At 64.1% G+C, this 114,614-nt stretch carries 105 protein-coding genes (2 of these 105 only partly in view); 53 read left to right on the top strand and 52 right to left on the bottom strand.

Annotation, left to right across the window (positions count from 1 at the left end; genetic code table 11):
* Window positions 1–596: the end of an MFS transporter gene (locus tag AKG11_RS20490; RefSeq protein WP_050745284.1), read on the top strand. It extends 736 nt beyond the left edge of the window; only the last 596 of its 1,332 coding nucleotides appear in the window; its start codon lies off the left edge, out of view; the stop codon is at window positions 594–596.
* A 144-nt stretch (window positions 597–740) separates the two neighbouring features.
* Window positions 741–1,244: a hypothetical protein gene (locus tag AKG11_RS20485; RefSeq protein WP_050745283.1), complete on the top strand. Its 504-nt coding sequence runs from the start codon at window positions 741–743 to the stop codon at window positions 1,242–1,244.
* A gap of 126 nt (window positions 1,245–1,370) precedes the next feature.
* Here the strand turns inward: AKG11_RS20485 and AKG11_RS20480 are convergent, their stop codons facing one another.
* Window positions 1,371–3,746 (bottom strand): transketolase-like TK C-terminal-containing protein, encoded by a 2,376-nt coding sequence (locus AKG11_RS20480; protein ID WP_050745282.1) that lies wholly within the window; start codon window positions 3,744–3,746, stop codon window positions 1,371–1,373.
* A gap of 132 nt (window positions 3,747–3,878) precedes the next feature.
* Here AKG11_RS20480 and AKG11_RS20475 point away from each other — a divergent pair, with 132 nt between their 5' ends.
* Window positions 3,879–4,373, top strand: coding sequence for an Lrp/AsnC family transcriptional regulator (locus AKG11_RS20475; RefSeq protein WP_050745281.1), 495 nt, complete (start codon window positions 3,879–3,881; stop codon window positions 4,371–4,373).
* Between the two features lie 24 nt (window positions 4,374–4,397).
* On the opposite strand, the gene AKG11_RS35155 is transcribed toward AKG11_RS20475, so the two are convergent.
* A complete protein-coding gene (locus tag AKG11_RS35155) occupies window positions 4,398–5,126 on the bottom strand; it encodes a FadR/GntR family transcriptional regulator (RefSeq protein WP_050745280.1) in 729 nt (242 codons plus the stop codon).
* Between the two features lie 211 nt (window positions 5,127–5,337).
* Between AKG11_RS35155 and AKG11_RS20465 the strand changes: the two genes are divergently transcribed.
* The 9 genes from AKG11_RS20465 to AKG11_RS20425 all read left to right on the top strand — a co-directional run bounded on the left by AKG11_RS20465 (window position 5,338) and on the right by AKG11_RS20425 (window position 14,874).
* A complete protein-coding gene (locus AKG11_RS20465; RefSeq protein ID WP_050745279.1) occupies window positions 5,338–6,702 on the top strand; it encodes an ABC transporter substrate-binding protein in 1,365 nt (454 codons plus the stop codon).
* 61 nt (window positions 6,703–6,763) lie between these two features.
* A complete protein-coding gene (locus AKG11_RS20460) occupies window positions 6,764–7,660 on the top strand; it encodes a carbohydrate ABC transporter permease (RefSeq protein ID WP_050745278.1) in 897 nt (298 codons plus the stop codon).
* Between the two features lie 5 nt (window positions 7,661–7,665).
* Entirely contained in the window at window positions 7,666–8,484 is an 819-nt protein-coding gene (locus AKG11_RS20455) for a carbohydrate ABC transporter permease (RefSeq protein ID WP_050745277.1), read from the top strand.
* A 1-nt stretch (window position 8,485) separates the two neighbouring features.
* Window positions 8,486–9,550 (top strand): ABC transporter ATP-binding protein, encoded by a 1,065-nt coding sequence (locus AKG11_RS20450; protein WP_050745276.1) that lies wholly within the window; start codon window positions 8,486–8,488, stop codon window positions 9,548–9,550.
* Window positions 9,547–10,695 (top strand): galactonate dehydratase, encoded by a 1,149-nt coding sequence (dgoD, locus tag AKG11_RS20445; protein ID WP_050745275.1) that lies wholly within the window; start codon window positions 9,547–9,549, stop codon window positions 10,693–10,695. Before AKG11_RS20450 ends, dgoD begins: the two co-directional genes overlap by 4 nt.
* A 1-nt stretch (window position 10,696) precedes the next feature.
* Window positions 10,697–12,310 (top strand): GMC family oxidoreductase, encoded by a 1,614-nt coding sequence (locus AKG11_RS20440; protein WP_050745274.1) that lies wholly within the window; start codon window positions 10,697–10,699, stop codon window positions 12,308–12,310.
* Window positions 12,307–13,215, top strand: coding sequence for a dihydrodipicolinate synthase family protein (locus AKG11_RS20435; protein ID WP_050745273.1), 909 nt, complete (start codon window positions 12,307–12,309; stop codon window positions 13,213–13,215). Before AKG11_RS20440 ends, AKG11_RS20435 begins: the two co-directional genes overlap by 4 nt.
* Window positions 13,212–14,105, top strand: a complete 894-nt coding sequence (locus tag AKG11_RS20430) for an aldose epimerase family protein (RefSeq protein WP_050745272.1) — start codon at window positions 13,212–13,214, stop codon at window positions 14,103–14,105. Before AKG11_RS20435 ends, AKG11_RS20430 begins: the two co-directional genes overlap by 4 nt.
* A 1-nt stretch (window position 14,106) precedes the next feature.
* Window positions 14,107–14,874: an SDR family NAD(P)-dependent oxidoreductase gene (locus AKG11_RS20425; protein WP_023512803.1), complete on the top strand. Its 768-nt coding sequence runs from the start codon at window positions 14,107–14,109 to the stop codon at window positions 14,872–14,874.
* On the opposite strand, the gene AKG11_RS20420 is transcribed toward AKG11_RS20425, so the two are convergent.
* Window positions 14,861–15,904 carry an AraC family transcriptional regulator gene (locus AKG11_RS20420; RefSeq protein WP_050745271.1) on the bottom strand — a complete coding sequence of 348 codons (1,044 nt, stop codon included), beginning with the start codon at window positions 15,902–15,904 and terminating at the stop codon, window positions 14,861–14,863. The two genes, AKG11_RS20425 and AKG11_RS20420, sit on opposite strands and share 14 nt — an antisense overlap.
* A 219-nt stretch (window positions 15,905–16,123) precedes the next feature.
* Between AKG11_RS20420 and AKG11_RS20415 the strand changes: the two genes are divergently transcribed.
* The 7 genes from AKG11_RS20415 (at window position 16,124) to AKG11_RS20385 (ending at window position 23,519) form a co-directional block, all read left to right on the top strand.
* Window positions 16,124–16,930, top strand: a complete 807-nt coding sequence (locus tag AKG11_RS20415; protein WP_050745270.1) for a sugar phosphate isomerase/epimerase family protein — start codon at window positions 16,124–16,126, stop codon at window positions 16,928–16,930.
* A 7-nt stretch (window positions 16,931–16,937) separates the two neighbouring features.
* The gene (locus tag AKG11_RS20410; RefSeq protein WP_050745269.1) at window positions 16,938–17,786 is read left to right on the top strand and encodes a sugar phosphate isomerase/epimerase family protein; all 849 of its coding nucleotides are present in this window, start codon (window positions 16,938–16,940) and stop codon (window positions 17,784–17,786) included.
* Entirely contained in the window at window positions 17,783–19,297 is a 1,515-nt protein-coding gene (locus AKG11_RS20405) for a sugar ABC transporter ATP-binding protein (protein WP_050745315.1), read from the top strand. The genes AKG11_RS20410 and AKG11_RS20405 overlap by 4 nt, the downstream gene beginning before the upstream one ends.
* Window positions 19,294–20,274: an ABC transporter permease gene (locus tag AKG11_RS20400; protein ID WP_050745268.1), complete on the top strand. Its 981-nt coding sequence runs from the start codon at window positions 19,294–19,296 to the stop codon at window positions 20,272–20,274. The genes AKG11_RS20405 and AKG11_RS20400 overlap by 4 nt, the downstream gene beginning before the upstream one ends.
* Window positions 20,271–21,263, top strand: coding sequence for an ABC transporter permease (locus tag AKG11_RS20395; RefSeq protein WP_050745267.1), 993 nt, complete (start codon window positions 20,271–20,273; stop codon window positions 21,261–21,263). The genes AKG11_RS20400 and AKG11_RS20395 overlap by 4 nt, the downstream gene beginning before the upstream one ends.
* A 61-nt stretch (window positions 21,264–21,324) precedes the next feature.
* Complete coding sequence (locus tag AKG11_RS20390; protein WP_050745266.1) at window positions 21,325–22,449, top strand: substrate-binding domain-containing protein; 1,125 nt, start codon at window positions 21,325–21,327, stop codon at window positions 22,447–22,449.
* Between the two features lie 173 nt (window positions 22,450–22,622).
* Window positions 22,623–23,519, top strand: a complete 897-nt coding sequence (locus AKG11_RS20385) for a LysR family transcriptional regulator (protein WP_050745265.1) — start codon at window positions 22,623–22,625, stop codon at window positions 23,517–23,519.
* A 3-nt stretch (window positions 23,520–23,522) separates the two neighbouring features.
* On the opposite strand, the gene AKG11_RS20380 is transcribed toward AKG11_RS20385, so the two are convergent.
* Window positions 23,523–23,831: a putative quinol monooxygenase gene (locus tag AKG11_RS20380; RefSeq protein ID WP_050745264.1), complete on the bottom strand. Its 309-nt coding sequence runs from the start codon at window positions 23,829–23,831 to the stop codon at window positions 23,523–23,525.
* A gap of 56 nt (window positions 23,832–23,887) precedes the next feature.
* Window positions 23,888–24,901 carry a zinc-binding alcohol dehydrogenase family protein gene (locus tag AKG11_RS20375; RefSeq protein WP_050745314.1) on the bottom strand — a complete coding sequence of 338 codons (1,014 nt, stop codon included), beginning with the start codon at window positions 24,899–24,901 and terminating at the stop codon, window positions 23,888–23,890.
* Window positions 24,902–25,229: 328 nt separating this feature from the next.
* On the opposite strand from AKG11_RS20375, the gene AKG11_RS20370 reads away from it, so the two are divergent.
* On the top strand, window positions 25,230–25,580 hold the full coding sequence (locus tag AKG11_RS20370; RefSeq protein WP_023513655.1) for an MbcA/ParS/Xre antitoxin family protein: 351 nt from the start codon (window positions 25,230–25,232) through the stop codon (window positions 25,578–25,580).
* Window positions 25,581–25,588: 8 nt separating this feature from the next.
* Window positions 25,589–26,086 (top strand): RES family NAD+ phosphorylase, encoded by a 498-nt coding sequence (locus AKG11_RS20365; RefSeq protein ID WP_050745263.1) that lies wholly within the window; start codon window positions 25,589–25,591, stop codon window positions 26,084–26,086.
* Between the two features lie 65 nt (window positions 26,087–26,151).
* Here AKG11_RS20365 and AKG11_RS20360 read toward each other — a convergent pair whose 3' ends face one another.
* The 15 genes from AKG11_RS20360 to AKG11_RS20290 form a co-directional block, all read right to left on the bottom strand.
* Window positions 26,152–27,084 carry an esterase-like activity of phytase family protein gene (locus AKG11_RS20360; RefSeq protein ID WP_023513653.1) on the bottom strand — a complete coding sequence of 311 codons (933 nt, stop codon included), beginning with the start codon at window positions 27,082–27,084 and terminating at the stop codon, window positions 26,152–26,154.
* A gap of 1 nt (window position 27,085) precedes the next feature.
* Complete coding sequence (locus tag AKG11_RS20355) at window positions 27,086–27,907, bottom strand: polyphosphate polymerase domain-containing protein (RefSeq protein ID WP_050745261.1); 822 nt, start codon at window positions 27,905–27,907, stop codon at window positions 27,086–27,088.
* Window positions 27,885–28,469, bottom strand: coding sequence for a DUF4956 domain-containing protein (locus AKG11_RS20350; RefSeq protein ID WP_088016547.1), 585 nt, complete (start codon window positions 28,467–28,469; stop codon window positions 27,885–27,887). The genes AKG11_RS20355 and AKG11_RS20350 overlap by 23 nt, the downstream gene beginning before the upstream one ends.
* A gap of 208 nt (window positions 28,470–28,677) precedes the next feature.
* Window positions 28,678–29,886, bottom strand: a complete 1,209-nt coding sequence (locus tag AKG11_RS20345) for an MFS transporter (protein ID WP_050745260.1) — start codon at window positions 29,884–29,886, stop codon at window positions 28,678–28,680.
* 41 nt (window positions 29,887–29,927) lie between these two features.
* Complete coding sequence (locus AKG11_RS20340; RefSeq protein WP_050745259.1) at window positions 29,928–30,932, bottom strand: glycoside hydrolase family 3 N-terminal domain-containing protein; 1,005 nt, start codon at window positions 30,930–30,932, stop codon at window positions 29,928–29,930.
* A gap of 14 nt (window positions 30,933–30,946) precedes the next feature.
* The gene (locus tag AKG11_RS20335; RefSeq protein ID WP_050745258.1) at window positions 30,947–31,729 is read right to left on the bottom strand and encodes a DeoR/GlpR family DNA-binding transcription regulator; all 783 of its coding nucleotides are present in this window, start codon (window positions 31,727–31,729) and stop codon (window positions 30,947–30,949) included.
* The gene (locus AKG11_RS20330; protein ID WP_050745312.1) at window positions 31,726–32,355 is read right to left on the bottom strand and encodes an HAD family hydrolase; all 630 of its coding nucleotides are present in this window, start codon (window positions 32,353–32,355) and stop codon (window positions 31,726–31,728) included. Before AKG11_RS20330 ends, AKG11_RS20335 begins: the two co-directional genes overlap by 4 nt.
* Before the next feature lie 75 nt (window positions 32,356–32,430).
* Complete coding sequence (locus AKG11_RS20325; RefSeq protein WP_050745257.1) at window positions 32,431–34,077, bottom strand: GMC family oxidoreductase; 1,647 nt, start codon at window positions 34,075–34,077, stop codon at window positions 32,431–32,433.
* The gene (locus AKG11_RS20320) at window positions 34,074–35,579 is read right to left on the bottom strand and encodes a GMC oxidoreductase (RefSeq protein ID WP_050745256.1); all 1,506 of its coding nucleotides are present in this window, start codon (window positions 35,577–35,579) and stop codon (window positions 34,074–34,076) included. Before AKG11_RS20320 ends, AKG11_RS20325 begins: the two co-directional genes overlap by 4 nt.
* Before the next feature lie 10 nt (window positions 35,580–35,589).
* Window positions 35,590–36,690, bottom strand: coding sequence for an ABC transporter ATP-binding protein (locus AKG11_RS20315; protein ID WP_050745255.1), 1,101 nt, complete (start codon window positions 36,688–36,690; stop codon window positions 35,590–35,592).
* A 4-nt stretch (window positions 36,691–36,694) separates the two neighbouring features.
* Window positions 36,695–37,570 carry a carbohydrate ABC transporter permease gene (locus tag AKG11_RS20310; protein WP_023514473.1) on the bottom strand — a complete coding sequence of 292 codons (876 nt, stop codon included), beginning with the start codon at window positions 37,568–37,570 and terminating at the stop codon, window positions 36,695–36,697.
* Complete coding sequence (locus AKG11_RS20305; protein ID WP_050745254.1) at window positions 37,563–38,456, bottom strand: carbohydrate ABC transporter permease; 894 nt, start codon at window positions 38,454–38,456, stop codon at window positions 37,563–37,565. The genes AKG11_RS20310 and AKG11_RS20305 overlap by 8 nt, the downstream gene beginning before the upstream one ends.
* A 67-nt stretch (window positions 38,457–38,523) precedes the next feature.
* Window positions 38,524–39,771, bottom strand: a complete 1,248-nt coding sequence (locus tag AKG11_RS20300; RefSeq protein ID WP_050745253.1) for an ABC transporter substrate-binding protein — start codon at window positions 39,769–39,771, stop codon at window positions 38,524–38,526.
* Between the two features lie 62 nt (window positions 39,772–39,833).
* Window positions 39,834–41,147: a histidinol dehydrogenase gene (hisD, locus tag AKG11_RS20295; protein WP_050745252.1), complete on the bottom strand. Its 1,314-nt coding sequence runs from the start codon at window positions 41,145–41,147 to the stop codon at window positions 39,834–39,836.
* Window positions 41,148–41,239: 92 nt separating this feature from the next.
* Entirely contained in the window at window positions 41,240–43,042 is a 1,803-nt protein-coding gene (locus tag AKG11_RS20290; protein WP_050745251.1) for a thiamine pyrophosphate-binding protein, read from the bottom strand.
* A 376-nt stretch (window positions 43,043–43,418) separates the two neighbouring features.
* On the opposite strand from AKG11_RS20290, the gene AKG11_RS20285 reads away from it, so the two are divergent.
* Window positions 43,419–44,108, top strand: coding sequence for a hypothetical protein (locus AKG11_RS20285; RefSeq protein WP_088016546.1), 690 nt, complete (start codon window positions 43,419–43,421; stop codon window positions 44,106–44,108).
* A 10-nt stretch (window positions 44,109–44,118) separates the two neighbouring features.
* Here AKG11_RS20285 and AKG11_RS20280 read toward each other — a convergent pair whose 3' ends face one another.
* Entirely contained in the window at window positions 44,119–44,943 is an 825-nt protein-coding gene (locus AKG11_RS20280; RefSeq protein WP_023512842.1) for a helix-turn-helix domain-containing protein, read from the bottom strand.
* A 131-nt stretch (window positions 44,944–45,074) separates the two neighbouring features.
* On the opposite strand from AKG11_RS20280, the gene AKG11_RS20275 reads away from it, so the two are divergent.
* The 9 genes from AKG11_RS20275 (at window position 45,075) to AKG11_RS20235 (ending at window position 53,493) form a co-directional block, all read left to right on the top strand.
* Entirely contained in the window at window positions 45,075–46,109 is a 1,035-nt protein-coding gene (locus AKG11_RS20275) for a Gfo/Idh/MocA family protein (RefSeq protein ID WP_245290237.1), read from the top strand.
* Entirely contained in the window at window positions 46,106–46,990 is an 885-nt protein-coding gene (locus AKG11_RS20270; protein WP_050745248.1) for a sugar phosphate isomerase/epimerase family protein, read from the top strand. The genes AKG11_RS20275 and AKG11_RS20270 overlap by 4 nt, the downstream gene beginning before the upstream one ends.
* A 118-nt stretch (window positions 46,991–47,108) precedes the next feature.
* A complete protein-coding gene (locus AKG11_RS20265) occupies window positions 47,109–48,278 on the top strand; it encodes an amidohydrolase (RefSeq protein ID WP_050745247.1) in 1,170 nt (389 codons plus the stop codon).
* Between the two features lie 235 nt (window positions 48,279–48,513).
* Window positions 48,514–49,488: an ornithine cyclodeaminase family protein gene (locus tag AKG11_RS20260; RefSeq protein ID WP_050745246.1), complete on the top strand. Its 975-nt coding sequence runs from the start codon at window positions 48,514–48,516 to the stop codon at window positions 49,486–49,488.
* 48 nt (window positions 49,489–49,536) lie between these two features.
* On the top strand, window positions 49,537–50,319 hold the full coding sequence (locus AKG11_RS20255) for a transporter substrate-binding domain-containing protein (RefSeq protein WP_050745245.1): 783 nt from the start codon (window positions 49,537–49,539) through the stop codon (window positions 50,317–50,319).
* A gap of 57 nt (window positions 50,320–50,376) precedes the next feature.
* Window positions 50,377–51,042, top strand: a complete 666-nt coding sequence (locus AKG11_RS20250) for an ABC transporter permease (protein ID WP_050745244.1) — start codon at window positions 50,377–50,379, stop codon at window positions 51,040–51,042.
* 5 nt (window positions 51,043–51,047) lie between these two features.
* Window positions 51,048–51,785 (top strand): ABC transporter permease, encoded by a 738-nt coding sequence (locus AKG11_RS20245; protein ID WP_082342554.1) that lies wholly within the window; start codon window positions 51,048–51,050, stop codon window positions 51,783–51,785.
* Window positions 51,782–52,513, top strand: coding sequence for an amino acid ABC transporter ATP-binding protein (locus tag AKG11_RS20240; RefSeq protein ID WP_050745243.1), 732 nt, complete (start codon window positions 51,782–51,784; stop codon window positions 52,511–52,513). The genes AKG11_RS20245 and AKG11_RS20240 overlap by 4 nt, the downstream gene beginning before the upstream one ends.
* A gap of 14 nt (window positions 52,514–52,527) precedes the next feature.
* Window positions 52,528–53,493 (top strand): threonine ammonia-lyase, encoded by a 966-nt coding sequence (locus tag AKG11_RS20235; protein WP_050745242.1) that lies wholly within the window; start codon window positions 52,528–52,530, stop codon window positions 53,491–53,493.
* A gap of 61 nt (window positions 53,494–53,554) precedes the next feature.
* Here AKG11_RS20235 and AKG11_RS20230 read toward each other — a convergent pair whose 3' ends face one another.
* Entirely contained in the window at window positions 53,555–54,199 is a 645-nt protein-coding gene (locus AKG11_RS20230) for a helix-turn-helix transcriptional regulator (RefSeq protein ID WP_050745241.1), read from the bottom strand.
* Between the two features lie 297 nt (window positions 54,200–54,496).
* Between AKG11_RS20230 and AKG11_RS20225 the strand changes: the two genes are divergently transcribed.
* The gene (locus tag AKG11_RS20225; RefSeq protein WP_082342546.1) at window positions 54,497–55,795 is read left to right on the top strand and encodes a GGDEF domain-containing protein; all 1,299 of its coding nucleotides are present in this window, start codon (window positions 54,497–54,499) and stop codon (window positions 55,793–55,795) included.
* Window positions 55,796–55,840: 45 nt separating this feature from the next.
* Here AKG11_RS20225 and AKG11_RS20220 read toward each other — a convergent pair whose 3' ends face one another.
* The 7 genes from AKG11_RS20220 to AKG11_RS20190 are packed head-to-tail and all read right to left on the bottom strand — an operon-like array spanning window position 55,841 to window position 64,658.
* Complete coding sequence (locus AKG11_RS20220) at window positions 55,841–56,818, bottom strand: FAD:protein FMN transferase (protein WP_050745239.1); 978 nt, start codon at window positions 56,816–56,818, stop codon at window positions 55,841–55,843.
* On the bottom strand, window positions 56,815–57,348 hold the full coding sequence (locus AKG11_RS20215; protein WP_050745238.1) for a nitrous oxide reductase accessory protein NosL: 534 nt from the start codon (window positions 57,346–57,348) through the stop codon (window positions 56,815–56,817). Before AKG11_RS20215 ends, AKG11_RS20220 begins: the two co-directional genes overlap by 4 nt.
* Window positions 57,345–58,160 (bottom strand): ABC transporter permease, encoded by an 816-nt coding sequence (locus tag AKG11_RS20210; protein WP_050745237.1) that lies wholly within the window; start codon window positions 58,158–58,160, stop codon window positions 57,345–57,347. The genes AKG11_RS20215 and AKG11_RS20210 overlap by 4 nt, the downstream gene beginning before the upstream one ends.
* Window positions 58,157–59,059, bottom strand: coding sequence for an ABC transporter ATP-binding protein (locus AKG11_RS20205; RefSeq protein ID WP_050745311.1), 903 nt, complete (start codon window positions 59,057–59,059; stop codon window positions 58,157–58,159). Before AKG11_RS20205 ends, AKG11_RS20210 begins: the two co-directional genes overlap by 4 nt.
* A gap of 5 nt (window positions 59,060–59,064) precedes the next feature.
* Entirely contained in the window at window positions 59,065–60,411 is a 1,347-nt protein-coding gene (locus AKG11_RS20200) for a nitrous oxide reductase family maturation protein NosD (RefSeq protein WP_082342568.1), read from the bottom strand.
* A gap of 19 nt (window positions 60,412–60,430) precedes the next feature.
* Window positions 60,431–62,344 (bottom strand): TAT-dependent nitrous-oxide reductase, encoded by a 1,914-nt coding sequence (gene nosZ, locus AKG11_RS20195; RefSeq protein ID WP_023515388.1) that lies wholly within the window; start codon window positions 62,342–62,344, stop codon window positions 60,431–60,433.
* A gap of 22 nt (window positions 62,345–62,366) precedes the next feature.
* The gene (locus AKG11_RS20190; RefSeq protein ID WP_050745309.1) at window positions 62,367–64,658 is read right to left on the bottom strand and encodes a NosR/NirI family protein; all 2,292 of its coding nucleotides are present in this window, start codon (window positions 64,656–64,658) and stop codon (window positions 62,367–62,369) included.
* 130 nt (window positions 64,659–64,788) lie between these two features.
* Here AKG11_RS20190 and AKG11_RS20185 point away from each other — a divergent pair, with 130 nt between their 5' ends.
* Window positions 64,789–65,643, top strand: coding sequence for a ferritin-like domain-containing protein (locus AKG11_RS20185; RefSeq protein WP_050745308.1), 855 nt, complete (start codon window positions 64,789–64,791; stop codon window positions 65,641–65,643).
* 119 nt (window positions 65,644–65,762) lie between these two features.
* Here AKG11_RS20185 and ric read toward each other — a convergent pair whose 3' ends face one another.
* Window positions 65,763–66,428: an iron-sulfur cluster repair di-iron protein gene (gene ric, locus AKG11_RS20180; protein WP_050745236.1), complete on the bottom strand. Its 666-nt coding sequence runs from the start codon at window positions 66,426–66,428 to the stop codon at window positions 65,763–65,765.
* A 102-nt stretch (window positions 66,429–66,530) separates the two neighbouring features.
* The gene (locus tag AKG11_RS20175) at window positions 66,531–67,484 is read right to left on the bottom strand and encodes a GlxA family transcriptional regulator (protein WP_050745235.1); all 954 of its coding nucleotides are present in this window, start codon (window positions 67,482–67,484) and stop codon (window positions 66,531–66,533) included.
* Window positions 67,485–67,614: 130 nt separating this feature from the next.
* Here AKG11_RS20175 and AKG11_RS20170 point away from each other — a divergent pair, with 130 nt between their 5' ends.
* Together AKG11_RS20170 and AKG11_RS20165 are read left to right on the top strand one after the other, a co-directional pair.
* Window positions 67,615–68,442 (top strand): alpha/beta fold hydrolase, encoded by an 828-nt coding sequence (locus AKG11_RS20170; RefSeq protein WP_050745234.1) that lies wholly within the window; start codon window positions 67,615–67,617, stop codon window positions 68,440–68,442.
* Between the two features lie 81 nt (window positions 68,443–68,523).
* Entirely contained in the window at window positions 68,524–69,312 is a 789-nt protein-coding gene (locus AKG11_RS20165; protein WP_050745233.1) for an SDR family NAD(P)-dependent oxidoreductase, read from the top strand.
* Window positions 69,313–69,411: 99 nt separating this feature from the next.
* On the opposite strand, the gene AKG11_RS20160 is transcribed toward AKG11_RS20165, so the two are convergent.
* On the bottom strand, window positions 69,412–70,047 hold the full coding sequence (locus AKG11_RS20160) for an NrsF family protein (protein ID WP_023515381.1): 636 nt from the start codon (window positions 70,045–70,047) through the stop codon (window positions 69,412–69,414).
* A gap of 1 nt (window position 70,048) precedes the next feature.
* Window positions 70,049–70,603, bottom strand: coding sequence for a sigma-70 family RNA polymerase sigma factor (locus AKG11_RS20155; protein WP_050745232.1), 555 nt, complete (start codon window positions 70,601–70,603; stop codon window positions 70,049–70,051).
* A 541-nt stretch (window positions 70,604–71,144) separates the two neighbouring features.
* Between AKG11_RS20155 and proV the strand changes: the two genes are divergently transcribed.
* The 4 genes from proV to AKG11_RS20135 all read left to right on the top strand — a co-directional run bounded on the left by proV (window position 71,145) and on the right by AKG11_RS20135 (window position 74,564).
* A complete protein-coding gene (gene proV, locus AKG11_RS20150) occupies window positions 71,145–72,377 on the top strand; it encodes a glycine betaine/L-proline ABC transporter ATP-binding protein ProV (RefSeq protein WP_050745231.1) in 1,233 nt (410 codons plus the stop codon).
* 23 nt (window positions 72,378–72,400) lie between these two features.
* A complete protein-coding gene (locus tag AKG11_RS20145) occupies window positions 72,401–73,285 on the top strand; it encodes an ABC transporter permease (RefSeq protein WP_050745230.1) in 885 nt (294 codons plus the stop codon).
* 56 nt (window positions 73,286–73,341) lie between these two features.
* Window positions 73,342–74,217, top strand: coding sequence for a glycine betaine ABC transporter substrate-binding protein (locus AKG11_RS20140; protein ID WP_050745229.1), 876 nt, complete (start codon window positions 73,342–73,344; stop codon window positions 74,215–74,217).
* A gap of 74 nt (window positions 74,218–74,291) precedes the next feature.
* Window positions 74,292–74,564 carry a helix-turn-helix domain-containing protein gene (locus AKG11_RS20135; RefSeq protein ID WP_023514209.1) on the top strand — a complete coding sequence of 91 codons (273 nt, stop codon included), beginning with the start codon at window positions 74,292–74,294 and terminating at the stop codon, window positions 74,562–74,564.
* A 5-nt stretch (window positions 74,565–74,569) separates the two neighbouring features.
* On the opposite strand, the gene AKG11_RS20130 is transcribed toward AKG11_RS20135, so the two are convergent.
* Window positions 74,570–75,853: a cystathionine gamma-synthase family protein gene (locus AKG11_RS20130; RefSeq protein WP_050745228.1), complete on the bottom strand. Its 1,284-nt coding sequence runs from the start codon at window positions 75,851–75,853 to the stop codon at window positions 74,570–74,572.
* Between the two features lie 125 nt (window positions 75,854–75,978).
* Here AKG11_RS20130 and AKG11_RS20125 point away from each other — a divergent pair, with 125 nt between their 5' ends.
* Window positions 75,979–76,437, top strand: a complete 459-nt coding sequence (locus tag AKG11_RS20125) for an Lrp/AsnC family transcriptional regulator (protein ID WP_050745227.1) — start codon at window positions 75,979–75,981, stop codon at window positions 76,435–76,437.
* Between the two features lie 50 nt (window positions 76,438–76,487).
* Here AKG11_RS20125 and AKG11_RS20120 read toward each other — a convergent pair whose 3' ends face one another.
* Entirely contained in the window at window positions 76,488–77,819 is a 1,332-nt protein-coding gene (locus tag AKG11_RS20120) for a dicarboxylate/amino acid:cation symporter (protein WP_050745226.1), read from the bottom strand.
* Between the two features lie 224 nt (window positions 77,820–78,043).
* Between AKG11_RS20120 and AKG11_RS20115 the strand changes: the two genes are divergently transcribed.
* Genes AKG11_RS20115 through AKG11_RS20105 form a run of 4 tightly spaced genes read left to right on the top strand, consistent with a single transcriptional unit; the run spans window position 78,044 to window position 81,908 of the window.
* On the top strand, window positions 78,044–79,843 hold the full coding sequence (locus AKG11_RS20115; protein WP_050745225.1) for a sensor histidine kinase: 1,800 nt from the start codon (window positions 78,044–78,046) through the stop codon (window positions 79,841–79,843).
* On the top strand, window positions 79,840–81,219 hold the full coding sequence (locus AKG11_RS20110; RefSeq protein WP_023514204.1) for a sigma-54-dependent transcriptional regulator: 1,380 nt from the start codon (window positions 79,840–79,842) through the stop codon (window positions 81,217–81,219). The genes AKG11_RS20115 and AKG11_RS20110 overlap by 4 nt, the downstream gene beginning before the upstream one ends.
* Window positions 81,219–81,458 (top strand): hypothetical protein, encoded by a 240-nt coding sequence (locus tag AKG11_RS34620; protein ID WP_156334112.1) that lies wholly within the window; start codon window positions 81,219–81,221, stop codon window positions 81,456–81,458. The genes AKG11_RS20110 and AKG11_RS34620 overlap by 1 nt, the downstream gene beginning before the upstream one ends.
* Before the next feature lie 3 nt (window positions 81,459–81,461).
* Window positions 81,462–81,908 (top strand): VOC family protein, encoded by a 447-nt coding sequence (locus AKG11_RS20105; RefSeq protein ID WP_023514203.1) that lies wholly within the window; start codon window positions 81,462–81,464, stop codon window positions 81,906–81,908.
* Between the two features lie 100 nt (window positions 81,909–82,008).
* On the opposite strand, the gene AKG11_RS20100 is transcribed toward AKG11_RS20105, so the two are convergent.
* Entirely contained in the window at window positions 82,009–84,459 is a 2,451-nt protein-coding gene (locus AKG11_RS20100; RefSeq protein WP_050745224.1) for a GcvT family protein, read from the bottom strand.
* Window positions 84,460–84,547: 88 nt separating this feature from the next.
* The gene (locus AKG11_RS20095) at window positions 84,548–85,330 is read right to left on the bottom strand and encodes a DeoR/GlpR family DNA-binding transcription regulator (RefSeq protein WP_037405406.1); all 783 of its coding nucleotides are present in this window, start codon (window positions 85,328–85,330) and stop codon (window positions 84,548–84,550) included.
* A 190-nt stretch (window positions 85,331–85,520) separates the two neighbouring features.
* Between AKG11_RS20095 and AKG11_RS20090 the strand changes: the two genes are divergently transcribed.
* A complete protein-coding gene (locus AKG11_RS20090; RefSeq protein WP_050745223.1) occupies window positions 85,521–86,558 on the top strand; it encodes a GlxA family transcriptional regulator in 1,038 nt (345 codons plus the stop codon).
* Between the two features lie 72 nt (window positions 86,559–86,630).
* Here the strand turns inward: AKG11_RS20090 and AKG11_RS20085 are convergent, their stop codons facing one another.
* The 7 genes from AKG11_RS20085 to AKG11_RS20055 form a co-directional block, all read right to left on the bottom strand.
* The gene (locus tag AKG11_RS20085; RefSeq protein ID WP_050745222.1) at window positions 86,631–88,646 is read right to left on the bottom strand and encodes a putative 2-aminoethylphosphonate ABC transporter permease subunit; all 2,016 of its coding nucleotides are present in this window, start codon (window positions 88,644–88,646) and stop codon (window positions 86,631–86,633) included.
* Between the two features lie 2 nt (window positions 88,647–88,648).
* Window positions 88,649–89,812: a putative 2-aminoethylphosphonate ABC transporter ATP-binding protein gene (locus tag AKG11_RS20080; protein ID WP_050745221.1), complete on the bottom strand. Its 1,164-nt coding sequence runs from the start codon at window positions 89,810–89,812 to the stop codon at window positions 88,649–88,651.
* A 79-nt stretch (window positions 89,813–89,891) separates the two neighbouring features.
* Complete coding sequence (locus AKG11_RS20075; protein ID WP_050745220.1) at window positions 89,892–90,914, bottom strand: putative 2-aminoethylphosphonate ABC transporter substrate-binding protein; 1,023 nt, start codon at window positions 90,912–90,914, stop codon at window positions 89,892–89,894.
* A gap of 296 nt (window positions 90,915–91,210) precedes the next feature.
* Window positions 91,211–92,665, bottom strand: coding sequence for a phosphonoacetaldehyde dehydrogenase (gene phnY / locus AKG11_RS20070; protein ID WP_050745219.1), 1,455 nt, complete (start codon window positions 92,663–92,665; stop codon window positions 91,211–91,213).
* A gap of 10 nt (window positions 92,666–92,675) precedes the next feature.
* On the bottom strand, window positions 92,676–93,938 hold the full coding sequence (gene phnA, locus AKG11_RS20065; RefSeq protein ID WP_050745307.1) for a phosphonoacetate hydrolase: 1,263 nt from the start codon (window positions 93,936–93,938) through the stop codon (window positions 92,676–92,678).
* A 17-nt stretch (window positions 93,939–93,955) separates the two neighbouring features.
* Window positions 93,956–95,158: a 2-aminoethylphosphonate--pyruvate transaminase gene (locus tag AKG11_RS20060; RefSeq protein ID WP_023513910.1), complete on the bottom strand. Its 1,203-nt coding sequence runs from the start codon at window positions 95,156–95,158 to the stop codon at window positions 93,956–93,958.
* 103 nt (window positions 95,159–95,261) lie between these two features.
* Window positions 95,262–96,914 carry a Na/Pi cotransporter family protein gene (locus AKG11_RS20055; RefSeq protein WP_050745218.1) on the bottom strand — a complete coding sequence of 551 codons (1,653 nt, stop codon included), beginning with the start codon at window positions 96,912–96,914 and terminating at the stop codon, window positions 95,262–95,264.
* A gap of 114 nt (window positions 96,915–97,028) precedes the next feature.
* Here AKG11_RS20055 and AKG11_RS20050 point away from each other — a divergent pair, with 114 nt between their 5' ends.
* Window positions 97,029–97,904: a LysR substrate-binding domain-containing protein gene (locus AKG11_RS20050; protein ID WP_050745217.1), complete on the top strand. Its 876-nt coding sequence runs from the start codon at window positions 97,029–97,031 to the stop codon at window positions 97,902–97,904.
* A 24-nt stretch (window positions 97,905–97,928) separates the two neighbouring features.
* On the opposite strand, the gene AKG11_RS20045 is transcribed toward AKG11_RS20050, so the two are convergent.
* From AKG11_RS20045 to AKG11_RS20030, 4 genes are all read right to left on the bottom strand, one after another.
* Window positions 97,929–98,438, bottom strand: a complete 510-nt coding sequence (locus AKG11_RS20045; protein ID WP_050745306.1) for an NUDIX hydrolase — start codon at window positions 98,436–98,438, stop codon at window positions 97,929–97,931.
* Between the two features lie 75 nt (window positions 98,439–98,513).
* Window positions 98,514–99,515: an ABC transporter substrate-binding protein gene (locus AKG11_RS20040; protein ID WP_157255837.1), complete on the bottom strand. Its 1,002-nt coding sequence runs from the start codon at window positions 99,513–99,515 to the stop codon at window positions 98,514–98,516.
* Complete coding sequence (locus tag AKG11_RS20035) at window positions 99,515–100,903, bottom strand: sensor histidine kinase (RefSeq protein ID WP_050745215.1); 1,389 nt, start codon at window positions 100,901–100,903, stop codon at window positions 99,515–99,517. The genes AKG11_RS20040 and AKG11_RS20035 overlap by 1 nt, the downstream gene beginning before the upstream one ends.
* Window positions 100,903–101,583 (bottom strand): response regulator transcription factor, encoded by a 681-nt coding sequence (locus tag AKG11_RS20030; RefSeq protein ID WP_050745214.1) that lies wholly within the window; start codon window positions 101,581–101,583, stop codon window positions 100,903–100,905. Before AKG11_RS20030 ends, AKG11_RS20035 begins: the two co-directional genes overlap by 1 nt.
* Window positions 101,584–101,682: 99 nt before the next feature.
* Here AKG11_RS20030 and phnD point away from each other — a divergent pair, with 99 nt between their 5' ends.
* Genes phnD through AKG11_RS20010 form a run of 4 tightly spaced genes read left to right on the top strand, consistent with a single transcriptional unit; the run spans window position 101,683 to window position 106,806 of the window.
* Window positions 101,683–102,645 carry a phosphate/phosphite/phosphonate ABC transporter substrate-binding protein gene (gene phnD / locus AKG11_RS20025; protein WP_050745213.1) on the top strand — a complete coding sequence of 321 codons (963 nt, stop codon included), beginning with the start codon at window positions 101,683–101,685 and terminating at the stop codon, window positions 102,643–102,645.
* Between the two features lie 42 nt (window positions 102,646–102,687).
* Window positions 102,688–104,532, top strand: coding sequence for an ABC transporter permease (locus AKG11_RS20020; protein WP_050745212.1), 1,845 nt, complete (start codon window positions 102,688–102,690; stop codon window positions 104,530–104,532).
* Window positions 104,532–105,632: an ABC transporter ATP-binding protein gene (locus AKG11_RS20015; protein WP_050745211.1), complete on the top strand. Its 1,101-nt coding sequence runs from the start codon at window positions 104,532–104,534 to the stop codon at window positions 105,630–105,632. The genes AKG11_RS20020 and AKG11_RS20015 overlap by 1 nt, the downstream gene beginning before the upstream one ends.
* A 34-nt stretch (window positions 105,633–105,666) precedes the next feature.
* On the top strand, window positions 105,667–106,806 hold the full coding sequence (locus tag AKG11_RS20010) for an ABC transporter substrate-binding protein (protein ID WP_050745210.1): 1,140 nt from the start codon (window positions 105,667–105,669) through the stop codon (window positions 106,804–106,806).
* A gap of 88 nt (window positions 106,807–106,894) precedes the next feature.
* Here AKG11_RS20010 and AKG11_RS20005 read toward each other — a convergent pair whose 3' ends face one another.
* The 3 genes from AKG11_RS20005 to AKG11_RS20000 all read right to left on the bottom strand — a co-directional run bounded on the left by AKG11_RS20005 (window position 106,895) and on the right by AKG11_RS20000 (window position 110,653).
* The gene (locus AKG11_RS20005) at window positions 106,895–107,791 is read right to left on the bottom strand and encodes an alpha/beta hydrolase (RefSeq protein ID WP_050745209.1); all 897 of its coding nucleotides are present in this window, start codon (window positions 107,789–107,791) and stop codon (window positions 106,895–106,897) included.
* 184 nt (window positions 107,792–107,975) lie between these two features.
* Entirely contained in the window at window positions 107,976–108,143 is a 168-nt protein-coding gene (locus tag AKG11_RS34615; protein ID WP_023516623.1) for a hypothetical protein, read from the bottom strand.
* A gap of 473 nt (window positions 108,144–108,616) precedes the next feature.
* On the bottom strand, window positions 108,617–110,653 hold the full coding sequence (locus tag AKG11_RS20000; RefSeq protein ID WP_050745208.1) for an NADH:flavin oxidoreductase: 2,037 nt from the start codon (window positions 110,651–110,653) through the stop codon (window positions 108,617–108,619).
* A 144-nt stretch (window positions 110,654–110,797) separates the two neighbouring features.
* On the opposite strand from AKG11_RS20000, the gene AKG11_RS19995 reads away from it, so the two are divergent.
* Window positions 110,798–111,427, top strand: a complete 630-nt coding sequence (locus tag AKG11_RS19995) for a TetR/AcrR family transcriptional regulator (protein ID WP_050745305.1) — start codon at window positions 110,798–110,800, stop codon at window positions 111,425–111,427.
* 227 nt (window positions 111,428–111,654) lie between these two features.
* A complete protein-coding gene (locus AKG11_RS19990; protein WP_050745304.1) occupies window positions 111,655–113,754 on the top strand; it encodes a methyl-accepting chemotaxis protein in 2,100 nt (699 codons plus the stop codon).
* A gap of 170 nt (window positions 113,755–113,924) precedes the next feature.
* On the opposite strand, the gene AKG11_RS35150 is transcribed toward AKG11_RS19990, so the two are convergent.
* The gene (locus AKG11_RS35150) at window positions 113,925–114,074 is read right to left on the bottom strand and encodes a hypothetical protein (RefSeq protein WP_165909408.1); all 150 of its coding nucleotides are present in this window, start codon (window positions 114,072–114,074) and stop codon (window positions 113,925–113,927) included.
* Window positions 114,075–114,234: 160 nt separating this feature from the next.
* On the opposite strand from AKG11_RS35150, the gene AKG11_RS19985 reads away from it, so the two are divergent.
* Window positions 114,235–114,614 carry the start of a MocR-like ectoine utilization transcription factor EhuR gene (locus tag AKG11_RS19985; RefSeq protein WP_050745207.1) on the top strand. Its footprint extends 1,003 nt past the window's final position, so 380 of the gene's 1,383 nt are visible here — the first part of the coding sequence; its start codon is at window positions 114,235–114,237; the stop codon falls past the right edge of the window.

Raw genomic sequence — 114,614 nt, 5'->3', positions numbered from 1 at the left:
TCCGCCACCAGCGGGCAACGCGGACAGTTCTGCTCTGGGCCGCCTTCTTCTGCTGCCTTCTGCTCGTCTATCTGCTTTCCTCCTGGCTGCCGAAGGTCATGCAGGAAGCCGGCTATGCGGAAAAGGCCAGCCTGATGACGCTCTTCTCGCTCAACTTCGGCGGCATGGCCGGCGCGATTGCCGGCGGCTGGCTCGGTGACCGGTTCGGCCTGCCGAAGGTGGTAATCGGATACTTCGCCGCGGCCACGCTGTCGATCGCGCTCGTCGGTTTCGGCCTGCCGGTAACACTGCTGTTCCTTGTGGTCTTCATCGCCGGTGCCACCACGATCGGCACGCAGATCCTGCTCTATGCCAGCGTCGCCCAGCTCTACAACCTCTCGGTCCGCTCCACCGGCCTTGGTTGGGCATCCGGCGTCGGCCGCATCGGTGCCATTGTCGGGCCGACGCTTGGCGGCATGCTGCTGGCAAAGGAACTGCCCTTGCAGCAGAACTTCCTGATCTTTGCCGTACCGGCAGCGATCTCGACACTTGCCATGCTGGCCTTCGCCTTCAGCCATGCACGCCGCGCGGAGGCGGCCACGCTCGTCACGGCCTAAGCGCAGATGGGCTCACGAGGATAAAGACGGTTGGTCGGAGGATCCTCTCCGGGTCAACCACACAGGCACGGCGGCGTTTTCACGCCGCCGTGCCTGTGTTAGGGAGCGCAGCACTTCGACCGGAATTTCAAAGGTGAGCCTTCCATGAACGCTGCGCTGTACGCAGACTATGTCGCCGACCTGAGAGGTCTGTTTACGGAGCTGGATCGCCATCCCGAACGCTTCCAGACTTTTAGCGCCCATCTGGAGCTGGCGGTGGCAGGCGGCCTCGTCGTCTATGAAACGGCGCGCCGCAAAAGCCAGACCGATAACCTCTATTACGGCCGCCCCGCCGGGGCCGGCACAAACCAGCAGATGTCGCAAGCCTCGGCCTTTGCCGCCATCGATCGGTTCTTTGCTCTCGGCCAGTTCGTTGCGCTCACCGGCGAGAGCAACGAAGGCAAAGGCACACTGGATACGCAGTATCCGCATTGCGCCATCCGTTTTTCCTACCGCCGGAAGGGTCATCCGGCTGCCCGCGCCATGCTCATGGTCTTTGTCGGCTTCAACGACGATGCGGATGCCATGCACTATGTCGCCGGCCACGCCCCGTCGCTCTTTGTTGCCGAGCGGCCTTACCGAACGGAGCGGGCACACGAATGGACCTGACGAGGGCCCACCTCACACGGCGGATCCCCTCGATGTGTTGAGGGCGGCACAGCGCCGAAGGATCTTCGGCGCCACACAAACCCTGCAAAGGCTGCCGGCAGCCCGCAGGGGCTGCCGTACTCCGTTTCAGCCCGCGGTCCGGAAGGAACGCGCCGCATCCACGATGGCATGTGTATCGATGCCGAAATGCGCATAGAGATCGGCAATCGTGCCCGTCTGGCCGAAATGCTCGACACCGAGCGAAACCGTACGGTTCCCTTCCACCGCGCCAAGCCAGGCGAGCGTCGCCGGATGGCCATCGGTGGCGGTGATGAGGCCCGCATCGCGCGGAACGGTGGAAAGCAGCGTCTCGATATGGCTGCGGGCGCTGGCATCCCCCTGGCGGCGGGCGCGCTGCGCCGCCGTCCAGCCGGCATTGAGCCTGTCGGCCGATGTCACCGCCAGCACCGAAACATCGCCATGCGTCTCGGCGAGACGCCCGGCCGCCATCAAGACTTCCGGCGCGATGCACCCCTGATAGGCAAGCACGATGCGGGTGCGTGCCGAAGGCGGACGCAGCCAGTAGGCGCCGTCGATCACGCCTTGCCGGAAGGCCGGATCCTCGCGGCGAAGCGCGATCTGCTCCAGCGGCCGCGTCGTCAGGCGCAGATAGACAGACCCGCCGGTCTCGTCGCGAAGCCAGGTGCGCCTGTCGTGCGTGCCGTCGCCGTCGCGCTGCATGTAGTCGAAGGACCAGTCCATGATGACGGACAGCTCATCGAGGAAAGCCGGCTCGAAGCTTGCCAACCCGTCCTGGCTCATGCCGATGAGCTGAGAGCCGATCGACTGGTGCGCTCCGCCTTCCGGCGCCAGCGTCACGCCGGACGGCGTACCGATGATCATGAAGCGGGCATCCTGGTAGCAGGCATAGTTCAACGCGTCGAGGCCACGTGCAACGAAGGGATCGTAGACCGTGCCGATGGGCAGCAGCCGCTCGCCGAACAGCGAATGCGACAGGCCGGCGGCACCGAGCAGCAGGAACAGATTCATCTCTGCAATGCCGAGCTCGATATGCTGCCCTGCCGGACCGAACTCCCATTTCTGCGCCGAGGGCACGCGCTCGTCCCGGAAGGTGTCAGCCATCCGCTCGCGGGCGAAAAGGCCGCGGCGGTTGACCCAGGGCCCGAGATTCGTGGAAACCGTCACATCCGGCGCCGTGGTGACGATACGTGCCGAAAGGGCATCGTCACGCTTGGCGATCGCATCGAGGATCTTGCCGAAACCGGCCTGCGTCGACAATTCGCGGTCATCGAGGAAAACCGGGCCGGAGGAGGGCACGGCAGGGGAGGTGAAGCGTCGCGCACCCTTGGCGAAGAACGGCACCGTCTTCAGGAACGCGCGTACGGGGGCAGGCGAGGGGATTGCCCCGAACGTCTCCCACTCCGTACCCGGCACGACACCGACGCGCTCCTGGAACGTCTCCATCTGCGCCTTGGTCATCAGGCCGGCATGATTGTCCTTGTGGCCGGCAAGCGGCGTGCCCCAGCCCTTGATCGTATAGGCGAGAAAGACGGTGGGCCGGTCGTGATCGATACTCTCGAACGTATCGATCAGCGTTTCGAGGCAATGGCCGCCAAGGTTGCCCATGAGATCGGAAAGCGCGGTGTCGCTGCGCGCCGCCAGGAGGTCGGCGACACCCGGCTGCGTGCCGATCTCGTCTGTGAGACGCTTGCGCCATGCAGCTCCGCCCTGAAAAGTCAGCGCGGAATAGAGCTGGTTCGGACAACGGTCGATCCAGTCGCGCAACGTCTCACCGCCCGGTTCCCGGAAGGCGGCCTGCTGGAGCGCGCCGTATTTCAGCACCTTCACATCCCAGCCGAAAGCGGTGAAAATGCCTTCAATGCGCTGCCACAGGCCTTCATGCACCACGCCGTCCAGGCTCTGCCTGTTGTAGTCGATCACCCACCAGGTGTTGCGCAGATCGTGTTTCCAGCCTTCCTGCAGGCATTCATAGATGTTGCCCTCGTCGAGCTCCGCATCGCCGACCAGCGCGATCATGCGCCCGCCGGGCTGCGTCTTCGCCCAGGGCTTGGCAGCAATGTAGTCCTGCACGATCGAGGCAAAGGCGGTGATCGCCACGCCAAGCCCGACGGAACCGGTGGAAAAATCGACGTCGTCGATGTCCTTGGTGCGGCTGGGATAGGATTGCGCGCCGCCGAACCCACGGAAATTCTCGAGTTTTTCGCGTGTCTGGTTGCCCATCAGATACTGGATGGCATGGAAGACCGGCGACGCATGCGGCTTGACGGCAACACGGTCCTCCGGCCGCAGCACATGGAAGTAGAGTGCCGTCATGATCGAGGCGAGCGAGGCCGAGGAGGCCTGGTGGCCGCCGACCTTCACCTCGCCCTTTTCGCGCAGGTGGTTGGCATTATGGATCATCCAGCAGGCATGCCACAGCACCTGCCGCTCCAGGTCCTTCAGGCATTCCAGCTGCGCTGGCGTCAAGGCCGCCTCGTTCATGCTCGTCTCACTCCCCGTCCTCAAATGACCAGGAATGCTACACCGGCACAAACGGGAAAACTGACCGCAGTTGACCGGCAATCACGAAATTGCGAAACAGAATTCCGATAACTCCTCTTTCTGCGGTCAGTCATGCCGATTTCCAAACCAGGCCTCGATGCGGCCTCCATCCGCATCCTCGATCTCCTGCAGCAGAATGCCGAAATGAGCGTTTCGGAACTGGCGGAGGCAACGGGCCTGTCGGCCTCCCCTTGTTGGCGGCGGGTCAACGACCTCAAGGAAAACGGCGTCATCAAGGGTTCGGTCGCGCTGGTCGATGCACAGGCGCTGGGGCTGGCGGTCAATGTCTTCGTACAGGTTTCGCTGAAGCAGCAGGACCGCGAATCGCTCGACGTCTTCAACGCCGCCATCCGCACCAAGCCGGAAATCGTCGAGTGCTACCTGATGACCGGGGAGGCGGACTACATGCTTCGCGTGGTGGTCGAGGACCTGATGAAATTCCAGGCCCTCGTCGTCGACTTCCTCACGCTCATCCCTGGTGTCGCCAACATCCGCTCGAGTTTCGCGCTCAGTCAGATCAAGTATACGACGGCGCTTCCGACTGGCCATCTCAAAGGGCGGCCCTGAGCGGCGAGGACTCCTCCGTCCGGCTCAGGACGGGATGATCTCGTGGGTCTGCTGCGCCTCCGTCAGCAGCGCGACCATCTCCGCCTCCGCCGAGGCCTCATCGCGCGCGAAGACCGCGTCCGCAACCCGCTTGTGGCGCCGGATCCAGCGGTCATCCTCCTCGCTCGTGGCCCGTAGGCCTGCGTGGAAGAGGTGGCGCAGGCCGACCGAAATCAGCTCGCCGAGCGAGAAGAAGAGGCGATTTCCCGACGCGCGCAGGATGGCGATGTGGAAGGCGACATCCTGCTCGACCCGGTCGTTCTCGTCGAGATAGGTCGCCATGCCGCGCAGCGCGCGCCGGACCGTCGCTTCATTGGCCTGATCGTGGTTGCGCGCCGCCATACGCGCCGCCTTCGGCTCGATCGCCATGCGCAGAGCATAGAGGTCCGAGATCGCCTTTTCCGCCTGGTTTGCATCCTGCAGCGCCCAGTCGAGCACCAGAGAATCCATCATGTTCCACCGTTCGGTGGACCGTACGACGACGCCGATCTTGGGTTTGCCTTCGATCAGGCCCTTTGAGCTCAGGATTTTCAGGGCTTCACGCGTCGCGGTACGCGAGGCGCTGAAGGTCTGGCCGATATCGGTCTCGCTGCCGATCACCGCACCCGGCTTGTAGTGCCCGGAAACGATACGTTTTCCCATGGTGGTGACGATCGTCTCGTGGACGCTGACCGATGCTGCGTCCGGCGTCTCCATCTCGTGCTGCTGCGTCAAACCTTGCCCCCCGCCGTCTCTTGTTCCCGCTGGCATAGCGGAAATGACCCCGACGCGCAAACAGTCGCACACAAAATCCAATAGTACTACACTTGACACAAACAATAGTATCGATATGTTCGCGCCATCGTGAGCGAGGCCGGAGGAGCCCGATCCCAGCCCTATGGGATCCAAACGTCGCGGCCACACCGGATCTGAAGAGGAGGAGAGCATGATGAACAGAGAGATACGCCTGAGCCGGCGCCAACTGATGACTGGCGCCGCGGCGGCGGCCTTCGGGCTGACCGTCGCGCCGCGGCTGAGCTTCGCGCAGACGGCAGAAGAAGCGCGCGCAGGTTTTGCCGGCGCCGATGTCGACTGGATGGCCTTCAAGGGCGAGAGCCTGACGATCGAGGCGATGACGCATCCGTGGAGCGCGGCGATCGAGCCCCTGCTGCCACTCTTCACAGAGCTGACCGGCATTTCCGTCAAGCTGAACACCCAGTCCGAGACGGAATACACCTCACAGATGCCAATCAAGCTCGGCGCCAAGTCGGCCGAGCCCGATGTGGTGATGATCCACGCGCTCGGCCAGTTCGTCTCCGCCGGCTGGGCTGAGCCGCTCGACGCCTATTATGCCGACAAGGCACTGTTCGATGCCGCCTGGTACGATCAGGACGACATCTTCGCCATGGCACGCGACTTCCCCGCCCAGACAGACGGGCAGAACTATTCGATGTCGATCACCGCCGAGGCGCAGACGCTGTTTGCCAACAAGGCGATGCTCGGCGAAGCCGGCCTTGCCGTTCCCGCGACGATGGACGACCTTCTCGCTACGGCACTGAAGCTGAAGACCGACACCGTAGCGGGTATCGCGATGCGCGCGAAGTCCGACAGCTCCGCCGGTCCCTGGACCTGCGGCGGCTTCGTCTTCTCCTATGGCGGCGAGATCATCGACGGGGAAGGGCGCTGCGTGCTCGACAGCGATGCGGCAATTGCCGGCGTCGAGATGTATGGCCGCCTGCTGCGCGAGGCGGGACCGATCGGCGTCGGCAATTATCACTGGTACGAAGCCCTGAACGACTTTTCCAGCGGCGCCGCGGCGCTCGGCTGCGACAGCTCGAACTTCGCCACCGACATTTCCAATCCGGAAAAGAGCCTGGTGGCGGGCGATGCTGTCTATGCTGCTCTGCCGCGTGCCGGCGAACACCCCATCAAGCCGAACATCTGGGCCTGGCAGGCCGGCATCAACGCCTATTCGAAGAAGAAGAAGGCGGCGTTCCTGCTCCTCAGCTTCCTCAACTCCAAACCGGGTTGCCTGATGAGTGCGGCCGGCGGGCTCGCCACCGTGCGCAATTCCGCCTGGAAGAGCGAGGCGTTCCAGAAGCGCTTCGGTGCCGAGGCATCGGCAGCCGCCCTCCTCAACCTCAATTCCGGTGACGCCAAAATCTTCAAGGCGGCCTGGTTCCACAAGAAATCCAGCGAGATCCTCGACCCCTTCGCCGTGGCGATCAACCAGGTCGTCACCGGCCAGGCCGACGCCAGGGCCGCGCTGACCGCGGCCACGACGAAGATCAATGCTGCCCTCAAGGGCTGACACGGATTTCAAGCCCCCCGAGCGTTTCGGTCGGGGGGCTCCCGATCAGAAAGGCAGGCCCGTGCCCCTCCGCCAGACCACAATCCAACGCGCCGAGCGCAGCTTCATCCTGTGGATGCTTGCGCCGGCGACGATCCTCATGCTGTCGCTGACGCTCGTCCCCTTCCTCGTCAGCGTCTATCTCTCCTTCACCGATTATTCGCTGACCGCGCCGGACACGATCAACTGGGTCGGCCTCAAGAACTATTCCGACCTGCTCTCTTCCGCCGACTTCTGGGATGCCGCACGCATAACGGCGATCTTCACCATCGTCGCGGTCGGCATCGAGACGGTGCTGGGCGTCGGCATCGCTGCCCTTTTGCATCACGAGGTCCGGCAGGCGTCGTGGCTGCGCGTCATCTATCTCCTGCCGATGGCGATCACCCCGATTGCCGCCACCTTCACCTTCCGGCTGATGTTCAACCCCACGCAGGGTGTGTTGAACTACATGCTCGGCCTGATGGGCGTTTCTCCCAGCGCCTGGACGGCTGCGCCCGAGACTGCGCTCCTGTCGCTCATCCTCGTCGACGTCTGGCAATGGACGCCTTTTATCCTGCTCATCGTGATGGGCGGCATGGCAGCGCTGCCGCCGGAGCCGGAAGAGGCGAGCCAGATGGACGGCGCCGGCCCGTTCCGCACCTTCTTCCTCGTCACCCTGCCGCGGCTGAAGCCCTATCTCGCCCTCGCCCTGCTGTTCCGGCTGATCGATGCCTTCAAGACCTTCGACATCATCTTCGTCCTGACCGGCGGCGGGCCGGGCGTCGCCACGCGCACGCTGAACCTGCTCGCCTACAAATACGGCATCGAGTTCCTGTCGATGGGCTACGCCTCGGCACTGGCCATCGTCATGCTCGTCTTCACCCTTGTGGCAGGCCAGGTTTTCCTTCGCCGGCTCGGCCTGTTCGACCTGAAGGATTAAGCGCCATGAAGCTATTCACCTCCGTCTGGCTGCGCCGGCTGATCCTCTACGTCTTCGCGATCTGGTGCATATTTCCGCTCTACTGGATCTTCATGACCGCGCTGAAGACGCCGATCCAGGCCATGGCTCGACCACCGCTCTTCCTGTTCGAGCCGACCTTCGCCAATTTCGCCAAGGTCATCGGCAACCCGGACATCTGGGCCTATTTCGCCTCTTCGACGATCGTGGCGGCCGGCTCCAGCCTGCTGACACTCGCGCTTGGCGCACCGGCCGCCTACATCCTCGCGCGATACTCCTTCCGCGGGCGCGGCGATTTCGGCTTCTGGCTGCTCTCCTCGCGCATGACGCCGCCCGTCGCCATGCTGATCCCGTTCTTCGTGCTCTACTACCAACTCGGTCTGCTCGATACGCATCTGGGTCTGATCCTCGCCCATGTCACGCTCAACCTGTCGATCGTGGTCTGGCTGCTGCGCGGCTTCTTCTCCGAACTGCCCCGCGAGATCGAGGAGGCGGCAAGCCTCGACGGCGACAACCATTTCCAGGTTTTCGCCCGCATCACCCTGCCGCTCGCCATGCCCGGGCTCATCTCGGTCGGCATCCTGATCTTCCTCCTCTCGTGGAACGAGTTCCTCTTCGCACTGGTGCTGGGGGATTCGGCGGTGCGCACCGTGCCGGTCGGCCTCTATGGCTTCATCGGCTACCAGACGATCGCCTGGGCAGAGCTCTCGGCTTCCGCCAGCCTGCTCATCATCCCCATCATCCTCTTCATCCTTGTCTTCCAGCGCCACCTCATCCGTGGCCTGACCATGGGGGCCTATCGCTGACATGACCGAAATCACGCTTCAATCCGTCACCAAGAGCTGGGGTGCACTCACCGCACTGAAGCCCATCGATCTCCATATCCCTCACGGCGAGTTCCTCGTCCTGCTCGGCCCCTCAGGCTGCGGCAAGACGACGACCATGCGCATCATCGCCGGGCTGGAGACCGCCTCCAGCGGCACGGTGCTGAAGGACGGCGCCGACATCACCAACCGCCTGCCGCGCGAACGCAACATGGCGATGGTGTTCCAGAACTACGCGCTCTATCCGCATATGAAAGTGCTGGACAATGTCGCCTATCCGCTGCGCGCCCGCGGCATGGCTAAGGCCGAGCGGGAAAAGACCGCCCTTGCCGCACTGGAGAAAGTGGGCCTTGCACCCTATGCGAACCGGCTGCCGAAGAACCTCTCGGGCGGCCAGCGCCAACGCGTAGCACTCGCCCGTGCGCTCGTGCGCTCGCCGGATGTCTTCCTGATGGACGAGCCGCTGTCGAACCTCGACGCCAAGCTGCGCGGCGCGATGCGGGCCGAGATCAAGCACATCCAGCGCGAGACCGGCATCACCACCATCTACGTCACCCACGACCAGATCGAGGCAATGACGCTGGCCGACCGCGTGATCATCATGGAGGCCGGCGAAATCCGCCAGATCGGCACGCCGGACCAGATCTACGACGATCCCGACAACCTGTTCGTCGCCGGCTTCCTCGGCTCGCCGCCGATGAACTTCATTCCCGGCGACATCCAGGGCGGTGCCTTCCGCTCCGGTAAGGCCAGCATCGCGGCGGCGGGCATAGCCGACGCGAAAGAAGCCCAGCTCGGCATTCGCGCCGAGGACATCACGGTCGCCACCGAGGGCGAGGCGGGTGACCTCACGGTCACCGTCTATTCCGTGGAGCCGACGGGCGATGCGACGCTTGTCGTCGCCGACCACGGCAAGGGCCGGCTGGTACTCAAGGCCGACAAGCACTTCCGTCCGGAGATCGGCGCCACCGTCAACCTCCGGCTCTCCCCCAATGGCATCCGTTACTTCGACAGCGCATCCGGCGCCCGGCTGAGGACTTCCCAATGAAAATCACCAAACTCGAAACCTTCGTCGTCGCCCCGCGCTGGCTGTTCCTCAAGGTTTCCACGGACGAGGGCATTTCCGGTTGGGGCGAGCCGGTGCTCGAGGGTCATGCGGAAACGCTGGCGGCGAAGATACGCGAGTTGGAAACCCTTCTCATTGGCCGCGATCCACTGCTGATCGAAGACACCTGGCAGATGATCTACCGCAACGGCTGCTACCGCGGCGGCCCCGTCCTGATGAGCGCCATGTCGGGCGTCGACATGGCGCTGTGGGACATCAAGGGCAAGGCCTTCGGCCAGCCGGTGCATGCACTGATGGGCGGCAAGGTGCGCGACAGGGTGCGCACCTATCGCTGGATCGGCGGCGACCGGCCCGACAATCTCGTCACCGATGCGACAGCGCTTATCGAGGCCGGTTATGACGCGTGCAAGCTGAATGCGACCGAGGAGGTCCAGTTCCTCGACAGCTATGCCAAGATCGACCGGATCGTCGCCAAGCTCGGCGAACTGCGCGATGCGGTCGGCACCCGTATGGATCTCGCCTTCGACTTCCACGGCCGCCTGCATGCGCCTATGGCAAAAATCCTGCTGAAGGAAATCGAGCCGCTCCGGCCGATGTTCATCGAGGATGCGGTGGTCTCGGCTCAGGTCGACCACATGGCGGACCTTGCGCGCACCACGTCCATTCCCCTCGTCATCGGTGAGCGCCTGCACAGCCGCTACGATTTCCGCGCCGTCTTCGAAAAGCGCGCGGCCGGCATCATCAATCCGGATACGGCCCATGTCGGCGGCATCTCCGAAATGGTGCGTATCGGCCATATGGCGGAAAGCTACGACATCGCCATGGCACCCCATTGCCCGCTCGGGCCAATCGCGCTGGCCGCCAGCCTCCAGGTCGATGCGATCTGCTACAACGCCGTCATCCAGGAGCAGTCCCTCGGCATCCACTACAACAAGGGCGGCGACCTCAACGACTACCTGAAGCCTGAAAGCCGCTTCAAGATCGAAGCCGGCTTCCTGCCGATCCCGATGGGTCCCGGTCTCGGCATCGACGTGGACGAGGACATGGTGCGCGCCCGCGCCGTGGAAGGTCACGCGTGGCGGGCGCCGGTCTGGCGCCATGCGGACGGCTCGATTGCGGAATGGTGAGATGACGGACTTCGACTACATCATCGTCGGCGGCGGCTCCTCCGGCTGCGTAACCGCGGCAAAACTGGTTGGCGAACATGGCGCCCGCGTCGCACTCATCGAGGAAGGGCCGTCGAACCGCCATCCGCTGCTGCGCATGCCGGCCGGCTTCGTGAAGATGCTGAAGGGCAGCAAATACCTGACCTTCCACAAGACGGAACCGCAGCCGCAGCTCGACGGCCGGTCGCACGACCTGCCGCAGGGCCGCGTGCTCGGCGGCGGCTCGACCGTCAATGCCATGGTCTACATGCGTGGCCGGCGGTCCGACTACGACGAATGGAACCGCATGACGGAGGCCGGCCCCAACGGCATCGGCTGGGATTGGGACGATATCCTGCCACACTACCGCCGGCAGGAAGGCAACCAGTCGCTCGCCGGCCCTGCGCATGGGACGGACGGGCCGCTGAAGGTCTCCAACCCGCGCCATATCGCCGAAATCTCCCATGTCTTTGTCAAGACGCTACAGGAGATGGGGCTGCCGCTGCGCAACGATTTCAACGACGGCACGCAGGCAGGCGTCGGCTACATGCAGACGACGATCGGCGGCGCCCGCCGCTGCGGGGCGGTCGAGGCCTTCATCGAGCCCGTGGCCACCAATCCGAAACTGACCGCCATGACCGGCGTGCGCGTCCTGCGTCTCCTCATCGAAGGCGGCAGGGCGGTGGGCGTCGAAATCGCAGAAGGCGGCCAGATCCGCAAGCTTCGGGCGGCAAACGAGGTCATCCTCACAGCCGGCGCCTTCGGCACGCCGAAAATCCTGATGCTCTCGGGCATCGGCCCGGCACGCGACCTGCGCCGACACGGCATCGCCATCGAGGCGGACCTTGCCGGCGTCGGCGAGAACCTGATGGACCACCACGAGGTTCCGCTGGTCGCTGCCACCCATGAAAAGCTCGGCTATTACGGCGAGGACCGCGGCCTGCGCATGCTCCGCAATGGCCTGCAATACATGCTGTTCGGCTCCGGCCCCGTTTCGACGAACGGCTGCGAGACCTGCGCCTTCATCAATCCGCTCGACCCCGCGGGCGAGCCGATGATCCAGTTTTACTGCGTTCCGACCGTCTATCTCGACCGCGACGTCATGGGTGTCGCGCCCACGGACGGCGTCACGCTCAACTCCTGCCTGCTGCAGCCGAAGGCGCGCGGCACGGTGCGCCTTCGCTCGGCCGATCCGGCAGCCCTGCCGATGATCAATTCCAATTATCTCGGCCATGAGGACGATATCCGCCACGAGATCGCCGGCCTGCGCTTTGCCCGCGAGGTGCTGAAAACCGGGCCGATGGCGAAGGTGATCAAGGGTGAGATTTTCCCCGGTGAGGCCTTCCGCTCCGATGCCGAGCTGCTTGCCCATTGCAAGCGCACGGTCAAGACCAATTACCACCCCTGCGGCACCGCCCGCATGGGAGCCGAGGACGATCCGCTCGCCGTGCTGACGCCGGACCTGCGCGTCAAGGGCATCGAGGGCCTGCGCGTCTTCGACGTTTCCATGATGCCCCGCATTACCAGCGGAAACACCAACGCGCCCGCCATGGCGGTCGCAGATCGCGGCGTTGACATCATGATGGGTGCAGCATGACAAGAACCAACATTCACGACGGCGTCTACGCCGTGCTCTTTGCCCTGTTCGACGCGCAAGAGGCGCTCGATCACGGTGCGATGAAGGCGCAGATCGAGTACTGCGTCGAGACCGGTTGCCACGGCATCACCGTGCTGGGACTGGCGACCGAGGTGCTCAAGCTCACCTTCGCTGAACGCTGCGCACTGGTCGAAACGACAGCACGCGCCAATGCGGGCCGGTTGCCGTTTTCGGTGACCATCGCCGGCAATTCGGTGGGCGAGCAGGTGGAGCTTGCAGCCTGTGCAGCAGCGGCAGGCGCGGACTGGCTCATCCTCCAGCCGCCGATGGTCGGCAGCTATGGCGCGGATGTCTATCTTGACTTTTTCGCCCGTGTCGCGACATCGACCACGCTGCCCGTCGCCGTGCAGAACGCACCGCAATATCTCGGCCGCGCCCTTTCCGGCGAAGACCTCGTCCGCCTGAAGCAACGGGCTCCCAATCTTGCCGCCGTGAAAGCCGAGGACGCGGCGCTCGGCCTGGCCCGCATCATCGACGTGGCGGGCGACAGCCTTGCGGTCGTCGGCGGGCGGGGCGGGCTGGAAATGACCGATGCCCTTCGCATCGGTTGCCGCGGTTTCGTGCTCGCGCCCGACATCGCACCGGTCGCGGCCCGTATCCTCGACCTGTGGCAGGCGGACCGCCACGTGGAGGCCGAGGCGCTCTATGCCGCAGCGCTTCCCGCCGCCACCTTCGTCATGCAGTCGCTCGAACATCTCATCACCTACGGCAAGCGCATCCTCGGCGAAAATGCCGGTATCGCGATCCACGACCGAGCCCCGTGCCTGCCCGTCCAGCCCGTCGGACTGTCGATCGTCCGGCAATGGTCCGAAACCCTTTCCCGCCTGCAACAGGAGCGGCCATGAGCGGCATCGTCCTCGACAATGGAACCCTTCGCCTGCGCCTCGAGCCTGATTTCGGCGGACGGGTAAGCGAACTCACCGATCTTACGACCGGCCGCAACTGGCTGGTTCCGGGGCCTGCAGTCGGCTCGCCCGCCCAGGATGCGACCTTTGGCGTCGAACAGGCACGCGGCTGGGACGAGTGTTTTCCCTCCGCCGCGGCATGCGAGGTGAGCGCCTGGCCGATGACGCTTCGCGACCACGGCGAATTCTGGGGCCGCCAGGTCGACATGGAATCCACGGACGAAAGCATCACGACAACCGGCCGGGCCGGCCCGCTCAGTTTCCAGCGTACCCTGACGCTCGATGGCAATCGCCTCACCCTCGTCTATCGCACCTCGAACGAAGGTTCGCTTGCGATGCCCTATCTGTGGTCCCAGCATCTTCTCATCGCACCGGAAGAGGGCGACCGGCTCCGCTTGCCGGGTATCGAAGCCCTGGACGCGGCCTTCCTCAGCCACAACGGGCACCTTCTTGCGAAGGACCCCGTCACCTTCCCGGACCCGGGCCGGGATGGCCTGCCAGCCCTTGACCGGATCCATCCCCTGAAAACCCGTTTCGCCGCAAAACTCTTTGCCTCCGTGGAAGGGCAGGCCGAGGCGCGTATCGTCGGAGATCGCGGAACCTTCACTCTGCGCTGGAATGCGGAAGCTGCCGGGCATCTCGGCCTCTGGCTGGATTATGGCGGCTGGCCTGCCGAGGCGCCCGTCAGCCAGATTTCCCTCGCCCCCACCACGGCACCGATGGAGAGCCTTGCCGATGCGGTCGCCGGCGGCAAGGCCGTTTGGCTCCAGCCGGGCGAAACGCGGGAATGGAGCCTATCCATCAGCATCGAAGCGGCAAGGGAGAGCTGACATGTCAGAGACGATCTATCCGGACCTCGAAGGTGCGTCCGTCTTCATCACCGGCGGCGGCTCGGGCATCGGCGCCGCCCTCACCGAGGGCTTCCTCCGGCAGGGCGCGCGGGTCGCCTTCTGCCAGCGCTCCGACGCCACCGCCTTCTGCGCAGCGATGGAGCAGAAGACCGGTCGGCGCCCTCTGTTCCTGCCGGCCGACATCAGCGATCTCGCTTCCCTGGAACAGGCGCTGGCTGCCGCCGCACAGGTTCACGGCCCGATCACCGCCCTCGTCAACAATGCCGCCAACGATCAGCGGCACGATACGCTCGCCGTCGACGAGATTTTCTGGGAACAGGCGATGGCCATCAACCTGAAGGCCTATTTCTTCGCCTGCCGGGCCGTGCTTCCAGGCATGAAGGCGATGAACGGCGGCGCCATCGTGAATTTCACCTCGATCAGCTACATGATGGGCAACGCCGGCTATCCCGTCTATGTGACTGCAAATTCCGGCATCAACGGCATGACGCGGGCACTCGCCCGGGAGTTCGGCCCGAACCGGATCCGCGTCAACGCGCTGGCGCCGGGCTGGGTGCTGACCGACAAGCAGAAGGAGAAATGGGTCACCCCCGAGGCGCTTTCGGCCCATCTCGACCGTCAGTGCCTCAAGGACATGCTGGCGCCGGAGGATATTGTTGGCGGCTGCCTGTTCCTCTCTTCCTCGGCGAGCCGCATGATGACCGGTCAGGCCCTCGTCATCGACGGCGGTGTCGTCACCACCGGCTAGTTGCCAGCGCACCCTGCTGGCGCGGCGTCTCCATCGGGGAGAAGCCGAAGCGTTTCTTATAGCAGGTGGCGAAATACTGGCTGGAGGAAAAGCCGCAGTCATAGGCAACATTGGTGACGGATTGCTGGCCGCTCTCCAGGAGCTGCCGGGCAGCATTGAGCCGCAGCATCTGCAGGTAGCGCACCGGCGTCATGTTGGTCAGCACCTGGCAGTGCTGGGTGAACTGGGTGCGAGAGAGGTTGCACTCCGCTGCCATGTTCTCCAGCGTCCAGTCCTCCTCCAGCGCATGCCGAAGCCGCTTCAGGAAAATCTCCACCGTACGCTTGGAGCTTGCAAGCGCAAGGTCGAGCACGGGCGCCTCGTTCTCCAGCATCTGGCGGAACTGCAGCAACATCATCGAGATCAACAGGCGCAGTCGCGCCTCGCCGCCCTCGATATCACCCCCGGCGACCACGTCATGGATATCCAGGAAGGTGCGGGCGACCTCGCGTGACGCAAGGTAGGAGATCTGCTCGTTTTTCGACAGGAGCTCGCTTAGCCGCTTGCGGTCCCGCTCCGGCCAGCCGATCCAGTCAGGCCAGAGCCAGGTCTCGTGCGGCCGACGCACACCCATGTCCATCAGCACCCAGATGATATGGCTGGCACCAATGGTCGGGTCGCCGAGCGCATGGAGCTGCCACGGCCGCACCACGAACATCTGCCCCTCGTTGATCACCGTCTTGCGGCCGTCCATCGTTATCGCAAGCGAGCCGCGCGCGAGATAGGCAATCTTGACGCCCTCGTTGCAATGCTCGCGCAGCCCCCAGTCCTGCGGTGTCGTCGCGTCCCAGCCACCGACCGAACAGACCTGCGGCAGCGCCTTGCCAAGATCGGTTCCGGGGTAACCGCGGCGCGTCCAGGCATTGAGTGCGACCTGCCCGGCAAGCGAGGCCTTCATCAGGTCCTGGCAATTTCCGGCATAGAGCAGGGCGCCCGGCTCGCGGAAAACTGCCGGCCGATTGACGGCCCGTTCGTTGCTGGCCTTGCTCATGGCTTCCCCCGGGATGTTTAAAATTTACCAGTCGTCCATTTCGAACGCCGGAAGCGATTTATTGCGCAATGCTGCGCCATCATCAAGCGTTAAACGGAGGCGCTGGTGATTTGCCATTGAAACTCAATGGCATGGAGGAAGCATCGGGAGGACAGGCCAGTGCGGATAGGGTTCCACACGGACGCATTCAACTCGGCCTATTGGTCGTTCGAAAAATGCTTGCAGTGGGCGAGCGACAATGATGTGCACTTCATCGAGTGCGGCCTGATCGATGGCGTGAGCTGGATCCATGGCCTCGGCTACCAGCCCCATGTCGCCCTCTATGAGGACCCGGTTCTGCTGCGCCGGAAGATGGAACAATATGATGTGCGCTTTTCCCAGGTCGATGCCGCTTATCCGCTCTCCGGCGCGGACGGCCCGCTCCGGGGCGTGCCCTATGTACTGAAATCGATCGCCTGGGCCGCGCAGGCCGGCAGTCCCTGCGTCGACACGACCGATGGCCTGCATATGCCGCCCGGGCTTACCGAAGAGGAAGCGATGGCGCTCATGAAGCGCAGCTACGAGACGATCATCGAGGTCGCCGAAGCGCACGAGATCGTCGTCAACATCGAACCGCACGGCCATTTCACGACACGTCCCGAATTCATGGCGCGCATGCTTTCCTTCGTGGATTCCCCATGGCTGCGCATGAACATGGATACCGGCAACACCTTCATCGCCGGCCAGGAGCCGGCGGAGTTTCTGCCGCTCTTCATCGACAAAGTCAGCCACGTTCATGTGAAGGATGTGCCGCAATCGTTGGCGGCAGCCGCGCGCGGCGGGCAGACGGGCATCGCGGTCAGCCATTGCGCGCTCGGCGACGGGGTCAATGCCGACAATATCAGGGTCTGCCTCGCCCAGTTGCGGGATCATGGATATGCCGGCGTCCTCAGTCTCGAATGCGAGGGGGCGGCGGGGTCGATGATCGAAAAATCACTGTCCTGGATTCGCGTAACCTGCCGCGACCTCGGCATCACACTGCATTGAGCATCTCATGAAACTTGGCATCAATCTCCTTTGCCTGACCGATTTCGTCGAGGACAGGCACCTAGCAAGCATCAGACGCTTGCAGGATCTCGGCTATGACGGCGTCGAAATCCCCGTCCTGAAGGGCAACGTCGCACATTACGAACGTCTCGGCCGGGAACTGGATGCCCTGGGCCTTGGCCGGTCGACCACGTCGATCGTGCCGACGCCGGAGGCCAACCCCGTCAGCCCCGATGCCGAAATACGGGCGCGCGGCCTCACCCATCTCGACTGGGCGCTGGATTGCGCCATCGCGCTCGGCGCCGAAAGCATGGGCGGCCCGTTCCACGCGCCGATCGGCGTCTTCACCGGGAGCGGCCCCAGCGAGGACGAGTTGAAATACGGGGCGGACGCACACCGCGCGCTGGCCGAGCGGGCAGCAGCCCACGGCATGCATCTCAGCCTCGAGCCGCTGAACCGCTTCGAAACCTACTATCTCAACACGATGGAGCAGGCGCACGCCTACGTCGATCGGGTCGGGCATCCCGCCTTCAGGATCATGTACGACACCTTTCACGCCAATGTGGAGGAAAGCCGGCCGGAGGCGGCGATCCGTCTGATCGGTCGCGACATCGGCGTCTTCCATGTATCGGAGAACGACCGTGGCATCCCCGGGCGCGGGCACATAGACTTTCCCGCTATGTTCAGGGTGTTGAAGGAGATCGGGTATGACGGCTGGCTGACCCTGGAGGCATTCGGCGCGGGTCTGCCAGCCATCGCGACGGCGACCCGCGTCTGGCGGCCGCTGTTTCCCGACTTCGAGACGCTTTTCAGCGAAAGCGCAACGTTCATCCGCAAGACATGGGCAGCAGCATGAACCAGAACGTCCCTGCCATCGAGATGCGCGGCATCACCAAGAGCTTTCCCGGCGTGAAGGCGCTGAAGGGCGTCAGTTTCCTCGCCCGTTCCGGCGAGGTCCATGCCCTTGCCGGCGAAAACGGTGCCGGCAAGTCGACATTGATGAAGATCCTCTCCGGCCTCTACCGGCCGGATGACGGCGCGGTCGTCGTGGCGGGCGAGGAACGGCATTTCCTCCATCCGCTGGAAGCCATCCGCGCGGGCATCGCCGTCATCTATCAGGAATTCTCCCTGCTTCCGGAACGCACCGTCGCGCAGAACATCTTCCTCGGCCGGGAGCCGACCCGTCGCGGCTTCATCGACATCAGGGCGATGAACGAGGAGGCGCGGCGCGTGCTGGCGCTGTTCGGCTCGGCACACCGCATCGAGCCCGACACGATCGTGGCCGATCTCGATGTTGCGAGCCAGCAACTCGTCGAGATCGCCAAGGCTGTATCGCTCGAAGCGCGGGTCATCGTGATGGACGAGCCGACCGCAGCGCTCAACGAGGCCGAATGCGAGGTGCTGTTCGATCTCGTCGATACGCTGAAGCACCGCGGCGTCGCAATCATCTACATCACCCATCGCATGCGCGAGATCACCCGGCTTGCCGATCGCGTGACCGTTCTGAAGGACGGCGAGACGGCGGCGAGCTTCGACCATGTACCGGAACCCGACACGATCGTACGCACCATGGTCGGCCGCGATATCGGCGACTTCTATGCGGAGCCGGCAAGGCCGGAGGAAATCGGCGACATCGTGCTCTCCGTACGCAATGCCGGGAATGATCAGCTGAAGAACATCTCCTTCGCGCTACGCGCCGGCGAGATCGTCGGCTTTGCCGGTCTGCAAGGGGCAGGGCGGGTGGCACTCGCCCAGGCGATCTTCGGCCTTGCCCCCTTTGCCGAGGGCGAAGTCGTGTTTGCCGGAAAGCCGTCCCGCTTCACAAATCCGCGCGATGCGATCCGCGCCGGCATCGGCCTTCTGCCCGGCGACCGCAAGGCCGAAGCGCTCCTCCTGATGCAGTCGGTCATCGACAACGGCATGTTGACGGCACGCGCGCTTTCCGGCCTCGCCGGCAGTGCCGATGCGACGCCGTTCGTCTCCACCGGGGCGATGGAAACACTAATGCGCGATCTCGACGTGCGTGCCGGCAGTCTTTCCCAGGACATCAAGGCGCTCTCCGGCGGCAACCAGCAGAAGGCCATCGTGGCACGCTGGCTGGCACTCGCGCCCCGACTGTTGATCTTCATCGAGCCGACACGCGGCATCGACGTCAACGCAAAGGCCGGCATCTACCATCTCATGCGAAACCTCGCCCGCAAGGGGGCGGCGATCATGATGGTCTCGTCCGACCTGCCGGAAGTGTTGGGCGCTGCCGACCGCATTCTCGTCATGCGCGCCGGCGAACTCGTTGCCGGCTTTGCCCGCGGCGTAACGGAAGCCGATGTCATGCTTGCCGCGACAGGCGAAGAAGCGGTGGCGGCATGAGCGCGGCAATCCCCTCAAAGCGCCGGGCCTGGCGCATGGAACGATACGCTCCGGCGCTGCTGCTGGCCGTGGCGCTTCTCGTCTATGTCGCGATCGCGCTCGGCCTCGGCCTGACGCGTTTCCTGACGCCCGAGGCCGGCATTGCGATCCTCAATCGATCCATCGCACTGGGCATCACCGCCGTTGGCCAGACCTTCGCCATCCTCGTCGGCTCGATCGATCTGTCAGTGGCGCACCTGATCTCCGCCTCGGCCGTCGTCGCCTCGGCCATCATGAACGGCGATCCGGCCATGATGCTGCCGGCCGTCCTCGCCGTTCTCGCAATGGGCGTGCTGGTCGGCACGCTGAACGGGCTGCTGATCACCCGGCTGGAGGTCAACCCGCTGATCGCCACGCTTGGCATGGCGCTCATCATCCAGGGCTGCCTTGCCTCCTTCCATGGGCGCTTCGGCGGCTCCGTACCGAATGCATTCCAGATTTTCGCCTATGGCACGGTGCTCGGCCTGCCGGTCGGCCTGCTCGTGCTGGCGCTTCTCGTCGTTGCGGCTTGGGCGATGCTGCGGTTCACCCGCTTCGGTTCCAACATCTATTCGGTCGGCGGCAACCGGGATACGGCACGCGCCGCCGGAATCAAGACGACCCGGGTGGTGATTGCCAGCCACATCATCTGCAGTCTCTGCGCTTCCCTGGCCGGCCTCTATCTCGCCAGCCGCCTCAAGTCTGGTTCGCCCTGGATCGGCACGGAGGGCGCCTACGACCTCGAGTCGATTGCGGTCGTCGTCATCGGCGGAACAATCCTCTCCGGCGGCAAGGGCGGGATCTGGGGCACCGTTGCCGGCGTCATCGTCTTCTCGCTGATCGACTCCATCTTCAATCTCGCCGGGGTCGACGCCTTCGCCAAGCAGGTCATGCGCGGCATCATCATCGTTGCGGCCGTCGCCTTCTACGCCGTGCGCTCCAAGAGGATAGTGGCATGATCCAGGATACCGCCGGCACGGCAAGGACAGGTGGCGGCGCGCGCCTGCCGAAGATCAATCCCGTCTTCTTCGTGCTCGCGGCGCTCATCGTCGCCATCACGCTGTCGAACCCGAATTTCGTCGAGCCTACAGGCTACATGAACTTCCTGAAGCGCGCGGCCCCGCTCGCCATCCTCGCCGCAGGGCAGATCTACGTCATTGTTTCCGGCGGCTTCGACCTCTCCGTCGGTTCGCTGATCACGCTGACCGTGGTCGGTTCGTCCATGCTGCTCAACAACAATGCCGATGCGACCTGGTGGGTCATCCCGGTCATGTACGCCATCGGACTTGCCGTCGGCGTGGTGAACGGCCTCGTCGTCAGCTTTCTGCGGGTGCCCTCGCTGATCGCGACGCTCGGCATGATGATCACGCTGAACGGGGCGGCCTTCATGTGGTCGAGCGGCTCACCGCGCGGCTATCTGCCGGAAACGTTCCGCTTCTTCGGGCGCACCAACATCCAGGGCATTCCGCTCATCCAGTTCCTGCCCATCGCTCTGCTTGTGTTGCTGGCCTTCGGGCTCTGCCTGTTCTGGCTCATGCACCGCACCAGCCTCGGCCGCATGCTGCACGCGATCGGCGACAACCCGCGGGCAGCGCAGATGTCGGGTGTTCCATTGGAACGGGTCCGGATCATCGCCTTCGTCGTCTCGTCGCTGAGCGCGGTGACGGCCGGCATCCTGCTGGGCGGTTTCGCCGGTGTCTCGACCGATGTCGGCGTCGGCTACGAATTGCAGGCGATCACCGCCTGCGTCATCGGCGGGGCGCAGCTTCTTGGCGGGCGCGGCTCGGTGCCGGCCTCGATTGCCGGCGCGCTGACACTGACGGCCATCTTCACGCTGCTCAATTTCATCGGCTTGCCGAAGCCAATGCGCGATGTGGTGCAGGGCGTGATCCTGATCGTCGCCGTCGTGCTTGCCACCTACCGGCGCAACCGCGCCGGCGGGACCTGATTTCGCCGGCCGCAAGGCCGCCGGGAGGAACCTGAACATCATGATCAAATGGGAGTGAGACATGAAAAGACTGCTGACAGCCGCCCTTTCGGCGACCCTCATCGCCACCACGGCACAGGCCCAACAGTTGAACTTCGACGACCCCGCCGAGTTCGACAAACAGCGCGCCCTGCTGACGGCCAAGGCCAATGGCCCCGAGGGAGAGCCGTGGGCGCAATATTACGGTGACCAGATGGCCGACACTGCGCAGTACAAGAAGGAGGGCCCCTACACGATCTGCTTCTCCAATGCCGGCGTGAACAATGCCTGGCGCGTGACGGGCTGGACCAACATGCAGGCCGAGGTGAAGCTGCATCCCGAGATCAAGGAGCTCATCCATGTCGACGCCGAGGGCTCCGACGACAAGCAGATCTCCGACATCGACGACCTGATCAACGGCGGCAAGTGCTCGGTGCTGATCGTTTCGCCGAACACCACCGCGGCCCTGACCCCGGCCGTCGAGAAGGCCTGTGCCACGCTGCCGGTCATCGTCTTCGACCGCGGCGTCAACACCCGCTGCCCGGTGACCTTCATCCATCCGGTCGGCGGCTATGGCTTCGGAATCCAGGCTGGCGAATTCTTGGCGGCCAATGCCGCGGCCGGCGCCAACGTGCTGATGCTGCGCATCGTGCCCGGTGTCGACGTGCTCGAGACCCGTGCCTCGGCGGCAAAACGCGTCTTCAAGGAGAAAGGGCTGACGGTCATCGGCGAGGAATTCACCGAAGGCGACAATGCCAAGACCAAGTCGATCGTCGAGGACTACCTGCAGCGTGGAGCGATCGATGCTATCTGGATGGATGCCGGTGCGACGGCCGTCGCGGCGCTGGAGGCCTTCGAGGATTCCGGCCTGCCACTGCCGCTCATCACCGGCGAGGACCAGCAGGACTTTCTGGTGAAGTGGAAGCAGGAAGGCTTCAAGGCGATCGCCCCGACCTATCCCACCTATCAGTGGCGCACGCCGATTATCGCTGCAGTGAAGATCCTCAAGGGCGAGGCGGTGCCTGGCCCGGAATGGGTGATGCCGCAGCCGGCAATCACGGCCGAGACCCTCGACCAGTATGTCAACGACAAGATGCCGCCGCTGCATCATGCCATGTGCGGCTGCGAGAAACTGCCCGACTATCCGGCTGCCTGGGGCGGCCAGTAAGAGAAGGGGCGGGGCCGCGAACGCATGCGGACCCGCCCGCCGAACACCACGGCGGAAACGCGTCGGGTATCGTACCCGGCGCGTCTTTGTGAGGCGGAAACAGCAGGGCATCCCTTGCGGACAGGCCTGATAATTGCTTCGCTCCCGGCACCATCATTCGGGAAAAGCGAGCAATGCTGTTAGAAAACCTTTCCCTCTTTCTGCGCATCGTCGAGAAGGGCGGCCTTGCGGTCGCGGGCCGCGAGGTCGGCCTGTCACCTGCCACCGTCTCGGAGCGCCTGGCATCGCTGGAGGCCTACTATGGCGCGGCGCTTCTGACCCGCACGACACGGGCGATCAGCCTGACGGAGGAGGGCAGGGCCCTTGTCGAAGGCGCGCGGCGACTGCTTGCGGAGGCGGAAGAGTTGGAAAGCCGCGTGCGACGCGGCGCAAATGTCATCTCCGGGCCGATCCGGCTCAGTGCGCCGGAAGATCTCGGCCGTCATCTGCTCGTGCCGGTCATCGACGCCTTCCTGGCCGAACACCCCGCCGTCACCGTCGATCTCAACCTGACGGACGGCAATGTCGATATCGTCGGGCAGGGCATGGATTTCGCCATCCGGCACGGCATGCTGGCTGACAGCAGCCTCAGGGCGAAGTCGCTCGGAGAGAACCGCCGTGTCGTCTGTGCGGCGCCGGCCTACCTGGCCGCCCATGGCACGCCCGTCCATCCGGACGAGCTTGCTGCGCACGACTGCATCGTCATGCGTTTCGGACAGAATATCGACCGGGATTGGCCATTCCTCATCGACGGCGTGATGCGCAAGGTCACCGTACACGGGCAGCGTGTCGTGAACGATGGCGGACTGGTACGGCAATGGTGCCGGGAGGGAAGGGGCATCGCCCTGAAATCGATCCGGGACGTTGCCGACGACCTAGCCACCGGCGCCCTGGTGGAACTGCTTGAAGATTTTTCCGCTGGCGGCACGGCATTGCAGATCGTCTATCCGCCAAGCGCCGTACAACCGCGGCGCGTGCGCATGCTCATCGACCGCATCGCCGCGACCCTTTCCAAGGGCCGCGGCGCCTGAGTCTCAGGAGGAGACCTGGTCGAGGAAGATCAGGCGCAAGGGTTCCTCCAGGAGATCATCGATCGTCTGAGCGAAAGCCTGGAAGTAGGCTGTTTCGAGATGCGCAGTGAGCGCGGCCTGACTAACGAAGGCCTCGCGCATGTAGAAGGTGCCCGGTTCGTCGCGCAGCTCGAAGAGCACATAATCGAGATTGCCGGGCTCGGCACGGGTCGGCTCGATAAGAGTGAGCAGTCCCTGTCGCAGCGCCTCGCGTTTACCGGCTTTCACCTTCAGGACGGCGATGGAAATCAGTTTTTCGGGTTGTGTCGTCATCGGATCCTCTTTCCCTTCGAGGCGCGGATCGCCATCGGTGACCCGCGCTTGTCGTCTCAGAAACCGGCAAGCACAATCTTGCCCTTGGCCTTGCCGGATTCGATGAGCGCATGGGCACGCTTGAGGTTTTCCGCGTTGATGGTGCCGAAGTTCTCGTTGAGGGTCGTCTTGATCTTGCCGGCATCCACCAGGTCGCCGACCCGGTTCAGCAGCGCGTGTTGCTTTTCGATATCGGCGGTGGAAAACAGCGAGCGGGTGAACATCAGCTCCCAGTGCAGCGAGATCGACTTGCGCTTCAGCGGCAGGGCGTTCAGCACCTTCGGGTCGTCGATCAAACCGAAGCGGCCTTGCGGCGCAATCAGCTCCACAATGTCAGCGATATGATCATCGGTGTTGGTCGTGGAGAAGACGAAGGCCGGCTGGCCGATACCGAGGCTTTCCACCTGCGCAGCAAGCGGCTTGCGATGATCGATGACATGGTGGGCGCCGAGCGCCTTTACCCAATCCTGCGTTTCCGGCCGAGAGGCGGTGGCGATGACCGTAAGATCCGTCAATGCCCGGGCGATCTGGATGGCAATGGAACCGACACCGCCGGCACCGCCGATGATGAGGATGGCGTTTGCCCCACCGGCAACGGGCCGGGTCACGTCCAGCCTGTCGAACAGCATTTCCCAGGCGGTGATCGCCGTGAGAGGCAGAGCGGCAGCGGCCGGAAAGTCGAGCGAGGCCGGCTTCCTGCCGACGATACGTTCGTCGACCAGATGATATTCGGCATTGGTGCCGGAACGGTTGATGGCCCCGGCATAGAAGACCGCGTCACCGGCTTTGAACAGGCTTGCCTGTGGACCGACGGCGGTGACGATACCGGCCGCATCCCAGCCCAGCACTTTCCACTGACCGGGGTCGGCCTTCGCCGAAGCGCGAATCTTGGTGTCGACCGGATTGACGGACACTGCCTTCACCTCGACGAGGATGTCGCGTCCCGCAGGCACCGGGCGCGGCAGGTCAATGTCGACAAGGGCCGTTGGGGCGTCGATGGATTGCGGATTTTCGTAGCCGATGGCTCGCATCTTGAAACTCCTGAACATGCGGGGCGGAAAGCAGGGCTTGCCGGACAGATGACCCGGCGAGATCGTCTTGCCGCCGGTATGAACAGGGAGAAGATATGTCGCGCACCCTTGGCCGATAATTGCCCGGTTGTAAAATTGATAATTCGGATTTTCCGCAGTCTGCCCTGCTGCATTCATCCAGAACGGCATTTGATCGAATGGTCCTCGCAGGCAGGTCCATCCTGCGGTGAGCGTGGTCGCCTCGCCTTTTCGGTTTCCGACATTGAAAGCCGCAATATATGACGCTATATTGCGTCATTATAAACGGCAACTTCGAAAGGAAATCGCCATGGGCCTTGCCCAATATGCTGACGGCGGGCTCTTCGTGCCGCGCAAGATCGCCGATGCCCTGCGCACGACGAGCGAAGAGATCGCGCGCACGGCCGGGCTTGGAAAGGATGCCGTCCAGCGCAAGGACCGTGTCCGCTCCGACAAGACGCAGCGGCGCCTGCGCGAGATGATCGAGATCGTCAACAAGGTCGAGCCTCGTTTCGGCTCGGCGCTGATGGCCTATGCCTGGTATCGCTCCGAGCCGCTTCCCGGCTTTTCCGGCCAGACGGCCATGCAGCTGGTTCGAAGCGGGCGCGCGGACGACGTGCTCGACTACATCGACGCCGTCGATGCCGGCATCCACGCATAGTCCCGCAGATGCACTACCAGGGAAAACTATACCGGGCACTGAACCCGGTCTATGCCCGCGAGCCGTTGTCCGGGCGTGGCGCCGAGCTCTATGGCGGCCGGTTCAATCCAAAGGGCACGCCCGCGCTCTACACATCGCTGTCGATCCTCACCGCACTGCGGGAGGCGAACCAGGTCGGCAATCTGCAGCCGACCACCCTCGTTTCCTATGATGCCGATATCGCCCGGATTTTCGACTGCCGCGATCCGGAAGCCATGCGTGCGGAGGGCATGGACGCAAAGACCCTCGCCGATCCGACCTGGCGCGACCAGATGCGCACTTTCGGAACCTCCCGGACACAGGACTTCGCCCGTCGGCTTTCAGCCGCGGGCTATCACGGGCTGCTCGTGAAGAGTTTTGCGCCGGCCGCCGTGGATGACGACCTCAATCTCGTCCTGTGGACGTGGGGCGATGTCCTGCCCAGCCGCCTCGCCCTGATCGATGACGAGAACCGCCTGTCGCGATAACCCGCAAGGCGATCGGCAGGCAACGACGTTGCCTGCCGACGGGACGCACATCGTATCGGAACGGACTACGGCCGTGTAAGCGAGAAGAGAACGACCTGCGTCGCGGGCGTCTCCTTCTTCGTCTTATCGGTTACGGCCAGGTAGAGCGTGTCCGAGAGGCGGGCCAGACCTTCGAAATTGTCGTTGAGCAGCGTGCTTGACCCCGCGCTAAGATCGATTGCCGTGCAGGCCTCATCGGCACAACCCTTGGGATCGACGACACGCAGGCGCCCGACACTCGGCCCGCCCTTGGTCTCGCGGGTGCGTTCGAGCACCAGAAGCTCGCCGCCCGGCATGGTCTCGATGGCCTTCAGGTTGCTGCGCTTCGGCTGGAAGGTCGCGAACGTCCAACGCCCACCGTCAAGACCATAGATCGTATGGCTGTCACCCGGTTGGCCCTGCATCGCCTCCTCCGGGGCGGTCACGATGCCGCCGTCCTGCAGGACAGCCACCGCTTCCAGCCGGCTGTTCGGTTCATTGTACTGTGCGGCATCCGACAGCGCTTCCGGCAGCGGCACGGCGGCGATTGCCGTACCGTCCGGCTTGAAGCGATGGATGGCGGGGCCGTCCTCGAAGGCGATGAGGAGCTCGCCATCGGAGGGCGTGCCGTTGTCGCCATTGATGACGGCCAGCCCCTCGGCATTGACGAGGGCAGGCGTCGTCCCGGTGGCGAGCCGCACGGAGAACACCGGTTCCATGCCTGTGATCTTGTCACCTTCGATCTGCAATCGGAAGTGATGCAACACACCATCGTCCGAAACCGCATAAAGCAATTTGTCGTCAGCATCCCAGGCAAGCCCGGACAATTCGCTGATCGTACGACCATCCGGACCCGTAGCGGCCACCCCCCGGCCGTCGAGCACGGTCAGGGCAAACGATGCCGGTTGCGCGAAGGCGATGGACGCCGGCATGAGGACGGAGCCGCAAAGAAGCAGCGCATTCAGGATTTTCTGGATCATCTCACTCACTCCTATCATTGTTTAGCCGGTGCAGGACATCGGACCCGGGAAGGCGGCCAAGCTTGCGCAATGCCGGCAGGAACTTGTTGTGCCGCGTACCGGGATTGAGCAGCGCCGTGCCGACGCAGTATTTCGAGCATCGTTTGGTCGGGTGCTGGTGCAGCGCCCTGAGAATGCCATCGGCAACGCCGTTGCCATTGGCCGATTTCGTCTCGAGGATGAACAGGCTCTCATCGACCGCATGCCGTGCATCCGGCGTGTAGAACTGCAGGCCGCAATCGATGGTCATGCGCTCCCCGCCCTGCTTGGCGACCAGCGTCATGCGCCGGTAGCGCATGTCGATCACACGGGTCAGCGTGTGGGGAAAGGGCTGGCCGTACTGGGCCCGGTACACGTCGTCGATATAGGCGAGCGCGGTGTCGTCGAGCATGCCGAAGGTTTCCGGATCCCGGTTGAGCCGCTTCTTGACGGTGATGCCGCGCTTGTCCTTCAGCTTCACCTCGAGGAAGCAGAGGCCGGCCTCGGCGTAGCGGCGCAGCCGCACCTTGGCACGCTGGCGCCGGCCCTGGTGATGGTCGAAATAGCTGCGCCGACCGGCATCGTCGAAATAGCAGGTCTCATAGGTAAAGGCCCGCAGACCGTCGATTTCCAGCATATCGAAGGCGTCCGCCAGGGTGCCGGCGGCGTGTTTCAGCACGGTGGCGTCGACGACATATTTGTTGTCCAGCCGCTCAAGCATCGCCGCCTTGCCATTCAGCGCAGCCAGGCTGATCGGCTGGAAGCCGTGCTCCAGCCAGGTGTCAGTGTTTACGATAATAGACATTGAGCTTCGCCATTTCGGTTATGTAGTCGAGTTGAAGGACCTGATAGGACAGCACGTCGACGCCAAGCCGCCGGGAGATCTCCGCCCGCATGGCCGCCGGGTCCGCCAGAAGCGCGGGGTGGATCTTGTCGAGCGAGATCTTCGTGCCGCTGACCGACTGGAGCATCTTCGGATGGTCGATGACATAGGCGCCGACCAGCACGAACAGCACGGTGACGGCCGCAAAGGGGATCGTCGTTCCCTGCACGGACGAAATGACCGCGATGGCGACGCTACCGAAGAAATAGGTCATCTCGGTCTTGCTGAGCGGTTCGGAGCGCAGCGTGAAAAGCGCCAGGATCGCAAACAACCCGAAGCCGGCCGCAACGCCGAAATCGACGACGGAAAGCACGGTGAGGACCGCGAAGACGAAGATGTTGAAGAGCGCCGCCGCCGTGACGAGTTCCTTGTCGCGGTAGCGCCGGTAGTACATGCCGAACATCAGGATGGACATGCCGGCAAGATCGATGCCGAAACGCATGAATTCCATCACGAAGAAGGTCTGCAACATCTGGGGAGTCATCTCGACCTCCCCTGGCTGACGCCGCGAGCGGGCGCAAACGGTCCTGACGGCAAGCCCCAAGGGCATGCCGGTTGAATAGGGATCAACATGTTCCACCTCCTGAATTTTCCGCCGCGATGGCGGTGACCTCAGGAAGAACGGAGGCGGTCGAACTCTATTCCAGCATCGATGAAAAATTCTGAGCCGGGTAAAAAGGAACGGCCTTCCGTCAATGTGTCACATGCTGCTTCAGACGGATACCCAGCCGGATCGAGACCGCCGCGATGACGAGGAAGGCCAGCATGATCAGGCCGAAGCTGGCGACAAGGCTCGTCGCCTGAGCGAGGAAGCCGAGCAGGGCCGGACCGAGCAGCAGGCCGCTATAACCCATGGTGGTAACGATGGAGATCGCCTTGCCGGCCGCGTCGCCCCCCACACTCCCCGCACGGGCGAACACGGCGGGCACCATGTTCGCGACCCCGAGACCGCAGAGGGCAAGGGCGGCAAGGCAGAGAACCAGGTTGTCCGCAAGCAGCAGAACGGCGACCGACAGGGCGCAAAGAAGGCCGCCGGCCCTGATCACGGCCACATGGCCCACGCGCCGGCTCACCGCGTCCCCGACGAGCCGCCCACCCGCCATGGCCGCGGCGAAGAGGGCGAAGGCATAGGCCCCGTGGCTGTCCGATGCGCCAAGGATGTCGATCATGTAGATCGCGGTCCAATCCATCATGCCACCTTCCGCCAGGAGCGCCAGGAAAGCGATGCTGCCGAGCAGCAGGATGAGGGTTCGCTGTCGAGCGTCGAGCACGGCAGCCCCGGCCGGGAAAGTTTCGGAACGGAGGCCTCGGGCTTCATGGCCGGGTTTCGCCGCCACCATCCGGGCGGACAGGGCGAGGAGCATGACGAGCACGCCGGAGGCCCCGAGGCAGATCTGCAGGTTGCCGCCATGGCTGATCAACTGCCCGACCAGAAATGCGCCCGCAAGATTGCCGATGCTGAACAGGGCATGGAATGACGACATCATGTGCCGCCCGGTTTCCCGCTCCGCCTGGGACGCTTCCGTGTTCATCGCCACGTCGAGCGTACCGAACGCCGCCCCGGCGAAAAAAACGACGGCGCCGAGAACGACCGGGCTGTCGATCAACGGTATGACGAGAAAGGAAGCACCGAACAACAGGCTGCCGCACAGGCTCAGCACCCGGCTGCCGATCACCCGGTCGATATAGCGGCCGATGTTGATCATCAGCACGATGGCGCCGAAGGCGAAGCACAGAAGGACCAGCCCGAGCTGCCCCTTGTCGAGCCCCACACCGGCTGCAAGCAGCGGAAGGCTGGATGCCCATGCGCCGATGCCGATCCCGGCCGAAAGGAAGAACAGGCTGCAATGCAGCCGGCTCGCCCCAGACGACGGTTTCACTGCAATTGGATCGTCCAGCATTTCAACAAAACCACCTGTACGTCACCGCTGCGTCGAAGTGCTCAACCGCCGGCCGCGTTCTGCCGCACGCGGACTGCGGCCTCCGCCAGGCGCTCCGGTGCCAGCCGCCCGGTACGGGCGGCATGGGCGATACCATCACACAACGCATCAAGATGAGGCCCGCCCCCCACGAGCAGCAGATCCGCGCCGGCGCTGACGGAGGCAACCGCGGTTTCGAGCAGGGAGCGGTCGCGCATTGTGGCCGGGGCATCGAGATCGTCGCTGACGATCAGCCCATTGAAGCCGAAATCGTTCCGCAGCATCGCCATGACCGCCGGCGAGGTGCTGGCAGCGTTGTGTCTATCGAGCGCGGCAACGGGCGCAGGCCCCGTCATGATCGCCCGTGTTCCGGCATCGATAGCGGCCGTGAACGGCAGGGCGTTGTGAAGAAGGCGGTCGCGCGATGTCTGGAGTAGAACATCTACGAGGGCCGGGTCACCTTCCAGGTCGTTGAAGCCGGGGAAATGTTTCGTTACTGCGCCAATTCCGGCGCTCTGGACACCCGTCACGAAAGCCGACACCAGCCGGGCCACGGCCTGCGGATAGCTGCCCATCGTGCGGCCCTGCAACCAGGCATTCTGCCCGTCGATGACATCGGCGATCGGCGCCAGGAACAGCGAGACCCCGAGCGCGCGGGCAGCGGCGGCCGTTGCCCTGCAGCGTTCGACGAGTGCCACATCGCCAAGCGCGTGCGCCTCGTCAAGCGAGGGAAGCGGCGGCACCAGCCCCTGGAGCCGCTGGATGCCGCCCAGTTCTTGGTCGACGGCGACAATCAAGTGGGAGGTTACGGCCCTCAGCCGCCCAACGGCAGCGCGGAAGGCCTCCGGCGTTTCGCTCGCCAGCCGCTCTGCCGACATGCGCCGTGCGACATATTCCGCCCGGGTCTCGCCGAGGAGAACGGAACAGCCGCCCTTTTCCAGGAAGGGCAGCATGACATCCATGACGTCGAGCGTATCGAAGGCGGGCAGAAGGATCGCCCGGGCGTCCTCATCCGGTGAAAAGCGCATCATGGTCTCCGTTGTCAGACTGTCTCGACATCAACGCCGGCCTCGCCGATGGCCTTGAGGATGGCGGTGTCTCTGCTGCTGGTGAAAAGCGCCGATACGGCCGAGATCGGCGCCACTTCGTAGGTCGCTGCCTGGCCGAGCTTGTCCGCCGTCGCGAGAAGCAGGGTCTTGTTCGCGGCCCGGATCATCGCAGATTTCAGATGGGCGTCCTCGAAATCGTCAGCGCGGAGCGTCAGGCCGTGATCGACGCCGCAGGTACCGAGAATACAGTAATCGACCCGCATCGCCCGGATCGCATCGATCGCACCGGCGCCGGTGGCGCTGCGCGTCAGCCGGCTCAGGCGACCGCCGAGCATGACCACCTCGGCAAGCGGGTGATCGAGCGCAGCGGCGGCGACGTCGACCGCCGTCGTGATGATGCGCAGGGAGAGCGCAGGGGAGAGCGAACGCACGAAACGGACGACGGTCGTGCTCGAATCCACCAGCAGAGTCGCACCCTCGGGGATCGTCGCAGCCGCGGCACGGCCGATCGACTGCTTTTCCTCCGCATGCATCGTTTCACGCCGATGGAAATCGAGCGCCGGCGTCACCAGCCGCGCCGCACCGCCATGGAAGCGCTGCACGAGCCCTGCGTCCGAAAGGTCGCGCAGGTCGCGGCGGATCGAATCTTCCGACACGCCGAACTCCTGTGCAAGCCCGGCTGCAAGGACCCGGCCTGCCGCATTGACCTTTTCGAGAATGACGGCTTGCCGTTCCTCCGGAGACAGTGCCGCCAGTTCCTTCCTGTCCGCGGTCATCCCGCTGTTTCCACGCTGGGCGCGAGCAGGCCGAGCGCCGCCAGGCGGGCTTCCAGCGCCTCGGCCGTGCTGAAATGTTCGGTATGAAAGCCGAGTGCCGCCGCCGCGGCAATGTTCGCCGGGTTGTCGTCAATGAAGATGCATTGCTCGGCGCGAACACCCGCCCGCTCCAGATAGCGCTCGAAGATGGGCGCATGCGGCTTTATCAACTTTTCCCGCCCGGAAACGATGAGCACGTCGAAAAGCCCCAGGAAGGGAAAGATCGCCTGCGCCCGCGGAAAGGTCTCCGCCGACCAGTTCGAAATCGCGTGCACGGGAACGCCATCCGCTTTCAGCCGCCCCAGAATGCCGGCGGTGCCCGGCACCTCGCCACCCAGCATCTCGTGCCAGCGCAGCCAGTAGGCCTCGATCAGGTCTGCCTGCTCGGGGTGACGCTGCACGAGCTCGGCTACGCCCTCGGCAAACGGCCGACCCGCATCGAACGCCTCGTTCCATGCCGGAGTGCAGACATCCGTCAGGAAGGTGGAAACCGCCGCATCGTCCGGCAGGAGCTGGCGATAAAGATAAGCTGGATTCCAGTCGATCAACACGCCGCCGATATCGAAGACCACAACACTAGGATTCATTTTGTTTGCCTTTTTGTGCATTTATTGATTCCAATAATGCATGAACACGCACATTTATGCAACAAGAAGCACTGCCTATTGACGCAGAAAATCGACCGCGCGTTCGCCAATCATGATGCAGACGGAATTCGGATTGCCGGAAATCAGCGTCGGCATGACCGAGGCATCGGCAACGCGCAGCCGCTCGATACCGTGCACGCGCAGCTTCGAGTCGACCACGGCCCGGTCGTCCACGCCCATTCGGCATGTTCCGGCAGGGTGCAGGGCGGCATGCGCGTCCTTCACACAGAAGGCGCGGATCTCCTCGCGGGTTTTCAGGGACGGCACCGGCGTATGCCGCGCTGTTACGAATTTCGAAATGGCCGGCTGCGCCATGATGTCGAGGGCCGCCATCGTACCGTCGGTAATGGCCTCAAGATCATAGGGATCGGAGAAATAGCGCGGCGCCACGCGCGGATTTGCCGCCGGATCCGCGCTCAGAAGCGTGACCTCCCCGCGCGACCGCGGCCGGATCTGCCCCAGATTGACCGTGCAGCCATTGCCGCCGGGTACCGCATCGACGCCCTCCTCGATACCGGCACCGACCACCATGAAATACTGGATATCCGGCGTCGCCTCGTTCCTGTCTCCCCACCAGAACGCCCCGCCCTCGATGAGGTTGGACGCGGCTGGACCGTTGCGGAAGAGCGCATAGTTCAGTCCGGCAAGGGCCTTCCAGTGCAGCTTCTTGTACTTGTCATAGCTGTGCGGGCCATTCAGCTGATAGACCAGCGAAATCTCGATATGGTCCTGCAGGTTCTGGCCGACGCCCGGCAGGTCGGCATGGACCTCGACGCCGTGCCGCCCGATCTCATTCGCCGGGCCGATACCTGACAGCATCAGCAGCTTCGGCGTCGCGATCGCCCCGGCAGAAACAACCACTTCCTGATCCGCACGATAGACGACCTTGCGCTTGCCCCTGATGCATTCCACGCCGACCGCCCTGCCCTTCTCGATGAGGATGCGGGTGACCATGGTCCCCGTCTCGATGCGCAGATTGGCGCGCTTGCGGGCCGGGTTGAGATAGGCAACGGCGGCCGAGCTGCGCCGACCGTCCCGCGCGGTGATCTGGTAGAGCCCACAACCTGTGGGATCGCCGGAATTGAAATCCGGGTTATAGGGCAACCCCGCCTGCTGGCAGGCTTGCAGCCAGGCGCGGGTCAGCGGATGAATGTAGTCGATGTCAGACACGCCGAGGGGTCCGCCGACGCCGTGCGCCTCGTTGCAGAAACGGTTGTTGTCCTCCGCGCGCTTGAAGAACGGCAGGACATCGGCGTATCCCCAGCCCTCCGCGCCAAGGTCTGCCCAATGGTCATAGTCGCCGGGCACGCCGCGGATGTAGATCATCGCGTTGACCGAACTGCCGCCTCCGAGCACCCGGGCCTGCACCATGGTCGGCGTTTCCGTGCGCTCCTGTTCCGCCATCGGCTCCCAGGGAATACGCTTCAGGAGGTCGCCCTGCGCGGTCTTGTAGTAGGCGCCGGGGATGTGGATATACGGGTTGAGATCGCGCGGCCCCTCCTCGATGAGGAGAACGCGGATGGCGGGGTCCTCCGAAAGGCGCGCGGCGACGACGCAGCCGGTCGAGCCGCCACCGACAACGATATAGTCGAACGTGTCGACCTCCGCCGGATGCCGTGGGGAAATGCCGTAACGCGCCGAACCGCTATCGCGAATGCTCATGCCTTCCCTCCCGAAATGGCGGCGCCGGCCTTGATGGCGAGCGCGGCGATGGTGAGCGCCGGGTTGACGGCCGCCGATGTCGGCAGCACGGAGGCGTCCGTGATGTAGAGGTTTTCGACGTCATGGCTGCGGCAGTTGAGGTCGACGACCGATGTTTTCGGGTCGCCGCCGAGGCGCGCGGTGCCGCATTGGTGCGAGGTCGTCTTGCGACCGAAGGTGTGCGTGAGGACGATCGGGAAACCCGCCTTGCGCATGACGGCGCGGGTTTTCCCGATCAGCGCCTCATGCGCCCGCATGTTCGACCGTATCCAGTGCATGACGATGCGGTTGTCGCGCACCATCACCCGGCTTTCCGGATTGGGAAGGTCTTCGCTCGTCAGGAACCAGCCATAGGCGTAGCGCGCCATGAGCCCCGCGAACCAGCCGGGCGCCGGAAACGGCAGATTGGCCTTCAGGATATTTCCGGTGATGTGGCCGAGGAGCTGCACGTTGCCCAGCGGGAAACCCGTCTCGTTGTCCGCGTTGTAGAAATCGTTGAAGGCGATGGTCTTCTGGTAGACGCAGCTATTGGCGGCGAAGGGATCGAAGGTCAGCATCGCCGTCGTGTTGTGGTTCATGAAATTGCGGCCGAGCTGGTCCGAGCTGTTGCCGAGACCGGCCGGATGCGCCTTGCTGGCCGAGCGAAGAAGCAGCGCCGCGGACTGAACCGCGCCCGCCGCCACGGCGAAGCGATCGGCCGGAATCCGGTATTCGACGCCATCTTTCTGATAGACGGCGGCAACGACCCTGCGCCCTGCGTCATCCGTCTCGAGACGCGTGACGCTGGCCCCGGTGACGAGACTGACATTGGGATGGGCGAGCGCACTGGCGAGCGGGCCGACCTCCGCATCGATCTTGCCCGTTCCGGTGTTCGGGAAGGCATCCCAGCCCGTCTTCGCCCGCTTCAGCCAGGCGTCGATATCGATCGACAGCGGCAAGGACGCCGGATGCACACCCGCCTTCTCCAGCCGGCGGCGAACGGTGGCCATCGCCGGCTCGTCGGGAACCGGCGGGGATCCATAAGGCTTTTCGTGCGGCGGTTCCGTCGGATCGCCGATGGTGGAACCGCGCACACGAAAAACCTGCTCGGCGGCGTCATACCAGGGAGAGAGCGCGTCATAGGAGAGCGGCCAGCCGGGTGACGCGCCGTCCATATGGCGGCGCGGCGAAAAATCCTCGCGGCGATAGCGATACATGACCGCGCCGAAGAATTTCGAATTGCCGCCGACATAATAGTAGTTGCCGGGCAGGAAACTCTCGCCATCCGTGCCCAGCCATTCCTCGGAAGAGCGATAAAAGCCTTTCTGGAAGATGGCGACGTCGTCGCGCGCCTCGGGCGTGTCCTTCAGATGCGCCCCCCGTTCGAGGATGACGATGCTGAGGCCCGATGGCGCAAGGCTGTGCGCCAGGGAGGCTCCGCCGATGCCGGAGCCGATGATGACGATGTCTGCCGTCTCGGTCATGAAAGGTCTTTCAGTCGATGCGCGTTTCGGTTTCCGCGTCGAAGAGCACGATCTTCGACGTGTCGACGGCGAGCGCCGCCTCGCGGCCCGCATGGGCCTGCCGCGGCGGAAGGCGGGCGGTGACCTCGACGCCGCCGAGCTGGAAGACGGCGAGCGTGTCCGGTCCCGTCGGCTCGACGACGTCGAAATCGACCGTCAACGACGGCGCGACGCTATTTGCGGCGATGGAGAAGTTCTCCGGGCGAATGCCCGCCAGCACCTTCTTGCCCGCGTAGCGGCGAAGCGCCTGCGCGGAGAGGGCAACGCCGCCGACACGCGCCGCCGGGCGCCGCGCGACGTCGATCACCGCCGTCGCGCTACCGCCGTCGACCTCAAGCGTGGCAGGCACGATGTTCATTGCCGGCGAACCGACGAAGCGCGCGACATAGACGTTCGCCGGCCGGTCATAGACCGCCTGCGGCTCGTCGAGCTGCTGCACCACGCCGTCCTTCATGACGGCAACGCGCGTCGCAAGCGTCATCGCCTCGATCTGGTCATGCGTGACATAGACGATGGTCGTGCCGAGCCGGGCGTGAAGGCGCTTGATCTCGGTGCGCATGTCGACGCGCAGCTTCGCGTCGAGATTCGACAGCGGTTCGTCGAACAGGAAAAGCTTCGGTTCCCGCACGATGGCCCGTCCCATGGCGACGCGCTGGCGCTGGCCGCCGGAGAGCTGCGAGGGTTTTCGGTCGAGGAGATGGGTGATCTGGAGAAGATCCGACGCCGTCTTCACGGCCTTGTCGCGATCCGTTTCGGCGACCCGGCGGATCTTCATGCCGAACTCGATGTTCTGCCGCACGGTCATCGTTGGATAGAGCGCGTAGGACTGGAACACCATGGCGATGTCGCGGTCCTTCGGCGAGAGATCGTTGACGGTCTTTCCGGCGATGCGGATCTCGCCGCCGGTAATCGTTTCCAACCCGGCGATCATGTTGAGCAGCGTGGACTTGCCGCAGCCGGAGGGGCCGAGCAGCACGAGGAAGTCGCCGGTTCCGATGGAGATCGACACCTCCTTCAGAACTTCGAGATGGCCATAGGCCTTGCGGACGCGATCGATTTCGAGAGTGGACATGGCTTCAGCCTTTCACGGCGCCGGCCGTCAGCCCGCGGACGAAATAGCGGCCCGCGACGATGTAGACGACCAGGGTTGGGATGGCGGCGATCATGGCGGCGGCCATGTCGACATTGTACTGCTTGCGGCCGGTGGTCACGTTGACGATGTTGTTGAGTGCGACCGTGACGGGACTGCTGGAGCCCGACGTGAACGAGACGCCGAACAGGAAATCGTTCCAGATCTGCGTGAACTGCCAGATGCACGAGACGACGATGATCGGGATCGAGGTCGGCAGGATGACGCTCCAGAAGATGCGGAAGAAACCCGCCCCGTCGACCATCGCCGCCTTGGTCAATTCATCTGGCAGCGACACGAAGTAATTGCGGAAGAACAGCGTCGTGAAGCAGATGCCATAGGAGGCATGCACGGCGACAAGGCCGGGAATGGAGCCGGCGAGACCCAGCAGGCCGAGCGTGCGGGCCATGGGGATGAGGATCGCCTGGTAGGGTAGGAAGCAGCCAAACAGCAGGAGGCCGAAGACGAAGTTCGCGCCGGGAAACTTCCATTTCGTGAGGATGTAGCCATTGATCGCACCGATACCGGTCGAGAGCGCCACCGCCGGGATCACCATCAGCAGCGAGTTGACGAAATAGGGTTTTAGGCCCGTGCATTCGGTGCCGATGCAGGCCTCGGACCACGCCGCGCGCCAGGCGTCGAGCGTGATGGCCTTCGGCATGCCGATGAACGAGCCGCTGTAGATCTCGTCGAGCGGCTTCAGGGACGTCACGACCATGACCCAGAGGGGCATGAGGTAGACGAGCGCGACGACGATAAGGCAGCCGTAGACGACGAGGCGGCCGAGCCGCGCCTTGCCGGATTGGGAAAGGGCTTCAGCCATTGTTCTCACCCCGCAGTTCCGAATAGAGATAGGGGACGATGATCGCGGCGACGGTCATCAGCATCATCACGGCACTCGCCGCACCGACGCCCATCTGGTTGCGGCGGAAGGTGGCCGAGAACATGAAGGTCGACGGCAATTCGGTCGCCGTGCCGGGCCCGCCGTTCGTCAACGCAAGCACCAGGTCGAAGCTCTTGATGGCGATGTAGCTGAGGAGCACGATGACGCTCAGCATGGCCGGGCGCAGCATGGGGATGATGATCTGGCGGTAGATCAGCGGCAGCGAGGCCCCTTCGATCTGCGCCGCCTTGATGACGGAATTGTCGATGCCGCGCAGGCCGGCGAGGAAGATCGCCATGGCGAACCCCGAGGATTGCCAGACGCCGGCGACAACGACGGTGTAGATCGCCATGTCAGGGTTGGTGATCCAGTCGAAGCGGAAGTCGGTCCAGCCGAGATCGTTGACGACCTTCTGGATGCCGAGGCCCGGATTCATGATCCATTTCCAGGCGGTCCCCGTCACGATGAAGGAGAGCGCCATCGGATAGAGATAGATCGCGCGGAGCACCCCTTCGGCCCGGATGTTCTGGTCGAGGAAGATCGCCATCAGCAGCCCGAGGCCCGTCGAGAGCGCCAGGAACAGGGCGGAAAAGATGAAAAGGTTGGCGACGGCAGTGTGCCAGCGCGGCGTCGCCCAGAGGCGCACATATTGTTCGAGACCGACGAAATCGTAGGTCGGCACGAATTTCGACGAGGTCACGGAAATTACGCCGGTCCAGAGAATGAACAGGTAGACCGTGACGATGACGACGAGCAGGCTGGGAGCGACGACGAGGCGCGGTAGCCAGCCTGCCAATCGCGAGGACATGCGCGTAGAGGCGCTCATGGGTCAGCTCCGATAGCGGGTCTTGCGGAGGAGCCGACGGGTGCGGCTCCTCCTTGTGGCGATTGGATTACCGGGCGTTGTCGATGCCGGAGACCAGCATCTTCACCGCATCTTCGGAGCTCATCTTGCCGACGAAGAACTGAGCGGCGACGTCGCTGAAGACCGAAGCGAATTCGGGTTTGGCGGCAAAACCGTGCGTCATCGCGCCCTGCATGCTGCCCTTCTCGATCGCTGCCGCGCGTTCCTGGTAGCCGAGCTTGGCGCAGTCGTCGAAGTCGTCGACCGAGACGTCGTTGCGCGCCGGGATGGAGCCCTTGATGAGGTTGAAGCCCTTCTGGACCTTCGAGTCCATGATGGTCTCGGCGAGCGCGACCTGCGCGTTCTGCACGTTCTCGTCCTTCACGGTGAACATGCCGAAGCTGTCGATAAGGTACTGGAAGGACGTCACCTGACCCGGCGTCGCAAAGCAGTAGAAGTCCTGGTTGGGCTTCAGGCCCTTGGCGAGGAATTCGCCCTTCGCCCAGTCGCCCATGAACTGCATGGCGGCCTTGCCGTCGATGACCATGCCTGTCGCCACGGCCCAGTCGCGGCCGACGAAATTGTCGTCGACGAGGCCGCGCACGTCGCACAGCGCGTCGAACACCTTGACCATTTCAGCACTGCCGAGCGCTTCCGGATCGAGGTCGATCGCGGTCTTCTGGTAGAAGTCCGGCCCGTTGATGTCGGACAGCAGCGCATCGAAGATGATGCCGATCTGCCAGGGCTCGTCGCCCATCGCGACGGGAACGATACCCTTTTCCTTCAGCTTCTTGCCGGTCTCGATCAGTTCGGCCCAGCTCTTCGGCACCGAAACGCCGGCGTCGTCGAAGATCTTCTTGTTGGCCCAGACCCAGTTCTGGCGGTGCATGTTGATCGGCGCGGCGATGAAGGCCTCTCCCGAGGTCACGAAGGGCAGAAGCTGCGGGGCGAGCGCCTCACGCCAGCCGCCGGTCTTGGCGAGATCGTTCAGATCGCGCACGACACCCTGTTCGGCCCATTGCACGCCTTCCCAGCCGAGGAACTGCATGGCGCCCGGCGGATCGCCCGCAGTAAGACGCGCGCGAAGCGCCTGCTGCGCGTTCGCGCCGCTCATGCCGCCGACCGCCGAATCCTTCCACTGGAAGCCCTTGGCCTCAAGTTCCTTGCGGATGACATTGAGCGCATCGACTTCGCTCTGCGAAACCCAATGGTGCAGAACTTCGATCTGGCCTTCCGCCCGGGCGGCTATGGGCATCAGCATGGTCGCCGCAAGCGCTGTGGCGATGAATTTGGACATGGTTTCATCCTCTCTGGTTGGGTTTTTGATCGCGGCCCCTGGCGGGCTCTTGTGCGCGGTTGTCAGTTGGGCTCGACCGGCATGGCGTAACCGACATTCCTGCCGCCGTAGCGGCGGACGCGGATGTTGGCCTGCTCGGCGTGGCCGGAAAAACCTTCCATCAGGCAGAGCCGCGAGCCGTAGGCGCCGATCATCGCGGAGGCCTCGTCGGTCAGAACCTTCTGGTAGGTGCAGGTTTTCAGGAATTTTCCGACCCAGAGGCCGCCGGTGTAGCGGGCCGCCCTGTTGGTCGGCAGCGTGTGGTTCGTGCCGATCACCTTGTCGCCGAAAGCGACGTTGGTGCGGGCGCCAAGGAACAGCGCGCCGTAATTCGTCATGTTGTCGAGGAAGTAGTCCGGGTCGCGCGTCATGACCTGGACGTGCTCGGAAGCGACGCGATCGCCTTCCGCCAGCATCTCCTCGAGCGTATCGCACAGGATGATCTCGCCGTAATCCGCCCAGGCCTTGCCGGCGACGGCCGCCGTCGGCAGGATTTTCAGGAGGCGATCGATCTCGGCGAGCGTGTCGCGCGCCAGCTTTTCCGAGTTCGTGATGAGGACGGCCGGCGAATTGACGCCGTGCTCCGCCTGGCCGAGCAGGTCCGTCGCCACCAGTTCGCCGTCGACGCTGTCGTCGGCGATGACGAGCGTCTCCGTCGGGCCGGCGAAGAGATCGATGCCGACGCGGCCGAAGAGCAGGCGCTTGGCTTCCGCGACATAGGCATTGCCGGGGCCGGCGAGCATGTCGACGGGCTCGATCGTCTCGGTGCCATAGGCCATGGCGGCGATCGCCTGCACGCCGCCGAGGCAATAGATCTCGTCCGCGCCGGCGAGCGCCTGCGCCGCGACGATCTTCTCGGCGATCCTGCCCTGGAACGGCGGCGCGCAGGTGATGACACGCTGGCAGCCGGCGACGCGCGCCGTCAGCACCGTCATATGGGCAGAGGCGAGCAGCGGGTACTTGCCGCCCGGCACATAACAGCCGACATTCCGGATCGGCACGTTCTTGTGGCCGAGGATTACGCCCGGCAGGGTCTCGACCTCGATATCCCGCAGCGCCGCCTTCTGCGCCTCGGCGAAACGGCGGATCTGCTCCTGCGCGAAGTCGAGGTCGGTACGCTCCTGCGCCGTCAGCGCATCGATGCAATCCGCGATTTCCTGCTTCGACAGGCGGTAGGTGTCGCGATCGAACGTGTCGAACTGAACGGAGAGTTCGCGGACCGCCTTGTCGCCGCCGGTCCTGACCTTTTCGAGAAGCGTCTCGACCGCCCTGGTGACCGCACTGTCGGCGCCGCCCTCTTCGATGGTGGCCGTGGCTGTTTTGATGTGCCGGATCATGACAAAGTCTCTTCGTTCACGGTCGCTGTGCGCGCCGCGTCATCAATGGGCTTGGGAGGAGATGGGGAGGCGGAGCCTCCCCTGCCGTCAGGTCAGAGGTGCTGTTCGCGGGCGCGCATGTCCGCGTAGGCCGCCTGTTCCTTCTCGTAATAGGCCGGCGACGGGAAATCCCACCAGCCGGTGGCGAACGGACCGGCTGCGGCGCGCGAGACGATCACTTCGACGAGGGCCGGGCCGCCGCAGTCGAGCGCCGCCTTCAGGCTGCTTTCGAGATCCTCGTTCTTCTCGACCTTCCAGGCCTGAAGGCCGAACGCCCGGGCGGAAGCTGCGATATCGGCCGAATAGGGGGCGCCGTTGCCGGCGTGATGGTTGAACTCGGAGGCGATGTGGCGGCCCATGAACTTGCGCTGTCCGCCGCGGATCGACATGTAGCCCTGGTTGTTGAGAACGAGGAACACGACGTTGATGCCGTTCATGACGGCCGTGCCCATTTCCGGCAGCGACATCATGAAATCGCCGTCGCCGACGATGGCGACGACCTGCCGGTCCGGGCAGGCGAGCTTGGCGCCCATCGCGGCCGGCACCGCCCAACCCATCGGCGAATAGGAACCGGAGGTCAGGTGCGTGCGCGGCTCATAGACCGGGAAGCTCTGCTTGACCGAGCCTTGCGTGTTGCCGGAGCCAACCACCACGATGCCGCTGCGATCCAGGACCTTGCGGAGCGCCATCAGCGGGCGCTGCGAGGTGAAGGGCGTCTCGCGGCTGTTTTCGCGCGGTTCGACCTGGGCGCGCCAGTCGGCCTTGGCCTTCTGCACATCGGCGAGGAAGTTTTCGCGGCGCGCCAGCATCTTCTGCGACTGCGCATCCGAGATGAGCGACAGGATCGCCTCCAGCGTCACCTTGGCATCGGCGACGATGCCGACCTCGGTTTCGTAGTTCTTGCCGATCTCGCGCGGATCGAGGTCGATATGGATGAGCTTGGCCGAGGGGATCGAGAAGGAGACGCCCTTGGCATAAGAGGAGGCCGACCAGTCGGTGAAGCGGCAGCCGACCGAGACGACGACGTCGGCGGAGGCGGTGATCTGGTTGCCGCAGGTGGTGCCCGTCTGGCCGACCGCGCCGATGAACAATTCATGGTCTTCCGAAATCGCGCCCTTGCCGTTCCAGGTGATGGAGACGGCCGCACCGAGCTTTTCGGCAAGGCGCGTCAGTTCGGCCGAGGCGTTCGCGGTGATCGCGCCGCCGCCGGCGACGATGACCGGGCGCTCGGCGGCAAGAAGAACCTTCAGCGCCGCTTCGATGGCCTTGGGGTCCGGATAGGCAACGCCGACCGGCAGACGCTTGCCGAGCGGATGGATGGTGACATCCGCCGCCTCGACCTGAACGTCCATCGGGACCTCGACATGAACCGGACCCGGGCGCCCTGTCAGAAGTTCGCTGAAGGCACGGTGCATGATGCTTGGGAGGACTTGCACCGAATTGGCTTGCCAGGCGCGCTTCGTCACCTGTTCGGTGATACGCGGGAAGGCATTGTCCTGCTGGCGTTCCAGTTCCTGCATGGTGCCATGGCCGTGCATGTAGGTCTGGGGCGAGCCGGAGACGTAGAAGAGCGAGGTGGAGTCGCAATAGGCGGTGGCAAGGCCGATGATCGTGTTGGCCGCGCCCGGACCGACCGAGGTGGAGCAAGCCATCGGCTTGCCGGAGGCGCGATAGTAGCCATCGGCCATGTGAACGGCGCTCTGCTCGTGCATCACCTGGATGAACGGGATTTCCGAACCTTCCTGCAGGAAGGCGTCGAACAGCGACCAGATGCCATGGCCCGGCACGCCCGCCACATATTCGACGCCGTATTCCTTCAACGCTTTCGCGACGACTTGGCCACCTGTCAGTTTCATGTGATCGACCCTCTGAAATCTCGTTATCTTGTGGGCAGGAAGGGGTGCCTTCCAGCGATGGGCTTATTCTTCAGCGGAGCAGCGCGTCACCGCAAGTTCGCAGCCATCGAAACACTGACGCGAGGTGACGCAGTTTAAAAGCAGGTCTGCGTCATAGTTTTCGCTCCCGCCCACCGCGCCGCCGCAGGTCCGGCCAATTTGGGGCGGCTCGCGCACGCCTCGATTGAGAAAGGTGGATAGGCCTGGAGAAAACCATCCTTCGCGAAGTGAAGCAGGTGTCGCATCATCACGCGAATAAATTAATTCCGGCGCGCACTTTTTTCACGATACGCGCTATGGCTTTCTCAGGACACGGACAGACAAAAGAGGCATCGCCGTGCAGAACCTGAGCAGAGATCTGGCTTTCGCAGACGACTTCATTTCGGCAAAGCTGGTTGAGAGCGTGATCGACTATGACGTGGCGGACGCCGTCGTGGTCAATATCAGCCCCTCCCCGATGGTGACGGGCGACGAGCACCCCGCCATCGTGCCGGCGTGGAAATCGACCTGGCTGAAGGGCGGTCGCATCCGCAAGGCGGAGCGGGCGGCGATCATCAAGGTCGTCAACCCGACCAATCTCGGCGGCTGCATGTTCCGCGGCTGGGACTGGCTGGGCAACCGCATCCGCAGCTTTCCGCGCGACACGCCGCTCTATATTTCGGCACAGGACGAGATCGGCACCGTCACGCTCGACCCGCGCGTCTTCACCAATGAACGCGCTGCAGCCGAAGCGTCGCAGACCTTCACACTGAAGCTCAATCTCTGGTGGTCGCCGGGCGATACGGACTGCTTCATCCACAACGAACACCCGTTCCTCGAAACACACACGCAGATCCATGGATCGGGCCGCATGCAGAAATTCAAGGCGCGCGACGCGGCAACGCTCTACGAGGACGTGGTGATGCCGATCGGCTATTCGCACGATCCCTTCTGCCGTGTGACCGGCGAAAAGCAGTGGACCTATCCCTGGCACCGCTACTATGCGGACAGCGACAGCGTCTGGCTCGCCGTCGAACTGCACCCCTAACGGGGCCGCCTCAGCTCATCTGGATCATGTCGGAGCCATCGCCAAGATACTGCAACGCCTCGCGCGGAATGCTCGGGTCGTTGCGGTCCAGCACCGTCAGCTCCTTGAGATGCTCGCGGCGCAGGAGGCCTGGCCCTCGGTAATGCAGCGCGACCTTCGTGGAATAGGGCTGGCGGAAGACGGTCGCTGCGATGCCGCTGGAAATGCCGAACATGAAGCGCTTGGCGTTGCGCTTGACCTGCGCATAGACGCCAAAGGTCATCTCATTCGACTGGATACCCTCGAAATCCGCCGTGAAGAGGCGGTCGGCGACGGGGAAGCAGAAACCGTAATATTTGAAGACATATTCCGTCTTCTTGGGGTCATCGAAGCTCGGGAAGCGCTCGACATAGTAGTGCTGGAGGAATTCCCTGTTGCGGTAGATGCAGAAAGCCGACCGCAGCACGAAACCCTTGTAGATCGAGGAAAACTGGTAGCGGTCGTAGATCCCGACGATGTCGTTGTGATCGGCATTGTTCTCGACGATCATACCCGACACGAAGCGCGAGAATTCCGGCAGCTGGCGGGCCGTCGCCATCGCATGGAAGAAATTCCCCTCCACCAGCGTGCGGAATTCCTCCGGGTCGGCAAAGAGCATGGGAACGCTGAGGCCGAAATAGTTCGCGATGATCCTGAGATTGGCGGGCGACGGCACATGGGCGCCCGACAGGTACTTGTTGAACTGTTGCCGGTTGACATTGATCTTGCGGCAAACAGCCGCAACCGAGCCGTGCTGCTCGCACAGCGTCCTGAGGTTCGCCGCCAATGCGGCCCCGTCTCTTCCCAGCTGATCCATTGTCACCCCAGCGCCTTATCCGACGCATTGTGACGCTAGTTCTACTTCATATCGCTAAAGACATCAATCGCCTGCGCAATTGCCGCGCCAGAGCCGGACGGTCAATCTATGGAGCATAAAGGGGAGGATCCGTGGTGCAGTCCAGCGGAGCGGTCGGGTGGTCCGTCATGGGGACCGGAACCATAACAACGGAGCACATGGTTGCGGCGATCCGGTCGGCCGGGCAGGAGCCACTGTGGGTCGTCAGCCGGAACCGGGAATATGCGGCACATTTCTCGCAGGACATGCAGATCCCCGGCATCTCCCTTGAGGCGCGGCGGGCACTGCGGGATCCGCGAGTCGGCTTCGCCTATGTCAGCGCCGTTCGCGACCGGCGCAGGCACTACATCCTGGCTGCGGCGGCGCAGCGCAAACACGTTCTGTGCGACGGTCCGATCGCCGGTAGCAGCCGCCTTGCCGCAAGCCTTGTCGAGACATGCCGGACGGCGGGCATAACGCTGGCCATCCACCAGCCCTTCCGCACCCTTTCGCCCCACCAGACCATGCGCCGGCTGCTGCTGGAAGGAGAGATCGGAACGCTACAGTCGCTCCTCATCGCGCGCGGCGCCCCCTTTCAACCGCCACCCAACCGCCATGTGGACGAGACGGTGGACCGTGCCAATGCGCTTTTCGGGGCGTCGATCGACAGCATCGACCTTGCGCGTTTCCTCACCGGCCAGGAGCCTGTCGCCGTCTCGGCCCTTTCAGCCTCGCCGGCGCAGGGCGATACCGACCAGCAGTCCTATGCGGCCGGCCTGTCCGGCGGGGCCGTGCTTCAATCCTACGAGAGTTTCACCACCGCGGAATTCGAAAGCATCGTCATGCTTGCCGGCGATCGCGGCACGCTGATCGCCCATGGCACGCTGAGCGGAAAAGGAGCGGGCACCCTGATCCGGCGGCTGAACGGGCGGAACGAACTCATCCCGGTACGCGAGCGCGACCCGCATGTCACGACGATCGAAACCTTCCTGGCCCTGCCGCACACGCCGGCAACATGGATGGCGCTCGGCGAGGACAACGTCATCGCACTGCGCGCCGCGGAAGCCATCCGCGCAGCCCGAAACAAGCGGCCCGTTTCCGTCGGATCCGCAGACACAAAGACGAGCACAGGAGGCTCGCATCCATGATCCGGACAGAAAACCAGCTCATCTATCATTCCATGGCCTCCCGGCCGAACACGCTGGCGATCGACATCGCAATCGCGCGCGAGCTGGGCTTCGACGGCCTCGAAACCTCCGGCCCGAAGATCGCCGCCTTCCTCGATGCCGGTTTCTCCACATCCGAACTGACGGCGCGACTCGGCGGCCTCACCCTCCCCGGCATCGGCTTCCTGATCGACCTCGAGCGGCAGGGTGACGCCCGGCGTCAGATGTTGCGAGAGGCCGAAGATCTCTGTGCCCTTGCATCGGCAGCCGGGGCGAAAGGGATAGAGGCCATTACCGGCCCGCTGGACATCCGGGTTTTCGAGGCGGGCGCTGCAGAGCGCTATCCCGCCCTCTACCGTGGCCTCATCGACCTACCGACAGATTCCCAGCTGGATCTCACCGCCGCCAATCTCCGGGCCGTCGCAGATATCGCCGCATCGCATGGTCTACTCGTCTATCTCGAAGCGCTATCCTGGACCCCGCTCAACACGATGGATGCCCAGATGCAGGTGCTCGAACGCTGCGACCGGGACAATGTGCGTCTCGTCATTGACTTCTGGCACGCCTATACCAGCGGTGACACGCCGGAACGGATCGCCCGGCTCGACAAGGCGCAGATCTATGGTGTGCACCTCTGCGATTCCCTGCACTATGCCGGTGGCATACCGAACGAGCCCATCCTCCGCGACGTGCCGACCGGAAAGGGCGTGCTCGACCTCCAAAGCTGGGTCGATGCCGTCAAGGCGACCGGCTATACCGGCTGGTGGAGCTGCGAACTCTTCTGCAGGCGCCAGCACCAGGACGACAGCTTCGCCGTGGCGAGAGACCTCAAGGCCCTCATGGAGCGCCTGATCCTGCGGTGACGCGCTTTTCAGCGTGGCGGCAGCCCGCTGGAAAGACGGAGGCCGGTTGCAAAGTCGATCAGCGCAGAGATATACGAGGATGTTCAGATGAGACAGAAACGTATATTCGCGGGCACCGATGAACACTCTCTCCAAAGCCGACATCAACACGCTGATTTCCTACCGCCACACCCTGCACGCCCATCCGGAGCTTTCGCTTGAGGAAGTCTGGACCGCAGGGTTCATCCGGGACCGGCTGGAAGCACTCGGCATCGCGGTTCACGAGAAGATCGGCGGCAACGGGCTCGTCGGCGTCATCGAAGGGGCCGCGCCCGGCCCGGCAGTGGCACTGCGCGCGGACATGGACGCCCTTGCGATCAGCGAGACGACGGGCCTCTCCTACACCTCGAAGAACCCCGGCAAAATGCATGCCTGCGGCCATGACGGACATGTCGCGATCCTGATCGGTGCAGCGACCCTCCTCGCCCGGGCGCGGGACTTTGCCGGTACCGTCTACCTCGTCTTCCAGCCGGCGGAGGAACGCTTCGGCGGCGCGCGGCTGATGATCGAGGACGGGCTGCTCGAGCGCTTTCCTTTCGAACGGATCTTCGGCCTCCACAACTGGCCCGACATGCCGGCCGGCGAAGTCCTGCTGCATGACGGGCCGGTCATGGCCGGCACATCGGAATTCGACATCACCTTCCGCGCCGAGGGTGCGCATGCCGCGATGCCCCATCTTTCCGGCGATCCGCTGCTCGCCGGCGGGCATTTTCTCACCGGCCTCCAGCAGGCCGTCGCCCGGGCGGTCGATCCCTACGAGGCGGCCGTGGCGACCGTCGGTTCGTTCCACGGCGGGCATGCCCAGAACATCATTCCACAGTCCGCGGACCTGAAGGGCACCTTGCGGGCTTTCCGGATGGAGACCCTCACCCTGCTTCGGGAGCGTACGCGCGCCATCGCCGCCTCCGCGGCAGCCACTGCATCCTGTGCCGTCGATCTTATCTTCGACGATCCTATGTGCCCGCCGGTGGCAAACACGCCGGCGGAACGGGATCTCATGCGCGCGGTCGTGCATGAGGCAGGCCTTGCCGCCTATCGGGGAGACCCGCGCCCCACGATGGCCGGCGACGATTTCGGTTTCTTCCTGCTTCACCGCCCCGGCGCCTATGCCTGGATCGGCAACGGTCCGGCGGTCTTCGACGGCCGGCTGCATCAGCCGGCCTACGACTTCAACGACGCGATCATCGCCCCGGGAGCAACCCTTCTTGCTGGAACGGCGATCGCCGCGCTTGCCGACATCAGCAATTAGACAAAAAAATCTATACTAGACAATTTGGTTTTATCTCCTATAGTACCCGGCAGGAATGAAGGCCAGTCGCGGAAACGCTGCGGTGCCCCACCTCCGGCAGCCGCGGCCAGACCTTCCGGCCGCCCGTAAACAAATCCACGCCACCTGCGGCCAGCCAGGTTTCCGCCGGGCACGACATGTCGTGCCCGAACGGAGCGGGCTGCAAACCTTGATTGCCTGAAAAGGCGGGAAGCCCATGATCCAGCTCTCACGTTCCGACATCCAGAACCTCATCAGCATCGACCCCGGAACGATCGCGGCGATACGGGACGCCTACATCGCGATATCGGACGGGCGCGCGGACGTGCCGCCGGTCGGCTATCTCGGCTTTCCCGGCAAAAACGGCGACTGCCACATCAAGTACGGCTACATCGCAGGCGATCCGGTCTTCGTCGTGAAGATCGCCGCAGGCTTCTACGACAACCCGTCCAAGGGATTGCCATCGAGCAACGGCATTATCGTCGCCGTCTCGGCCGAGACCGGCCGGGTGATCGCCACACTGAACGACGAGGGCTGGCTGACCGATCTGAGAACCGGCATCGGCGGCGCCGTTGCTACCTTCGCCCTCTGCCGCGACGATGCCGAAACCTTCTCCGTCGTCGGCACCGGCACGCAGGCCCGCTTTCAGGCGAGGGCCATGGCCGCCCTCGCCGGCCGGCCGATCACGATCAATGTCTGGGGTCGCTCGCGTGCCAAGGCCGAAGCCCTCCAGGCGGACCTCGCGGCGATCGGGTTGCCGGTCCAGCTGGCGGACGATCTCGAAGCCATGTGCCGCACCTCCGATGTCATCGTCACCACGACGCCCTCGGCCCATCCACTCATCGAAGCCGACTGGATCCGGCAAGGCACGCATATCACCGCCATGGGTGCCGACGCGCCGGGCAAACAGGAGTTGGCGGTCGAGCTCGTCGCCCGCGCCAATGTGCTGGCGGTCGATCTCGCCCGTCAATGTCTGGAACATGGCGAGTTCGCCGGTGCCTTCGCCGCAGGGCTGATCAAGGCAGAGGACTGCATCGAGCTCGGCCTCATCCTTTCCGGGCGTGCACGCGGACGCAAGGCCGTTTCGCAGATCACGATCGCCGATCTCACCGGGGTCGCCACCCAGGATATCGCCATGGCCAGAACCGCGCTGGAGCGGGTCGCCGGATTGGACATCCGGGCCGCGACCTGATCTTCGCCGGGCCGACCTAGAGAAACCATCACTGAAAAGGGGAATGACATGAAAATCCTAGCAATTGCATCCGTCTTTGCCGCCATCGTCGCCGGGAGCGCCGGTGCAGAGCCGCTGCGCATCGGCACCAGCGCCGACTTCCCGCCATGGGGCTATACGAATACGGCAGGCGATATCGTCGGCTTCGACCGCGAGGTCGGTGACGAGATCTGCAAGCGCATCGGCGCAGACTGCGCCTGGACGAACCAGTCCTTCGATGGACTCTTGGCAAGCCTTCAGGTCGGCAAGTTCGACCTCGTGATTTCCGGCCTCTCGATCACCGCCGAGCGGGCAAAACAAGTGGATTTCTCAAAAGCCTATGCCGATGCGCCCTATCACATCGCAACCGTCAAGGGCGGCGCGCTCGCTGTCGCCAAGACGAAGGCGGAACTCGAGGCCGCGCTGGAAGGCAAGGCGATCGGCGTGCAGACCGGTTCGACCCACGAGGCCGTGGCCAACAAATACTTCAAGAATGCCGACGTTCGTCTCTATGAGCGCAACGAGCAGATCGCCGACGACCTGGCCGCTGGCCGCATCGATGCCGGCCTTCTCGAGCAGTCGGTTTGGGAGGAACTGATGAAGGCTCGCGAGGGCAAGCTTGAGCTTGCCGGCCCGATGCTGACCAGCGCCGACTATTCCGAATTCGGCAACGGGCAGGGCATCGCCCTGAAGCAGGGCCGGGAGGAGCTGAAAGCCCGCGTCGACAAGGCCATCGTCGACATGATCTCCGATGGAACGATCGGGAAGATCTCGACCAAATTCTTCGGCTACGATCTTTCCTTCAAGGGCTAACAGCGGACAGGGCCATGCCTCGCGCCAGATGCGGCGCATGGCCCCCAGGGTCGACCCATGTCTCTTATCCTCGCTTATCTTCCACATTTGCTGGAAGGGTTGCTCGTCACGCTCGAAGTGGCTTTCGGAAGTTTTGCCATCGGCCTCGTGATTGCCGTTGCGGCGGTGTTCGGTGCCGAGTTCGGCAATGCGCCGGTGCGCTGGTGCGTCTCCACTTATGTCACCGTCATCCGCGGCCTTCCGGAACTGCTCGTCATCTTCCTCGTCTTCTACGGCGGCACGGTTCTCCTCAGCAGGATATTCGGCGCCTATGTCGAGGTGGATGCGCTGACCGCCGGTATCTGTGCACTCTCCTTCGTTTCCGGCGCCTATCTCACAGAGATTCTGCGCGGCGCGCTCCACACGATCCCGCCCGGCCAGGCGGAAGCGGCCAAGAGCCTCGGCCTTGGCGCCGGCGCAACCTTTCGGCATGTCATCCTGCCGCAGATGTTCGCCTATGCCCTGCCCGGTCTCGGCAACCAATGGCTCATCATTCTCAAGGAAAGCGCGCTGGTTTCGATCGTCGGGCTTGAGGAGCTGATGCGCAAGGGCGTCGTGGCGGCAGGCGCGACGCAATCGCCCATGACCTTCTACCTCATCGTCGCCGGCCTCTATGTGGCCATCACCAGCGTCTCCATGGCGATCTTTGCCTATGGCAATCGACGCCTGACGGTCGGACGGTGAGCACCATGTCCTCCGAGATCCTCCTGCAGTCCATCCCCATCGTCTATGCCGGCCTGAAGCTGACCCTGGTCGTCACCCTGGCCAGCTTCCTACTCGGCCAGATCCTCGCCCTGCCGCTCGGGCTGGGGCTAACAGCGAAATCCCCGTTGCTGCGCTGGCCGGTAACGATCTATACGTTCCTCGTGCGCGGCAGCCCCCTCCTCGTTCAGCTCTTCATCCTCTACTACGGCCTCGCCCAGTTCGATGCGGTGCGCGCCAGCGTGATCTGGCCGATCATCCGCGAGCCCGTGAACTGCGCCATCATCGCCATCGGCCTCAATTCCGCAGCCTATGTCGCCGTGATCGTCGCCGGCGGACTGAGGCGGCTTCCACCCGGCCAGGCGGAGGCCTCCATCTCGCTCGGTCTCTCAGGCTTCAGCCGCATGCGCGATGTGCTCCTGCCGCAGGTCTACCGGGCGATCCTGCCTTCGATCGGCAACGAACTGATCCTTGTGCTGAAGGCCAGCTCGCTGGCGAGCGCCGTCACGGTCATGGAAATGTCGGGAGCGGCACGCGCCTTCACGGCGAAAACCTACGCACCCTTCGAGGTCTTCATCGTCGCCGGCATCCTCTATCTCGCGATCGGTTTCCTGTTCGGCGTCGCCTTCCGCTTTCTCGAGCGCCGCATTCCGGGAGCCGCCGCTATCGGCAGGAGCGGCCGTACGGTGCACCCGCGCTCACCCACCCTTGGAGCCTCGTCATGATCATCGCGGAAAACCTGGTCAAATCCTATGGCGCGGCGCAAGTCCTGCACGGGGTCAGCTTGAAGGTTACGGCCGGCGAGCGCATCGTCCTATGCGGGCCTTCCGGTTCTGGCAAATCGACCTTGGTACGCTGCCTGAACGGGCTGGAGGAACGGCAGGGTGGCACCGTGGAAATCGCCGGCCACAGCCTTTCAGCCGACTGCGCCAACGTGCTGGCGCTTGCCGGCGACGTCGGTATGGTCTTCCAGCAGTTCAACCTCTTTCCACATCTGACGGTTCTGGACAACCTGACGCTCGCCATGCGGCGGGTACGCCGGACACCACGCCTGGTAGCTGAAGAAGAGGCGCTGGCGATGCTGGCGCGCATGCAGCTGACGGAAAAGGCGGACAACTATCCGCGTCAGCTCAGCGGTGGACAACAGCAGCGTGTGGCGATCGCGCGCGCCCTGTGCATGAAGCCGAAGGTCCTGCTGTTCGACGAGCCCACCTCCGCCCTCGACCCGGAAATGGTCAAGGAGGTACTCGACGTCATGACGGACCTTTCCCGCCAGGGCCTCACGATGATCGTCGTGACCCACGAAATGGGCTTCGCGCGAAGCGTGGCGGACCGCATCGTCTTCATGGACCGCGGAACGATCCTCGAAGAGGCGGATCCCGAAACGTTCTTCCGTCATCCATCCCATGCCCGTACGAAGGAATTCCTTCGACAAATCGGGCCGCAACACTGACCAGCGAGGAAACCATGCAGACCATCGTCTTCGAAACCGCGGCCGCCGCCGTCCGGGCAAGGGCCCGCATTCGTGACCATATCTACCAGACACCGCTCCTGCCCGCCCGCAAGGCCGGAAAGGCCGAAGGCGCGACGGTGCTCTTCAAGGCAGAGAACTTCCAGCTCACCGGATCCTTCAAGATCAGGGGCGCAATGTCGAAAATGTCCGCCCAGCCCGCGGGCGGGCGGCTGATCACCGCCTCGTCCGGCAACCACGGCATCGGTGCGGCGCATGCCTCCAAGGCGCTTTCCCGCAGCCTCACCGTCGTGCTGCCGCAGACCGTCGTGCCCGCCAAGCTTGAGAAGATCCGCTCCTACGGCGTCGAGGTCATCCTGCACGGCGAGGAGACCGGCCTTGCCGAACAGCACGCCCAGGAACGCGCTGCCTCCGAAGGGCACGCCTATGTCTCGCCGTACAACGATCCCGATATCGTCGCCGGCCAGGGCACGATCGCGCTCGAAATCCTCGAACAGTGTGCCGGCGTCGACAATGTCTTCGTCGCGATGGGCGGCGGCGGCCTGATCAGCGGCATCGGTGCGGTGCTCAAGGCCTTCAGCCCGCGCACGAAGCTCTACGGCGTCGCCGCGAGCCATTCGAAGGCGCTTGCGGCATCGATAGCGGCCGGCCGCGTGGTCGAGACCGAGCATCACGAGACGCTCGCCGATGCCGTCGCCGGCGGCATCGATCTCGATACGATCACGCTGCCTCTTTCGATGGCGGCCGTGGACGAGGTCGTCGAATGCGGCGAGGACGACATCCGCGCCGCGCTGAAAACACTCGCTCTCGAGGAGAACATGATCGTCGAGGGTTCGGCCGCCCTTGCGCTTGCCGGCTTCGAAAAGGTTGCAGCCAGCCTTTCCGGCCAGACGAGCGTGATCCTGCTTTGCGGCGCGAATTTTGACCGCGATGTCATCACACAGGCGATCTACGGCCGCTGATCGCCCGCTCGACCGCCACCACAGAGGGCGCCCCGCGGGCGCCCCTTCTGCCGTTCGGGGCTCAGGCTTTCGTGTCGCGAAGGTAGTTGTAAACCGTCGCCCGGCCCATCTGCAGGATCTTCGAGATATAGGCAGCCGCATGCTTTCCGCTGAAGGCGCCGTCTTCGGCCAGCTCGCGCACAAGCTGCTGTTTCTGCGCCCGGGTGAGGTCAGCGATCATAAGGCCCCGCTTCGTCGTCCAGCCGTGCACATATTCGTTGACCCGCTCATGCCAGTCTTCCTTGAACAGGGCAGCGGGCTTGCCTTGGTCGATGGAGACAGTGGACATGGCGCTCAGCACCTGGATCGCAGACTGGATGTGCGAAACGTCGATGTTGATACACAGGATGGCGATCGCCCGGTCATCGAGCGCGCGCAACACCGCGCTCACCGATTTCAGCCGCCTTCCGTCGAAATTCACCTTTTCATAAGGCCCGATCGTCCGGTCGTTCGGCTTGAAGTCGATTTCGTGCAGCAGCGACGGTTCCCCGAGATCCCGCTTGGAGAAGTTGTTGGCGATGTAGCTCACCGTCTCGCTGGAGAGATCGTGGAGAACCACCTCCGCATAGGGCTGCAGGATGAGCGCAATCGCATCGCAGACCGGATGATATGTCCTCAGCGCATCGGAGGGCATGGCGACGTCTGCGTCTTTGTCTCGTTGCGGCATTTGAGTTCTCGCTTGGCTGCGGCCGTCCGTCGGGGGGGACCGGGATCTTCCCGAAATCCTTTTGCTCACGGACTATCGCATTTCGCAATGCGCCCCACCCCTAAAAATGCCGGCATGACCTAGACGCCACCGTTTTGCGCATGAGAGGGCACTGCGTTGCTGCAAGCGTCGGAAAACGCAGAAGGCTTGGCCAGATGGAATCTGCGGGCGCTTAAGCCTTTTCTTACGTTAGGTGACTATCTTCGGGCACGGAAGGTCTCTGTGGCCTTGCACAGAGGACGATGGGTATCGGATCGCATGAGCAGTACAGCGTCGCAGCGAACCAAGACAGACGATGTTCCCTACGGCAGGTCCCGTGAGGACGTCGATTTCTGGATGGGCTGTGTTGGTGCACCGATGGTCCTTGTCGAGAAGGGCACGCTGCATGTGCGCCGGGCCAATTCCAATGCCGCGGTCCTGTTCGGACTGGGGTTGGAAGCCTTCGAGAACCTGCCCATCGAAGATCTCGTCGGTCGCGAGGCGAGCATTCTCCTCTCGCAGATATGGAGCGTCGCGCCGATCGGCGTGCCGGGCGAGCCTTTCCTGATCCGGGCCATGGTGCAGGCGCAGGAACGCGTGCTGATGGTGCAGGTCACCAAGATCGCGATCGAGGGCGAACTCGTGCGCCTGTTCACCTTCACGGATGCGCCGCCGCAGGGTTCCGTCTCCCTTGCCGGCTGGCAGGAACAGATGATCTCGCTTCTGGACTGGCTGCCCTTCGGCTTCGAAATCGCCAGCAGCGACGACCAGATCCAGTTCGCCAATTCGACGTTCAAGGCGCTTTTCGGCTATACTCAGGACGAGATCGAAAGCATCGAGGACTGGTGGCGCCTCGTCTATCCCGATCCGCAATACCGCGAATATGCCCGCACACAATGGCATTCCTCGATCGCAGACGCCCGGCGCGAGAACCGCGAGATGACGCCCTTCGATCTCGACGTCAGGACGGCCAGCGGCGCGACGAAGCGCATCCAGTTCCGGCAAAGGACGGTCGGCAACTTCAACGTCAATCTCTACATCGACGTGACGAAGGAGCGCGCCTATGCCGAGCAGCTCAAGGTGCTTGCCAATGCCGACCCGCTGACCGGGATCCTCAACCGCCGACGCTTCTTCGAGGAAGCGGAAGAGATATTCTCCAGATCGAGCGGCGCGGCGTCCATGGGCGTGCTCATGCTGGATATCGATCATTTCAAATCGATCAACGACACGCATGGCCACCGCGCAGGCGACCTTGTTCTCATGGAGTTCGCCCGTCGCTGCCAGGAGGTCGTGCGATCGGGCGACCGTTTTGCACGGCTTGGCGGCGAGGAATTCGCGGTCTTGCTGGCAGCCGAGGAGCCGGTAGCGGCCGTGACACTGGCTGAGCGCATCCGCATGGCGATCCATGCTTCGCCCTTCGATATCGAAGGCGCCGTGATCCCAGTCAGCGTCAGCATCGGCGCCACGCTTGCGGACCCATCGGACGAACCCTTCGGCTCGGCGATCCTCAGGGCAGACAATGCACTCTATGAAGCCAAACGGACGGGCCGCAACCGTGTCGTGATGCTCGGCGCCTGATGGGCGGCTACGGCGCTGCCGGCCGTCCGCAACTGTCCGGGATCATCAGACGATATGCCGATAGCTGCCGTCCGGCTCATGCAAATGCACCTGCGTTGCCGGAAGTGCCCGCAGCGCTGTCACGATCCCGTCGCCATCCATGAAGCTGAAGGCCGTGGAAAGAGCGTCGGCGGCTGCAGCGGTCGGCGCGACGACGCTGACGCTGTCATGACGGCCAGCCGAAACACCGGTTCTGGGATCGAGCAGATGGCTCGGAGAGCCCGGCCCGGCAAAGCGGAAACCGTTCGTTCCGGAGGTCGCGATCGCGCGGTTTACGAGATCGACGCGTATATCTGTCCCGGCGATACCAGCGTGCCAGGGTGTGCCGTTCTCACGCGGCCCGAGGGCGCGTACCTCACCGAGATCGGCGAGCGTATGTAACACACCGCCGGCGCGCAGGATGTCCACCGCCCGATCGGTGATATAGCCCTGCGCGACACCGTTCAGCGTCAGCCCCATGCCCGGCCTGCGAAAGGCGATACGGTTGCGGTCGAAGGCGACATGCTCGAAGCCTATGCGCGCCAATACCGCCTCGATGCTGTCGCGCGGGGGGCCGGCTGGGTCGGCGTCGGGAGTCGAGAAGTGCCGGGCATGCAGCAGCCACAAGGGCTGGACGGTGGGATCGAACATGCCGCCGCTCAGCGCCCAGACGGCATGGCTCTGTTCCAGCAGCTCTATCAGTTCTACCGGCGGATCGGCGAGCGCACCCCGGGCATTCAGCGTCGCAAGCGCGGAATCCGGCCGGTACAGGCTGAAAATGTGCTCGAGGCGATCGATCTCGACGACGACACGCCGGATCAGCCGTTCGGCTTGTGCCCGGTCGGGATGATGCAGGATCATTTCCGCCGGGGCGCCAAGGGCACGGCCGCGCCAGCGGACAGCCGCAGACCCGGCGCGAGCGCCGAGCGGGCAGTGCGCCGTGCCGGCGGCCGCGGCTGAAAGGCTTATGAAACGGCGACGGGTCGGCCTTGCACCCTTGATCATTGTTCCGCCTCCTCACGCTGCTGGTCGGCGCCGTCGTTCGCCTGACCGTCACCCAGCACATAGCCAGATGGAATATCCGGGAAGACGACCACCTCGCCGCCATGTTTTCCGGCAAAGTCGCGCGCGTCCCTTTCCCTGGAAAAGGGAATGGTCTCGGCGACACCCATGCCACCACGCTGCGTGCTGCCGATCACATAAAAGGCGGTGCGGGCGTCGATCCAGTTTTCCGCACCGGGCTGCGCCCAGCTCGCTGCAGCGCCCATATCGGACACATAGATGGCGGCGATGGCTTTCGGCTCGTCCGGCAGGAGCGTGAAGGCGACCGCATCGCGCGCCGAGGAGAACCAGATCGGCTCGGGGATCTGCGACAGGATGATCTGGCCCTTGGGGCCTTCGTGCTCGAGCACGTTCATGCCGCAATAGCGACCGATCGCCTCCTGCGTCAGGGCGAAAGGCTGCGGCGTCTCGGCCTGCTGTTCCGAGCAGCCCGCGACGAGGACGAGAACGAGGGTGGCGAGGATGCGCTTCATGCCTCTCTCCTTGAAAAGACCAGCATGGCGGCAGCAAGCGGCAGCGCTACCCACAGCACGAGCGCAGCGGCAAGCGCTGGCGCACTGAGCGAGGCCGCGCCGGCCATGCCGGAGATCGCCCCCGCCTCACCGCCGAGATTGAGCAGGCGGTAGGCATCGGTCGGGTTGAGCAGAAGGAGGGCATTGAGCAGCCCGCCTGTGACCGCGCGCCCCTGGTCGGCGACCAGAAGGCCGAGCAGCGCCATGTCGTAGACCAGCACGAAGACGAGCCAGACACCGACGGCAATGCCGCCCGCAGTACCGCGCTCGCCGGCGAGCGTGCTGACGAGATAGCCGATGGCGATGAAGACCGCGCCGAGCAGCACCGAGGAACCGATCAGGAGCACGAAGGCCGGCCAGCCGGCGACGAGCCCGGCGCTACCGCCAAGGCCGAGCGCCAGCGCCGCCGCGCCGTAGCCGATGAACGTTGCGAAAGCGAGGATTGCCAGATGCCCGATGAACTTGCCGGCGATCACCTGGAAACGCGCCAGCGGATAGCTGAGCAGCAGGAGGAGCGTGCCCCGTTCCGCCTCCCCGACGATGGCGTCGTGCGAGATGAGGAGCGCGATAAGCGGCACGAGAAACACCGACAGGCTCGACAGGCTGACGACGATCACATCGAGCGCGCTTGCCCCGACATTGCCGGTGGGCGCGCTGCCGAGAAAGGTGAGGGTGAGCGCAAGTGTGGCCAGAAGCAGCGTGGTCGCGAGGACCCAACGATTGCGCAGGCCCTCCTGGATTTCCTTGCGCGCGATGACGAGGATGGTCCTCATTGGCCGGCCTCCCGCTGCCTGTCCTGGAAATGGGCGTAGAGTTCGTCGAGCGTCGGCGGCGTCACGTCGAGATCGGCGATGCGGGCACCGACGGCGGCGCGCAGCAGCGCCACCTTGTCCTCCGGCGCAGCCTCTATCTCCAGCATGTGGCCGTTGACCGAGCGCCAATTCGCGTCCCCTTCAAGCCGTCTTTCCTCGCCCTCGGCAAGGCGCACGCGGATGCGCGTCGGCAGCCGCGCGATGCCGCGCAGCGCATCCAGCGAGCCATCCGCGATCTTGACGCCCTGCCCCATGATAACGATGTGGTCGGCCCGTCCCTCCAGCTCGCTGAGCGCATGGGAGGAAAGCAGGATCGTCGCGCCGCCTGCGCGCAGTTCGTCGAGGAAACCATAGAAATCGCGGCGGAGCGCAGGGTCGAGGCCGGTCGTCGGCTCGTCGAGCAGGAGGACCTGCGGCGCGCCGAGCAGCGCCTGCGCCAGCCCGAGCCGCTGCCGCATGCCCTTGGAATAGGTGCGCACGCGCCGGTCGGCGGCCTGTGCCAGACCGACCCGTTCGAGCAACTCGATGATCTGGCGGTGCGGCGCGCGCTTCAGCGCAGCATAGAAGGCCAGCGTCTCGCGGCCGGTCAGGGCCGGATTGAAGGACACGCTTTCCGGCAGGTAGCCGAGATGCGCCCGCACGGCAGGATCAGCCGCCGGATCGCCCCCGAGCACACGAACGGTGCCGGCGGTCGGGCGGAGAAGGCCGAGCATCAGCTTGATCAGCGTCGTCTTGCCCGCGCCGTTGTGGCCGACCAGCGCTACGATCTCGCCTTCGGCGAGCGAGAAGGAAACGTCGCGTACGGCCTTGAAGGCGCCGAAGGCCTTGGAAACAGCCTGGATGTCGATGCGGTGGGTCATGGCATTCACATTCCTTCGTCCGGCGGGGCCATCAGCGGGCGGCTGTCGACCACGCCGCCGGGCAGGAGCGCCGGAAACTGGTTCTGCGCCCAGCGGATAACCTGCACGGCCGGACTGTTGGTGAGGATTTTCGCCTGCGGCGCGGTCCACAGAACCCGGTCGACGAGATCGTTCGGCCGGTAAGGCGTATCGGCGATACCGTCGCCGTCGAGATCGAAGGCGGGGTTGTCGCTCCAGTAGTTGCCGCGCCCTTCCGCCGACCAGTCGAGGTAACGCGTGCCGACATACTTGACCTGATTGCGGTTGCGGATGAAGGCATTGCCGCTCATGCGGTTGCCCTCGGAACCCGCCGTGAAATGGATGCCGATCGCGCAATTCTCGAAGCGGTTGCCGGAAAAGCGGTTGCGGTTGGCATTGTAGATGAAGACGCATTTTTCCGGGCCGAGGCGCTGGTCCGCAACGTCGTGACCGGCATCGCTCTCCATGGTCACACCGTGTGTGTCGCTCTGGCGGCCGGCATTGATCCAGCGGGAAACCGGCTGCATCCGTCCCTTCACCCGGTTGCCGGAGACCGTCGAGCCCTTCGCGGTGTTGAGCAGCAGCCCGTGATCGCGATCGCCATCGGAGACATTGCCGGTGATGGTCAGGCGGTCGGAATACATGATGGCGTAACCGACGGAATTGCCGGTCGAGACGTTGTCGCTGATCTCGCTTTCATTCGTATACATGTAGTGGATGGCAAAACGCAGGTCGCGCATGCGGTTGCCGGAAAAGACGTTGCGACGGCTGGCATTGGTGAAGATGCCGTCACGGCCGAAGCGGATGTCGTTGCCGATCACCTTCGCCCCCGGCGCATTCCACAGGTGCACGCCGTTACCGGCCTCCGCCGAGCGCCCCTCGCGCATGCCCTCGATCCGGTTGTCGCGCACCATCGCGTCCTTGGCGCCCCGTATATAGACGCCGTAGAGATTGCCGATGATCCGATTGTTCTCGACAATCGCTCCGGTCGCGGTCTTGTCAAGGAAGACGCCGGAATCGAGCGCGCCGATATCCGTGCCGGAACCCTGGATTTCAAGCCCGCGCACTACTGCGCCGGGCGCGGTGACAGTGACGACGCTGCCCATGCCCGTACCCGAGAGCACCGCACCACCCTCGCCTTCCAGCGTCAATGCCGTGGCGATCAGCAGAGGACCGCGATGCGCACCCGCCTCCAGCCGGATCACATCCCCCGGCCGGGCGGCATCCAGAACCGCCTGCAGGCTCTCCGCGCCGGAGGGGACGGAGACGGTCTCCGCCCGCGCGAAAACGGGTGCGAGGGCGGCCGCAAGGGCCGCCACCACAATCCTCGTCATGACGGAACAGGCTGTCACGTCAGGCCGCCTGCGGCTCGACGAACATGCGACCCTTCATCTCCATGTGCATGGCATGGCAGAACCACGAGCAGTAGTACCAGTAGACGCCGGGCTTGTCGGCGATAAAGGTCACCGAAGCCGTCGCCTGCGGAGCCACCTCCATGTTGAGACCGTAGTTGATGATGGAGAAGCCGTGGCTGAGGTCTTCGACTTCGTCGATATTGGTGACGTAGACCGTCACCTCGTCGCCCTGCTTGACGGAGAAGGTCTCCAGCCCGAAGGCCGGCGCGGCGGAGGTCATGTAGACGCGCACCTTGTTGCCGTCGCGGATCACTTCGCTGTCGGCCATCAGATCGATGCCGTCGGCCGCGGCCTGCTTCACCGCATCGGCGAAGAACGGGTCGTCGCGCTTCCACACATGCACCGGATCGATCTTCGAGCGGTGGACGATGGTGGCGTCATGCGGTTCGGCGAAGGTCGGATTGTCGTGCACCAACACCATCTCGTCGCCGGAGATATCGATGAGCTGGTCATTCTCCGGCTTCAGCGGGCCGACGTTGAGATACCGGTCCTTGGAGAACTTGTTGAGCGAGATCAGCCACTTGCCGTCCGCATCCTTGGTCTGGCCCATGGAGGTGTGGTTATGGCCGGGCTGGTAGTGCACGTCGAGCTTCTGGCGGATCGGATCGACCTTTTCACCCTTATAGGCGCGCTTGGCATCCTCGATGTTCCACTTGCAGATCTGGCTGTCGATGAAGAGCGTCGTATAGGCATTGCCCCTGCCGTCATAGGCCGTGTGCAACGGGCCGAGACCGAGCTCCGGCGCGGCGACGATCGTCTCCTTCGGCTGGATCTTGTCTTCGAACAGATCGTCGAAGGTGCGCACATCCATGACGGTCACGGTCGGCGAGAGCTTGCCGTTGGCGACGATATGGATGCCGTCAGGCGCGGTGTTCATGCCGTGCGGGCCGTTGGAGATCGGGATGTAGCGGGTGAACGGCGAGCCCTTGCGCCCGTCGAGAACCGGCACCCCGCCCATCTCGGTGAAGTCGCCGCGGGCAACCGCCTCCTCGATGCGCTTCAGGTTGAACACGACGACCCAGTCCTGCTCGGCCTCCATCATCTCGGCAAGGTTCACGCCCTCCTCCGAATTGTAGCAGGTGGAGAAGGCATATTTGCCCTGGTAGTCGGCATCGACATTGTCGAGGTTGCCATCCACCATGATCTGCCAGGCGACCTTCATCGTCTCGCCGTCCACGGCCGAGAAGATCGAGCGGTAATGCGACTTGTCGTCGAGCACCTTGCCGTCGTTCGGGATCGGCACGCGATCCTCGCCGTTGCAGAAGACATAGCCGGTCTTCGGATATTTCTGGACACGCAGGCCATGGACCGTGTGCTGGTTGGGCAGCTGCACGATCTTGTCGCACTTCATCACGTCGAGGCGAATGCGGCAGACGCGGGTGTTCGCCTTGTCGTTGGCAAAGAGATAGCGGCCGTCATAGGTCCCCTCGGTGAAGGAGGGGTGCGGATGGTGCAGGTCACCGTTGAGATAGGCGGCGGCGCCGCGCTTGTTCATCAGTTCGCGATATTCCGGCAGCATGCCCTCTGTCAGGATCTTCAGGCTCTCGTTGGTCTGCCCCCAGCCGGTGGCGCTGCACCGGTTGAAGACCGGAATGCGCATCAGCTCACGCATCGAGGGAAGGCCGAGGATGCGCACCTCGCCCGTCTGGCCGGAGGAGAAGAAGACGTAATACTCGTCGAGTTCGCCCGGCTTGACCTCGTAATTGCCGCTGGCAGCGGCCTGTGCAAGCGCGGGCGCCGCGGTGATGCTGCCGAGGGCGAGCGCACCGGTTCCCACCGCCCCCGCCGCGACAGCCGTGGAACCGAGCAATTGGCGGCGGCTCAGACCTGCTTTCGTTTCATCCTGTGACATGGCACCTCTCCTTGTTCTGGTGTCAGTTCGGCGATCCGGCAGCCGGATCGGGTTTCTCGATGGCGACGCCCCTGTGGGTGATGACCGGCGGAGCCGGCCCCGGCCCGCGTGTTGCGGGCGAGGACAGCCGCTCGAACTTCTCCCGCTTCAGCCGCACCTGGATCATGTGCGGACAGCGATGGTCGTCGTGGTAGAGTTCCTGGCAGTGCATGCAGTAGATGCATTCGTTGACGTTGATCTGCCCCTCGGGATGGATGGCCTGCACGGGGCATTCCTTGGCGCAGCGCTGGCAGGGAGAGCCGCATTCGGGCCACCGCTTCAACCATTCGAACATGCGGATGCGGCCGGGAATGGCGAGCGCGGCGCCGAGCGGGCAGAGGTAGCGGCAATAGAAGCGCTCGATAAAGAGGCCGAGCGAGAGCAGCGTCAGCGCAAAGATCACGAAGGGCCAGTCACGGGCAAACTTCAGGATGATCGCCGTCTTGAACGGCTCGACCTCGGCAAAGACCTCAGCGAGCGCGACCGAGTAGAACGACAGGCCGAACAGGCCGAGGAAGAGGATGTACTTCACCGGCCACAGCCGCTCGTGCAGCCAGAACGGCACCTTGATCTGCGGCACCTTCAGCCATTGTGCGAAATTGTTGGTGAGTTCCTGCAGGGCGCCGAACGGGCAGAGCCAGCCGCAGAACGGCCCCCGCCCCCAGAAGAGGAGCCCCGCCGCAACTGTCGCCCAGAGGATGAAGATCAGTGGCGCGGAGAGGAAGAACTCCCAGTTGAAGCCGGTGATCAGCGCATTGGTGAAGGTCAGGACATTGACGACGGAAAGCTGCGCATTGGCATACCAGCCGAGCCAGACCAGAACGAAGGCGAGATAGGAGCGCCGCACCCAGACATGCAGCACGGGACGGCGAACGAGCCAGTCCTGGAAGAAGAAGATGACGGTGAGCAGCAGCAGCGCGAAGGCCGTGATACCGATCTCAACCGTGTTCATGCGCCACATCTGCATCCAGAGCGGCTCACTCTCGTCTGCGAACGGTGCGGCAGCCTGCGGTTCGGCTTCGGTCGTGGCGACCGGCACCGGCTTCGCCTTTTCGACAGTGACGTAGCGATCCGGCAGGCTGTAGCCGAGGTCGAAGGGCAGGACGGCCTTGTCGCGCACGCTCCAGGAGCGCTGCACCAGCAATTGCAGCTCCCAGGGCGCCGTTACGTCGAAGACAAAATCCTCCGGCACGGTGAAGAGCGCGATTTCCCGGAAGGGCGGCGCGCCTTCGGCGGCGATATCGGCAAGTCGCGTGTGCCCGCGGTCGCGGAACCGAACGCCCTGCCCGTCCTGCATCAGCTCGATGCGATCGAAGATGCCGCCGCGCACATAGCCCGAGCCCTTGAACGAATAGGCCCCGTCACCGGCAACGAGAATGGCCTGCTGGCCCGGCCGCAGCTTTGCGCGAAGCCGCTCATAGCCTTCCTCGCCGAGCAGGCTGAGGCCGATTTCCGGCACGCTGGCGGGCGCGATGTAGAGCGAGATGAAGCGGTCTTCGGGGCTGCGCGTTTCGGGATGCTGCGCGGCCTTGTCCTCACCGGCGCGTGCGAAAGCCTCGCTCACCTCGCCGACGGACAGGCCGAGGCCGCGGATGGAGCCGTCGCCGACGAGTTCCTCCCAGGAACGGGCCGCGCCGGCTTCCGTCTTGAGCTTGCGGATTTCGGCCGGCGGCGCTGCACCTACCGCAACATCGCCCCCCAATCGCCCGCTGCGGATGAGCCGCACGGCCGAGCGCACGACGCTGTCGCCCATGACGAGCACCGTCACCGTCGCACCGCTGACGATGTCGACCTGGGGCGGGCGTTCCGCGCCTGCGGCGACACGGCCGATATCGCGGCCGATCAGTGTGTCGAGCGCGGCAACCACCTTCTCCTCGGGAATGCCGATGAGGACGATCGGTTCCTGGTGATGGACCAGCTTGAAGCCGCGCAGCACACCCTGCGGGTCGATGCCGGCGAGGATGTGGATCGGCTTGCCCGAATAGCCGGTCGCGCTGGTGAAATCGGAATTGAGGTAAGCGTAGCCGGCGAGAACTTCGCCTCGCCAGACCGGAGCGATCGGTGGTTCGCCTGCCGGCTCGCCGAAGCGGTCAGCACCGGGAAAGAGATCCGATGGTTGTGCTTTCGGCAGGTACTCCGCTAGCCGGGAGGCGGCCTCTGCCATCGACACGGCCGGCATCGCCGCCAGCAGGGTGAACAGCACCAGCAGGACCCGTCTCAACCAGACGACGGGACGTGTCGTTTTGCGGGATAGGGTCTGCGGGCAGTCCGTCAAGGTGTCGTATTCCGGCAAGCGAGTATCGATGCCGGCATTCTAGGCAAGATACCTGCGCGCAATTTGTTGCAGCACAAACACCGCAGCGATCCACGATGGGAGAGTGGCGCATGCAAGGGAGATGCTGCCGATGCCGCTACTCGGGAACGAGCCTTCGGGCACCGTGGAAACCATGGAAGAGCTTTTTGCGATCGCCGCGGCGATGGAGCAGGAGGCCATCGCGGGCTATGCCTCACTCGCCGATCGCATGAGGAGAGAAGGCCGGCCCGACCTTGCCGCGGTCTTTGAAAAGCTGGTGGAGGAGGAGAGCGGCCACCTCGGCAATGTCGGCTACTGGTCGCAGCGCACGACCGGCAAGGAACCGGACCCGTCCGCGGTGCGCTGGAGCCTCGACCCGACCTTCGACGACGAAGGCGCTTCCCTTGTCGCACCGGAACTCATCAACGCCTACCGCGTCTTCTCGATCGCCGTGCGCAACGAGGAACGTGCTTTCACCTTCTGGACCTATCTCGCCTCCCGCAGCGCCTCCGCGCCGCTGCGCGAGGCGGCCGAACAGATGGCGCGCGAGGAACTGTCGCATATCGCGACCTTGCGGCAGGAACGGCGGCGTGCCTTCCATCTCCAGCGCGAAGCAATATCCGGAAAGGCGCAGCAGTGGACGCTCGTCGCCCTTGAGGAGCGCCTATCGACGCTGCTTGCCGCGAGGGCCGTCGAAGACGTGCCGAGATCAGCCGGGGCCACGCTCGCGGACCTGTCGGCTCAGGCCAGCGCCCGCGCAAAAGCCCTTACCCACCACCCGCTGTCGCCGGCACTCGTTTCACTGGACCCGGCCGTGCTGGAAGCCCCGCGGGCTTTGGGCGAAGCCTTGCTCGACGCCTACCTCGATCTTGCCGAACGCCTTCCGGACGAAGCGGGCCGCGCCCGGGCGCAAACCTATGCCGCCCGGATCCTCGATTGCATATCTGCCCTTCGAACGGGCCGCTGAAAGAGCTGACAGGCCGAAGGACGCAGCCGGCGGGCAGAGGTCGATGGTTCGCCAACCTCGGCCCGGACAACCGTCGCTGCCACCACTCACCGAGCAGCAGCAGCGCCGGGCTTTCGCCCTCAGGCGGCAGGCGCCTCGAAGCGCGGAAAGAGCACCGTGTTTTCCAGATGCATGTGCATCACGAGATCGTCGGTAAGCTTTCTCAGCCCGGTATAAAGCGCCGTCCACGAACCGCAGGCGCCCGATGGCAGGGCCATACCGTGGGCGGCATGCTCGATATCATGGAGAAGCCGCACGGCATCGTCGTGTTCGCGGCGCATCTGTGTGACCGGTTGGTTGATCCGGGCGGCCCCGCCCCGACGCATCATCGGGAAAACCACCTGTTCCTCGTTCATCATGTGACCTTCCAGCTCGTCGCGCAGCGCGGTCAGCGCCGCGGCAAGCCCCGAGGGCGCAGCCGGATGGTCCCCGTGGACCCGCTCGACCTTCTCGGCAAGCGGGATAAGGAAAGCCAGTTCCTGCCGATGGGTCTCGTGATAGCGGCTGAGGAGATGCTCGATGAGCGGCTCCGTCTCCTCCGGCGCATCCCGGCCGGCCGACCGTTCGAGTGCTTCCAGCGTGGCTAGCAGGTCTTCCGGCGAAAGCCCCGCTCGCTCGGCCGCGGCACGAAGCGGGATATCGCCCGCACAGCAGAAGTTGATGGCCGATCGACGGAACAGATCGGCAGCGCCCGGCAGTTCCGCGGCAATCGACGTCACGGTCCGGTCAAGAGAAAGCGTTTGCATCCTGGCTCCTTTGCAAGGGTTGGCGTTTCCAGTTTTCGCCAACCCTTGCAGGAGAAGAGCAGCCGGTCTTTGCGCCGGGGCAAAGAAGAGGCGCCTCCGGGCTCACGCCGCCACAGCCACCGAGAACCGGCTGCGATATTCGCCTGGAGAGAGACCGAGGATGCGGTGGAACACACGGCGGAACGCGGCCGCGTCCTCGTAGCCCACCGCAAAGGCGATCTGATCGACGGTGCGTCGCGTGAACTCCAGCAGCTCCCGCGCCTTGCCGATCCGCAGGTGCTGCACATATTCGATCGGCTTCATGCCGGTCGCCGTCTTAAAGCGGCGCAGGAAGGTGCGTTCCTCCAGCCGCGCATGGCCGGCCATATCGGCGATGCTGGTGGGCCGGCCGCCTCGTTCTTGCAGCCAGTGTTGCACTTTCAGCACCGCCTCATCGCCATGGGTGAGGCGGGGCGCGAAATTGCTGTAATGCCGCTGTTCGCGTCCGGACGGATCGACCAACAGGAACTTGCCCGTCTCGATTGTCACGGAGGGGCCGAGCAGGCGATCGACGATGCGCAAGCCGAGATCGGTCCAGGCCATCAGCCCGCCGGCGGTGATGATGTCGCCATCCTCGATGACGATCTTGTCCGCCTCCAGTCGCACATCGGGAAATCGTTCGCGAAACCGCTCGGCAAACAGCCAGTGCGTGGTGGCGGGGCGGCCGGCAAGCAGGCCCGTCGCCGCCAGGATGAACGTCCCGCCGCAGGTGGAGGCAAGCGTTGCCCCCTGGCCGTGGCGGTCCAGCAGCCAGCGGGCGTAAGGCGCCGCCTCCTCCGCTTCGGCCGGCCCTGTCAGCCGACCCGGCACGACGAGGATATCCGGCGTTCCGGGAGCACCGGGATCGGTGTCATGGCTGCGGGAAAAGCGTCCTTCCGCATCCATGCGCCAATGGCTGACCCGCACGGCGGGTCCGCCGCGATCACGCGAGAAGATCGACGCGATGGCGAAGAGGTCCGTGATGCCGTGCACCATCGCAGCCTGGCAATCCCGGTAGAGCATCAATCCGACTTCCATTGCGCATCTCCCGCCTTTTGTCAGTTTCGGCTCGCCTTCTGTCAGAAGCGCCCATCCAGCCCGGACACACGCCAGAGTATCTCTATTCACACGGGAGGCAATCAAGCCCTCGACAAAAGGAGACAGACCAATGAGCACGATCACAACCCGGGACGGCACGCATATCTTCTACAAGGACTGGGGTCCGCGCGACGGCCAGCCCATCCTGTTCTCTCACGGCTGGCCGCTCAGCGCCGATACCTGGGATGCACAGATGGTGTTCTTCGCCAGTCAGGGTTTTCGCACCATCGCCCACGACCGCCGCAGCCACGGCCGGTCCGACCAGGTCTGGCACAACAACACCATGGACCAATATGCCGATGACCTGGCAGAACTGATCGAGCAGCTGGACCTCCGCGCCGTCATCCTTGTCGGCCATTCCACGGGCGGCGGCGAAGTCACCCGCTATATCGGCCGCCACGGCACGGACCGCGTCGCCAAGGTCGCACTGATCGGCGCCGTTCCGCCGCTGATGCTGAAGACGGAAGCCAATCCCGGTGGCCTGCCTATCGATGTCTTCGACGGCATCCGCAAGGGCACCTATGACAATCGCAGCCAGTTCTTCAAGGACGTGACCATTCCTTTCTACGGCTACAACAGAGATGGTGCCGTCCTTTCCGAAGGTATTCGCGAGGAGTTCTGGCGGCAGGGCATGATGGGCGGCCTCAAGGGCCAGCTCGACAGCATCCGCGCTTTCTCCGAAAGCGATTTCCACCAGGATCTCAAGGCCTTCGACAAGCCGACGCTGGTGCTGCACGGCGACGACGACCAGATCGTGCCGATCGGCGCCTCCGCCCTGTCGACCGTCCGGATCGTCGAACATGCCGTGCTGAAGGTCTACGAGGGCGCCGATCACGGCCTAACGCAGACCCACCAGGACCGGTTCAACGCCGACCTTCTCGCCTTCATCAATGCCTGACCGCCTTCCGGCACGGGCCTCGGCGCCAGAGCGCGCCGGCCCGGCGCCGTTTCATCCAACGCGCTATCAAGGAGACAGACCATGAGCAAAGACACTTTCCTCGTCACCGGCGCATCCGACGGCATCGGCGCGGTCTATGCGGACCGGCTTGCCCGCCGCGGCCACAACCTGCTGCTCGTCGCACGCCGTGCCGAAAGACTGGCGGCGCTTGCCGCGCGGCTGCGGGCGGCGCACGGCGTTACCGTCGAAACTCTCGCTGCCGACCTTGCACGGCCCGAAGGGTTGACCGCGGTCGAAGCCCGCCTGCGCGAGGATGCCGCCATCACCGGCCTCGTCAACAATGCCGGCATCGCCGGGGAAGGCATGATCACCGAACTGGACCCCGTGAACGTCACCGGCATGATCAACCTCAACATCCTCGCCGTCACCCGCCTTGCCGCAGCGATCGCTCCGCGGCTTGCCGCCACAGGCAGGGGTACGATCATCAACATAACCTCGGTCACCGCACTCATGCCGGCCGCCTTCACCGCCGTCTATCCGGCCACGAAGGCCTACGTCCTCGCTTTCACCGAGGCGCTGCAAGCGCAGCTTTCCCCGGCCGGCGTCCGGGTGCAGGGCGTTTTGCCGGGCATCACACGCACCGCGATCTGGGAGGAAGAAAAGCTTGAAACCCTGCCAGCAGCCATGGTCATGGACGTCGAGGAGATGGTCGATGCCGCACTGGCCGGCCTTGATCTCGGCGAGGCGCTGACCGTTCCCTCCCTTCCGGACACGGCCGATCTGGACGCCTACCTTGCCGCCCGTGACGCCCTGCGGCCGAACCTCTCGCTTGCCCGCGCCGCAGCCCGCTATGGGCTTGGCAACGCATGAAACAGAAAGAGCGGAACATCTGTTCAAAAGCCCGCGCGTCCGGGGCAGCTCCGGAGGCGCAAGCCCCCTCTGCGCCGCGGCGCCTTCGGCAAACGATCCCTACCACCGCAGCCAGCGGCGGCCGAGCAGTGCCCCGGCACCAGTAACGATAGCGATACCGATCGTGTACCAGGTGGCAAGGAAAAGTGGGCTGTCGTCCGGGCAGTGCCAGGCATAGATTGCCGCGGCAATGGCGCCGGCAGCAAATCCGGCCGCCGCGCCCGCCATTGCCGGGTTCTCCGGCGCTCCCCGCCGAAGCGCCCAAAACAGGCCGGCCAGTGGGGCAAGCGACAGAATGGGCACGAAAAGCAGGCAGAAAAGCGCATTCTCGCCGACCATGCTGGCCGCCCATGTACCTTGAGGCAATACGGAAAGCTCCATCACGACGGCGGCTACGACCATCATCACCGGCAAGGCAAGCAGCAGGGCCGGCAGGCGGATCGCCACACCCGGTCGCCCGATGCGCATGGCCAGCCGCGCCGCAAGCACGGCAAGCACCAGCGTCACCCCGATCTTGAAACAGACCCGCGCCGTCTCGAAGACCGTCGCCATGTTGTGTCGCAGGCCGACGGTGGCAATGAGCAGCACGGCGGAGAACACGACACCCACCGCAAGCGCGGTGCCGATCGCCCGGCCATAGCGCAGGCGAACGGGCGCGTCTTGCGTCATCAGGGTGATCAGCTCATCGGTCTTCATGTCAGTCGCTCCGATAGAAGGCGGCCAGCGATTTCAGCGCCCGGTGGAGGGCGACGCGCACCGCGCCCTCCGTCATCTTCAACCGCGCCGCCGTCTCGCGGATACCCTCCCCTTCGATCGAGATCGAGCGGACGATATCGCGCTGTGGATCCTTCAGCCGCGCCAGCACCGCCTCCGTGTCGAGGCGGTCGGCGGCCTCGTGCGTCTCGTCCGCCGCCTCCAGGAAATCGGAAACGTCGTCGATCGGCACGCTGCCATGCCTGCCGCGACGGCGCAGACTGTCAACCAGCTTGTTGCGCACGATCGTCGTCAGCCAGGGGCCGAGCGGCCGGGCGGGATCCCAGGTGCCGCGCTTCAGGTGAATGGCGAGCAGCACTTCCTGCACCACATCCTCCGCCTCGCTCGGCGGCGCGCCATATTGATCGCAACGCCGCCGTGCCATGGCACGCAGATGCGGCGTTACAGCCGTGAGAAAACGGTTGTAGGCCGGCGCATCGCCCTCGATGGCGAGCCGCAACCATGCTGCCCATTCCTCTTCACGCGCCGCTTGTTTCACCGTTTCCTTCTCTACGTTCGGGAACACGACTTTGTTACCGCGCGAAGGGAAAGAAATCCGCAACGCAACCAACCGCCTGATACGCCAGTCTTTTTCTTACACCCTCGCCTCTTCGGCAAGACCTTCGCCGTAAAAAGAACCCCTGTGCTGTCCCGACAAGGCATGTTTTCCGTATGAGCCCGCGTACCCCCTGGAGCCGGCCGATGTTCGGCATGCACGCGACTGCTCATGCCACACCGCTTTTTGTGGCCTGCCAACGACGGCGCAAGAGGCATACGTCACGGACAGCCCAAACGCCTGATCCCGTAGAAGTTCGCGACAAATCCTTTTCGATATCGCGCTAGAATCGACCATAGAATAGTATTTTTTTCTTACACTGTGGACATTACGGCATCAATGTGCCAAACAATGTCCATATTGCGACGCGCTATCGTTTTTGCGAAGCCTCTTGGCCTGCGCGTATTCCATACCGCTGAGTGCGTCATCAGCTGACAATCAACAAAGGAGAGTGCCCCGCTTCCGGAGCCGGGCCCAGGACAATATGGCTTTTGCAACTGAGAGCGGTTCTTCGGCAAACGACCCGGAGATCAAGATCAGTATCAAGAATGTCTTCAAGGTTTTCGGCGAGCGGCCAGACAAGGCTCTTGCCCTTCTGAAGGCCGGCAAGACGAAGGCGGATATCCACGCGGCCACAGGCTGCACCATCGGCGTCAACAACGCCAGCTTCGATATCCGCACCGGCGAAATCTTCGTCATCATGGGACTTTCGGGCTCCGGAAAATCCACCATGCTGCGCCTCATCAACCGGCTGATCGAGCCGACATCGGGGGCGATCGAGATCGAGGGCCGCGACGTGGCGCGCATGCCGCGCAGCGAGCTGATCGCACTCCGCCGCCGCGACATCAGCATGGTCTTCCAATCCTTCGCGCTGCTGCCGAACCGCAACGTCATCGACAATGCTGCCTTCGGTCTGGAAGTTGCGGGCATTGGCGAGACCGAGCGCAGGCAGCGCGCCGGCGCGGCGCTGCGGGCTGTCGGGCTGGAAGGCTATGACGACAGCCGTACAGATCAGCTCTCCGGCGGCATGAAGCAGCGTGTCGGCCTCGCCCGGGCGCTTGCCGGCGAGCCAAGCGTTCTCCTGATGGACGAAGCCTTTTCCGCGCTTGACCCCCTTATCCGCACGGAAATGCAGGACGAGCTGGTGCGCCTTCAGGCCGAGCACAGCCGGACCATCGTCTTCGTCAGCCACGACCTCGACGAGGCCATGCGCATCGGCGACCGCATCTGCATCATGCAGAACGGCGCGGTCGTGCAGGTCGGCACACCCGACGAGATCGTGCTGAAGCCCGCCAACGATTACGTCCGCTCCTTCTTCCGCAATGTCGACGTCTCGCAGGTCTTCCGCGCCGGGGATGTCGCCCGCAAGACGCAGGTGACGATCATCGAGCGCCAGGGCGTCTCCGCCGCCGCTGCGTTGGAGCGCATGGAGCATTTCGACAGGGACGTCGCCATCATCCTCGGCCGCGACAAGACCTTCCACGGCATGGTCAGCCGCACCTCGCTGGTATCGACCACCCTGGACGGCGCGAGCGATCCCTACCGTCGCGCCTTCCTGCCGGGGGTAGAGCCAATCCCCGCATCGGAAAACCTCGCCAATGTCCTCGGCAAGGTCGCCGCCAGTGCCTTTCCGGTTCCGGTCGTCGACGAGGCCAACCGCTACCTCGGCTCCATCAGCAAATCCGCGCTTCTCGAGGCGCTTGACCGCACCGCCTGATCCCGCCGACCCGGAGAAAATCCATGACATTCGATATCGGTGACGGCGTCGACAGTGCCGTCAATTACATCCTCGACAACTTCGCCCCGCTGCTCGATTTCATCGCCGCCGCGATCGGCACGGTGACGAACGGTATCCAGGCCGTACTGCTGGCGGTACCCATGCCCCTCGGCCTTGCCGTTTTTGTCCTGCTCTCGCTCTGGCGCGTCGGCTTCGGCTTTGCCGCCTTCACTGCCGCCTCGCTGTGGCTCGTCGAGCATATGGGCCTGTGGTCCGCGATGATGGAGACACTGTCGCTGGTTCTTGCCTCGACGCTGGTCGCCATGCTGATCGGCCTGCCGCTCGGCATCGCCATGGCGCGCAGCAACCGGGTCGCGGCGGTCGTGCGCCCCATACTGGATCTCATGCAGACCATGCCCGCCTTCGTCTACCTGATCCCGGCAGCGATGTTCTTCGGCCTCGGCGCCGTACCCGGCACCATCGCGACCGTCATCTTCTCGATGCCGCCGGTCGTGCGCCTCACCAATCTCGGCATTCGTCAGGTGCATGTCGAATATATCGAGGCTGGCAATGCCTTCGGCTGCACGGCTCCGCAGCTGCTCTTCAAGGTGCAGCTTCCCAACGCCATGCCCTCCATCATGGCCGGTATCAACCAGACGATCATGCTGTCGCTCTCGATGGTGGTGATTGCCTCGATGATCGGCGCGGGCGGCATCGGCAACACCGTGCTGACCGGGATCCAGCGTCTCGACGTCGGCACCGGATTCGAGGGCGGTATCGCCGTCGTCATTCTCGCGGTGATCCTCGACCGGATCACCCAGAGCCTCGGAAAGGCGCGCGCCAGCCTCTGGCGCACCGTCTTCCGACCCCGGGTACAGGCGCCGGCGGCTTCCACCGCCACGGCCTGATACCCGAAAGCCGGCGGCACACGCCGCCGAATGCGACCCCTCCCAAAGGAGCAAAGATGTTCAAGACACTCGCTACACTCGGCCTTGCGGCTGGAATGCTGGTCGGCGCGGCCGGCGCGACGCTGGCCGAAGGCAAGGCACCGGTGAAGATCGGCTGGTCGGCCTGGTCCGACGCCGAATTCGTGACGAAACTTGCCGCCAAGCTCATCAAGAACGAACTCGGCCGTGAGGTCGAGCTGGTTCAGACCGATGTCGCTCCGCTCTACCAGGGCGTCGGCCGCGGCGACCTCGACCTGATGATGATGGCCTGGCTGCCTGAGACCCACGCCGACTATTTCGCTAAGGTGAAGGACAAGGTAACGACGCTCGGCACCGTCTATGACGGGGCAAGGCTCGGCTGGGTGGTGCCTGCCTATGTGCCGGAAGACGCCATCGCCTCCATCGAGGACCTGAAGAAGGACGATGTGAAGGAGAAGCTGAAGGGCCGCGTCGAGGGCATCGATCCGGGCGCGGGCCTCACCCGTCTGTCGGAACAGGCGGTCAAGAACTATGGCCTTGACGGCTACAAGCTGCAGATCTCCAGCGAAGCCGGCATGCTGACGACGGTCGACCGGGCGATCCGCAAGGAGGAATGGTTCGTCGCCACCTCCTGGAGCCCGCACTGGATGTTCGGCAAATACAAGCTGCGCTACATCGACGACCCGAAGGGCGCGCTCGGCAAGGCCGAGCATGTCGACGTGATCGCCCGCAAGGATTTCGACAAGGACAACCCCGATGTCGCGGCCTTCCTGTCGCGCATGAAGCTGCCGATCGCCGATCTCGAGGCCGCGATGTTCAACGCGCAGGAGACCTCCTACGAGAAGGCCGTCGACAAGTACATCGCCGACCATCCCGATCAGATCAAGGCCTGGCTCGCCAAGGAAGACGGCTGACGCCGGCCCACCATCGATGGCCTGCCTCGCGCGGACCGCGCGGGGCATCTCTTTCACGAACTGAGGACACCGACATGCACACCGACGCTACACTCGCCCCGCGAACCGCCGTCGATACGGCCTACGACACGATCGGCGGGCGCATTTCGCTCGCGCGCGATGCCGTCGGCCTCACCGTCGAAGAAATCTCGGCCATTGCCGGCGTGACGGTCGAGACCTGGAGCAACTGGGAGAACGACCGCGCAGAGCCCCGCGCCAATCGCCTCGACATGCTCGCCCGTATCCTGCAGGTGAGCATCGCCTGGCTGCTCGACGGTCAGGGCAAGGGGCCGATGGAGAACGGCTAAGCTTCCTAGCTTGCGTCGAGCGCCTGCACCAGATCGGCCACCAGATCATCGGGATGTTCGATGCCGATAGAGAGGCGGATGGTCGATTCAAGCACGCCGATGCGCTGGCGCACCTCCACGGGGATACCCGAATGGGTCATCGTCGCGGGGTGCGAAGCGAGCGATTCCGTACCGCCGAGACTGACGGCGAGCTTGAAGATCTTCAGCGCGTTCAGGAACCGGAACGAGGCCGGCTGCCCGCCCTTGATATCGAAGGAAAAGGTCGAGCCGGCGCCGCTGCACTGGGTGGCGAAGGTCCGGCCGGCCGGCGAAGCGGGGTCGTAGAAGGGCAGATAGTGGATCGCCTCCACCTTGGGGTGCTCCCGCAGGAATGCGGCGACCGCCGCGGCATTGCTGTTGGCCCGTTCCATGCGGATCTGCAGTGTCTCCAGCGAGCGCCCGAGCATCCAGCAGGAATGCGGGTCGAGCTGCGTGCCGATCGCGCCGCGCAGCGCCTTGACCTGCTTCATCACGGCCTTCCGACCGAGCGCCGCCCCCGCGATCAGGTCCGAGTGACCGCCGACATACTTGGTCAGCGAATAGAGCGAGAGATCCGCTCCGTGCTCGATCGGCCGCTGGAAGACGGGGCCGAGCAGCGTGTTGTCGCAGGCGACGATCGGTATGTGGCCCTGCCGCGCACCGATCGCGTCGGCGACGCGGCGGATCATCGCGATATCGACAAGGCTGTTGGTGGGGTTTGCAGGCGTTTCGACGAGGATGACGGAAACCCGGCCCTTCTGCATTGCCGCCTCCGCCGCTGCCTGCACCGATGCCTCGCTGACGCCGTCGGCAAAACCCACGGCCGAGACGCCGAGATTGAGGAAGGTCTTTGCGAGCAGGGTCTCAGTACCGCCATAGAGGGGCTGCGAATGCAGCACGGCATCGCCTGGCCGCACGAGGGCGAGCAGCGTGGTGGCAATCGCCGACATGCCGGACGAAAACAGCGCGCAGCTTTCCGTCCGCTCATAGACGGCGAGGCGATCCTCGACGATCTCGCTGTTGGGATGGTTGAAGCGCGAATAGACGAGACCGGCCCCCCGGCCCTCCGGCGGTTCCTTGCGTCCGGACACATAGTCGAAGAAGTCCCGCCCATCTTCGGCGGACTTGAAGACGAAGGTCGATGTCAGGAAGACCGGCGGCTTGACGGCGCCTTCGGAGAGTTCGGGATCATAGCCATAGTTCAGCATCTGCGTTTCGGGATGCAGGGCATGGTTGCCGATATGGGTTCTCGACGGATGCGGCGCGGTCATGAAACGTCTCCCTCGTTCGTGTAGCCAGCTCCAGACGCAAATTATATCAAACCCTGTGGCGTTTCCTTGCTATTTGATGCGATTTATTGTTTTCAGAAGAAACTTCTTGCGAGGATATCTGAAAATTGTCGCAAAAAATTGCAGATGAGATCGACCGGCGTATCCTGCGTGAACTCGCCGCGGATGCCCGTATCACCAACAACGAACTGGCCGAACGGATCGGCCTGTCCGCATCCGCATGCCTGCGCCGGCTGCGGCGCCTGGAGGAAACGGGAATTATCCGCGGCTATGCCGCGATCATCGACCCGATCGTGGAGGGCTGGACGATGACCGCCATCGCATCGATCCGCCTCAGCCGCCAGCACGACGACGAAATCCGCATGTTCGAAGAGGCCGTCAAGGGCTGGGACGAGGTCATCGAATGCCAGCTGGTGACGGGCGCGAGGGACTATGTGCTGACCGTCATGAGCGCCGGCCTCGACCACTATGAGCGCTTCATCAAGGACAAGATCGCCAAGCTGAAATGCGTCGACACGATCGAAACCAGCTTCGTGATGAACACGATCAAGGCGCGGCGATCCTAGCGCCGCGCCTTGAGGAGGCTGCAAGTTCGGAGCTCAGGGGAGAGCCGCGGTCACTCCGCCGGCTGCAGCGCCGGCGCCGGGACCGGCATCTCCTCGAGATCGCCGCTCAGCGCGGCGTTCAGCTTGGCGACGTCCAGCTCGTTTTCCCAGCGAGCGACGACGATCGTCGCAACGGCGTTGCCGATGAAGTTGGTCAGCGCCCGGCATTCCGACATGAAACGGTCGATACCGAGGATAAGCGCCATGCCGGCGACCGGCACGGAGGGCACGACGGAAAGCGTCGCGGCGAGCGTGATAAAACCTGCACCGGTGATGCCGGCTGCCCCCTTGGAGCTCAGCATCGCTACGAGCAGCAGCAGGATCTGATCACCCATCGACAGCGGGATGTCGACTGCCTGCGCGATGAAGAGGGCGGCAAGTGTCATGTAGATGTTCGTGCCGTCGAGATTGAACGAATAGCCCGTCGGGATGACGAGGCCGACGACCGATCGCTTGCAACCTGCCTGTTCCATCTTCTGCATCAGGCCCGGCAGCGCCGCCTCGGACGAAGACGTGCCGAGAACAAGCAGCAACTCTTCCTTGATGTAGCGGATCAGCGCGATGATCGAGAAGCCGTTGTACTTTGCGACGGCACCCAAAACGACGAAGACGAAGAGAAAGGCGGTCAGGTAGAAGGTGGCGATCAGGAAGGCAAGGTTGGCGACCGAGCCGATGCCGTATTTGCCGATGGTGAAGGCCATGGCACCGAAGGCGCCGATCGGCGCGGCCTTCATGAGGATGGCGACCAGCCGGAAGATCGGGGTCGTCAGGGCCTGCAGGAAATCGACGACCGGTTTGCCCTGCTCGCCGACCATGCCGAGCGCGATGCCGAACAGTACCGAGAAGAACAGAACCTGCAGGATATCACCCTCGGCGAATGCGCCGACGATGGTCTGCGGGATGATGTTCATCAGGAAGCCGGTGATGGTCGATTCATGCGCCTTGCTGGCATAGGTCGCCACGGCATTGGCGTCGAGCGAGGCCGGATCGATATGCATGCCCGCGCCCGGCTGCACGACATTGGCGACGACCATGCCCACCGCAAGCGCGAGCGTCGAGAAGGTGAGGAAGTAGATCATCGCCTTGCCGGCGACGCGCCCCACCTTCTTCAGATCGGACATGCCTGCAATGCCGGTCGCGACCGTCAGAAAGATGACCGGGGCGATGATCATCTTGACGAGCCGGATGAAGGCATCGCCGAGCGGTTTCAGGCCGGCACCGAAATCGGGATAGTAGTGACCGACGAGCATGCCGGCAACGATGGCCACGATCACCTGGACATAGAGATGACGGTAGAACGGCAACGGGCCACGGTCCGGCGTGGCGGCAGACGAAATGTGCATGGCTTCCTCCTTTGGCACCCCAACCAGCACGCTGGCTCTTCCCGGGGTGGCTTTGCTGCAATCGCAGAAGGCTTCGCAAAGGGCGTGCCAGTTCGTGAATCCAAAGATAACCCATTGTTTTAAAAAGATTTCATGTGGTGGCGCCACCCGCGCCAGCCAGCCAAAGTGCGACATTCCGCACAAGAGGCATTGAGTATCGTGCGGTTTTATGCTCAAAATCACCGATGACCTCGGCCCCGCTGACGCGCAACCAGATCGCCCTCCACCGCGCGACGCGGCGGCAGTGGGCGGTGTTTACCGCCGCAGTCTTCGCTCTTGCCTTCGCCGCACTTTATACCGCCGGCCTCTATGGCCGAGCCACGGCCCTTTCGGCGCTGGAGGAGCAGGGCCGGACCGAGGCGAACCTCAAGGTCGCACTGCTTCAGGCCGTTCTGGAGCGCCCGCGGGCCCTTCCCTTCCTGCTCTCCCGCGATCGTGACGTCACCGAAGCCTTGGCCGGTGTCGACGCTGCCAGGCGATCCCGGCTCGACCGCAAGCTGGAGGATCTGGTTGCCGGCACCAATGCGGCGGTCATCTATCTCATCGACGCAACGGGCGTGGCGATCGCGGCCAGCAACTGGCGCGAGCCGACGAGCTTCGTCGGAAACGACTATTCGTTCCGCGCCTATTTTTCCCGTGCGATGGCGGAGGGTACGGCGGAGCATTTCGCGCTCGGCTCGGTCAGCAAAAGACCCGGCCTCTACATCTCCCACCGTATCGGACCGGCCGCCGCACCCCTCGGCGTCGTCGTCGTCAAGATGGAATTCGACCAGCTGGAGCGCGACTGGCACGAAACGCAGCGCCCCTCCTATGTGGTCGATGCCAACCACGTGGTGCTGATCACCAGCATTCCTTCCTGGCGCTTCATGACGACGGAGCCGCTGCCGGCCGAAAGCCTCGCGGCCATTCGCGAAAGCCTGCAGTTCGGAGAAGCTCCGCTTGCCCCGCTTCCCTTCAAACCCATCGGGGATGGCCCGTTGTTGCGCGCCGTCCAGCCAGGCGGCAGCGCGGAGACCTATCTGCGCATAAGGACACCTGTCGCCACGACGCCATGGCATTTCGAATATCTCATGCCGACCGGCAGCGTCGTCGCCGCCAGCATGCGCGAAACCCGCGTACTGGCCCTCCTTGCCGTCGGTGCGGTCACGCTTGTCGCAGCTCTCTGGCTGCGCCGGCGTCAGGTGGCGCTCGCCAATGCCGTCCGCGATCAGGCGGCGCGGGAAGAACTCGAACGCCGCGTGGACGAGCGCACGCGCGACCTCAACCTTGCCCGCGACCACCTGCAGGCCGTGCAGCAGGATCTGGTACAGGCCAACCGGCTCGCCATCCTCGGCCAGGTCGCCGCCGGTGTGGCACATGAAATCAACCAACCGCTCGCCACCATTCGCGCCTATGCCGACAATGCCAGGGTCTTCCTGGCACGCAGCCAGCCGGAGCCGGTTCAGGAAAATCTGGGTCTCATCGCCGGCCTAACCGACCGGATCGCCGGCATTACGGAAGACCTGAAGGCACTCGCCCGCAAGGGGCGCACTGCCGAGGAGCCAGTCGTTCTCCGCGAGGTGATCGATGGTGCGATCCTTTTGCTGCGCAGCCGTTTTACCGGGCGGCTCGACCGTCTCGCCGTCGCCCCCCTGCCGGAGGGGCTGCGCGTCGCCGGCAACCGGCTACGGCTGGAGCAGGTCTTCATCAACCTTTTCCAGAACGCACTCGAAGCCGTGGAGGAGCGCATGGACGGGCGCGTCGACATCACGACCACCACGGAGAACGGTGGTGTCGTCATTTCCGTCACCGACAACGGCCCCGGCCTGCCGGCCGACATCCTCGCGTCACTCTTCGAACCGTTCAACACGTCGAAGGAAAAGGGTCTCGGCCTTGGCCTCGTTATCGCCAAGGACATCGTTTCCGATTATGGCGGCCGGCTGGAGGTCGAGACAGGCCCACAAGGCGCTGCGTTCCGCGTCCATCTGCGAAAGGCTGAAGAATGAGCGTGCCGGTTCTCCTCATCGACGACGACAGGCAACTCCTGCGCGCCACCGCCCAGACACTGGACCTCGCGGGATTTACCGTATCGCCACTCGGCTCGGCCGCCGAGGCGCTGGAGAGACTCGACAAGGATTTTGCCGGTATCGTCGTGTCGGACATCCGCATGCCCGGCATGGATGGAATCCAGCTTTTCGCGCGCATTCGCGCACTGGATGCCGAGATTCCAGTCATTCTCGTCACCGGCCACGGCGATATCGCAACAGCGGTCAAGGCCATCCAGGAGGGCGTCTACGACTTCATCGCCAAACCCTTTCCCGCCGAGCGACTGATCCAATGCGTCCAGCGCGCGGCGGAAAAACGCAGCCTGGTCCTGGAAAACCGCCGGCTTCGGGAAAACGCCCGCCAGGCAGAGGATGATTTCCCCCTGATCGGCCAGACACCCGCGATGGACCGCCTGCGCCAGACGCTGCGACAGATCGCCGATACGGATGTCGACGTGCTCGTCACGGGCGAGACAGGCAGCGGCAAGGAGGTCGTGGCACGCCTGCTGCATGGCTGGAGCCGTCGGGCAAAGGGCAATTTCGTGGCGCTCAACTGCGGCGCCTTGCCCGAGCAGGTGATCGAAAGCGAGCTCTTCGGCCATGAGCCCGGCGCCTTCACCGGCGCCCAAAAGAAGCGCATTGGCCGCATCGAACATTCGAGCGGGGGCACGCTCTTCCTCGACGAACTGGAAAGCATGCCGCTGTCCACACAGATCCAGATGCTGCGCGTGCTCGAACTGCGCGAGGTGACACCGCTCGGCACGAACGAGGTGCGCCCGGTGGATATCCGCATCGTCGCGGCCGCCAAGGTCGATCTTGCCGACCCCGCCCAGCGCAGGGCCTTTCGCGAGGACCTCTATTATCGCCTGAACGTCGTCTCCCTGACCATTCCGCCCCTGCGCGAGCGCCGTGAGGACATTCCGCTGCTGTTCAGCTATTTCGCCGAGCGTGCGGCGCGGCGTTTCCAGCGGACGACGCCCAGCCTTTCGGCCGAAATCCTGCGCCACCTGCGCGAACACGACTGGCCCGGCAATGTACGTGAGCTCTCCCACTTCGCCGAGCGGACGGTGCTGGGCATGACGGCGACGGCGCTCGCGCCGCAAAGCCCAGCCGCTGAAACCGGCGGCGGCGGCTCCCTGCCGGAACGGCTGGAGCGGCTCGAGGCCGAGATCATCCGCGACACGCTCAGCGCCCATGACGGCAATGTGCAGGAAACGATCGCCGCCCTCGGCATTCCGCGCAAGACCTTTTATGACAAGCTCCAGCGCCACGGCATCGTCAGGCGGGAGTTTTCCGCCGCGGGCGAAAAACCGAGCTCTTCGAAGCCGGGCCCCTGATGATCGCCACGCCGCATTTTTCCCGTTGGAAAAGAAGGCCGAGCGATCAAACCTGCCACGGGTTGACTTGTCGCAGCATTTACGTTGATATCAACATCAATGACAACGGGATCGACACCATTGTTCCGCGAACGACGCAAGGTGAGCGTGCCAGTCGGTTCTCGCCCTGCCTGTCATATCGGTTTCAACATCTGCGGCCGCCGCTCCGGCGGGAAGATCCCAACAACGAGGAGGAGTGAAGCATGAAGATCGTGACGAGCCTGAGTTTTCAGGGAGAATGTCGGGCGGCATTCGAATTCTACGCCAAGGTGCTGGGCGGCAAGATCACCGCTGCCTTTCCCTATGGCGAGGCCCCGCCGGACATGCCGATCACCGATCCGAAATACAAGGACTGGTTGATGCATTGCTGGCTGGAAGTGGGCGACCAGGCGCTGATGGGCGCCGACATGGATGCCGGCTGGGCGCCCAATATCGACAAGCCCAAGAACGGGTTCGACGTGACGCTGCACACCACGGACAAGGCCGAGGCCAAGCGCTGGTTCGACCAGCTCGCGGAAGGCGGCAAGATCGGCATGCCGTTCAGCGAAACGTTCTGGTCGCCCGGCTTCGGCTCCCTCGTCGACAAGTTCGGCATCCCGTGGATGATCAACAGCATTCCGTCGGCGGACTGGAAGCCGACACAGGGCTGACCGCGAACACCCCGTGACCTCGGCAGCCCTGTCGGTGGACGCACATGAAAGGCCACCGCCGCGACATCGGCGGTGGCCTTGTGCATTCACGAGGGCAGTCCTAGGCCTTGACGCGCGCAGCCTTCGGATCATAGGCCGGCGCAAGATGCACCGTCAGCGCGAACCGTTCACCCGCAAGGTCGACTTCAAAGCGCCCGTTCTCCAGGAAGGCCTTGTCCACGCCGGCGGCATTCTCGACGAGCCCCAAGGCGACGGCACGGCCGAGCGTGTGGCCATAGGCCGCCGAGCGGGCCTCGCCCACCGGCTTGCCGTCGCGAAGAATGAGCTCGCCGCCCCAGAGCATCGGCAGGGGATCATCGACCGTGAACTGCACGATACGCTTCGACGGCGTGCCGCTCGCCTTTGCCGCAACCAGCGCTTCCCGGCCGATGAAACCACCCGCCTTGTCAAGAGATACCGCGAAGGAAAGACCCGCCTCATAGGGGGTGACGTCCGGTGTCAGCTCGCGGCTCCACGCACGATAGCCTTTTTCAAGCCGCAGCGCCTCCAGTGCATAATAGCCGCAATCCACCAACCCGGCATCGCGTCCCGCCTCCTGCAGCGCCTCATAGACGCCGACGGCGAATTCCGTCGGTACGATCAGCTCCCAGCCGAGCTCGCCGACATAGGTCATACGGTTCGCATAGGCGGTAGCATAGCCGATGTCGATCTCCCGGTTCGTGGCGAAGGGGAAGCCTTCGTTGGAAATGTCCGCGCTGGTGAGGCGAACCAGGATGTCCCGCGACTTCGGCCCCATCAGCGCCAGGACCGCATAGGCCGAGGTCACATCGGTGAGCGTCGCATGGGCACCGGCCGGTATGTTCCTGCCGATCCAGTCCGCATCATGAACGGCCTGCGCCGAGCCGGTGATGAGAAGGAAACGGTCGGCCGCAAGGCGCAGGACCGTCAGGTCGCTCTCATAGCCACCCCGCTCGTTGAGAAGCCCGGTATAGACGGACCGGCCAATCTCCACATCAATCTCGGCCGCGCAGATCCGGTTGAGCACCGACACCGCATCCCGTCCCTGGACGAGAAGCTTGGCAAAGGACGTCTGGTCGAAAAGGCCGGCCGCCTCGCGCACCGCCTTCATCTCCCGTTTCACCGCCTCGTGCCAGTTCTGCCGGCCGAAGGCATAGGCGGTTACAGCCGCCTCGCCCGGGGCGGCAAACCAGTTGGGGCGCTCCCAGCCCATTTTCGAACCGAAGCAGGCGCCCTTGGCGGCAAGCCGGTCATAGAGCGGCGAACGGCGGAAGGGCCTGGCTGTGTCCAGCTCCCGGTTCGGCCAGGGCATGGCATAGTGCAGGCCGAGCGTTTCCTTGACGCGGTCGTGCAGCCAGCGGGGATTGTTGTTGAAAGTGGCGAAGCGGCGGATGTCGACGGGCCAGAGGTCCATGGTCGGTGCGCGGTTGACGATCCATTCCGCCAGCGCCCGTCCGGCGCCGCCGGCACTCGCGATGCCCATCGAATTGAAACCGGCGCCGACATAGAAATTCTTCAGCTCCGGCGCCTCCCCGAGGATGAAATTGTTGTCCGGCGTGAAGCTCTCAGGGCCGTTGTAGAATTTCTTGACCTCGGACGTGGCGAGCTGCGGCACGCGTTGCAGTGCGCTCTGCATGAGAATCTCGAACTGGTCCCAGTCGTCCGGCAGCAGGGCGAACTCGAAATCGTCGGGAATGCCGGCCATGCCCCAGGGCTTCGCCTCCGGCTCGAAGCCGCCCATGACGAGGCCTCCGACCTCCTCCTTGAAGTAGATGTAGCCGTCAGGATCCCGCATGACCGGCAGGTCCGGATGCACGCCCTCGATACGACCCGTGACGATATACATATGCTCGGCCGAATGGAGCGGCACGGAGACACCGCACATTTTCCCGACCTTGCGCGCCCATTGGCCGGCACAGTTGACGACGATCTCGGCCGAGATCGCCCCTCGATCCGTCTCCACGCCCGTGACGGCACCATTCGCCACGGAGACGCCGGTGACCCGGACACGCTCGAAAATACGCGCACCGCGGCTGCGCGCGCCCTTGGCAAGCGACTGCGTGAGATCCGTCGGATTGGCTTTGCCGTCGCCCGGCAACCAGACGGCGCCGACGAGGTCGTCGATCGCCATGACAGGCCAGAGGTCCTGCGCCTCCTTCGGCGAGATCACCTCGATGGCGACGCCCTGCGCCCGGGCGGAGGCGGCCGTGCGCTTCAGCACGGTCATGCGATCGACGGTGCGCGCGACCGAAAGCGAGCCGCAGTTCTTCCAGCCCGTGGCAAGCCCGGTCTCGGCCTCCAGCTCGGTATAGAGCTGCGTCGAGTATTTGATGAGGCTCGTCATGTTGGCATGGCTGCGCAACTGGCCGACGAGGCCTGCCGCGTGCCAGGTGGTGCCGCCGCTCAGCTGCCCCTGCTCCAGGAGCACGACATCCCGCCAGCCGAGTTTCGTCAGATGATATGCGACCGAGCAGCCGATGATCCCGCCGCCGATGATGACGACCTGTGCCTGCGTTGGAAATTCCTGTGCCATGAAACGACCTCCCGATGCCATGGAAGGCCGCACGGTAACAAAACACCGCCAAAGAGCAAGACAAAAAGTTACAAAATATTACATTTCATCACGTCGGAACGATCAGGACCGGCCCCTTTCGCTCCAGCGCCTCGCAGATCGCTTCCGGCGGCAGGCGATCGGTAATGATACCGGCGGCAAGTTCGAAACGTGGAATGCGCAAGGGCGTCAGCCGGCCGAACTTGGAGCTGTCGAGCACGAAATAGGCCTTGCCCGCCGTCGCCACCATGCGCGAACGCTGCTCGGCGCCATTGCGGGTGAAGTCGGTCACCTCGCCATCGGGCGACAGGCCGCCACCGCCGAGAAAGGCGACATCGACGCGAAAATGGCGGATCGCTTCCAGCGCATCGACGCCGACGGCAGCCTCCTCGTCCGGATCGATCTCGCCGCCCAGCATGTGCACACGCACCAGCGGCTGGCGGCACATCAAAAGTGCAATCGACAGCGATGTGGTACAAACTGTTAGGTTTTTCCGCTCCGCCAGCGCCTGCGCCACCGCCAGGGTCGTGGTACCGGAATCGAGGAAGACCACCATTCCGTCCCGCACGAGACCGGCCGCCGCCCGGCCGATTGCCGCCTTGGCATCGGCATTTTCCTCCCGACGCTCCGTAAAGGCCGCCTCGGTCGGCTCGAACAGGGTCGCACCGCCATGGACGAGGTCGAGCTGCCCGCGATCGGCAAGCAGCTTCAGGTCCCGCCGGATCGTCTGCCGCGACACATCGAAGAATTCGGCGAGTTCGGTGATACCGACCGTTCCATCTGCCGCGAGGCGGCGCAGGATCTCAGTGTGGCGGCGGGGGGCTAGGGCACGGGCGCTTTGACTGTCGGACATGATGTTATCTGCGATCATTTTTGTCGCTTTGACAAGCTGGACGAAAAAATGCGGCTAAATCCGTCCGTTCCGCCACCGTCGCCATCGCGGTCGGGAAAAATCTGCATATAATATGTCCGAATATGTTGCATAATGTAATGTTTTCTTTCATTCTGCATTTTCTCAGCCCAAGCCCGCTCAGGAGGAGACCATGCAACAGGCAGGCACATGCGGCCGTTCCTTCACCTTCTACCTGCTCGACGGTTTCTCGCTGCAGGCGTTTTCCGCGGCGGCCACGGTGCTGCGCCTTGCCAATGACGTGGAAGGCAGGCCGGTCTATGGCTGGCGCACGGTCACAGCGGATGGTCGGCCGGCACTGTCATCCTGCGGCATGCGCGTTGCGGCGGACGGATCGCTCGCCGACGAACGGGAGGGGATGCTGCGGGCGGGGCAGACACGATGTGTCGTCGTTTGCGGTGGGCGACGGGTGCCATTGCCCGACCGGGCGCTGGAGGCCTGGCTTCGCCTGTGTGGCCGCAACCGGATAGTCGTCGGAGGTTTTGCCGGCGGGCTCTACCCACTGGCACGCGCCGGCCTTGCCGAAGGACGGCGCTGCGCCGTGCACTGGGAACACTTTCCGGACTTCTCGGAACGGTTTTTCGGTGCCAAGGCCTGCCAGACCGCCTTCGAGATCGACGGCGGGCTCTATACCTGCGCCGGTGGCAACGCCCCCTTCGACATGCTCCTGTGCGCCGTCATGGCAGACCTCGGCGCGGATGCCGCCAACCGCATCTGCGAGATCGCCCTGTGCGAGCGGTTACGCCAGACCGGTGAGCGCCAGCGCCTGCCATTGCAGGCCCGGCTCGGGATCGACAATGCCTTCCTGATCAAGGTCATTTCACAGATGGAGGCCAACCTTGCCGAGCCCTTGCGGCTGACCGACCTGTCGCCGGCAAGCGGCCTCTCCCGGCGCCAGATGGAGCGCCTGTTCCAGCGGGAGATGGGGCGTACGCCGGCGCGGTACTATCTCGACCTGCGGCTGGAGCGCGCCCATCTCCTGCTGCTCACCTCCTCATTGCCCGTCATCGAGATCGCCATGGCCTGTGGCTTCTCCACCGCCTCGCATTTTTCACGCACCTACCGCGAGCGCTACGGCTGCACGCCGCAGCGCTCGCGCATGGCGGAACAGGAGCGTCAACGTCAGCCGGGTCGTGATCAGAAGGCAATGGAGGAGTACCGCGTCGCCTGACGGGATCACTTGCTGGTTTCCAGCCGGCGCGCGCCCTTACTCCGCCTGGAGGAAGGGCGCGTTTCGTTTGCGCTATCGCCAGGCCTGCGTGCGGGCGAGGAGACCACGGGCGATCAGCGCGTGAATCAGCTTGGCCGCGACATTGGTGTAGAAGATCATCATGCCCATCGCCGCCGCCGGAGCGATATCCCCGGCATCATCCATATTGAGCACGGCAACCGAAGCGAGCTTGGTGTCGGTGGAATAGAGGAAGACCACTGCCGAGACCGTCGTCATCGCGTTGACGAAAAGATAAATCGCGATGTTGAGGATCGCCGGCAGGCAGACGGGCACCGTGACGCGGAAGAACAGCCGGTGGAAGGGCTGCTTCAGCGACGCGGCAACGGATTCGAATTCCGGGTCCATCTGCTTCAGCGCGGTGAGCGCGGTCAGGTGCGCCACCGTGTAGAAATGCGTCACCGTCGAGACGACAAGGATCGCCATCGTGCCGTAGATCGGGTTGAGCGGATTGGCGGGATTGTTGAAGAAGAAGATGTAGGCAAGGCCGAGAACCATGCCCGGAACCGCCATCGGCATCATCGCCAGGAAGTGGAAGACACCGCGGCCGAACCGGAAGCCGTCCGCCTTCTCCACCATATAGGCGCCGGCGAAGACGACGAGCGAGCCGAAAAGCGCCGTCAGCAGGGCGAGCCGGATCGAGTTGCCATACGCCGCCCAGCCACCGCCATCCATCAGATCGAAGGCGAAGTTCTTCGTCGTCAGCGTCAGGTCATAGGGCCAGAACTTCACCACGGCGGCGATCTGGCACATGGCGATCATGCCAATGATGAAGAGGCTGACGAGACACGCGAAGGAGAAACACAGCGCATCCATCCGGGCATTCGGTTTTGGCGCATAGGGCACAGCGCGGGCGGATAGCAGCGCCACCTGCCGCCTCTGCATGCGCCGGTCAACGGCGAAGGCGAGCACGGCCGGCACGAGCAGGATGACGGAGACAACCGCCCCCATTTCGAAATTCTGCTGGCCGATGACCTGCTTGTAGATATCGACGGCGAGCATGCCATATTGCCCGCCGATCACCTTGGGCAGTCCGAAGTCCGTGATGACAAGCGTGAAGACGACGAAGGCGGCCGAGACGATGCCGTAGCGCGCGCCCGGCACCGTGACGGTCTTGAAGGTGCGCCATTTGCTCGCCTTCAACGAGGCGGCCGCCTCGTAATGTCGCGCATCGGCGACCGAAAGCGCCGTGAGGATGATGAGGAAAGCGTGCGGCAGCGTGAAGAAGACGGAGCCGATGACGATACCGATCGGGCCATAGATCGAGTAACCGAACAGCCAGTCCTTGAAGACACCCTGATTGCCGAAGAGATAGACGAGCGCGATGCCGGGCAAAAGCGATGGAACGAGGATCGGGATGGTGAGGATGCCGCGGAAAAGGCCCTTCAGCGGCATGCAGCTTCGCGTCAACCCGTAGGCGAGCGCAAACGCGATGGAAATGGTGACGACCGTGCTGATGGCGGCCATCAGCACGGAATTGGTGACCGACTGGGCAAGCGCCGGCGTCGAGAAGTAGGTCGCGAAATTCTCCAGGCCGAGGCTGCGCGCAGGGCGCAGCACGACGCGCCGGAAGGTGCCAGAATCATATTCACGCCACGCCGTGCCTTTTTCAAGCGTGGAGCCAGCCAGGAAGGCCGCATCATCCGTGATGCCGCGGATGCGATAATGCACGGGGCTGCGGAACTTGAACTCCGGGAAGAATTTCGTCGCCGCAAGCCGGCCGTCCGAGCTGGTGGAAAGCTCGGCCTCCGACACCGCGCCAAGCTGCCGGTTGATGTCCGCTGCGGTAACGACCGGCCCCCAGTTCACGCCGCTCTCGTCGCTCACCTGGAATTCGAAGGCGGCAAGGTCGAAATTATAGGTCGACAGCGACTTCGACAGCATGACGAAGAGTGGTGCACCAAGCGCGATGACGAGGTACAGGCCGATGACGGCCATGAAGCCGAGCTTGATCCGGTCGTCGCGGGAGGTCTGCTGGCGCAGGCTTTTGCCGGCAAGCGGCAGGTGGGTCGCTTCGAGGGCGATCGTCATCCTCAAACACTCCTCGGATAGAGCAGCAGACGCTCGCGCGGGATCTCCACCTGGATGGCGCCTCCCGTTTCGATGCCGAGGCGGCGCACGGCATTGACGGAGAAATCGGCGACCAGCGTACGATCGCCGAGCCGGGGTGCGGTCAGCCGCGTACGCCAGAACATGCCGAGAAACTCCATCTCCTGCACTTCGGCGTCGATGAGGTTCTGCGGCGTCGCCGGGCGATCGACCGCATTGACGGCATGCGCATGCGCACCGTGCGGGATGATGTCGACGGGACGTACAACGGCGGTGGCGGTGTGGCCCGCCGAAAAACCCTCGGTCGAACAGCAGAAGGCCGAATGGCGGATCTCCACTTCGCCGTCCTTCAGCACCCGCGCCGAGAACTGGTTGGTTTCGCCGATGAAATCGGCGACGAACAATGTGCTCGGATGGCGGTAGATCTCGGTGGGCGAGCCGACCTGCTCGATGACGCCGTGGTTCATCACGACGATGCGGTCGGCCATGGCGAGCGCCTCCTCCTGGTCATGTGTGACCATGATCGTGGTGACACCGAGTTTGCGCTGCAAGGCCTTGATCTCGTGACGCAAATGGACGCGAACCTTGGCATCGAGCGCAGAGAGCGGCTCGTCGAGCAGCAGCAGGCCGGGCGAAATGGCGATGGCGCGGGCGAGCGCGATGCGCTGCTGCTGGCCACCCGAAAGCTGGGCTGGATACTTCTTGCCATGCGCCGACAGACCGACCGTTTCCAGGAGTTCGGACACGCGCGAAGCCACCGCTGCCTTGGAGCGGCCGGTGTTTTCCAGGCCGAAGGCAATGTTCTGCTCGATGGTGAGGTTCGGGAAGAGCGCGTAGGACTGGAAGACGATGCCGTAGTCGCGGCTGGAAGCCGGCAAGGTGGAGATATCGCGGCCGCCCTGCAGGATGGTGCCGCGCGATTGCAGGTCGAGGCCGGCGATCGCTCTCAGAAGGGTCGTCTTTCCGCAGCCGGAAGGGCCGAGGAAGCAGATGAACTCGCCCCTGGCAATGCTGAGCGAAATGTCGCGCAACGCGACGAAATCACCATACGCCTTCCAGAGATCGGCGACTTCCAGATAGGGGGCCGCGGCATCTGCGGAGCGGGGAAGGTTGGTGGGCGTCGGTTCGATCGACAGGGCATGTCTCATCTGCAAGCTCCGCTGGCTTCAGGAATTTCGGGACAATGCGAAGGGCGGAGCGCAGAAGCGCTCCGCCCGGCCGATCGGCTCAGCTCTTCGGCTCCGACTTGGCGTCGTAGCGCTTCTGCCATTCCTTCAGGACGGTGGCCCGGTTGTTGGCGGCCCATTCGAAGTCGTTGTCGATCATTCTGGAGGCGATGTCGTCAGGCAGGTGCTCGACCTTCTTTGCGACCCCGGGATAGGCAACGACGGCATAGCCGACATTGTACATTTCGTTGGCCTCCTTGGTCACCGACCAGTCGACCAGCGTCTTGGCCGCCTCGATATTGGCGGTACCCGCGATGATCGCCGTCGCCTCGGCCTCCCAGCCGGAGCCCTCCGAGGGGAAGATGATGTCGATCGGCGCACCGGCGCTCTTGGCCTTGGCGCCCGGGAACTCGAAGGAGACGCCGATGACGGCTTCGCCCGCACCCGCCATCTTGCAGGGCTTCGAGCCGGAATGGGTATAGGCCGAGATATTTTCGTGCAGCTTGTCCATGAAGGACCAGGCCTTCTCCTCACCCCACATCTGCATCCAGCCGGAGACGTCGAGGAAGCCAGTGCCCGATGACGCCGGGTTCGGCATCACGACATGGCCCTTGTATTCGGGCTTTGTCAGGTCCTCCCAGCTCGTCGGTGCCTTCAGGCCGAGCTTTTCGCCCTCCACCGTGTTGTAGCAGAGCGCGGCGACATAAGCGTCCATGCCGACCCAGCTCGGCGGGTTGTCCTTGTCGACGAACTTCTTGTCGAGCCCTTCGACGCCCTTCGGCGCATAGCCTTCCAGCATGCCCTCGGTCTTGAGGAGGAGCAGCGAGGTCGCGGCAAGCCCCCAGACGACGTCGGCCTGCGGATTGTCCTTTTCGGCCAAAAGCTTGGCGGTCATCACGCCGGTGGAATCGCGCACCCAGTTGATCTTGATATCGGGATGGGCCTTTTCGAAGGTCGCCTTGTAGCGGTCAAGGTCGACGGCCTCGACGGCGGTGTAGACCGTCAGCTGGGTTTCAGCGGCGGCAAGGGTCGGAAGCACGGCGGAAACGGCACCGGCAAGCATAAAAAGCGTGCGTTTGTTCATGATTGAAAATCTCCTCTGAAGGCCTGGAAAAATCCGGGAAGCGCGGCGGGCGATCTAGATGTCACCCTTCATGTGGTCGGCTTCAGGAGGCATTCTGGCAGGGGTTTTTGGTAAGTAAAATTTATTATTCTTATCGTTTGGAAGATAAAAACTATAACAAACCTGCCACTTGAACAGGCGTCTCAAAGCCCCTTGCTGCCGGAATCGGCACGCTCCGCAAGAAAAGCAGGCAACAAAAAAGGGAGCCGCACGAAACGGCTCCCAGAAGGGGTGATCCCGCAGGGGATTGCTTCAGATCACCACGGCAAGGAGAAGGTCTTGACGTTGGTAAAGCTCTTCATCGCCTCGATGACGCCTTCCTTGTAGCCGTTGCCGCTGTCCTTGATACCGCCGAACGGGCTCATCTCGATGCGGTAACCCGGCACTTCCCAGATGTTGACCGTACCGACCTTCAGCCCCGCGATGTATTTCTGCATGCGGCGGAAATCGTTGGTGCAGACGCCGGAGGAAAGGCCGAAGGCAGTGGAGTTGGAGAGCGCGATCAGCGCGTCGTCATCGTCGGGTGCACGGACAATCGGGATGATCGGCGCAAAGGTCTCCTCCATGACGAGCTCGCTCGCATGGGAGACGCGGTCGACGACGATCGGCGGCAGCAGCGCGCCTTTGCGGCCGGGATTGTAGAGGATTTCCGCTCCCTCTTCCGCCGCCTGATGCACCCGGCGCTCGAAGACTTCGGCGGCCCTGGCGTGCACCACGGTGCCGAGTTCCGTCGCACGGTCCATGGGATCGCCGAACTTCAGCTTCTTCGCCCGCTCCAGCACCAGCGGAACAAAACGTTCGGCGACACGCTCCTGGCAGAGGATGCGCTTGACGGCCGTGCAGCGCTGGCCGGAATTTTTTGTCGCGCCGGCAACGGCGAGGTCGGCCGCCCTGGCGAGATCGTCGTCGGAGAGATCGTTGAGGATGATCAGCGGGTCGTTGCCGCCGAGTTCGAGGATCTGGCGCTTGTAATGGGCGTGCGCGGCGATCAGCTTGCCGACGGGCACACTGCCGGTGAAGGTGATCAGGTCGAAATTCGGATTGGTGATCATCTCCATACCGATATCGCCGGGCCAGCCGGTGACGACGGACAGCATTTCCGGCGGCAAACCGGCCTCATAGAGAATGTCGGCGAAGATGAGCGCCGTCATCGGCGTCAGCTCCGTCGGCTTCAGCACGACGCAGTTGTTGGTCGCGACGGCCGGGGCAACCTTGTGCGCCACCATGTTCAGCGGATGGTTGAAGGGTGTGATCGCCGAGATGGCGGTCAGCGGCTCGCGCGTTGTGAAAATCTTTCGCGCCTTGCCGTGCGGGGTGAGATCGCAGGAAAAAATCTCGCCATCGTCATGGATACACATCTGGCCGGACAGCGTCAGCACATCGAAGGCGCGGCCCACTTCGTAGAGCGAATCCTGCTTGGAAATGCCGAGTTCCAGCGTGATGAGATCGGAAATCTCCTCCTTGCGGGCGACGAGCAGCTCGGCCGCCTTCAGGAGAATGCGCTGGCGTTCGTAGCGCGTCAGCTTCGGCTGGTAGGCGGCCGCGATCTCGAAGGCCTTTCTGGCATGCTCGGCATTGCCGGCCGGAACGGTGCCGATGACGGCATCGTTCCAGGGGTAATGCACCTCGACCCGCCCTTCGGTATCGACCTTCTTGCCGGCGATCCGCATGGGCTCATGACGGATCGCGAATGTCGTTTCCACTTTGGTCATCGCCCCCTCCTCAATGCGCCGGCTGCGCGGCGGCGACGAGCGCGTAGTAGAAGGCGTCGAAATTGCGCAGCGTGCCGGCGGAAGAGAGTTCCGGCAGCGTGCGGTTGGCGATGAAGGGTACTTCCTGTTCCGTGAGGCCGCCATGCGAGCGCAGCGGCTCGTTGAGCGCCGCGAGGTCATGCCGGTGCTCGCTGGTGCCGAGCGTCTTGTTCTCCGAGGAAACGAGCACGATGTCGCCGATGCGATCATCCGGCAGCTCGAAGCGAACGCAGGCTTCCGGCCGCGACAGAACGACGTCGATGCCCTCGATCGCCTTCAGCCGCTCGATGATCTCCTCCTTGTCGGCCATTTCAGGCAGATAGGCGGTGGCGAAGGAGCCGAGCGCGCCGTGGTGCACGACATAGGGGTCGGTGATCGGCAGGATGACGCGGGCGGCGTCCTTGCCGAGCCATTCGTCGAGCAGGTCCTGCACATAGACGACGTCGGGTGTGCCGTCCGTCTTGTGCTTCGGCTTCATGCCATGGTCGGCCGTGACGACGATCGCCGCGCCGAGCGCGTCGAGTTCGGTCAGGTACTTGTCGAACATCTCGTAGAAGGAATTGGCCTCCGGCACGCCCGGCGCATATTTGTGCTGCACGTAGTCGGTCGTGGTCAGGTACATGACGTCGGGGCGGAACTCCTTGAGGAGCTTCACGCCCGCGGCGAAGACGAATTCCGAGAGGTCGGCGGAATAGACCTCCGGCACCGGCAGACCAAGCCATGCCGAGGCGTTGTCGATGCCGTGTTCCGCCTTGGTAGACGTGTCGGACTTTTCCGAGGAGAAGCAGACGGCGCGGCCCTCGTCGAACTTCAGGCCATGGCCGAGCAGCGCCCGCAGCTTGTCCTTCGCCGTCACCACGGCGACCTTGGCACCGGCATCATAAAAAGCCTTGAAGACGGTCGGCGCGCGCAGGAACCGCGGGTCGTTCATCATCACCTCTTTGCCGGTCGCGGGCTCATAGAGATAGTTGCCGCAAATACCGTGGATCGCCGGCGGGCGGCCGGTGGCGATGGAGAGATTGTTCGGGTTGGTGAAGCTCGGGATGACGCTGAGCGCGGTGCGCTCCGTACCTGCCTTGCGGATACGCTTGAGCGTCGGCATCAGCCCGGCCTTGATGGCCTCGTCGAGATAGGCCGGCTCGCAGCCGTCGAGGCAGATGGCGATGGCCGGGACATTCGGCCAGGGATAGGTGCGGCGGTTGGCGGTGACGGTGATCTTGGACATCTGGTTCATCGGGGATTCCATTCTCGTTAGGCCGCCAGGCGGCTGCGTTCTTCAAGGGCGATGGCCGGAGGGGCGGCGCTGTCGACGCCCATTTCGGCAAGGGACGTGCGGGCGGCGTCCACCACACGGCGCATGACATGCTCGTCCATGCGGCCGATGCAGCCGACACGGAAACTGTCGACCACCGTCAGCTTGCCGGGATAGATGATGAAACCCTTCTCCTTCATCAGTTCATAGAAGCGGTCAAAAGCGAAGGCCGTGTGGGCCGGGCTGAAGAAGGTGACGATAATGGGCGAGAGCCACTGGTCGGCGAGCAGCGTCTCGAAGCCGGCCTCGCGCATGCCTGCCACCATGACGTCACGGTTGCGGGCATAGCGCGCGCCGCGGGCGGCAACCCCGCCTTCTTCGCGGTGGATGCGCAACGCCTCCAGGAACGCGGCGACGACATGGGTCGGCGGCGTGAAGCGCCACTGGCCGGTCTTGTTCATGTAATCCCACTGGGCATGCATATCGAGGCTCAGCGAATGGCTGCGGCCCTTGGCGGCCTCAAGTTCGCTCTTGCGAGCAATGACGAAGCCGAAGCCCGGTACGCCCTCGATACATTTGTTGGCCGAGGAGACGATCGCCTCGTAGCGGAAATCGGAAAGGCTGGCCGGCACCGCACCGAAGGCGCTCATGGAATCCACGAGAAGCTTGCGACCACGGGCGTAGACGGTGTCGGAGATTTCCTTCAGCGGATTGAGGATGCCCGAACTGGTTTCGCAATGAACGACGACGACATGGCTGATGGCGGGGTCGGCATCCAGCGCCGCGGCGACTTCGACACCGCGCGGCGGCATGTAGTCGCCCTTGTCGATGACGGCATGGTCGCGGCCGAGATAGGAGAGCGTCTGGGCGATGCGCTTGCCATAGGCACCGTTGCTCAGCACCAGCACCTTGCCGTCCTTCGGCACGAAGCTGGCGAGCATCGCCTCCACCGAGAACGAGCCGCTGCCCTGCATCGGCACACAGTCGAATTCACCGGCCGTATCGCCGGCGATCTCGAGCAGCTGGCGGCGCAGGTCCGCCGTCATGGCGCGGAAGTCGCCATCCCAGGAGCCCCAGTCCCGCAGCATGGCTTCCTTGACTTCGTAAGCCGTCGTCAGCGGGCCGGGTGTCAGGAGATAGGGCTCGCCGAGCCGTGGCGTCTCCAGCGGTGCGATGGTTCTGTCAGAAGCGGTGTTGGGCATGGTCCGTCCTCGCATTTGGCTTTTCCGGATGTGACAATGCGGTGGAAACACATATCTGTAAAATCGTTCTTTTGTATCAATCCATCGATTAAATTTATGCCTTTCAGGCAGCAGGGATCAGACGGCTTTCCAGGAGGTCTCCCGTCTCGCGCAGGCGCGGATAGGCCATGGTCGTGACCAGAGAATTGACCTCCTTCAGCGCACGCACGATCTCCAGATGCATGTCGCTGGACTGGATGCTCGCGCCTATGCCCTGGCGCAGCCGCTCCAGATGGCTCTTGCTGCTCTCCTCGACGAGACGGCGCACGTGCTCCTTCTGCCGCACCATCTCACGAGCAATGACCGGGTCCGGCGAGACAAGCAGATTGGCCGCAAGCCGGACATTCGAAAACACCGCAGCATGCAGCAGCGTCAGCTCGCGCCAGCCCTCCTGCGAGAAGGCACCCGCTCCGGCAAGCCGTTCCTCCGCCATCTGCAACAGGCTCTTCGCCACCACATCACCGGCATATTCAAGATGGATTGCCGCTTCGGTAAGCTCGATGCCGCGAGCAGACTGTTCTTCCGTCAGCACACCGCGGTTGACCGTAGCGATATAGAGCTTGATCTCGCTGTGAGCCCGGTGGATATCGCCATCGATGCGGCGGAGCGCCTTTACGGCTTCGGGCGTCGGTGCCTCGATCACCGTCATCACCGGTTCCAGCATACGGGTAATGAGGTTGCCCATGTACAACACCTCGCGCGCCGCAGCCGCCAGAGCCTGCGCCGGCTTGTCGATCAGCGCACGGTCCAGCGCGCTGGCATGGGCGGTAAAGTCGCCCTCCCGCGCCACCTCTGGCGTCAGCAGTCGAACCAGGCGCGCCATCGAGCCACAGGTGACGAGCCCGACGGCAACCAGCGCAGCATTGAACAGCACATGCAGGTTGACCAGCTTGCCGGCAGCGGTGTCGCCCGGCAGCCATGCAAAGGGTACATCCAGCGAAAACAGCGTGAAGATCGCCACGCTGAACAGCGCGCGGAAGAACAGATTGCCGAGCGGCAGGCGCCGTCCCTCGACCGGCAGGCCGCGCGTCAGCCAGAGCGCAATCAGCCCGCCGCCGAGATTGACACCGAGGACAAGCGGTATGCCGACATCGATTGGCACGATACCCCTGGCCGCGAAGGTGAGAATGAGAAGAATGGCAGCGACGCTGGAATGCAGCACCCAGGTGAAGAGCGCGGCAAGGATCATCACTGTCAGTCCGTCCTTACCGATGAAGGCGATGGCGGAGGGCAGCAGCGGGCTTTGCGCCAGTGGTGCCGTCGCGTGGCCGATCATCTGCAGCGACAGGAGCAGGAGGCCGATACCCAGCACGGCGCGACCGGCTTCGACAGTCTTGCGCTTACGCGCCTTCAGATGCAGCAGCCCGCCGGCGGCAATGAGCAGCGGCGCAAGCCAATGAAGGTCGAAGGACAGGATCTTGACCACCAGCGCCGAGCCGAGATCCGCCCCGAGCAGCACCGCGAGCCCGACATCGAGCGCCAGCGCACCGCTGATGGCAAAGCCGGCCGCGAGCATGGCGACCGCCGTGGAGCTCTGCAGGCCGATGGCGACGAGACATCCATAAAGCGCCGCCCGCAGCCGGCTGCCGCCTCCACCGACACTGCGTGCCACGAGATCACCCGAGGCCGCCTCGACGCCGGTCTTCACCAGGCTGACGGCGTAGAGCAGAAGAACAGTGGCGGCGGCAAGTTCGAGGGCGACGGCCGGCAGACTCATGGGCGTGCTCCGCAAGAGAATGGAAATCCGAAAACTATCCGTCGCGGCTTTACATAAATCAAATCGTTCGTATTAATGAAAGCATAGATTCAATCTATAAATGGGGGTCGCCGCATGCGCTATGTCCAGCTTCGTGCCTTTCATAACGTTGCCATCCACGGCGGCTTTTCGCGTGCAGCGGAAGCACTGTTCCTGACCCAGCCGGCCGTTTCCGATCAGGTGCGCAAGCTGGAGGAGGAATACGACGTCCTGCTCTTCAACCGGAACAAGAAGCAGGTAACGCTGACCCAGGCCGGCCAGCAGCTTCTGGAAGTCACGCGGCGCATGTTCGACGTGGAACAGCAGGCGCTCGACCTGCTGTCGGAATCCCGCGCGCTCCGGGCGGGCAAGCTGCGCATCGTCGCCGATGCCGCCCACCATCTCCTGCACATCCTCGCGGCCTTCCGCCGAGCCTATCCGACCGTGCAGGTCTCGATCGACGCCGGCAACACCGAGACGGTCATCACCAGCCTGCACGCCTATGAGGCGGATATCGGCGTGCTCGGCGAGGTGCCGCAATCCAGCGACTTCGAGATCCTGAAGCTCAATTCGACGCCGATCATCGCCTTTGCCAGCCGCGACTATCCCCTCGCCGGCCAGAGGACCGTGACATTCCCGGAACTGGCGACGCATCCTCTCGTCATGCGCGAGCGCGGCTCCAAGACCCGCCAGAAGCTGGAGGCGATGGCCGCCGTCTGCGGCGTGTCGCTGACGCCGCTCATCGAGGCGGAAGGCCGGGAGGCGGTCCGTGAGATCGTGGCGGCGGGCGGCGGGGTCGGCTTCGTCTCCTCCGCCGAGTTCGGGCAGGATAACCGCCTCGTCCCGATACCCATCGACGCGCCGGAAATGCTGATGGACGAGGCCCTTATCTGTCTGCGCGAGCGTGCCAACGGCAAACTGGTCAACGCCTTCTTCGACATTGCAAGAAGGCTTGCGCCGGCATCGGCATGACGCCAGTCCCGCGAAAGGTTGGCCTCAGCGGGGCTTGAACTCCACCAGCAGCGACTTGAGTTCGATTTCGCGCACGCGACGCGCCGCCTCGTCCGGGCTGACCCAGGCAAGCCGCCGCTCGCCCTTTTCCTTGAATTTCGTGGCAAGCTCGGTGGCTTCGATCTGGAACACATCGACGATGCAGGGCGCCACGTCGCCGTCGTCGAGCAGTTTCAGATAGGTATAACTGCCGACCGGTTTCTTGTGGACTTTTCCCCGAATGCCCGCCTCCTGGAAGGCTTCGATCGCGGCCGCCTCATAGGGTTTCCTGTCCTTCATCGGCCAGCCCTTGGGAATGATCCAGCGGCCGGTATCGCGCGAGGTCACCACGAGGATTTCGATCCCGGGGCCTTCAGGCGCATTGCGGAAACACAAGGCAGCATATTGCTGGCGAAACGCCCCCGAAAACAGCTTTTCGGGGGTAGCCGCCAGCTTCTGCAGAAGAGTCTTGGGCCTGCGGCTCTTCTGCGCCTTGGTCTTCTTGGTCGTTTTCAGGGTTCTTGCCGCCAAAGCATCGGAAAATGGGGGCGAAACCTATGACGAGTTGCCCACCATGTCAAAGGCGCGCCCTCAGCCGACGACCATCTGGAACCAGGCATCAAGAAACCGGCTGCGCTTGATCATGTCACGGAAGACCAGAAGCTCCGGCCCAAGCTCGATCTTCTGCAGCCCCTCGAAACCCGCAGGCTGCTGCGGGAGCGAAAAGCCTGCGGAGGAAAGTGCCGTCTGACCCTCCGGTGCCAGCAGCATGTGCAGCAGGATGCGGGCCTCGCGCAGGTTCGCAGCCCCCTTTGGCATCAGCACCGTCCACGGAACGGCGAGCACATAATCCTGCGGGACGAGAACCTCCATGTCCTCGGGCAGGTCGCCGCCGGATCGCAGGGCCGAGAGCGGCACGTTATAGGCAACGTCGAGATCACCAGCCTGCAACGCCTCCAGGAGATCGTCCGTCGTGTCATAGATCCTTGCCTTCGCCCCGCCGAGCGCCCGGATCAGCCGCCAATAGAGCGAGGTCCGGATCGAATCCTGCGAGGCGAGCAGATAGCCGATATCGTCAATGCCGACATTGACGACGCCGACGCGGCGGGCAAATCGACCGCTGTTCTGCTCGAGCGAGCGCACCAGTTCGATACGGGTGCGCGGCACGCGGTTCTCGAATGCCGCCTTGCGCACGACGATCACGGCAGGATCGGACCAGAAGCCAAAGACCTCGTTGCGCCACTGCACACCGGCCATTGCGCCGGCCGCCTCGTCGGGCACGGCATAACCCTCGTTGGCGATGGAAACGGCGACATCGGGCGAGGACAGGAAGGCGATGTCGAACGGCGCATCCCGCGGGCGGCGGGCGGCTGCAGCGATCTGCGCGGAGGAGAGCCGGCTGTAGACGAGCCGCGTGCCGGGCAGGTTCACCGAGAGCGAGACGATCAACGGCGCCATGCGCACCTCGGAAACGACACCGGCCAGCCGCAGCGTGCGCTCCTGCGCCGCCGCGAAACCCGGCATCACCAAGGCCATGAGAAGGAGAAGGGCGCCGACGTTCCGCAACCGAAGGCCCTCAGGAAAAAGCCGCATCATTCCGTCCTTTCCCGAATGACCGGCAGAACGACCTCGACGACAAGCCCGCCGCCCTCTCGGTCGGCCACCGCGATCGCGCCGCCGAAGGCAACCGCCACGTCCTTCGCAATCGCCAGGCCAAGGCCTGAGCCGGCGGACCGGTGATCGGCGCGCACGAAGCGCTGGAACACCCGGCCCTTGGCACTATCCGGTATGCCCGGCCCCCGGTCCATCACCTGCAGCACGGCCTGCCCCTGCCGCTCGAAGAGCCGCACGAGCGTCGGGCCCGGCGCGTGGATGAAGGCATTCTCGACAATATTGCGTACCATTTCCCGCAGCACCACGGGTTCGGCCATGACGCGCAGGGCACTGCCCTCCATGTGAAGGGCAAGCGACTGCATCAGCCCGGCATAGGCACTCTCCGCCCGAAGCATCTGCAGCGCGTCCTGCACCGACTGCCCGACATCGACAGCCTCCCGCTCCTGCGTTTCAAGGCGGTGCAGCGTCGTCGCGTCGGAGAGCAGCTGGTTGGCCAGGAGGCCCGCCTCGCGCGCATTGTGGTGGATGCGCGTCAGGCGTCGCTTCACCCGCTCGCCGGCCGCCTCTTCCAGCGCCACCTCGGCCTGCGCCTGGATGGCTGCAAGCGGGGTCCTCAGCTGGTGGGCCGCATCCGCCGTCACTCGCTTGACACCGTCAAGCACCGAACCCAGCCGGTCCATGAAGTCGTTGAGTGCGGAAACGAGCGCCGAGACCTCAGCCGGAACTTCGGTCTCAATGCGGCTGAGATCGGACGGACGACGGGCCCTGAGATTGCTTTCGATGAGGCGCAGCGGCGAGAAAGCCGAGCGCACCGAGGCGAGGATGAGGCCGCAGGCAAGCAGCGCGATCGCCACCGCCGGCAGCATGCCGTTCAGCGTCAGCTGCCCTGCCAGCTCCCGGCGGGCCTCCCGCGTCTCGGCCACCTGGATGCCGATCCAGCCGCCCGTTCCGGTAACCGTGTCGGCGCGGTAGCGCTGCACGGCGGCGATGCGCACCGGCTCACCGCGATAGACGGCGTCGTGCAGGTGCAGCGTCTCGTTGGGGTTCGCGGGTATGTCGAGGCCGAGCGTCGGCGAGCCGGTCACCAGGCTGCCATCCGGTGCGGTGATCCGGTAGAAGACCCGGTTGAGACGGGACGTGCCGAGGATAGCGAAGGCCGAATAGGGAATGTCGACGGCGACGGCACCCTCCTCTATGGCGACCGTATCGGCAATCGAGAGGGCCGAGGCCGTCAGCACCCGGTCGAACGCCTCGTCGGCGGCCCGCCGCGCATAGGCACGCACCGTCAGCGCCAGGACGCTGCCGATGACCAGGAAGAGGCAGGCGGTCGTGATCAGCAGCCGGCGCTCGATCGACAGTCGTGCCATCAGGTCACCGTGCCGGCCTTGCTGCGCAGCACGTAACCGGCGCCGCGATGCGTGACGATCTCCACGTCGCTCGATTCCAGCTTCTTTCGAACGCGCGAGACCAACAGTTCCACGGCATTGGGCGTGCCCACGTCGTCATGGCCGAAGAGTTTCATGTAGAGCCGGTCCTTGCTCACCGTACTGCCGGCGTGGGCCGCAAGCACCTCCAGCACCTCGAACTCACGGCGCCCCAGTTCGAGCAGCCGCCCGGCGGCCCGCGCCGCCCGGGCGGACATGTCCACTTCAAGCGTACCAATTCGGATAAGCGACTTGGCAAGGCCCTGGTGCCGCCGCGTGACGGCGCGCAGCCGCGCCTCCAGCTCGCCGAGATCGAACGGTTTGACGATATAGTCGTCAGCGCCGAGATCGAGCAGGCTGATCTTGTCGTCCAGCTGGTTGCGGGCGGTGATGACGAGCACGGGCGTCGGGGAATTGCGGCCGCGCATATGCGCCATCACGTCGAAACCGCTGCGCCCCGGCAGGTTGATGTCGAGCACCACCACATCGAATTCGCCGTGGATGGCAAGCTCCTCGCCGGAGATACCGTCTTCGGCCAGCGTGACATGGTGGCCAGCCCGCGACAGTTTCGCGTCGATCGCCTCGGCGATGTCGATGGAATCTTCGATGACCAGGATGCGCATGATGCTGACAGGACTCTGACAGGAACTTTGGATTATTCCCTCATCCTATAGCAAGGGCTTTGCCGAACGCGAGACGGTAAAAACCTTCGGGAGGATAAAATGAAACGCTACAGCGCCATAGCGGCCTGCATGATGCTGGTCGGCCTGTTGTCGGGCGGCGGCATGGCGGCCCGCGCCGAACCGTGCCAGCAGAGCTCCGGTCTGGACGAGGCCTATTGCGATGCCGATGGCGATCTCGTGGCAGACCTGCCGGCGGATCCGGCCAAGTGGCGCAATCCCGATACGCTCGTCTGGGCCTTCGCCCCCATTGAGGATCCGGCGGTCTATGCGCAACTGTTCCGGCCTTTCACACAGCACCTGTCGCACTGTCTCGATCGCCAGATCGTCTATTACCCCGTGCAGTCGAGCGCGGCCGAAATCAGCGCGATGCGCGCCGGTCGCCTGCATTTCGCGGGCTTCTCCACCGGCCCGACGGTGGAAGCCGTCAACAAGGCGGGGGCGGTTCCCTTCGCCGGCAAAGGCGAGAACGGGGCGTTGCGCGGCTATCATCTGGTCGCCATCGTGCGAGCGGATTCGCCCTACCAGACGCTCGCGGATCTCAAGGGCAAACGCGTCGCCCATGTTTCCGCGGCGTCGAACTCCGGCAATCTCGCGCCCCGCGCGCTCTTTCCCGTCGAAGGGCTGGTACCCGATACCGACTATAAGCCGATCCTCTCCGGCGCGCACGACAAGTCGGTGATGGGTGTGCTTTCCGGCGACTACGACATGGCGGCCGTCGCCTCCGACGTGCTCGAACGGCTGGTGGAGCGCGGCGCGGTGGATCGCCATGCCCTGCGGGTCCTCTATCAGAGCCCGCTGTTCCCGACATCGTCCTTCGCCCACGCTCATGACCTCGATCCAGCGCTGGCGAAGAAGCTGACGGCCTGTTTCTTCGCCTTCCGCTTCCCGCCGGAAATGACGGCAGCCTTCAACGGCGACGAACGGTTCCTGCCGCTCCGCTACGACACGGCCTGGCAGGCGGTCCGCGATGTCATCGCCGCGGTCGGCGCCCTCCCGGACTGACACGCCCCCAACCCTTTTCGTTCCGAACGCAAAGTTGAGCCTATGACCCTGCAAATCCCTTTGCCGGAGGACCGTTTACGTCCTGAGCCGGCCTCGCCCTGGAGACGCTTCTCCTACCTCATCCGCGTCAACAGCGCGGATCCGACGCTGCTGCTCGGCCTCGCCCTGGTCGCTGTCTTCGCCTATCTCATCCTCGCGCCCGTCCTGCTTCTACTCGCGGACGCCGTAACGGTGCATTTCGCCGATACCGCGCGCACCGGGCAGCAGCTCGGGACGTTCACGCTCTACTACCTCAACCGCGTCCTCCTCTCGCCCATCGCGCAGGATCTCTTCTGGTGGCCGCTCGCCAATACGGCGATCATCTCCGCCGGTGCCATCGCCATCGCTTTCCTCGTCGGCGGGCCAATCGGCTGGCTGCTCGCCCGCACCGACCTCATCGGCAAGAAGTGGCTCTCGACGGCCCTGCTTGTCCCCTACATGCTGCCGTCCTGGACCTTCGCGCTCGCCTGGCTGACCCTTTTCAAGAATCGCACGACGGGCGGGCTTCCCGGCTGGATGGAGACCTTCGGCGTCACCCCGCCGGATTGGCTGGCTTACGGCGCCCTGCCGATCGCAGTCATCCTCGCCCTGCACTATGCGCCCTTCGTCATCCTCCTCTTCGGCAATGCGCTGAAGCAGTTCGATACGCAGCTGGAGGATTCCGCCCGCAGTCTCGGTGCCAGCCCGCTCGACGTGGCGCGCAAGATCATCCTGCCGCTGATGCTGCCCTCGCTCATTTCGGCCGCCACGCTGATCTTCGCCAAGTGCCTCGGCGATTTCGGTGTCGCCTATGTGCTCGGCGTGCCGGTAGGCTTCGACGTGCTCGCGACCTCCCTGTTCCGGGCGATTTCGACCAGCCAGGCCGGTGCTTCCGCCGTGCTTGCCGGCGTCATCGTGCTGCTCGGCGTCTTCTCCATCCTCATCGATATGCGCCTGTTGAAGGAAGCAAAGCGCTTTGTCACCATCGGCTCCAAGGGCGCGATGGTGCGCGCCACGCCGCTCGGCAAGTGGCGGACGCCGGCCTTCCTCTGGGCGCTTGCCGTCTTCGCCTTCAGCGCCGGCATTCCGCTTCTCGCGCTGGCGCTGACGACGGTCATGCGGGTGCCGGGCGCTTTCAGCCTCGACAATTTCACGCTCGACTACTGGATCGGCACCGATCTCGGTACGACCGCGCTGCGCCAGGGCATTCTCCTGACGGGCGAATTCTGGCTGGCGCTGTGGAACACGGTGTGGATGGTGGGCCTTGCCGCTCTCGGCGCCGGCGTGCTCGGCCTCCTCGTCGGCTATACCGTCGTGCGCTCGCCCGTCCGCTTCGTCTCCGTCGCGCTGCGGCAAATCACCTTCCTGCCCTATCTTGTGCCGGGCATCGCCTTTGCCGCCGCCTATCTCTCGATGTTCGCCGTCGCCCGCCCGCCGCTGCCGGCGCTCTACGGCACGCCGATCATCCTCGTGCTGGCGATCCTCGCGGACCAGATGCCCTTCGCCTCACGCGCCGGCATCGCCTCGATGATGCAGCTCGGCCGCGAGCCGGAAGAGGCCGGCCAGATCGTCGGCGCCGGCTGGCTGCGCCGCATGCGCTCCATCGTGCTGCCGATCCAGCGCGGCGCCCTCGTCTCGGCGATCCTCCTGCCCTTCATTTCCGGCATCAAGGGGCTCAGCCTCGTCGTCGTCCTTGCCGTTCCCGGCACGGACCTGCTCACCACCTACGCAATCCGCCTCGTCGACTACGGCTACAGCCAGGCTGCCAATGCGGTCGTCCTGATGCTCTGCGTCGTCGCCTTCACCGGCACGATGCTCGTCCAGAAGATCGGCCGGGCCAACCTCTCAGACGGCATGGGAAGCAAGTAATGTCCAGCATAACCTTGGAAAATATCCGCAAGACCTATGGCCGCGGCGGCCCCGCCGCCATCGGCGATCTCAGCATGGAAATCGGCAAGTCGGAATTCCTCTGCCTGCTCGGCCCTTCCGGCTGCGGCAAGACGACGACGCTGCGCATGATCGCCGGCCTCGAACACCCGACGGGCGGCCGCATCCTCGTCGACGGCGAACCGATCGTCTCCGTTGCCGACGGCGTCTTCACCGTGCCGGAAAAGCGCAATATGGGCCTCGTCTTCCAGAACTACGCCCTCTGGCCGCACATGTCGATCCGCGAGAACGTCGCCTTCGGCCTGAAGCTGCGCAAGACGCCTGCCGCCGAGCGCGACGCCACCGTCGACCGGGTGATGACCAAACTTGGCATCGCCCGCTATGCCTCCCGCTACCCGGCGGAGCTTTCCGGCGGCCAGCAGCAGCGCGTCGCGCTTGCCCGCATGCTGGCGCTGAACCCGTCCGTCATCCTGCTCGACGAACCGCTTTCCAACCTCGACGCCAAGCTGCGGCTGGAAATGCGCGCGGAACTGAAACGCATCCACGCAGAGGCTGGCTCCACCATCGTCTTCGTCACCCACGACCAGTGGGAAGCGATGACGTTGGCGACGACCATCGCCGTGATGAGCGAGGGCGAATTGCAGCAGGTCGGCACGCCCGACGACATCTACGAGCGCCCCGCAAACCGCTTCGTCGCGGAATTCGTCGGCAGCCTGCCTATCAACATCGTCGAGCGCGGCGAGGCGCAATCCGGCCCGCTGCATGGCTGGGTCGATCGGCTTCTCGCACATTTCTCAGTCGATGGCACCCAGGTCGCCTCGGCCGGCATCCGGCCGGAGGCGGTGCGCCTTGGCGACCTCGACGCGGCGGAGGCCGCGCGCTGCGCCGCCGGCCTGGGAACCATCGTCGACATCGTGCCCACTGGCGGCAGCTGGATTGTCGAGCTCGATGTCGATGGCAGCCGCTTCTTCGCGATCGCGACCGAAAACCCGCGCAAGGCCGCGGGCGAGACCACCCATTTCTGGGTCGAAAGGCAGCATCTGCACCTTTTCGACCGGGACAGGAATCGCATCGCCCTCTGACAGGGCATGCGCCATCAAGGCAACGGAGGAAATGATGCCTAAGACATTGATCAGCCTGTTCACGAGCGCATCCGTCCTGGCCATGGGCCTAACGGGCGCCATGGCCCAGGAGGCCAAGCAGATCGGCATTCCCGACAGCAACTATTCGCTGGAGGCGCTGATCGAGGCCGCCAAGAAGGAAGAGCCGATCACGGTCATCGACGCGACCGGCAAGATCGTCAGCATGGCCGAGAATTTCTCGGCGAAATACGGCCTGAAGGCGACGGGCGTGAAGATGAGCGGCCAGGATCAGGAACAGATCATCGCCCGGGAAGCGGCCGCCGGCAACGTACGCACCGACGTCTTCAACATGAGCAACCTGCCGTCGGTGACCAGCCAGATCCTGCCGCAAGGCTTCGGCATCTCCTGGCTCGCGCCTGATCTCAAGGACAAGATCCCGGCCGCATACCAGAGCCCGGCGATCACCAGCAACAATCCCTGGGTCTTCGCCTACAACACCGACGTCAACGGCGAGACCTGCCCGGTCGACAATCTCTGGGCGCTGACGACGGAGGAGTGGAAGGGCCGCGTCGCCATTCCCGATCCGCTGCTGCGCAACGAGACGATGTTCTGGTTCAACCAGCTCGCGACACACGAAGACGCCGCGATGCGCGAGGCCTACAAGGCTCAGTTCGGCGAGGAGCTGACGACCGACGAGGCCAGCGCAACGGCCGAATGGGTCAAGCGTCTCGCCAGGAACCAGCCGAAGGTCACGCGCAGCGACACCGATGTCGGCCCGATCGTCGGCGCGAAGGAGGAAAAGCCACCGATCGGCTTCCTCTCCGTCGCGATCTTCCGCGACGCCAAGAAGGACGGCTACGGCATGGGCATCTGCAAGGAGATGAAGCCGTGGATCGGCCAGCTGACGCCGCGCGTCGCCGTCATCGCCGCCGGCACGAAGAGCCCGAACACAGCAAAGCTCTTCGCCCGCTTCATGATGACCGAGGAAGGCATGGCCCCGCAGCTCGGCGACGGCAAGATCTCGACGAATACGGAGGCCAAGATGCCCGAGAGCGAAGTCTCCGGCATCGCGAGCCATGTCGACAAGCTTTACGTCAACCACTCCGAAACGAGCCAGGACGATTTTGCCAAGCTGCAGGACTGGCAGGACTTCTGGCTGCAGCACTCCCGTTGATCTTTGCCCCGCGCGCTTCGGCGCGCGGGGTTCTTCCGCCCGGCTGCCGACCGCGCATCACATCCAACGAGCGCTCTCCAAGCCGGAGCTACGTCTCCTGCCGGAAGGCGATCTGGACGGCACGGTTCAGGGCAACAGGCAGAACGGACATATGGTTCTCGCCGGCATACTCCTCGAAACGGGCAACACCGGTGAGACCCGGGGACGCCTGCCAACGTTCCGCCATCGTCCGGGCCAATTCCACCGTTCTGGTTTCGAGCGCACGGGCCTGTCTCTGTGCCTCGTCGGGCCGCCCCTTGTGGAAGGGGGCGATGCGCGTCTCGCTTTCATATTGCCCGGCGGAAAGATGCAGTTCGATGCCCGGGGGCACGTGGGAACGCTCCAGAAACGCCTGCTCCGTCGCCAGAATGGCCGCATCCTCCCAGTAGATCGCCGGGCTTGCTGCGATCCAGCGCCGATACGCATGCGGCCTGGTAAAGAGCGCATGGAGCACGAACAGCCCCCCGAAGGAATGACCGAAAAGCGCCTGGCGAGACCGGTCGATCGGCACCTGCCGCTCGACCCAGGGCTTCACCTCGTCCTCGATCGCGGAGAGAAAGCCGTCGCCGCCACCGGTCTTGACGTCAGGCGTATCGGGAAAGAACGGCGGATAGGTCCGGCCGGGCGGCGGGCTGAGATCCCAGGAACGGCGGAATGGGTCGTAAGCATCGTCGGTGGGATAGCCGATCGCCACGATCACACCGTCGCAAACGTTCGTGCCGCTCGGATAGGACATCTGCACCTTCTGCGCATCGACGGCCGTCGCAAAGCAGGCATTGCCGTCCGTCATGTAGAGCACCGGCCAGCCTTCAGGCGGAGCCGGTCTTGGCGGGCGGTAGAGGAAGATCCGGTGCGGCTGGTCGCCCGTGCCGAGTTTCATATCCGTGAATGTCGCACCGGCAAGCGTGACGGGCGATCCTGTAACGTCGGACGATGAATGGGACATGGTCTCTCCGGGCAGCCGAAAGTGCGATGCGAAATGCTGCCGTTGCCGCATAAAAGTTGACTGTAATTCCCCTGTTATATGATTCGTCACCGGCAGACATGCCGCAAGGCGCCTCGCAAGCGAGGCAATCGGGCGACATCGCCACCCGATCACCCTGTGTTTATCAAGGCTGCACGACAGGCGGTCACTCCGGCCGCGGCCGGTTCGCATGCATCCGGTCCTCGATATCGCGGATGTGCTTATCAAGCTGCTCATCGCTCATGTAAGCGCTGAGGGAGCCGATCCGCTTGCCTCTGTAGAGATCATTGCCTTCGACAGCCTTGAGACGCGCCAGGAGATCGATGCGTTTCATGTCCCCTCCTTTTCGGTGATTTCAGATCAAGTGTTCAAGTCGCCTCGCAGCGGCGACAGAGCACCAGACGAGGACACGGAGCGAAAAGTCGGAACTGGCGGCGTGCCAATGTGACAGGCGACGACACCGGCACTTTCCCAACGAACAGATTCCGACTTTTGATGTATTCATCCCGCCAAGGGATACAGAACAGCGCTCGCCGCTAGCCGAGGGCCAGGCTGGAAAAGAATTCCATCATACGATCGACGACGATGACTGCCGGCATTCAACGGTTCCAAACTCTTCTGCTTCGTCTGCTCTTCCAGGAAATGCAGACGATGGCGGTACCCGCAGCTCTACTGCTTCGGCATCACGGACAGGAAGAAGACACCGGCAAAGCGCGATGTCAACCGGTTTGCCCTGCCGGGCCGGAACGCAAAGCGATCTTCCGCGCCGGACGCGTTCGCAAGGCGCCGGCAGGCACAAGGGTGATCTCAGATATCCTTGGCAAGACGCAGTGCATCATAGATCGCCGCATGCGTGTTGCGGGCGGCGACCGCATCGCCGATCCGGAAGAGTTGATAGGCGCCGTCCGCATTGCGCGCGATGGTCTGCGGCGTGCCGGTAAGCAGCGCGTCATAGGAGACCTCGCCGAGGTTCCGCGAGCCAGGCTTCAGCTCGAAATAGAGTTCGTCCAGCGGAATGGTGCCGTGGTTGACCACGATCTGATCAACCACACGCTCCCGGGCGACGCCGCCATAATCGCTGCCGACATGGGCGATGAGCTGGTTGCCGCTCCTTTCCGCCGCTTCCAGCCGGTAGGTGACGGTGAAGGTCGTGTCGAGCTTTTGCAATGCGCGCATATAGGGGACGAGGTTCATCGCCATGACCTCCGGCGCGAAAGCGCGATCCGGGGTCATGATCTCCACCTTGCCACCCGCCTTGGCGATGAGTTCGGCCGCCTGCAGCCCGGCATGGTCGCCGGCATCGTCGTAGACAAGGACGTTGGTGCCCGGTTTCACATCGCCCGAAATGATATCCCAGGAGGAGACCACCAGCTCGTTGCCCTTCGAAAGGACATCCGTATGCGGAAGGCCGCCCGTCGCGACGATCACGACATCGGGTTTTTCGGCAAGGATCGTGTCCGCCTCGGCCCAGCTGTTGAAACGGAAGGTGACGCCATGTTTTTCGCACTGGCTCATACGCCAGTCGATGATGCTCATCATTTCGCGCCGGCGTTCGCTCTGTGCCGTCAGGCGAATCTGGCCGCCCGGACCGCTCGCCGCCTCGAACACCACCACCTCGTGGCCGCGTTCGGCGCAGACCCTTGCCGCTTCGAGGCCGGCCGGGCCGGCTCCGACGATCACAACCTTCCTGCGCACATCCGCCTTCGGGATCACATGCGGCATCGTCTCCTCGCGGCCGGTTGCCGCGTTGTGGATACAGAAGGCAAGGCCGCCCTGGTAGATGCGATCGAGACAGTAGTTCGCGCCGACGCAGGGGCGGATGTCATCCTCGCGCTTTTCGATGATCTTGCGCACGATATGCGGGTCGGTCATGTGCGCGCGGGTCATGCCGATCATATCGACCTTGCCGGCGGCGATCGCATGCCGCGCCGTCGCAACATCCTGGATTTTTGCCGCATGGAAGGTCGGAAACCTGGTTGCGGCGCGGATATCACCGGCGAAATCCAGATGCGGCGCGCTTGCCATGCCCTGGATCGGGATGACGTCTGTCAGGCCCGGATCGGTATCGATATGGCCACGGATGACGTTCAGGTAGTCGATGAGACCGCTTTCCTTGAGACGGCGGGAGATTTCAAGGCCCTCGGCCCTTCCGGTCCCGCCGGGAAGACATTCGTCGGCCGTGTAGCGCACGCCAAGAATGAAATCCTCGCCGACTCTTTCACGCATCGCCTTGAACACGTCGAAACAGAAACGCAGGCGGTTGTCGAGCGAACCACCATAGGGGCCGTCGAGCTCATTGGTCAGTGGCGATGTGAACTGGTCGATGAGATGGCCATAGGCTTCCAGCTCGACGCCGTCCATGCCGCCCGCCTTCATGCGCTCGGCTGCATCGGCGAAGTCCTTGATGATGCGCGCGATATCCCAGTCTTCCAGCTTTTTCGGGAAGGCACGGTGCGCCGCCTCGCGCTGGTGGGAGGGGGCGAGGACGGGCAGCCAGTCGCCCTTGTCCCAGCGTGTGCGGCGACCGAGATGGGTGAGCTGGATCATGATCGCAGCACCGGCCTCGTGCACGGCATCGGTCATTTCCCGGATCCACGGCACGATCTCGTCCTTGTAGGCGAGCAGGTTGTTGAAGACCGGCGGACTGTCCTTCGAGACGGCAGCCGAGCCGGCCGTCATGGTCAGCGCCACGCCACCGCGCGCCCGCTCCACCGTATAGGCCCGATAACGGCCCTTGGGCATGCCGTCCTCCGGATAGGCCGGCTCGTGCGACGTGACGATGATGCGGTTGCGCAGGGTCAGATGCTTCAACTGATAGGGCTGAAGCAGAGGGTCGTTCGACATGCCACGGGCTCCGGACTGGGATCTTTTGCGAACGCTAAGGGAAAATGTACACTAGTGTCAATATCAGTGACACTATAGTCAACGTAGAGAACATAAATGCACATTCTGCTTGTCGTGACATATGGGATTCGCTAGATGGTCGGCATGGAACAGGCGACGAGCGACAACGGCTGGCGTGGCTCCCCTGAAGGGTGGCTGGAAGCCGCCTATGACTGCCTGCTCGAATCCGGCGTGGAATCGGTCAAGATCCTGCCGCTCGCCAAGCGGCTCAATCTGTCCCGCACCAGCTTCTACTGGTTCTTCAAGGATCGGGAGGAGCTGCTGAGCGCATTGATCGCGCGCTGGCGGGAGAAGAACACGGGCAATCTCGTCAAGCAGTCCGAGGCCTATGCGGAAACGCTCGCCGAAGCGATGCTCAATGTCTTCGACTGCTGGCTGAACAAGGACCTGTTCGATTCCCAGTTCGAGTTCGCGGTGCGCAGCTGGGCGCTGCAATCGCCTGACATCCTGGCTGAGGTACAGGCAGCAGACCAGACAAGGATAGAGGCGATCGGCCGTATGTTCGTGCGGTTCGGCTATGACGAGGGCCCGGCGGATGTTCGCGCGCGGACGACCTATCTCGTCCAGATCGGATACATCTCGATGCAGTCCACCGAGGACACCGCGCTACGGATGAAGCGCATTCCCGACTACATCGCGATCTACACCGGAGAAACCCCGCAGAAACGGGAACTCGACCGCTTCTTCGCCCGGCATGGCTACAAGCCGGACTGAGGGCAGGAAAATTCCGCGAGCATGACGGACCCGGCCTATTTCACTTTCAATCCGGGCAAATGCCGCCGCCTTAGGTGAGTGTTAACGAACTCCGTTCAATTTTACCGATCACGAGCGCGGTTCTCGCGCCGGCTGCCATGAAGGCGCGTTTTTTCCTGACATTTGCTGTGCCGAGCCCATGCGCGCAAGACGCGTGCCGTTCGGCAATGGAATACTGGGGGGTTTCCTTGAGCACACGTTTCAATCTCATGACCAAAATTCTTTTGGCCGCCTCGCTCGCCGTCATTGCGGCCTTCTGCGGCTTTTCGGTCTATATCGACAGCCTTCAGCGAAACACCCTCTCCAGGGAAGCAGCGGCCGAAATCGAATCCGCCGGCGAGCTGGCGGCTACCGGTATCGCCAACTGGCTGAATGCCCGCGTCATGCTGACCGAGCTCGCCGGCGCCGGCGTCACCCGGGCAGAGAATAACGAGGACATCCTCAAGGGTTTTGACAACGCGCTGCTCAGCCGCGAATTCGCCCTCGTCTATTTCGGCGGCGAGGACGGCACCATGACACGCATTCCCGCCGCGACGATGCCGAAGGGGTATGACCCGCGCAAGCGTGGCTGGTACAAGGATACCGTCAGGCTCGACGCGCCGGTGCTGACCGATCCCTATGTCGATTCCGCCTCGCAGAAGCTCGTGATCAGCGCCACCGCTCCGGTCAAGCGCGACGGCAAGCTGCTCGGCATCGCCGGCACCGACTTTCCCCTGCAGGGACTGCTCGGCATGATCGGCGAGGTTGATCTCGGCGGCATGGGGTCCGCCTTCCTCGTCAACAAGTCCGGCACGGTCCTCGTGCATCCCAACGGCGATCTCGTCGCCAAGCCGCTGACCGAGGTGTTCCCGCAGGAGACCCCGTCCATCGAGGCGGCCGGGCTGACGGAAACCGAACTCGACGGCAAGCGCGTCCTCGTACGCTTCGTGCAGGTCACCGGCCTGCCGGTGCTCGACAGCTGGTATCTCTGCCTGATCGTCGACCGCGACATGGCCTATGCCGGCATTTCCGAATTCCGCATCGCCGCCACCATCGCCACTGCCGTCGGCGTTCTCGCCATGATCGGCGTCCTTGCCCTTCTTCTGTCGAGCCTCGTCGTGCGGCCGGTGGTGCGCATGACCGGCATGATGAGCAAGCTGGCCCGCGGCGACGTTTCCGAGACCATCCCGGACGCCGGACGCACCGACGAGATCGGCCAGATGGCGGCCGCCGTCACCGTCTTCCGCGAAAACATCATCGAACGCGGGCGCCTTGCGCGTGCGGCGGAAGAGAACCAGGCGCTGAGCGAACAGGAACGCCGCGAGCGCGACGCGATCAAGGCACAGGAAGCAGAGACCGTCGCCCAGGCCGTCCAGACGGTCGCCGACGCGCTGGGCCGTCTTGCCGACGGTGACCTCGTTTCCCGCATCGACACGCCCTTCGCCGGCGACCTCGACCGCCTGCGCATCGACTTCAACAACTCCGTCACCCGTCTGCACCAGGCCATGTCGACGGTCGGCGAGAAAGCTCTGGCGATCGACGGCGGTGCCAACGAGATCCGCGGCTCCGCCGACGCGCTTGCCCGGCGGACCGAACAGCAGGCCGCCTCCGTGGAGGAAACCGCCGCCGCACTGGAAGAGATCACCACGACGGTGAAGGATTCCACCCGCCGCGCCGAGGAGGTCGGCTCGCTCGTCTCGCGCACCCGCCAGGGCGCGGAAAAGTCGGGCGACGTCGTCCGCCGCGCCGTCTCGGCCATGCAGGGCATCGAAAAGTCCTCGCACGAGATTTCCAACATCATCGGCGTCATCGACGACATCGCCTTCCAGACCAACCTTCTCGCGCTCAATGCCGGCGTGGAAGCGGCCCGGGCAGGCGAGGCGGGCAAGGGCTTTGCCGTCGTCGCACAGGAGGTGCGCGAGCTTGCCCAGCGCTCGGCCAACGCGGCCAAGGAGATCAAGGCGCTGATCACCGCCTCCGGCGAGCAGGTCCGCTCCGGCGTTTCCCTCGTCGACGAGACGGGCGCCGCGCTGGAAGCCATCGTGCGCGAGGTGCAGGAGATCAACGGCCATGTGAACGCCATCGTGCTTGCCGCCCGCGAGCAGTCGACGGGCCTGCAGGAGATCAACACTGCCGTCAACACGATGGACCAGGGCACGCAGCAGAATGCCGCCATGGTGGAGGAACAGACCGCCGCCAGCCACGGCCTTGCCGGCGAGGCAGCAGCACTCTCCGCGCTGCTCGCCCAGTTCCGCCTCGACAGGGCACGGAACGCGCCGCAGGCAAGCCGACAGGCCTACGCCGCCTGACGGGGCGTCATACTGATCCACGATCCTAGCCCCCTGCAGCCGCTGCAGGGGGTCTTTCTTGTCCGGTCAAGACCCATCCGACGAAGCGTGGGTAACCGCGTCCGCGACAAAGCAGTACCCGCAGCGGTGCGCGCGCGTGGCGGCGGCAGACCGCATGCCCCTTGTCCCGGCTAAACGAAAACCATCACGCCTGCATAGCCGATCGCGATCAGGACCAGCCCCACAACAAGCATCGGCATCAGGCTGCTGCCATCGGCGTCCCGTCCGCTGACATGCTCGCCGGAAAACACCAGGGGCTTGCGGGTTTCTTCCTTGTTCATGCACCTCTCCTTTTAATGTGGCAAACTATATACCACTTTAAAACGGCGCGCGACGTGACAATTTAACACCGCAGCAGAAGGAGCATTCGTGCCCCCTCGCTTGGGCGAGGCAGATGTCGATGCCGATTGAAATTGCCATGCTTTTGGACGACAAGAATGCATGACAAAATGGCACCCCGATCCCGGCCAGCTGCGACGGCCCGTCTATATCTCCCTCGCGGACCAGTTTACGGCGGCAATCAAAAGCGGCAAGCTTGTCAAGGACGACAAGCTGCCGGCGCACCGGGATCTCGCCTACGACCTGAAGATTTCGATCCAGACGGTGAGCAAGGCCTATGACGTGCTTGCCCGGCGCGGGCTGGTTTCGGGCGAGGTCGGTCGCGGCACCTATGTCAAGGCAGGCGGCGTCGCACCCCCCTCGCCCTACATTGCGGAGCGGCTGGCAAACGAGATCGACCTTTCGATCGTCACACCCGTCTGCACCCCCTTTCACCTCAAGCAGATGAAAGACGCCCTGCACCTGATCGGCGACAGCCTCTC

Source organism: Shinella sp. SUS2, from assembly GCF_001262505.1.
Classification (GTDB): domain Bacteria; phylum Pseudomonadota; class Alphaproteobacteria; order Rhizobiales; family Rhizobiaceae; genus Shinella.
Note: the sequence above shows the minus strand (reverse complement) of the source record. Positions and strands in the feature narration are given on the sequence as shown.

Coding starts and splice junctions, on each gene's coding strand:
- AKG11_RS20485 (WP_050745283.1), top strand. CDS start 741: ATGAACGCTGCGCTGTACGCAGACTATGTCGCCGACCTGAGAGGTCTG.
- AKG11_RS20480 (WP_050745282.1), bottom strand. CDS start 3,746: ATGAACGAGGCGGCCTTGACGCCAGCGCAGCTGGAATGCCTGAAGGAC.
- AKG11_RS20475 (WP_050745281.1), top strand. CDS start 3,879: ATGCCGATTTCCAAACCAGGCCTCGATGCGGCCTCCATCCGCATCCTC.
- AKG11_RS20465 (WP_050745279.1), top strand. CDS start 5,338: ATGATGAACAGAGAGATACGCCTGAGCCGGCGCCAACTGATGACTGGC.
- AKG11_RS20455 (WP_050745277.1), top strand. CDS start 7,666: ATGAAGCTATTCACCTCCGTCTGGCTGCGCCGGCTGATCCTCTACGTC.
- AKG11_RS20450 (WP_050745276.1), top strand. CDS start 8,486: ATGACCGAAATCACGCTTCAATCCGTCACCAAGAGCTGGGGTGCACTC.
- dgoD (WP_050745275.1), top strand. CDS start 9,547: ATGAAAATCACCAAACTCGAAACCTTCGTCGTCGCCCCGCGCTGGCTG.
- AKG11_RS20440 (WP_050745274.1), top strand. CDS start 10,697: ATGACGGACTTCGACTACATCATCGTCGGCGGCGGCTCCTCCGGCTGC.
- AKG11_RS20435 (WP_050745273.1), top strand. CDS start 12,307: ATGACAAGAACCAACATTCACGACGGCGTCTACGCCGTGCTCTTTGCC.
- AKG11_RS20430 (WP_050745272.1), top strand. CDS start 13,212: ATGAGCGGCATCGTCCTCGACAATGGAACCCTTCGCCTGCGCCTCGAG.
- AKG11_RS20425 (WP_023512803.1), top strand. CDS start 14,107: ATGTCAGAGACGATCTATCCGGACCTCGAAGGTGCGTCCGTCTTCATC.
- AKG11_RS20420 (WP_050745271.1), bottom strand. CDS start 15,904: ATGAGCAAGGCCAGCAACGAACGGGCCGTCAATCGGCCGGCAGTTTTC.
- AKG11_RS20410 (WP_050745269.1), top strand. CDS start 16,938: ATGAAACTTGGCATCAATCTCCTTTGCCTGACCGATTTCGTCGAGGAC.
- AKG11_RS20405 (WP_050745315.1), top strand. CDS start 17,783: ATGAACCAGAACGTCCCTGCCATCGAGATGCGCGGCATCACCAAGAGC.
- AKG11_RS20400 (WP_050745268.1), top strand. CDS start 19,294: ATGAGCGCGGCAATCCCCTCAAAGCGCCGGGCCTGGCGCATGGAACGA.
- AKG11_RS20395 (WP_050745267.1), top strand. CDS start 20,271: ATGATCCAGGATACCGCCGGCACGGCAAGGACAGGTGGCGGCGCGCGC.
- AKG11_RS20390 (WP_050745266.1), top strand. CDS start 21,325: ATGAAAAGACTGCTGACAGCCGCCCTTTCGGCGACCCTCATCGCCACC.
- AKG11_RS20385 (WP_050745265.1), top strand. CDS start 22,623: ATGCTGTTAGAAAACCTTTCCCTCTTTCTGCGCATCGTCGAGAAGGGC.
- AKG11_RS20380 (WP_050745264.1), bottom strand. CDS start 23,831: ATGACGACACAACCCGAAAAACTGATTTCCATCGCCGTCCTGAAGGTG.
- AKG11_RS20375 (WP_050745314.1), bottom strand. CDS start 24,901: ATGCGAGCCATCGGCTACGAAAATCCGCAATCCATCGACGCCCCAACG.
- AKG11_RS20370 (WP_023513655.1), top strand. CDS start 25,230: ATGGGCCTTGCCCAATATGCTGACGGCGGGCTCTTCGTGCCGCGCAAG.
- AKG11_RS20365 (WP_050745263.1), top strand. CDS start 25,589: ATGCACTACCAGGGAAAACTATACCGGGCACTGAACCCGGTCTATGCC.
- AKG11_RS20360 (WP_023513653.1), bottom strand. CDS start 27,084: ATGATCCAGAAAATCCTGAATGCGCTGCTTCTTTGCGGCTCCGTCCTC.
- AKG11_RS20355 (WP_050745261.1), bottom strand. CDS start 27,907: ATGTCTATTATCGTAAACACTGACACCTGGCTGGAGCACGGCTTCCAG.
- AKG11_RS20350 (WP_088016547.1), bottom strand. CDS start 28,469: ATGACTCCCCAGATGTTGCAGACCTTCTTCGTGATGGAATTCATGCGT.
- AKG11_RS20345 (WP_050745260.1), bottom strand. CDS start 29,886: ATGCTGGACGATCCAATTGCAGTGAAACCGTCGTCTGGGGCGAGCCGG.
- AKG11_RS20340 (WP_050745259.1), bottom strand. CDS start 30,932: ATGCGCTTTTCACCGGATGAGGACGCCCGGGCGATCCTTCTGCCCGCC.
- AKG11_RS20335 (WP_050745258.1), bottom strand. CDS start 31,729: ATGACCGCGGACAGGAAGGAACTGGCGGCACTGTCTCCGGAGGAACGG.
- AKG11_RS20330 (WP_050745312.1), bottom strand. CDS start 32,355: ATGAATCCTAGTGTTGTGGTCTTCGATATCGGCGGCGTGTTGATCGAC.
- AKG11_RS20325 (WP_050745257.1), bottom strand. CDS start 34,077: ATGAGCATTCGCGATAGCGGTTCGGCGCGTTACGGCATTTCCCCACGG.
- AKG11_RS20320 (WP_050745256.1), bottom strand. CDS start 35,579: ATGACCGAGACGGCAGACATCGTCATCATCGGCTCCGGCATCGGCGGA.
- AKG11_RS20315 (WP_050745255.1), bottom strand. CDS start 36,690: ATGTCCACTCTCGAAATCGATCGCGTCCGCAAGGCCTATGGCCATCTC.
- AKG11_RS20310 (WP_023514473.1), bottom strand. CDS start 37,570: ATGGCTGAAGCCCTTTCCCAATCCGGCAAGGCGCGGCTCGGCCGCCTC.
- AKG11_RS20305 (WP_050745254.1), bottom strand. CDS start 38,456: ATGAGCGCCTCTACGCGCATGTCCTCGCGATTGGCAGGCTGGCTACCG.
- AKG11_RS20300 (WP_050745253.1), bottom strand. CDS start 39,771: ATGTCCAAATTCATCGCCACAGCGCTTGCGGCGACCATGCTGATGCCC.
- hisD (WP_050745252.1), bottom strand. CDS start 41,147: ATGATCCGGCACATCAAAACAGCCACGGCCACCATCGAAGAGGGCGGC.
- AKG11_RS20290 (WP_050745251.1), bottom strand. CDS start 43,042: ATGAAACTGACAGGTGGCCAAGTCGTCGCGAAAGCGTTGAAGGAATAC.
- AKG11_RS20280 (WP_023512842.1), bottom strand. CDS start 44,943: ATGGATCAGCTGGGAAGAGACGGGGCCGCATTGGCGGCGAACCTCAGG.
- AKG11_RS20270 (WP_050745248.1), top strand. CDS start 46,106: ATGATCCGGACAGAAAACCAGCTCATCTATCATTCCATGGCCTCCCGG.
- AKG11_RS20265 (WP_050745247.1), top strand. CDS start 47,109: ATGAACACTCTCTCCAAAGCCGACATCAACACGCTGATTTCCTACCGC.
- AKG11_RS20260 (WP_050745246.1), top strand. CDS start 48,514: ATGATCCAGCTCTCACGTTCCGACATCCAGAACCTCATCAGCATCGAC.
- AKG11_RS20255 (WP_050745245.1), top strand. CDS start 49,537: ATGAAAATCCTAGCAATTGCATCCGTCTTTGCCGCCATCGTCGCCGGG.
- AKG11_RS20250 (WP_050745244.1), top strand. CDS start 50,377: ATGTCTCTTATCCTCGCTTATCTTCCACATTTGCTGGAAGGGTTGCTC.
- AKG11_RS20245 (WP_082342554.1), top strand. CDS start 51,048: ATGTCCTCCGAGATCCTCCTGCAGTCCATCCCCATCGTCTATGCCGGC.
- AKG11_RS20240 (WP_050745243.1), top strand. CDS start 51,782: ATGATCATCGCGGAAAACCTGGTCAAATCCTATGGCGCGGCGCAAGTC.
- AKG11_RS20235 (WP_050745242.1), top strand. CDS start 52,528: ATGCAGACCATCGTCTTCGAAACCGCGGCCGCCGCCGTCCGGGCAAGG.
- AKG11_RS20230 (WP_050745241.1), bottom strand. CDS start 54,199: ATGCCGCAACGAGACAAAGACGCAGACGTCGCCATGCCCTCCGATGCG.
- AKG11_RS20225 (WP_082342546.1), top strand. CDS start 54,497: ATGAGCAGTACAGCGTCGCAGCGAACCAAGACAGACGATGTTCCCTAC.
- AKG11_RS20220 (WP_050745239.1), bottom strand. CDS start 56,818: ATGATCAAGGGTGCAAGGCCGACCCGTCGCCGTTTCATAAGCCTTTCA.
- AKG11_RS20215 (WP_050745238.1), bottom strand. CDS start 57,348: ATGAAGCGCATCCTCGCCACCCTCGTTCTCGTCCTCGTCGCGGGCTGC.
- AKG11_RS20210 (WP_050745237.1), bottom strand. CDS start 58,160: ATGAGGACCATCCTCGTCATCGCGCGCAAGGAAATCCAGGAGGGCCTG.
- AKG11_RS20205 (WP_050745311.1), bottom strand. CDS start 59,059: ATGACCCACCGCATCGACATCCAGGCTGTTTCCAAGGCCTTCGGCGCC.
- AKG11_RS20200 (WP_082342568.1), bottom strand. CDS start 60,411: ATGACGAGGATTGTGGTGGCGGCCCTTGCGGCCGCCCTCGCACCCGTT.
- nosZ (WP_023515388.1), bottom strand. CDS start 62,344: ATGTCACAGGATGAAACGAAAGCAGGTCTGAGCCGCCGCCAATTGCTC.
- AKG11_RS20185 (WP_050745308.1), top strand. CDS start 64,789: ATGCCGCTACTCGGGAACGAGCCTTCGGGCACCGTGGAAACCATGGAA.
- ric (WP_050745236.1), bottom strand. CDS start 66,428: ATGCAAACGCTTTCTCTTGACCGGACCGTGACGTCGATTGCCGCGGAA.
- AKG11_RS20175 (WP_050745235.1), bottom strand. CDS start 67,484: ATGGAAGTCGGATTGATGCTCTACCGGGATTGCCAGGCTGCGATGGTG.
- AKG11_RS20170 (WP_050745234.1), top strand. CDS start 67,615: ATGAGCACGATCACAACCCGGGACGGCACGCATATCTTCTACAAGGAC.
- AKG11_RS20165 (WP_050745233.1), top strand. CDS start 68,524: ATGAGCAAAGACACTTTCCTCGTCACCGGCGCATCCGACGGCATCGGC.
- AKG11_RS20160 (WP_023515381.1), bottom strand. CDS start 70,047: ATGAAGACCGATGAGCTGATCACCCTGATGACGCAAGACGCGCCCGTT.
- proV (WP_050745231.1), top strand. CDS start 71,145: ATGGCTTTTGCAACTGAGAGCGGTTCTTCGGCAAACGACCCGGAGATC.
- AKG11_RS20145 (WP_050745230.1), top strand. CDS start 72,401: ATGACATTCGATATCGGTGACGGCGTCGACAGTGCCGTCAATTACATC.
- AKG11_RS20140 (WP_050745229.1), top strand. CDS start 73,342: ATGTTCAAGACACTCGCTACACTCGGCCTTGCGGCTGGAATGCTGGTC.
- AKG11_RS20135 (WP_023514209.1), top strand. CDS start 74,292: ATGCACACCGACGCTACACTCGCCCCGCGAACCGCCGTCGATACGGCC.
- AKG11_RS20130 (WP_050745228.1), bottom strand. CDS start 75,853: ATGACCGCGCCGCATCCGTCGAGAACCCATATCGGCAACCATGCCCTG.
- AKG11_RS20120 (WP_050745226.1), bottom strand. CDS start 77,819: ATGCACATTTCGTCTGCCGCCACGCCGGACCGTGGCCCGTTGCCGTTC.
- AKG11_RS20115 (WP_050745225.1), top strand. CDS start 78,044: ATGACCTCGGCCCCGCTGACGCGCAACCAGATCGCCCTCCACCGCGCG.
- AKG11_RS20110 (WP_023514204.1), top strand. CDS start 79,840: ATGAGCGTGCCGGTTCTCCTCATCGACGACGACAGGCAACTCCTGCGC.
- AKG11_RS34620 (WP_156334112.1), top strand. CDS start 81,219: ATGATCGCCACGCCGCATTTTTCCCGTTGGAAAAGAAGGCCGAGCGAT.
- AKG11_RS20105 (WP_023514203.1), top strand. CDS start 81,462: ATGAAGATCGTGACGAGCCTGAGTTTTCAGGGAGAATGTCGGGCGGCA.
- AKG11_RS20100 (WP_050745224.1), bottom strand. CDS start 84,459: ATGGCACAGGAATTTCCAACGCAGGCACAGGTCGTCATCATCGGCGGC.
- AKG11_RS20095 (WP_037405406.1), bottom strand. CDS start 85,330: ATGTCCGACAGTCAAAGCGCCCGTGCCCTAGCCCCCCGCCGCCACACT.
- AKG11_RS20090 (WP_050745223.1), top strand. CDS start 85,521: ATGCAACAGGCAGGCACATGCGGCCGTTCCTTCACCTTCTACCTGCTC.
- AKG11_RS20085 (WP_050745222.1), bottom strand. CDS start 88,646: ATGACGATCGCCCTCGAAGCGACCCACCTGCCGCTTGCCGGCAAAAGC.
- AKG11_RS20080 (WP_050745221.1), bottom strand. CDS start 89,812: ATGAGACATGCCCTGTCGATCGAACCGACGCCCACCAACCTTCCCCGC.
- AKG11_RS20075 (WP_050745220.1), bottom strand. CDS start 90,914: ATGAACAAACGCACGCTTTTTATGCTTGCCGGTGCCGTTTCCGCCGTG.
- phnY (WP_050745219.1), bottom strand. CDS start 92,665: ATGACCAAAGTGGAAACGACATTCGCGATCCGTCATGAGCCCATGCGG.
- phnA (WP_050745307.1), bottom strand. CDS start 93,938: ATGAACCAGATGTCCAAGATCACCGTCACCGCCAACCGCCGCACCTAT.
- AKG11_RS20060 (WP_023513910.1), bottom strand. CDS start 95,158: ATGCCCAACACCGCTTCTGACAGAACCATCGCACCGCTGGAGACGCCA.
- AKG11_RS20055 (WP_050745218.1), bottom strand. CDS start 96,914: ATGAGTCTGCCGGCCGTCGCCCTCGAACTTGCCGCCGCCACTGTTCTT.
- AKG11_RS20050 (WP_050745217.1), top strand. CDS start 97,029: ATGCGCTATGTCCAGCTTCGTGCCTTTCATAACGTTGCCATCCACGGC.
- AKG11_RS20040 (WP_157255837.1), bottom strand. CDS start 99,515: ATGCGGCTTTTTCCTGAGGGCCTTCGGTTGCGGAACGTCGGCGCCCTT.
- AKG11_RS20035 (WP_050745215.1), bottom strand. CDS start 100,903: ATGGCACGACTGTCGATCGAGCGCCGGCTGCTGATCACGACCGCCTGC.
- AKG11_RS20030 (WP_050745214.1), bottom strand. CDS start 101,583: ATGCGCATCCTGGTCATCGAAGATTCCATCGACATCGCCGAGGCGATC.
- phnD (WP_050745213.1), top strand. CDS start 101,683: ATGAAACGCTACAGCGCCATAGCGGCCTGCATGATGCTGGTCGGCCTG.
- AKG11_RS20020 (WP_050745212.1), top strand. CDS start 102,688: ATGACCCTGCAAATCCCTTTGCCGGAGGACCGTTTACGTCCTGAGCCG.
- AKG11_RS20015 (WP_050745211.1), top strand. CDS start 104,532: ATGTCCAGCATAACCTTGGAAAATATCCGCAAGACCTATGGCCGCGGC.
- AKG11_RS20010 (WP_050745210.1), top strand. CDS start 105,667: ATGCCTAAGACATTGATCAGCCTGTTCACGAGCGCATCCGTCCTGGCC.
- AKG11_RS20005 (WP_050745209.1), bottom strand. CDS start 107,791: ATGTCCCATTCATCGTCCGACGTTACAGGATCGCCCGTCACGCTTGCC.
- AKG11_RS34615 (WP_023516623.1), bottom strand. CDS start 108,143: ATGAAACGCATCGATCTCCTGGCGCGTCTCAAGGCTGTCGAAGGCAAT.
- AKG11_RS20000 (WP_050745208.1), bottom strand. CDS start 110,653: ATGTCGAACGACCCTCTGCTTCAGCCCTATCAGTTGAAGCATCTGACC.
- AKG11_RS19995 (WP_050745305.1), top strand. CDS start 110,798: ATGGAACAGGCGACGAGCGACAACGGCTGGCGTGGCTCCCCTGAAGGG.
- AKG11_RS35150 (WP_165909408.1), bottom strand. CDS start 114,074: ATGAACAAGGAAGAAACCCGCAAGCCCCTGGTGTTTTCCGGCGAGCAT.